Source organism: Veillonella sp. oral taxon 158 (genome assembly GCF_018376515.1).
In the GTDB taxonomy this organism is placed as follows: Bacteria; Bacillota; Negativicutes; order Veillonellales; family Veillonellaceae; genus Veillonella; species Veillonella rogosae.
Window position 1 is genome coordinate 1 of the sequence record NZ_JAHABE010000007.1, and the last position, 110,228, is coordinate 110,228.

Annotated in this window: 107 protein-coding genes and 8 tRNA genes; 101 read left to right on the plus strand and 14 right to left on the minus strand. The window is 39.6% G+C overall.

Translation table 11 applies throughout. The features are described from left to right. Nucleotides 1–444 precede the first annotated feature (444 nt). From KH364_RS05445 to KH364_RS05495, 11 genes are all read left to right on the plus strand, one after another. On the plus strand, nt 445–1,131 hold the full coding sequence (locus KH364_RS05445; RefSeq protein WP_009351854.1) for a carboxymuconolactone decarboxylase family protein: 687 nt from the start codon (nt 445–447) through the stop codon (nt 1,129–1,131). Nucleotides 1,132–1,293: 162 nt separating this feature from the next. Beyond that, complete coding sequence (gene trmB, locus KH364_RS05450; protein WP_009352075.1) at nt 1,294–1,953, plus strand: tRNA (guanosine(46)-N7)-methyltransferase TrmB; 660 nt, start codon at nt 1,294–1,296, stop codon at nt 1,951–1,953. Nucleotide 1,954: 1 nt separating this feature from the next. Next, nucleotides 1,955–3,298 carry a putative peptidoglycan glycosyltransferase FtsW gene (locus KH364_RS05455; RefSeq protein ID WP_009352021.1) on the plus strand — a complete coding sequence of 448 codons (1,344 nt, stop codon included), beginning with the start codon at nt 1,955–1,957 and terminating at the stop codon, nt 3,296–3,298. Between the two features lie 110 nt (nt 3,299–3,408). Then, a complete protein-coding gene (gene uraA / locus KH364_RS05460) occupies nt 3,409–4,692 on the plus strand; it encodes a uracil permease (protein WP_273298891.1) in 1,284 nt (427 codons plus the stop codon). Nucleotides 4,693–4,892: 200 nt separating this feature from the next. Next, the gene (locus KH364_RS05465) at nt 4,893–5,357 is read left to right on the plus strand and encodes an NfeD family protein (protein WP_009351828.1); all 465 of its coding nucleotides are present in this window, start codon (nt 4,893–4,895) and stop codon (nt 5,355–5,357) included. Between the two features lie 36 nt (nt 5,358–5,393). Continuing rightward, a complete protein-coding gene (floA, locus tag KH364_RS05470) occupies nt 5,394–6,350 on the plus strand; it encodes a flotillin-like protein FloA (protein WP_105090174.1) in 957 nt (318 codons plus the stop codon). A gap of 8 nt (nt 6,351–6,358) precedes the next feature. After that, the gene (locus KH364_RS05475; RefSeq protein ID WP_273298893.1) at nt 6,359–6,961 is read left to right on the plus strand and encodes a hypothetical protein; all 603 of its coding nucleotides are present in this window, start codon (nt 6,359–6,361) and stop codon (nt 6,959–6,961) included. A gap of 247 nt (nt 6,962–7,208) precedes the next feature. Further along, the gene (locus KH364_RS05480) at nt 7,209–7,940 is read left to right on the plus strand and encodes a sortase (protein WP_273298895.1); all 732 of its coding nucleotides are present in this window, start codon (nt 7,209–7,211) and stop codon (nt 7,938–7,940) included. Nucleotides 7,941–7,994: 54 nt separating this feature from the next. After that, entirely contained in the window at nt 7,995–8,933 is a 939-nt protein-coding gene (locus KH364_RS05485; protein WP_273298896.1) for a hypothetical protein, read from the plus strand. 145 nt (nt 8,934–9,078) lie between these two features. Then, nucleotides 9,079–9,672, plus strand: coding sequence for a DNA glycosylase (locus tag KH364_RS05490; protein WP_273298897.1), 594 nt, complete (start codon nt 9,079–9,081; stop codon nt 9,670–9,672). 274 nt (nt 9,673–9,946) lie between these two features. Then, nucleotides 9,947–11,197: an MFS transporter gene (locus tag KH364_RS05495; protein ID WP_273298898.1), complete on the plus strand. Its 1,251-nt coding sequence runs from the start codon at nt 9,947–9,949 to the stop codon at nt 11,195–11,197. A 185-nt stretch (nt 11,198–11,382) separates the two neighbouring features. On the opposite strand, the gene pepT is transcribed toward KH364_RS05495, so the two are convergent. Beyond that, nucleotides 11,383–12,606, minus strand: a complete 1,224-nt coding sequence (gene pepT / locus KH364_RS05500) for a peptidase T (RefSeq protein WP_273298899.1) — start codon at nt 12,604–12,606, stop codon at nt 11,383–11,385. Between the two features lie 247 nt (nt 12,607–12,853). Here pepT and KH364_RS05505 point away from each other — a divergent pair, with 247 nt between their 5' ends. The 3 genes from KH364_RS05505 to mmuM all read left to right on the plus strand — a co-directional run bounded on the left by KH364_RS05505 (nt 12,854) and on the right by mmuM (nt 16,965). Beyond that, complete coding sequence (locus KH364_RS05505) at nt 12,854–14,788, plus strand: oligopeptide transporter, OPT family (RefSeq protein WP_273298900.1); 1,935 nt, start codon at nt 12,854–12,856, stop codon at nt 14,786–14,788. A gap of 292 nt (nt 14,789–15,080) precedes the next feature. Next, complete coding sequence (locus tag KH364_RS05510) at nt 15,081–15,866, plus strand: basic amino acid ABC transporter substrate-binding protein (protein WP_273298901.1); 786 nt, start codon at nt 15,081–15,083, stop codon at nt 15,864–15,866. Between the two features lie 85 nt (nt 15,867–15,951). After that, nucleotides 15,952–16,965: a homocysteine S-methyltransferase gene (gene mmuM / locus KH364_RS05515; protein ID WP_337957106.1), complete on the plus strand. Its 1,014-nt coding sequence runs from the start codon at nt 15,952–15,954 to the stop codon at nt 16,963–16,965. 104 nt (nt 16,966–17,069) lie between these two features. Here the strand turns inward: mmuM and KH364_RS05520 are convergent. From KH364_RS05520 to KH364_RS05530, 3 genes are all read right to left on the minus strand, one after another. Continuing rightward, nucleotides 17,070–17,160: transfer RNA gene (locus KH364_RS05520), tRNA-Ser, on the minus strand. A 145-nt stretch (nt 17,161–17,305) separates the two neighbouring features. Further along, complete coding sequence (locus tag KH364_RS05525) at nt 17,306–18,541, minus strand: FprA family A-type flavoprotein (protein ID WP_273298903.1); 1,236 nt, start codon at nt 18,539–18,541, stop codon at nt 17,306–17,308. A gap of 163 nt (nt 18,542–18,704) precedes the next feature. After that, nucleotides 18,705–22,445 carry a phosphoribosylformylglycinamidine synthase gene (locus KH364_RS05530; protein WP_273298904.1) on the minus strand — a complete coding sequence of 1,247 codons (3,741 nt, stop codon included), beginning with the start codon at nt 22,443–22,445 and terminating at the stop codon, nt 18,705–18,707. Between the two features lie 268 nt (nt 22,446–22,713). On the opposite strand from KH364_RS05530, the gene KH364_RS05535 reads away from it, so the two are divergent. The 18 genes from KH364_RS05535 to KH364_RS05620 all read left to right on the plus strand — a co-directional run bounded on the left by KH364_RS05535 (nt 22,714) and on the right by KH364_RS05620 (nt 41,172). Continuing rightward, on the plus strand, nt 22,714–23,619 hold the full coding sequence (locus tag KH364_RS05535) for a LysR family transcriptional regulator (RefSeq protein WP_105081467.1): 906 nt from the start codon (nt 22,714–22,716) through the stop codon (nt 23,617–23,619). A gap of 242 nt (nt 23,620–23,861) precedes the next feature. Beyond that, complete coding sequence (locus KH364_RS05540; protein ID WP_009352017.1) at nt 23,862–24,437, plus strand: xanthine phosphoribosyltransferase; 576 nt, start codon at nt 23,862–23,864, stop codon at nt 24,435–24,437. Between the two features lie 26 nt (nt 24,438–24,463). Then, the gene (locus KH364_RS05545) at nt 24,464–24,910 is read left to right on the plus strand and encodes a YbjN domain-containing protein (protein ID WP_009351861.1); all 447 of its coding nucleotides are present in this window, start codon (nt 24,464–24,466) and stop codon (nt 24,908–24,910) included. 11 nt (nt 24,911–24,921) lie between these two features. Then, on the plus strand, nt 24,922–25,362 hold the full coding sequence (locus tag KH364_RS05550; protein WP_273298905.1) for a hypothetical protein: 441 nt from the start codon (nt 24,922–24,924) through the stop codon (nt 25,360–25,362). 432 nt (nt 25,363–25,794) lie between these two features. Further along, a complete protein-coding gene (purE, locus tag KH364_RS05555; protein ID WP_105081468.1) occupies nt 25,795–26,286 on the plus strand; it encodes a 5-(carboxyamino)imidazole ribonucleotide mutase in 492 nt (163 codons plus the stop codon). A gap of 66 nt (nt 26,287–26,352) precedes the next feature. Next, nucleotides 26,353–27,081, plus strand: coding sequence for a phosphoribosylaminoimidazolesuccinocarboxamide synthase (gene purC / locus KH364_RS05560; protein ID WP_009351829.1), 729 nt, complete (start codon nt 26,353–26,355; stop codon nt 27,079–27,081). A 9-nt stretch (nt 27,082–27,090) separates the two neighbouring features. After that, nucleotides 27,091–28,509 (plus strand): amidophosphoribosyltransferase, encoded by a 1,419-nt coding sequence (gene purF / locus KH364_RS05565; protein ID WP_273298906.1) that lies wholly within the window; start codon nt 27,091–27,093, stop codon nt 28,507–28,509. Further along, nucleotides 28,496–29,557, plus strand: a complete 1,062-nt coding sequence (gene purM, locus KH364_RS05570) for a phosphoribosylformylglycinamidine cyclo-ligase (protein ID WP_273298907.1) — start codon at nt 28,496–28,498, stop codon at nt 29,555–29,557. The genes purF and purM overlap by 14 nt, the downstream gene beginning before the upstream one ends. Continuing rightward, entirely contained in the window at nt 29,550–30,167 is a 618-nt protein-coding gene (gene purN, locus KH364_RS05575; protein WP_273298908.1) for a phosphoribosylglycinamide formyltransferase, read from the plus strand. The genes purM and purN overlap by 8 nt, the downstream gene beginning before the upstream one ends. 24 nt (nt 30,168–30,191) lie before the next feature. Further along, nucleotides 30,192–31,721 carry a bifunctional phosphoribosylaminoimidazolecarboxamide formyltransferase/IMP cyclohydrolase gene (gene purH, locus KH364_RS05580; RefSeq protein ID WP_273298909.1) on the plus strand — a complete coding sequence of 510 codons (1,530 nt, stop codon included), beginning with the start codon at nt 30,192–30,194 and terminating at the stop codon, nt 31,719–31,721. A gap of 131 nt (nt 31,722–31,852) precedes the next feature. After that, entirely contained in the window at nt 31,853–33,115 is a 1,263-nt protein-coding gene (gene purD / locus KH364_RS05585) for a phosphoribosylamine--glycine ligase (RefSeq protein ID WP_273298910.1), read from the plus strand. 326 nt (nt 33,116–33,441) lie between these two features. Then, nucleotides 33,442–34,584, plus strand: a complete 1,143-nt coding sequence (locus tag KH364_RS05590; protein WP_273298911.1) for an isochorismate synthase — start codon at nt 33,442–33,444, stop codon at nt 34,582–34,584. Nucleotides 34,585–34,624: 40 nt separating this feature from the next. Next, nucleotides 34,625–36,391, plus strand: coding sequence for a 2-succinyl-5-enolpyruvyl-6-hydroxy-3-cyclohexene-1-carboxylic-acid synthase (gene menD, locus KH364_RS05595; protein ID WP_273298912.1), 1,767 nt, complete (start codon nt 34,625–34,627; stop codon nt 36,389–36,391). Next, nucleotides 36,388–37,248, plus strand: coding sequence for a 2-succinyl-6-hydroxy-2,4-cyclohexadiene-1-carboxylate synthase (menH, locus tag KH364_RS05600; RefSeq protein WP_273298913.1), 861 nt, complete (start codon nt 36,388–36,390; stop codon nt 37,246–37,248). The genes menD and menH overlap by 4 nt, the downstream gene beginning before the upstream one ends. 4 nt (nt 37,249–37,252) lie before the next feature. Then, on the plus strand, nt 37,253–38,095 hold the full coding sequence (gene menB, locus KH364_RS05605; RefSeq protein WP_273298914.1) for a 1,4-dihydroxy-2-naphthoyl-CoA synthase: 843 nt from the start codon (nt 37,253–37,255) through the stop codon (nt 38,093–38,095). 158 nt (nt 38,096–38,253) lie between these two features. After that, entirely contained in the window at nt 38,254–39,639 is a 1,386-nt protein-coding gene (gene menE, locus KH364_RS05610) for an o-succinylbenzoate--CoA ligase (protein ID WP_273298915.1), read from the plus strand. 7 nt (nt 39,640–39,646) lie between these two features. Beyond that, the gene (menC, locus tag KH364_RS05615; RefSeq protein WP_273298916.1) at nt 39,647–40,798 is read left to right on the plus strand and encodes an o-succinylbenzoate synthase; all 1,152 of its coding nucleotides are present in this window, start codon (nt 39,647–39,649) and stop codon (nt 40,796–40,798) included. Beyond that, a complete protein-coding gene (locus KH364_RS05620; RefSeq protein WP_105081479.1) occupies nt 40,795–41,172 on the plus strand; it encodes a PaaI family thioesterase in 378 nt (125 codons plus the stop codon). The genes menC and KH364_RS05620 overlap by 4 nt, the downstream gene beginning before the upstream one ends. Before the next feature lie 167 nt (nt 41,173–41,339). On the opposite strand, the gene KH364_RS05625 is transcribed toward KH364_RS05620, so the two are convergent. Continuing rightward, complete coding sequence (locus KH364_RS05625) at nt 41,340–41,981, minus strand: DUF2939 domain-containing protein (protein WP_273298917.1); 642 nt, start codon at nt 41,979–41,981, stop codon at nt 41,340–41,342. 286 nt (nt 41,982–42,267) lie between these two features. Between KH364_RS05625 and KH364_RS05630 the strand changes: the two genes are divergently transcribed. The 4 genes from KH364_RS05630 (at nt 42,268) to KH364_RS05645 (ending at nt 43,301) form a co-directional block, all read left to right on the plus strand. Continuing rightward, nucleotides 42,268–42,343 (plus strand) — tRNA-Asp (locus tag KH364_RS05630). 21 nt (nt 42,344–42,364) lie between these two features. After that, a tRNA-Phe gene (locus KH364_RS05635) sits at nt 42,365–42,440 on the plus strand. A 12-nt stretch (nt 42,441–42,452) separates the two neighbouring features. Then, a tRNA-Leu gene (locus KH364_RS05640) sits at nt 42,453–42,538 on the plus strand. A 133-nt stretch (nt 42,539–42,671) separates the two neighbouring features. After that, nucleotides 42,672–43,301, plus strand: coding sequence for a hypothetical protein (locus tag KH364_RS05645; RefSeq protein ID WP_273298918.1), 630 nt, complete (start codon nt 42,672–42,674; stop codon nt 43,299–43,301). Nucleotides 43,302–43,396: 95 nt separating this feature from the next. Here the strand turns inward: KH364_RS05645 and KH364_RS05650 are convergent, their stop codons facing one another. Beyond that, entirely contained in the window at nt 43,397–44,767 is a 1,371-nt protein-coding gene (locus KH364_RS05650; protein WP_273298919.1) for an MFS transporter, read from the minus strand. A 305-nt stretch (nt 44,768–45,072) separates the two neighbouring features. Between KH364_RS05650 and KH364_RS05655 the strand changes: the two genes are divergently transcribed. From KH364_RS05655 to KH364_RS05685, 7 genes are all read left to right on the plus strand, one after another. Next, nucleotides 45,073–45,963, plus strand: coding sequence for a phosphate ABC transporter substrate-binding protein (locus KH364_RS05655; RefSeq protein ID WP_273298920.1), 891 nt, complete (start codon nt 45,073–45,075; stop codon nt 45,961–45,963). Between the two features lie 57 nt (nt 45,964–46,020). Beyond that, complete coding sequence (gene pstC, locus KH364_RS05660) at nt 46,021–46,902, plus strand: phosphate ABC transporter permease subunit PstC (protein ID WP_273298921.1); 882 nt, start codon at nt 46,021–46,023, stop codon at nt 46,900–46,902. Continuing rightward, nucleotides 46,889–47,707 (plus strand): ABC transporter permease subunit, encoded by an 819-nt coding sequence (locus KH364_RS05665; protein WP_273298922.1) that lies wholly within the window; start codon nt 46,889–46,891, stop codon nt 47,705–47,707. Before pstC ends, KH364_RS05665 begins: the two co-directional genes overlap by 14 nt. Beyond that, nucleotides 47,707–48,450, plus strand: coding sequence for an ATP-binding cassette domain-containing protein (locus KH364_RS05670; RefSeq protein WP_273298923.1), 744 nt, complete (start codon nt 47,707–47,709; stop codon nt 48,448–48,450). Before KH364_RS05665 ends, KH364_RS05670 begins: the two co-directional genes overlap by 1 nt. A gap of 384 nt (nt 48,451–48,834) precedes the next feature. Further along, the gene (locus KH364_RS05675; protein ID WP_009352129.1) at nt 48,835–49,056 is read left to right on the plus strand and encodes a DUF6290 family protein; all 222 of its coding nucleotides are present in this window, start codon (nt 48,835–48,837) and stop codon (nt 49,054–49,056) included. Continuing rightward, a complete protein-coding gene (locus tag KH364_RS05680; protein ID WP_273298924.1) occupies nt 49,046–49,312 on the plus strand; it encodes a type II toxin-antitoxin system RelE/ParE family toxin in 267 nt (88 codons plus the stop codon). The genes KH364_RS05675 and KH364_RS05680 overlap by 11 nt, the downstream gene beginning before the upstream one ends. A gap of 10 nt (nt 49,313–49,322) precedes the next feature. Beyond that, nucleotides 49,323–49,535 carry a hypothetical protein gene (locus KH364_RS05685; protein ID WP_265138553.1) on the plus strand — a complete coding sequence of 71 codons (213 nt, stop codon included), beginning with the start codon at nt 49,323–49,325 and terminating at the stop codon, nt 49,533–49,535. Between the two features lie 183 nt (nt 49,536–49,718). Here the strand turns inward: KH364_RS05685 and KH364_RS05690 are convergent, their stop codons facing one another. Then, on the minus strand, nt 49,719–50,510 hold the full coding sequence (locus KH364_RS05690; RefSeq protein WP_273298925.1) for a carbon-nitrogen family hydrolase: 792 nt from the start codon (nt 50,508–50,510) through the stop codon (nt 49,719–49,721). A gap of 240 nt (nt 50,511–50,750) precedes the next feature. Here KH364_RS05690 and KH364_RS05695 point away from each other — a divergent pair, with 240 nt between their 5' ends. From KH364_RS05695 to KH364_RS05765, 15 genes are all read left to right on the plus strand, one after another. Beyond that, nucleotides 50,751–51,554, plus strand: coding sequence for a polysaccharide deacetylase family protein (locus KH364_RS05695; RefSeq protein ID WP_009351987.1), 804 nt, complete (start codon nt 50,751–50,753; stop codon nt 51,552–51,554). An 11-nt stretch (nt 51,555–51,565) separates the two neighbouring features. Next, complete coding sequence (locus KH364_RS05700) at nt 51,566–52,504, plus strand: phosphodiester glycosidase family protein (RefSeq protein WP_009351887.1); 939 nt, start codon at nt 51,566–51,568, stop codon at nt 52,502–52,504. A gap of 8 nt (nt 52,505–52,512) precedes the next feature. Beyond that, on the plus strand, nt 52,513–53,460 hold the full coding sequence (locus KH364_RS05705; RefSeq protein WP_273298926.1) for a hypothetical protein: 948 nt from the start codon (nt 52,513–52,515) through the stop codon (nt 53,458–53,460). A 68-nt stretch (nt 53,461–53,528) separates the two neighbouring features. Next, complete coding sequence (locus KH364_RS05710; RefSeq protein ID WP_273298927.1) at nt 53,529–54,701, plus strand: glycosyltransferase family 9 protein; 1,173 nt, start codon at nt 53,529–53,531, stop codon at nt 54,699–54,701. Next, nucleotides 54,688–55,014: a hypothetical protein gene (locus KH364_RS05715; protein WP_273298928.1), complete on the plus strand. Its 327-nt coding sequence runs from the start codon at nt 54,688–54,690 to the stop codon at nt 55,012–55,014. The genes KH364_RS05710 and KH364_RS05715 overlap by 14 nt, the downstream gene beginning before the upstream one ends. A 543-nt stretch (nt 55,015–55,557) precedes the next feature. Next, nucleotides 55,558–56,910 (plus strand): pyruvate carboxylase subunit B, encoded by a 1,353-nt coding sequence (locus KH364_RS05720; protein WP_273298929.1) that lies wholly within the window; start codon nt 55,558–55,560, stop codon nt 56,908–56,910. A gap of 404 nt (nt 56,911–57,314) precedes the next feature. Continuing rightward, nucleotides 57,315–58,655, plus strand: coding sequence for a HAMP domain-containing sensor histidine kinase (locus KH364_RS05725; RefSeq protein ID WP_273298930.1), 1,341 nt, complete (start codon nt 57,315–57,317; stop codon nt 58,653–58,655). Beyond that, nucleotides 58,652–59,341, plus strand: coding sequence for a response regulator transcription factor (locus KH364_RS05730; RefSeq protein WP_004693664.1), 690 nt, complete (start codon nt 58,652–58,654; stop codon nt 59,339–59,341). Before KH364_RS05725 ends, KH364_RS05730 begins: the two co-directional genes overlap by 4 nt. Before the next feature lie 434 nt (nt 59,342–59,775). Beyond that, nucleotides 59,776–60,873, plus strand: coding sequence for a trypsin-like peptidase domain-containing protein (locus KH364_RS05735; RefSeq protein ID WP_273298931.1), 1,098 nt, complete (start codon nt 59,776–59,778; stop codon nt 60,871–60,873). A 338-nt stretch (nt 60,874–61,211) separates the two neighbouring features. After that, nucleotides 61,212–61,535: a PadR family transcriptional regulator gene (locus tag KH364_RS05740; protein ID WP_009351870.1), complete on the plus strand. Its 324-nt coding sequence runs from the start codon at nt 61,212–61,214 to the stop codon at nt 61,533–61,535. Beyond that, nucleotides 61,528–62,082 (plus strand): DUF1700 domain-containing protein, encoded by a 555-nt coding sequence (locus KH364_RS05745; RefSeq protein ID WP_009351860.1) that lies wholly within the window; start codon nt 61,528–61,530, stop codon nt 62,080–62,082. The genes KH364_RS05740 and KH364_RS05745 overlap by 8 nt, the downstream gene beginning before the upstream one ends. A 44-nt stretch (nt 62,083–62,126) precedes the next feature. Beyond that, on the plus strand, nt 62,127–62,603 hold the full coding sequence (locus KH364_RS05750) for a hypothetical protein (protein WP_009352178.1): 477 nt from the start codon (nt 62,127–62,129) through the stop codon (nt 62,601–62,603). 173 nt (nt 62,604–62,776) lie between these two features. Next, nucleotides 62,777–63,106, plus strand: coding sequence for a PadR family transcriptional regulator (locus KH364_RS05755; RefSeq protein ID WP_009352047.1), 330 nt, complete (start codon nt 62,777–62,779; stop codon nt 63,104–63,106). Continuing rightward, complete coding sequence (locus tag KH364_RS05760; RefSeq protein ID WP_009351930.1) at nt 63,093–63,668, plus strand: DUF1700 domain-containing protein; 576 nt, start codon at nt 63,093–63,095, stop codon at nt 63,666–63,668. Before KH364_RS05755 ends, KH364_RS05760 begins: the two co-directional genes overlap by 14 nt. Nucleotides 63,669–63,677: 9 nt before the next feature. Beyond that, nucleotides 63,678–64,064, plus strand: coding sequence for a transcriptional regulator (locus tag KH364_RS05765; RefSeq protein ID WP_273298932.1), 387 nt, complete (start codon nt 63,678–63,680; stop codon nt 64,062–64,064). Nucleotides 64,065–64,264: 200 nt separating this feature from the next. Here KH364_RS05765 and pyrE read toward each other — a convergent pair whose 3' ends face one another. Both pyrE and pyrF read right to left on the minus strand, forming a co-directional pair. Further along, the gene (gene pyrE, locus KH364_RS05770) at nt 64,265–64,852 is read right to left on the minus strand and encodes an orotate phosphoribosyltransferase (protein WP_273298933.1); all 588 of its coding nucleotides are present in this window, start codon (nt 64,850–64,852) and stop codon (nt 64,265–64,267) included. After that, complete coding sequence (pyrF, locus tag KH364_RS05775; RefSeq protein WP_273298934.1) at nt 64,849–65,568, minus strand: orotidine-5'-phosphate decarboxylase; 720 nt, start codon at nt 65,566–65,568, stop codon at nt 64,849–64,851. The genes pyrE and pyrF overlap by 4 nt, the downstream gene beginning before the upstream one ends. A gap of 188 nt (nt 65,569–65,756) precedes the next feature. Here pyrF and KH364_RS05780 point away from each other — a divergent pair, with 188 nt between their 5' ends. Genes KH364_RS05780 through KH364_RS05795 form a run of 4 tightly spaced genes read left to right on the plus strand, consistent with a single transcriptional unit; the run spans nt 65,757 to nt 68,824 of the window. Next, nucleotides 65,757–66,386, plus strand: coding sequence for a 3'-5' exonuclease (locus tag KH364_RS05780; protein ID WP_009351980.1), 630 nt, complete (start codon nt 65,757–65,759; stop codon nt 66,384–66,386). Nucleotides 66,387–66,400: 14 nt separating this feature from the next. Then, nucleotides 66,401–67,063 (plus strand): deoxyribose-phosphate aldolase, encoded by a 663-nt coding sequence (gene deoC, locus KH364_RS05785; protein ID WP_009351912.1) that lies wholly within the window; start codon nt 66,401–66,403, stop codon nt 67,061–67,063. 53 nt (nt 67,064–67,116) lie between these two features. Next, entirely contained in the window at nt 67,117–68,418 is a 1,302-nt protein-coding gene (locus KH364_RS05790; protein WP_273298935.1) for a pyrimidine-nucleoside phosphorylase, read from the plus strand. 10 nt (nt 68,419–68,428) lie between these two features. After that, a complete protein-coding gene (locus KH364_RS05795) occupies nt 68,429–68,824 on the plus strand; it encodes a cytidine deaminase (protein WP_273298936.1) in 396 nt (131 codons plus the stop codon). Nucleotides 68,825–68,881: 57 nt separating this feature from the next. Here KH364_RS05795 and KH364_RS05800 read toward each other — a convergent pair whose 3' ends face one another. Continuing rightward, a complete protein-coding gene (locus tag KH364_RS05800) occupies nt 68,882–69,706 on the minus strand; it encodes a MetQ/NlpA family ABC transporter substrate-binding protein (protein ID WP_273298937.1) in 825 nt (274 codons plus the stop codon). 118 nt (nt 69,707–69,824) lie between these two features. Then, the gene (menA, locus tag KH364_RS05805) at nt 69,825–70,721 is read right to left on the minus strand and encodes a 1,4-dihydroxy-2-naphthoate octaprenyltransferase (protein WP_009352196.1); all 897 of its coding nucleotides are present in this window, start codon (nt 70,719–70,721) and stop codon (nt 69,825–69,827) included. Between the two features lie 210 nt (nt 70,722–70,931). Here menA and KH364_RS05810 point away from each other — a divergent pair, with 210 nt between their 5' ends. From KH364_RS05810 to KH364_RS05830, 5 genes are all read left to right on the plus strand, one after another. Beyond that, nucleotides 70,932–71,876 carry a hypothetical protein gene (locus tag KH364_RS05810; RefSeq protein ID WP_273298938.1) on the plus strand — a complete coding sequence of 315 codons (945 nt, stop codon included), beginning with the start codon at nt 70,932–70,934 and terminating at the stop codon, nt 71,874–71,876. A gap of 1 nt (nt 71,877) precedes the next feature. Then, a complete protein-coding gene (locus tag KH364_RS05815; RefSeq protein ID WP_273298939.1) occupies nt 71,878–72,669 on the plus strand; it encodes a hypothetical protein in 792 nt (263 codons plus the stop codon). Nucleotides 72,670–72,783: 114 nt separating this feature from the next. Further along, nucleotides 72,784–73,155: a RidA family protein gene (locus KH364_RS05820; protein WP_273298940.1), complete on the plus strand. Its 372-nt coding sequence runs from the start codon at nt 72,784–72,786 to the stop codon at nt 73,153–73,155. Nucleotide 73,156: 1 nt separating this feature from the next. Further along, nucleotides 73,157–74,404 (plus strand): L-serine ammonia-lyase, iron-sulfur-dependent, subunit alpha, encoded by a 1,248-nt coding sequence (locus tag KH364_RS05825; RefSeq protein ID WP_273298941.1) that lies wholly within the window; start codon nt 73,157–73,159, stop codon nt 74,402–74,404. Between the two features lie 883 nt (nt 74,405–75,287). Further along, a complete protein-coding gene (locus tag KH364_RS05830) occupies nt 75,288–75,740 on the plus strand; it encodes a hypothetical protein (RefSeq protein WP_273298942.1) in 453 nt (150 codons plus the stop codon). Nucleotides 75,741–75,806: 66 nt separating this feature from the next. On the opposite strand, the gene KH364_RS05835 is transcribed toward KH364_RS05830, so the two are convergent. Then, entirely contained in the window at nt 75,807–76,994 is a 1,188-nt protein-coding gene (locus KH364_RS05835) for an MFS transporter (RefSeq protein WP_273298943.1), read from the minus strand. 314 nt (nt 76,995–77,308) lie between these two features. On the opposite strand from KH364_RS05835, the gene KH364_RS05840 reads away from it, so the two are divergent. Beyond that, nucleotides 77,309–77,470 carry a hypothetical protein gene (locus KH364_RS05840; RefSeq protein ID WP_273298944.1) on the plus strand — a complete coding sequence of 54 codons (162 nt, stop codon included), beginning with the start codon at nt 77,309–77,311 and terminating at the stop codon, nt 77,468–77,470. 82 nt (nt 77,471–77,552) lie between these two features. Beyond that, nucleotides 77,553–77,783, plus strand: a complete 231-nt coding sequence (locus tag KH364_RS05845) for a hypothetical protein (RefSeq protein WP_119206496.1) — start codon at nt 77,553–77,555, stop codon at nt 77,781–77,783. Between the two features lie 297 nt (nt 77,784–78,080). Here KH364_RS05845 and KH364_RS05850 read toward each other — a convergent pair. Both KH364_RS05850 and tadA read right to left on the minus strand, forming a co-directional pair. Beyond that, nucleotides 78,081–78,171: transfer RNA gene (locus KH364_RS05850), tRNA-Ser, on the minus strand. Beyond that, nucleotides 78,125–78,670, minus strand: coding sequence for a tRNA adenosine(34) deaminase TadA (tadA, locus tag KH364_RS05855; RefSeq protein WP_199179778.1), 546 nt, complete (start codon nt 78,668–78,670; stop codon nt 78,125–78,127). The genes KH364_RS05850 and tadA overlap by 47 nt, the downstream gene beginning before the upstream one ends. 83 nt (nt 78,671–78,753) lie before the next feature. Between tadA and KH364_RS05860 the strand changes: the two genes are divergently transcribed. The 32 genes from KH364_RS05860 to KH364_RS06015 all read left to right on the plus strand — a co-directional run. Beyond that, nucleotides 78,754–79,380 carry a trimeric intracellular cation channel family protein gene (locus tag KH364_RS05860; RefSeq protein WP_273298945.1) on the plus strand — a complete coding sequence of 209 codons (627 nt, stop codon included), beginning with the start codon at nt 78,754–78,756 and terminating at the stop codon, nt 79,378–79,380. 143 nt (nt 79,381–79,523) lie between these two features. Next, nucleotides 79,524–81,341 (plus strand): DUF4127 family protein, encoded by a 1,818-nt coding sequence (locus KH364_RS05865; RefSeq protein WP_273298946.1) that lies wholly within the window; start codon nt 79,524–79,526, stop codon nt 81,339–81,341. Between the two features lie 10 nt (nt 81,342–81,351). After that, a complete protein-coding gene (locus KH364_RS05870; RefSeq protein WP_273298947.1) occupies nt 81,352–82,473 on the plus strand; it encodes an acyltransferase in 1,122 nt (373 codons plus the stop codon). A 166-nt stretch (nt 82,474–82,639) separates the two neighbouring features. Next, on the plus strand, nt 82,640–83,497 hold the full coding sequence (locus KH364_RS05875) for an aminotransferase class IV (RefSeq protein ID WP_009351830.1): 858 nt from the start codon (nt 82,640–82,642) through the stop codon (nt 83,495–83,497). A gap of 57 nt (nt 83,498–83,554) precedes the next feature. Then, nucleotides 83,555–84,601, plus strand: a complete 1,047-nt coding sequence (locus KH364_RS05880) for a methionine ABC transporter ATP-binding protein (protein WP_273298948.1) — start codon at nt 83,555–83,557, stop codon at nt 84,599–84,601. Continuing rightward, complete coding sequence (locus KH364_RS05885) at nt 84,582–85,235, plus strand: methionine ABC transporter permease (RefSeq protein WP_273298949.1); 654 nt, start codon at nt 84,582–84,584, stop codon at nt 85,233–85,235. The genes KH364_RS05880 and KH364_RS05885 overlap by 20 nt, the downstream gene beginning before the upstream one ends. Before the next feature lie 9 nt (nt 85,236–85,244). Then, entirely contained in the window at nt 85,245–85,541 is a 297-nt protein-coding gene (locus KH364_RS05890) for a YerC/YecD family TrpR-related protein (RefSeq protein WP_004693609.1), read from the plus strand. A 65-nt stretch (nt 85,542–85,606) separates the two neighbouring features. Beyond that, a complete protein-coding gene (locus tag KH364_RS05895) occupies nt 85,607–86,401 on the plus strand; it encodes a TSUP family transporter (protein WP_273298950.1) in 795 nt (264 codons plus the stop codon). An 11-nt stretch (nt 86,402–86,412) separates the two neighbouring features. Next, a complete protein-coding gene (locus KH364_RS05900; protein ID WP_273298951.1) occupies nt 86,413–87,180 on the plus strand; it encodes an SDR family oxidoreductase in 768 nt (255 codons plus the stop codon). Between the two features lie 137 nt (nt 87,181–87,317). Continuing rightward, a complete protein-coding gene (locus tag KH364_RS05905) occupies nt 87,318–88,169 on the plus strand; it encodes a hypothetical protein (protein ID WP_009352007.1) in 852 nt (283 codons plus the stop codon). A gap of 19 nt (nt 88,170–88,188) precedes the next feature. Further along, entirely contained in the window at nt 88,189–88,533 is a 345-nt protein-coding gene (locus tag KH364_RS05910; RefSeq protein ID WP_273298952.1) for a YkvA family protein, read from the plus strand. A 116-nt stretch (nt 88,534–88,649) separates the two neighbouring features. Continuing rightward, a complete protein-coding gene (locus KH364_RS05915; protein WP_009352011.1) occupies nt 88,650–89,069 on the plus strand; it encodes a thioesterase family protein in 420 nt (139 codons plus the stop codon). Further along, nucleotides 89,062–89,865 carry a glutamate racemase gene (murI, locus tag KH364_RS05920; protein ID WP_273298953.1) on the plus strand — a complete coding sequence of 268 codons (804 nt, stop codon included), beginning with the start codon at nt 89,062–89,064 and terminating at the stop codon, nt 89,863–89,865. The genes KH364_RS05915 and murI overlap by 8 nt, the downstream gene beginning before the upstream one ends. A 12-nt stretch (nt 89,866–89,877) precedes the next feature. Further along, the gene (locus tag KH364_RS05925; RefSeq protein WP_009351927.1) at nt 89,878–90,417 is read left to right on the plus strand and encodes a hypothetical protein; all 540 of its coding nucleotides are present in this window, start codon (nt 89,878–89,880) and stop codon (nt 90,415–90,417) included. Nucleotides 90,418–90,429: 12 nt separating this feature from the next. Next, nucleotides 90,430–91,080: a coenzyme F420-0:L-glutamate ligase gene (locus KH364_RS05930; RefSeq protein WP_273298954.1), complete on the plus strand. Its 651-nt coding sequence runs from the start codon at nt 90,430–90,432 to the stop codon at nt 91,078–91,080. A 65-nt stretch (nt 91,081–91,145) separates the two neighbouring features. Next, a complete protein-coding gene (locus KH364_RS05935; RefSeq protein ID WP_273298955.1) occupies nt 91,146–92,876 on the plus strand; it encodes a hydantoinase/oxoprolinase family protein in 1,731 nt (576 codons plus the stop codon). Further along, on the plus strand, nt 92,866–94,296 hold the full coding sequence (locus KH364_RS05940) for a histone deacetylase (RefSeq protein WP_273298956.1): 1,431 nt from the start codon (nt 92,866–92,868) through the stop codon (nt 94,294–94,296). The genes KH364_RS05935 and KH364_RS05940 overlap by 11 nt, the downstream gene beginning before the upstream one ends. A gap of 169 nt (nt 94,297–94,465) precedes the next feature. Continuing rightward, entirely contained in the window at nt 94,466–95,221 is a 756-nt protein-coding gene (gene rph / locus KH364_RS05945; RefSeq protein ID WP_105081510.1) for a ribonuclease PH, read from the plus strand. A 1-nt stretch (nt 95,222) separates the two neighbouring features. Then, nucleotides 95,223–95,798, plus strand: a complete 576-nt coding sequence (locus KH364_RS05950) for an XTP/dITP diphosphatase (protein ID WP_273298957.1) — start codon at nt 95,223–95,225, stop codon at nt 95,796–95,798. Nucleotides 95,799–95,863: 65 nt separating this feature from the next. Next, nucleotides 95,864–96,361 carry a YfcE family phosphodiesterase gene (locus KH364_RS05955; protein ID WP_273298958.1) on the plus strand — a complete coding sequence of 166 codons (498 nt, stop codon included), beginning with the start codon at nt 95,864–95,866 and terminating at the stop codon, nt 96,359–96,361. Between the two features lie 83 nt (nt 96,362–96,444). Then, nucleotides 96,445–97,227, plus strand: coding sequence for an adenosylmethionine decarboxylase (speD, locus tag KH364_RS05960; protein WP_105081512.1), 783 nt, complete (start codon nt 96,445–96,447; stop codon nt 97,225–97,227). A 266-nt stretch (nt 97,228–97,493) separates the two neighbouring features. Beyond that, complete coding sequence (locus tag KH364_RS05965; protein WP_273298959.1) at nt 97,494–98,699, plus strand: NADP-dependent malic enzyme; 1,206 nt, start codon at nt 97,494–97,496, stop codon at nt 98,697–98,699. A gap of 263 nt (nt 98,700–98,962) precedes the next feature. After that, nucleotides 98,963–99,039: transfer RNA gene (locus KH364_RS05970), tRNA-Pro, on the plus strand. Nucleotides 99,040–99,049: 10 nt separating this feature from the next. Further along, nucleotides 99,050–99,123, plus strand: a tRNA-Gly gene (locus KH364_RS05975). Between the two features lie 97 nt (nt 99,124–99,220). Next, nucleotides 99,221–99,297, plus strand: a tRNA-Arg gene (locus KH364_RS05980). A 157-nt stretch (nt 99,298–99,454) separates the two neighbouring features. Further along, entirely contained in the window at nt 99,455–100,654 is a 1,200-nt protein-coding gene (locus KH364_RS05985; RefSeq protein ID WP_273298960.1) for a type I restriction enzyme HsdR N-terminal domain-containing protein, read from the plus strand. A gap of 286 nt (nt 100,655–100,940) precedes the next feature. Further along, complete coding sequence (locus tag KH364_RS05990) at nt 100,941–103,127, plus strand: ATP-dependent Clp protease ATP-binding subunit (protein ID WP_273298961.1); 2,187 nt, start codon at nt 100,941–100,943, stop codon at nt 103,125–103,127. Between the two features lie 187 nt (nt 103,128–103,314). Further along, the gene (locus tag KH364_RS05995) at nt 103,315–104,088 is read left to right on the plus strand and encodes a 5-oxoprolinase subunit PxpA (RefSeq protein WP_273298962.1); all 774 of its coding nucleotides are present in this window, start codon (nt 103,315–103,317) and stop codon (nt 104,086–104,088) included. Between the two features lie 37 nt (nt 104,089–104,125). After that, nucleotides 104,126–105,322 (plus strand): NRAMP family divalent metal transporter, encoded by a 1,197-nt coding sequence (locus KH364_RS06000; protein WP_273298963.1) that lies wholly within the window; start codon nt 104,126–104,128, stop codon nt 105,320–105,322. Between the two features lie 74 nt (nt 105,323–105,396). Then, nucleotides 105,397–106,140 (plus strand): 5-oxoprolinase subunit PxpB, encoded by a 744-nt coding sequence (pxpB, locus tag KH364_RS06005; protein WP_273298964.1) that lies wholly within the window; start codon nt 105,397–105,399, stop codon nt 106,138–106,140. Further along, the gene (locus tag KH364_RS06010; RefSeq protein WP_273298965.1) at nt 106,127–107,161 is read left to right on the plus strand and encodes a biotin-dependent carboxyltransferase family protein; all 1,035 of its coding nucleotides are present in this window, start codon (nt 106,127–106,129) and stop codon (nt 107,159–107,161) included. The genes pxpB and KH364_RS06010 overlap by 14 nt, the downstream gene beginning before the upstream one ends. 403 nt (nt 107,162–107,564) lie before the next feature. Next, nucleotides 107,565–110,228 (plus strand): ESPR-type extended signal peptide-containing protein (locus KH364_RS06015; protein WP_273298966.1); only part of this gene is annotated, 2,664 nt, incomplete at its 3' end.

A 110,228-nucleotide genomic window follows, 5' to 3' on the forward strand; every position in this document is an offset into this window, starting at 1 on the left:
GTTGTCAGATCATTCAATGCCCTCTTTAGAGGGCCACCACTAGAGAAAGACCCTTATAGGGTCAGAGCAAACCACCCGTTCTACGGGTGGTTATGATTTATACATAAAAAATGTGTATCTATATTTTGGTAATTGATTGTTAAAAATTGATGCCGATAAGTTTTAGTTTGCTAAATTATTAATTAATTGATATCTTTGATGAGCCCAGTAATCATGTACGCTCGTCCGTTCTTAAGGAGCAGTAATGATTCTATAAATTTTATAAATATATAAAACTTGTTAAAAAAATATAGATTTTTTTCGAATAGGACTATAAAAAATAGATGAAGTATTATATAATAATATCTACAGTATGTATTACAGTAGAATAAAATTGTTGTTAATGTATTCGTTTAATACAGTATTATACAATTAGTATTAATGATTAAGGGAGATTATAAGACGTTGAAAAGAGTATTAACCTTAACATTAGCCTTGGCCATCGTAGCCGGTGGCTATATGTTCGAGGCTAATGGGGCGGGAGAGCAGCCTTCTAAACAGGCACCGTCTATATCTGAGATAAACATATATACGCCTAAAGAACTCAATGCACGTCAAAAAGACTTGGTTGAAATTGGTCGCTATACAGCGTCTGGAGATCAAGGTGCATTAAAGAGTACAATTGCTTCTGCTATCGAGCGAGGTACGTTGACGCCGCAAGAGGTGAGTATTGCGATTCGTCAACTTTACTCTGCTGCGGGCTTGAAGCAAATGAATGCAGCTTTGGCTACATTTGATCAATTACGTGAAGAGCGTCCTGAGTTTGGCGCTGATTACGAAAAAATGGTTCCTAAGCAAACAGGTCTTAGTGCTTTATTGGGGAATGGCACTAATGGGGCTGCTTTAACAAAGCAGAAGACTGAGGAAGCTAAGGAAGGGGTTCAATATAATACGTTCCGTATGAAAAAGCCTAAACCTCAGAATCGTAATCGTTCTCGTCTAGGTAAATTAGACCGTGAATTGGTAGCGGCAGCAGCATTAGGTACTCGAGTTGGTAAAAATAACTTATTCAGTGCATCTGAAAAGAGTTTATCTGAGCTTGGCCTAAGTAAATATCAAATTGAAAATCTAGAATCTATGATTTTTGAATAAAATGTAGACCTACTTCTTTGGAAGTAGGTCTTTTTTATAGGGGAGAGAAGGGAAATGTAATTGACGTTTAAGGTCCCCTTTTCTATAATTAATAGGATAGGTATATGACCTGTAATAATAGATATAAATAATACATTATTGAAATAGATGTAAGGAGAAAGTATGCGCCTTCGTAGAAAACCGTGGATTGATGAAGCTATCCACGAATATGACTCTCATATCATTTTGTCTGGACATGAAGAACACAAAGGCAAATGGCGTGAGTTATTTGCTCATCCAGAGCGTCCATTATATATGGAGCTTGGTACGGGGAAAGGCCGCTTTATTGCGGGCATGTCTGAAGCATATCCAGATGCTAACTTTGTAGGTTTCGAAGTACAACTTGGCGTTATTTATTACGCAGCACAAAAAATTTTTGAAGGGGAACGCGATAATGCTAAGGTATGTCTCTTTGATATTGCAGGTATTGAAGAGGTTGTAGAACCTGGCGAAGTAGACCGCTTCTACATTAACTTTTGTGATCCATGGCCTAAAGCAAAACATGCTAAACGCCGCCTTACATATCACACATTCCTAGACCGTTATGCCCGTCTCTTAAAAGATGGTGGCGAAGTGCACTTTAAGACAGATAATGAAGGTTTATTTATGTTCTCTCTTGAAGAATTCAAAGAGTGCGGCTGGGAGCTTAAAAATGTAACGTACGATTTACATAGTACGGATCTTCCAAATGTTAAAACTGAATACGAAGAGAAATTTAGTAAAAAAGGGCAACCTATTTTCCGCTTAGAAGCAGTTAAGCCAAAAGTACAAAAGGAGGCTTAATATGGAAACACCGAATAAGGGGGATAGTCGGTGGGGCTCACTCTTTAGAAATGATTTACAAGGTATGCTCTTGCCTATAGTACTCATTACTATTATTGGCAGTGTTAATATCTTTAGTGCCACCTATATCAGCTCTATTTATGAAAATACAGGGCTTTTAGGCTATTTCTGGAAGCATATTGTCTTTTTGTTAATCTCATTGGCAGCAGGCATTATTTTATACCGTTATGACTATCGACAATTACAGAAGGATCACATGTTGCAACGTATTATGGTTGCTACGCTTGTTGGGTTAGTATTAGTACTCATCATGGGTGCCGTTATCAATGGTGCTCGTCGATGGATCTTAATCGGGCCTATATCTGTACAGCCTTCTGAGTTTGCTAAATTGGCGGCTCTTATATGGACTTCTGCTAAGTTGAGTAGCTTAAGAAAATGGGGTAAGCCTCGACATACGAATCCGCTGATTAATATGAAAGGCTATTTTGGTGAGCGCATCAGTTATATGTTTCCTATGTTAAGTTGGCCAGCAGTATTTGCAGGGCTAACATTCTTTCAACCTGACTTGGGGACAACGATACTAATTTTTGGATTTTCCTTTATTCTGATTTATTTAGCCGGATTTGATGGAAAATTCTTTGGTGGTGCCTTTGCAGTAGCGGGTTTACTAGGCTTTATTGCGGCTCGTTCGTCGCCGTACCGGTGGGAACGTATTCAATCTTGGTTTGACCCATGGCCTCATGCACAAGATATGGGTTACCAAACTGTACAAGGCCTGTTAGCCGTTGGTTCTGGTGGCTTCCTAGGGGAAGGCTTTATGCAAGGTACATCCAAGTACTTTTACTTGCCAGAAGCACATACAGACTTCGCTTTTGCTGTGTGGGCTCAAGAAATGGGGTTCCTTGGGGCTGTATTTGTTGTTATTTTAGTAGCAGCTTTCACCTACTATGGATTCCGAATTGCCAATAAGGCCCGTGATGAATTTGGTAAATGGCTAGCTATGGGCATTACCTTGCTCATTAGTGGTCAAGCCTTATTTAACATCGCCATGGTGTGTGGCATTATGCCTGTAACAGGTGTACCATTACCATTTGTTAGTTATGGTGGTTCTTCTTTATTGATGAACTTTATGGCCATTGGTTTATTAGCGAGCATTGGCCGCCGTAATGTGGAAGGTGTAAAGCAGGTCGGTACAGTTGAGGATTTACCATCCTTACGTGAGGAAACGCAAAGCCGATTCAAACCGGCTGCTCCCAAAACTCCTAAAAAAACGGAAATGCCTGGTCCTTTTAGACCGAAAACGGCTAAAAAGCCAACTCGTAGACGACCTAGATCTGAACGTTGATATTTAACTTGTGTAGTATAAGGTGAATATATTTAGTGTGGATTTATATAGCATCTCTAAAGAGGTGCTGTATAAATGCAACGTATTTGTATTGTGTGTGAGGAGAAAAGATGAAGGATTATATTGATATCCAAGAACGCCCGTCCTGGGGTCGAATGTTGCCACTTAGTTTTCAACATTTATTCGCTATGTTTGGTTCTACTGTATTGGTACCTTATTTACTGAAAGTAGATCCAGCTACGGCATTATTTATGAATGGTATTGGTACATTACTATACTTATTCGTGTGTAAAGGTAAAATTCCAGCTTACCTCGGTTCTAGCTTCGCCTTTATCGCTCCTGTAGCAGGTGTGTTATCTGCAGGTCTTGGCTATGAAGCGGCAAAGGGGGCCTTCGTTGTATTTGGTCTTTCCTTTGTAATTTTATCTATTCTTGTTCGTTATATTGGTACTCGTTGGATCGATAAGTTATTCCCTCCAGCAGCGATGGGGGCTATCGTAGCTATTATCGGTTTGGAATTAGCGCCAGTAGCGATGAGTATGTCTGGCCTTATTGGTAATCAAGATTTAGGCATGAGCCACAGTCAAGCTATTTTTATCTCAATGTTTTCCTTGGTTGTTACCTTGCTTGGTACTGTTGTGTTTCGTGGCTTCTTAGCTGTAATCCCTGTTTTGATTGGCGTTGTTTCCGGATATATCTTGTCTGCCTTCATGGGCGTTGTTGATTTCTCTAGTGTAGAAGCAGCTCCATGGTTCTCTTTGCCGCAATTCTACGGAATGCCTGTATTCGATATCAATGCAATCATCATGATTATGCCAGCTCTCTTCGTTGTATTTGCAGAGCACGTTGGTCACTTGGTTGTAACTAGTAATATCGTTGCTAAAGACTTGATGAAAGAGCCAGGCTTACAACGCTCCTTGCTCGGCGATGGCCTTGCTAATATTCTTTCTGGTTTCTTCGGTGCTACACCAAATACGACATACGGTGAAAATATCGGTGTACTTGCTATCACTCGTTGCTTCAGCGTATGGGTAATCGGTGGTGCTGCAGTTCTAGCGATGATCGTTTCCTTCGTAGGTAAGGTGGCAGCTCTGATCCATGCTATTCCAGTACCAGTTATGGGTGGTGTATCCATTCTCTTGTTCGGTATCATCGCAGCATCTGGTTTGCGCATGTTAGTAGAACGTAAAGTAGACTACACAAACCCTGTTAACATGATTCTTACATCCGTTATCCTCGTTGTAGGTCTTAGCGGTGCAGAACTTGCGGTAGGTCCTGTAGTATTAAAAGGTATGGGCCTTGCTACTGTAGTAGGTATGGCGATGAGCATTACATTGTTGATTCTTCAAAAAACAGGCGTTGGTAATGACCAATTGAAAAATACTGAAGTATAATTCAAGTTGCTATGAGGCTACCATATAAATCGTTGCGTTTATAAGCCCAATTTGTTTTTTACTCCTTATAATAAACGACTACTAGATCAGATGTATATCTGTGAAAGTAGTCGTTTTTATTAATTATCTTTATAAATTATTTTTAATATTGTATAATGAGTATATAAGTTGTATAAAATTAATTATAGAGAGGAGGGCCTATGGAGTTTTTAATTTGGATGGCTATAGGGATCGCCCTGATGGCGGTAGAACTCGTTGTACCGGGCGGTATTTTAGGACTCATCGGTTATTGTGCATTTCTTTGGGGCGTTTTTGTAGCTCTTGGAGAAGGAACGGTAGCGCTGTATGCAGTACTAGGATTAACAGCCTTACTAATTGTCCTTATCATCGTGTTCTTTAATCACTTTGAAAAGACTTGGATAGGCAAATTATTTACCTTAGGGCAACGGTCTACGACTAAGGCTGGCTATGTATCTAATGATGTATTAGAGGACTTGGCTGGTAAAGAGGGGGTAGCTCATACTACACTGCGCCCTGCAGGTATTGCTAAAATTGATGGTAATTTGGTAGATGTTGTAACCGAAGGGGACTTCATCGATGCCGGTTCACCGATTGTGGTACTGCGTGTTGTAGGCGGCCGCAATATTGTTAGAAAGCGCGATTAAGCTTTCACCACATCGTCGTATATAATGGAGGTTATTATGGATGTAGGTATTTTAATTTTGATTCCCATTCTACTGATTGGGATTATGGTGTTCTTGTATATTGTGCCATTAGGCCTTTGGGTATCTGCTCTTGCAGCAGGCGTTAATGTTGGTATCTTTACACTCGTAGGTATGCGCTTGCGTCGTGTAAATCCATCCCAAATCGTAATGCCTTTGATTAAAGCTAATAAAGCAGGCCTTGATGTAAACGTAAATCAGCTAGAAGCGCATTACCTTGCAGGTGGTGACGTTGACCGCGTCGTAGATGCATTGATTGCCGCTGAACGAGCATCTATTCCTTTGACATTTGAACGTTCCGCAGCTATCGACCTTGCAGGTCGCGATGTATTGGAAGCAGTACAAATGTCCGTTAATCCTAAAGTGATCGAAACACCAATTATCTCTGCAGTAGCAAAAAATGGTATCGAACTCAAGGTTCGTGCTCGTGTAACGGTACGTGCTAATATTGACCGCCTCGTTGGTGGTGCTGGTGAAGCTACTATTATCGCCCGTGTTGGTGAAGGTATCGTAACGACTGTAGGTTCCTCTGAAGAACATACAGATGTACTAGAAAATCCAGATCACATCTCTCGTACTGTATTGGGTAAAGGTCTTGATGCAGGTACTGCATTCGAAATCTTATCCATTGATATTGCTGACGTTGACGTAGGGCGCAACATTGGTGCTCAATTGCAAACTGACCAAGCGGAAGCAGATAAGAAAATTGCTCAAGCTCGTGCGGAAGAACGCCGTGCAATGGCCGTTGCGACAGAACAAGAAATGCGTGCGAAAACACAAGACATGCAAGCTAAGGTTGTGGAAGCACAAGCTGAAGTTCCTAAAGCATTGGCAGAAGCTTTCAGAAACGGTAATCTTGGCGTTATGGATTACTACAATATGAACAATATTATTGCAGACACTAAAATGCGTGAAAACTTAGCAGATAGTGAATAGGAGTAGCTATGGACTCTATTTTGTCTACAGTGCTATCCGTCTTTTTGCATAATCCTATCATTGTTTTAGGTATCATCGCCTATGTTGCTTTTTCTATTATAAGAGGCAAGAATACGGAAGAGTCTGATGAGTATGAAAGCTATGAAAGTTCAAGTTCCGGAATGACTTGGGAGGATATGGAACGCGAATACGGCATCTCCATAGAACGGAAGGTTGAAGAGCCTTCATCGCAGGACTCAATCCTTACAGTAGATGACACATCATTTGGAAATCGTTCGAAAGATGATGTGTCTACACCCGCTACAGCAACTCAACAAGATCTTGAGGTTTCACCTAAGAAACGCACTAGTAGCTCATCAAGCTATACGAAGAATACGACTCGCTTAGATCGTGAGACTGTTACAGAGGCTCCTCTAAATGAGCGATTAGCCGAGTTTAAACGAGATAAAGCCTCTAAAGAGGGTAGTGTCCTTGTTGAAAAGGTGGGCGTTACAACTGCTCCAGCTGTAACCTCGACTCGCAGTCGTAAATCTAATCATACTCTAAAAGAGGGGATGAAGTGGTCTATTATTTTAGGTAAGCCTAAAGCCCTTGAGCGAAGATATCGCTAGTCAAAATATCAGTATAATAAATGTACTGGTAATTGGTTAGTACATAGATATATTGATGGTTTGTGCACAGATATTGTGATAGCAGCTAGAATTACACCTATCGTATGCGGTGCATATAATTACATATTGAAAGAGGTTCCTATTGGTCACCTATGTGACTATTAGGAACCTCTTTTGTATTGTCTTTTCTTGATGGAGCTTTCACAATAAAAGGGAAGGGAGTTCGTCCATAAGGAAAGGTGATGTTATGTATCGTAATGTGCGCGTTATACCAAAACAGTTATTAGAGCAATTATATGTAGAAAAGCAGTGGAGTGTTCGCGATGTGGCAGACTATTTTCAGTGCAGTGTAGATACTATTATGCGCCGTATGAAAGCGTACGATATTGAGCGGCGGCCTCTTAGAAAGGAAATTAATATGGTTCATGTACAGGCCTTGTATGAGACGGGGAAGTGGTCCCTACATTCCTTGGCAAAGCGGTATGATGTGTCCACCACGACCATGGCAAGCCGAATGAGAGAATATGGTTTGGCTTGTCAGCGATCGAGTAACAATGTATCTCTAGATGTAGTGCGCATTTGTAGGGCCTATAAAAGTGGGAATAGTACAGATGCTATTGCTCGAATGTATGGCGTATCTCGTTGGAAGGTGCACCATGTGTTGCGACATATGGGTATTTCTAAGACATCTAAGGCTCGTAAATCTCAACGAGTAGAGGAGATGGCTTATTTATATATGCAGCACCACATGAGCACCGATGATATCGGTTTGGCCTATGGCGTTCGTGGCTCTACAGTGGCAATGTATTTGCGCGAACGAGGTATAGAAATACGGACCAATACTCTAGATTTAGACGAAAATAAGATTAAAAATCTCCGCGCGCAAGGGTATGGGGTGGCCAAAATTGCACAGGTGATGGGCTGTTCTGCCACCGCGGTACGAAAGCGATTAGCTATGAAAAAATATATCTCTCCTTGATGTAGTGTAATAGATACTATATACTTAAATTTGTACAATGATGGGAGGATTATTATGTTCGAAATTATTTCTGCTTTAATACCGTTTTTATTACTGGGCTTAGCGGCCGCTGGTTTATCTCGCGTCTCTGGTGTCGCTTTGTCGATGGTTATAGTGCCTACATTATTAATTTGGGGTGCTACTGCTGTAGACGTAATCGCCTTTATGTTGCTCTTTGTAGTGTACAATAACTTTACTATGGAAACACAAGATGTTCGCTTGGATTATAAAGACCTTGTGTTATTCCCGAAATGGCGCTTGTGCATTCCCTTTATTTTGAGTTTGGTTGCTGCGTTCTTTATACCTGCAGCAGGTATTGCCATTTTTATGGCCTGCTTCGTATTAGAATTGCTAGCTACAGTATATAAACGTATTCCTGAAAATAAACGACCTCGTTTACACCGTGTCGTGGTCACATCTATCTTGAGTGCTGTAGTCACAGCGGTAGGCGCTTATGCAGGTCCTAAAATTCCTGGTGACTACTACTTCATCTGTGCGGGCTTGGCGATTTTAATCATTACAGGCTTTGCTTGGTACGCAGGCAATCATCGAGATGCCTTTAGAGGTCCTTGGGAAACTATTTGGGCTGACTTTAATCTGTTCTTAGGTATGTTTGGTGTAGAGGCATCTTACTATCCAGCTGCTCTTACCCGTTCCATTCCAAATCCTATGGATCGCATGTTGCCTATGATTACTGTAGTAGGTGGCTATGCAGGTCTTATGGTGGTATTTGGAATCTACAATATTTTCTCTATTCCTTCTTTGATTACCGCTATCGGTGCTGCCGTAGGTATTCGCCTCTTTGGCTTATATGAATTCCCTCGCAATGGCAGCTTCTCCTACTTAGCGATTGGCTTTGCCGTGGCTGCAGTAGTATGCTTGTACCTCGTATCTCCAACGCCACTTGGCTTTGAACATATCAATACATTGGTATCTCAACCAATTGGTCAATAATGGTTAGTATTTGAGTGTTAGTCGTTTATAGGATAGATTAAATTCGCCAGCAGTGATTCGATTCATTTATTATCACCTGTGACATAGTTCATTTGTTATGGTGAAAGTTGAGTTCATAATAGATTGTGAAAGGAGTTGATGCTCTGTGGCAGAAACAATTGAAACGAGACCATTTCCGCCATTCTTGCCAAAGAATGCAACGGTCATGACGATGGGGACATTCCCGCCAACTTCCGAAAAGCGTTCTATGGAATTTCATTATCCTAACTTTCAAAATGATATGTGGCGCGTGTATGGCTTAGTATTCTTTGACGATAAGGAACACTTTAGAAAAGGTGAGGAAAAAGCCTTTGATGCGGATAAGATCAAAGCGTTCTTATCTGAAGTGGGGATTGCTTCTTGTCCTACTGTTTTGAAAGCTATTCGAGAAAAGGGAAATGCATCAGATGCGTTCCTAAAGGTTGTTGAACCTGTACCTCTCGCTGAAGTATTGGAACAGGTGCCTGAGTGTAAACATATTGGGACCACCGGTGGTAAGGCAACAGAAGTATTATTAAGCCTTTTACCGGAAAAGGTAAAACTACCTAAAACAGGGGAGACAATTCCCTTTGTGTTTAACGGTCGTGAATTGACGTTAACACGATTGCCATCTACATCTCGTGCATATCCATTAAGCCTTGCCAAAAAGGCTGAAGCCTATAAGAATTTCTTTAAGGCTTGTGGTTTAAAAACTAAATAGATTAAAACTAAATACATCTAAGAATAACACCTTTAATGGTTGAAGTTGAGTCTTTTGAACTCGCTACTAACTGTTAAAGGTGTTTTATTATCGTAAATTTATATGAGTTTTAAAAATGGTTAATATTAGAAATTATATCGTATTACATTGATTGTTATAAAAAATATTTATAAGGCATATAACATTTTAATTCTTGTTTTTTGAAATGAGAGGTCTATAATTAACCGTTGTTACAGATTGGTTGACAATCATTTTGGAAAATGGAGTTGATATTATGGATAAGGCTAAAGATGCCTTATGGACAAGATCCTTTGTCCTCGATACTTTGATTAATTTCTTAGTATTTTTGATTTACTATTTATTGATCGTTATTATAGCCGTTGTAGCGAAGGATAACCTCCATGCTACGGCGAGTCAAGCTGGCTTGGCCGTTGGTATTTATATTATTGGTACTGTTGTTGCTCGTTTGTTAGCAGGGCGGTTTATTAGTATCTTAGGCTGTCGTAAGATGTTGTACTTAGGTTTGTTGATTTACTTAATTTCCACAGCTATGTACTTCTACACACCTAATTTATTGATGCTCGACAGTGTTCGTTTCTTAAATGGTTTTGCTTACGGTATTACATCTACAGCTACAAGTACAATCGTAGCCGCTATTATTCCAATGTCACGTCGTGGTGAAGGGATTAACTACTATGGTTTGTCTACATCTCTTGCCGCTGCAGTAGGTCCGTTTTTAGGTATTTTGATGCTTCATAGCCTTGGCTATGACTTTATCATCGCCTTCTGTGTTGCTCTTATCATTCTTTGTGGTATTGGTTCCGTTATCATGAAATTTAATGAACCTAAGCTCGATATTGATTCTGAAGAACATAAAGGCATTAAAATTTCCGATTATATCGAACCACGTATGAATTCTATTAGTCTTGTTTCTATACTAGTAGGTTTTGCATACTCTGGTGTTATCGGTTTTATGGCCGCTTATACAAAAGATTTAAACCTTATCTTAGCAGGTACATTCTTCTTCGTTGTATATGCTGTAGTTATTACCATAACAAGACCATTACTTGGTATTGTATTTGATATGAAAGGGGAAAACTTCGTTCTTTACCCTTGCTTCATATCTTTAGCACTTGGTATTTTCTTGTTGTCCATCGCTCACTCTACATGGCTTATACTCTTGTCTGCTGTGTTTGTTGGTCTTGGTTATGGTACATTTATGTCAAACGGTCAAGCAGTAACTGTAAAAATCGTTCCTGTTCACCGCATTGGTGTTGCCACATCTACATACTTCATTGCCTTAGATATGGGCTTAGGTTTTGGTCCATACATTTTAGGTGCTATTAAAGAGGAAGTAGGTTATACAAGTATGTTCCATGTTACTGTTGTAGTAGCACTTCTTGCATTCGTTGCTTATTATTTCCTCTATGGCCGTTATGTAGGTACTGAAAAAGATCTTTCTTTGAAAGCTCGCGCTGAAGAAGAAGAAATCAGAAATCGTAAACGTAATGGAAAATTAGCATAACATTAGCTATATTACTTACAATCACATAACATATAAAAAGGACTATACGAGATATCTCGTATAGTCCTTTTTATTGTTAAGGTATCTTAGTATTCCATTGTATTTTATACTGCTAGTTTAGTATTTAAATATCGTTCAAACGCCATCTAGTAGTATAGGTGCATGAGAAGTTACATCGTAACCTATTATTTCTCAATATTAACGATGTTTACGATAACTTCAACAGCTTTTTTCATGTCATCGATACATGCAAATTCATGGCGACCGTGTAGGTTTTCTACGCCTGTAAAGATATTTGGCGTAGGGATGCCCATAAAGGAGATTTTAGAGCCATCTGTACCGCCGCGGATAGGGTCGCAAAGAGGCATGATGCCTGCTTTTTCCATAGCTGCTTTAGCTACGTTAACGCATTCCATATTGTCTTTGATGACATCGTACATGTTGTAATATTGGTCTTTTACAGATACTTCACATACTTCGCGGCCATAAATGTCGTTTAATGTTTGACCTGCTTGTAAGAAGAATGCTTTTTTCGCTTCAAATAATTCTTTATCGTGGTCGCGAATGATGTAATTCATTTTACCAGTGTCTACTTGGGTTTCCATGCTCATAAGCATGAAGAAGCCTTGGCGCCCACAAGTGTGTTCAGGAACAGCTGCACCTGGTAATAAAGCATCGAATTGCATTGCTAGTTTAGCACAGTTAATCATGATGCCTTTGGCAGTGCCTGTGTGAACCGATACACCTTTAAGGGTAACAGTGCCGCCAGCGGCATTAAATGTTTCGTATTCAAGCTGACCGAGGCTTTCACCATCGATAGTGTAAGCATAGTCTACAGGGAATTGTTTAACATCAAAGTGGTCTGCGCCAGTACCGATTTCTTCGTCTGGTCCGAAGGCGCACATGATTTTGCCGTGTTTGATTTCTGGATGAGCTACGAGGTAGGCGAGGGCTTCCATAATTTCGCAGATACCAGCTTTATCATCACCACCGAGTAAAGTAAGGCCATCTGTTACGACTAAGGATTTACCAATGTAATTTTTTAGATTAGGGAAGTCTGCACGACGTGTGTAGATTTGATGTTCTTCGTTAAGGCAAATATCGCCGCCATCGTAATTTTCTACGATGCGAGGCTTGATGTTTTCTGCATTGTAATCAGCTGTGTCCATATGAGCAATGAAGCCGATAGCAGGGGCTTTTTCGTCCGTATTAGCATTGAGTGTACCGATGACAAAGCCGTTTTCACGATTGTAAATAACTTCGTCCAAGCCGATTGCTTTTAAGTCGGGAACGAGTACGTTCGTTGCAAAATCTACTTGTGATTGCGTACTAGGAATAGTAGTGCTTTCCTCATTAGAGCGTGTGTTTATACTTGTGTAGCGGACAAAACGTTCAACCATTGATTCCATAATAAAGCCTCCTCGTAAGTAAACATGCCTGTTATACATGGCAGTATTCAATACTGTTACATATAGCGATTCTTAATTTACTTTCATTGTAGAACAGGGGCGATAAAATTGCAAAACAATTATTTATAGATGAAGCGATATTTTATTCGCATAATGCATAGAAAAGCATTGAACCATGCATAGTACCATGTTAGTATAAAGGTGAATAGTTATACGTTTGTACTTTTTTATGTTAGGAGGTTTTACTATGTCGGACGAAACTCGTTCAATTCCGCCCGTAGAACCGGTATTAGATCCTAAGAAGGATTACGTAGAGATTAACTCATATGTAGTATTCTGGGGCCTATTCTATGCGGCAATTTTCACACTGGCCGTAGGTTATCTATGTTTGAAAATTGGTCAAACAGTAGATGCCTTTGCACCAGTATCTGTACTTGCAATGGGTACAGCAGTTATCTTGAAACGTAAGAATGCTTTTGCTGAAACTGTTCACATTCAGGCTATCGCTAGCTCTAGTACGAACACATTAGCGGGCGCTATGTTCTTCTTGCCAGCTCTATACATTTGGAATGTTACAGATGTATCCTTTGTGCAAATGGCGATTCCTATCATCCTTGGTGGCGTTTTAGGTGTTTTATTATGCGTTATGTTCCGTCGCTACTTCGTTGAGGAAATGCACTATGTGTATCCGTTCCCAAGTGGTCGTGCAGCCGCAGAAGTATTGATGAGTAATGAAGGTAGCAAAGCAAAACTCATGCTTGGTTCTGGTCTCATTGCTCTCGTGTATGACTTTATTCTTAATAGCTTAGGTTGGTGGGAAGAAGTTATTCGTACTACTACCTTTAAATGGGGCGCGGCTCTTGCTGATCAAACTAAATTGACTGCAGCCGTAGATACTGACGCAGCATTGCTCGGTCTTGGCTACTTTACAGGTCTTCGCTATGCAGCGATTATCGCAGCAGGCTCCTTCTTCTCTTGGTTCGTATGTATTCCAATCGTGTACTATTTAGCTCCTGAACATATCATGCAAATTGGAGGTCAAGCTGTTCCTTTAGCAGAGGCTCCAATTCGTAAGGTGTTCCTTGATTATGTTCGTCATATTGGTATCGGTATGCTTGCTATGGCAGGTATCATCGGTCTACTCAATATGTCTAAAGTTGTAGCAAGCGTTGTTAAAAATGCGGTGCTTGATATCTTTAGCTCTAAAACGACTGATGTTCATTTACTTCGTACACAACGCGATATTCCTACATCTTGGATTGGTGCTGGTATCTTGTTATGTACAGTTCTATTCGCTGCATATTTCCACTTTATGTATGCTGATACTTTCAGTCAAACAGTGGTAGCATTCTTAATTGTTCTTATTATGTCCTTCTTATTATCTGTAGTAGGTATTAGCTCTATCGCTTATACAGGTACAGAACCAGTATCTGGTATGACAATCTTCATGATTATCATCTCCGCTGTATGCTTAACAGCTGCAGGTATGACTGGTAAAGTAGGCATGATTGCAGTCCTAATGATGGCATCCTTCATCGGTACAACTATCGGTATGGCTGGTAACTTCATGTCTGAGCTTAAAGTAGCTCATATGACAGGTGCTACACCTAAGAAAATGGAACAATGGCAAATCGTTGGTACTATTCTTTGTGCAGTCCTTTCTGTAGGCGTTATGATTCTCTTGAACGACGCATACGGCTTTGTAGGAGACCATGCATTAAATGCACCACAAGCAAACGCTATGGCTGCTATCATTGAACCTTTGATGACTGGTGGTAGTGCTCAATGGCCTTTATACATGGCAGGTGCATTATTCGCTATTATCTTGTGGATGATAAAAGTTCCACCTTTGGCATTTGCTTTGGGTACTTACTTACCAATGGAAATCAACACACCATTACTTATCGGTGGTTTGATTGCATACTTCGTACAAAATAGTACAAAAGATAAAGCGTTGGCAGATCTTCGCTTCGCTCAAGGTAGTACAATTGCTTCCGGTCTCGTAGCTGGTGGCGCTATTGGTTCCTTGTTCAGTGCGGTGCTCCGCATTGTAGGTATTGATGTATTTGCAGAAGCTTGGGTTGAAACTCCAGAAGCAACATACCTCAGTATCGTAATGTACTTATTACTTTGTGTATTCTTGTACAAAGTAGCTATGTACATAAAAGCTAAAAAAGTGTAAAAAGCGTAAAAAAACGTAATAACTACCGCCTTTACCAAGTTTTATCTATGTTTGGTGAAGGCGGTCTTTTTATATAGGTAGGAAATTTTTTGGATATAACTAAAAACTATGCGAATTAAAACCTATTTATATGATTGGAATAATTGACCTTAACTATATCGAATGTTATCATAATAATATAATACCTCTAGAGGTATTATTTTTATTATGTTCATATAATGTAAGTATAGATATAATAGTTGATTAAAGAGAACTTCTGTTTCTAAGTAAACAGGGTTAAGTAGGGGCAATTATGAAATTTAAGAAAATCGCAGCTCTCTTAGGAGCTTTCACCATTGCTAGCAGTCTATTTATTGCGGGTTGTGGAAATACAAATAGTAGTCAAAAAGTATGGCGCGTTGGCACGGATGCAACATATGCACCATTTGGATTTAAAGATAAAGATAGTGGGAAATTAGCAGGTTTTGATATTGATATTATCAATGCCATTGCAAAAGAAGAAGGCATTGAAGCAGATATTCAAAACTTGAACTTTGATGCGCTGTTACCAGCATTACAAAGTAATACCATCGACATTGCTATTTCAGATATGACCATTTCTGAAGATCGGGCAAAATCTGTTGATTTTAGTAAGCCATACTATATTGCAGGTAATGGTCTCGTTGTTAATATAGATAACACAAATATTAATAGCTTTAAGGATCTAGAAGGCAAGCGCATTGGTGTATCTATTGGTTCTACGGGTGCAGAAATTGCTAGCAAGATTCAAAATGCTGATGTACGCCAGTTTAATATCATCGTTGATGCCTTTTTAGAACTACAAAATAAAGGTGTCGATGTAGTTATTAACGATACACCGGTAAACGAATATTATGTTAATGGGAAGGGTAAAGGTATCGCAAAAGTCACTGGAGAAGACTATGATGCGGCACCACTTGGTATTGCTGTGAAAAAAGGTAATACAGAGGTCCTTACTAAAATTAACGATGGTCTAGCTAAGATTAAAGCGAATGGTAAATATGCTGAGATTTATAAAAAATGGTTTGGTAAAGAACCACCAGCAGAGGTGTTAAAATAGTTTGTAGATAGTACCAAAACGTATTATTTGATATAATACGCTTGGTAAGCCTCAAGTTGTAAGAGGCTTTAGAATGGGTGATATGATGGCTAAACGAAGTGCATTTTTAGATATTATTAAGGATAAGGGCGCCCTCGTCTTAGATGGGGCTTTAGGGACTGAATTAGAGCGTTATGGTTGTAATATTCAGCATAAGCTGTGGTCCGCAAAAGTTCTCATGGAACAGCCTGATGTTATCAAAAAAATACACATTGCGTACTTAGCTGTTGGAGCCGACATCATTCAAAGTTCTGGTTATCAAGCTACTGTAGCGGGCTTTAAAGGCTTAGGCTATGGTACAGAAGAGGCAATAGAGCTCGTTAAATTATCTGTTCGCCTAGCCGTGCAAGCTCGTAATGAGTTCTTAGAGGCTAAGGCTAGTGGAGCACTTATCTTACGAGGCATTACCCTAGGTGAAGAAACCCCTGATGGCGTAAAATACTTTTCTGAAGGTGCATTACCTAAACCGTTGGTAGCGGCCTCTGTAGGTCCTTATGGGGCCTTCTTGGCTGATGGATCTGAATACCGTGGATATCCTGACGTACAAACAGAATACCTTGAGGTGTTCCATATCCCTCGGTTAGCATTGTTCGCAGAAGAGAATCCAGATATATTATCCTTTGAGACGATACCATCTTATGATGAGGCCATTGCCATTGCTCGTGCTATGTCCGATCCCTTTACATCAAAAGGTATTCCTGCGTGGATTGCCTTTGCTTGTAAGGATGAACATCATGTAGCTAGTGGGGAAACGATTATTAAATGCGCTGAAATGATTGATAAGGTACGTCCTGTTACTGGCATTGGTATCAACTGTAGTAAACCTGAATATGTAGAGTCCTTAATTAAGGATATTCGTACCGTTACGGACAAACCTATTGCGGTATATCCAAATCTTGGTGAAAGCTATGATAGTAAAACTAAGACTTGGTACGGTGATCCAGCATCCTTTGTAGACTACGTAGATGTATGGCGTAAGGCGGGGGCTGAAATCATTGGTGGCTGCTGCAGAACGACACCTGAAATCATCGGTGATATTGCTAAGAAAATCCATAATTAATATGGTGAAATACATATAATATAAGAGGCTATTCGAATTAAATTCGAATAGCCTTTTTGTATGGATATAAATAAAAAAGCAGTGCTTAAGCACTGCTCTTACTATGGCGGAGAGACAGGGATTTGAACCCTGGGTACGGGATAACCGCACACATGATTTCCAATCATGCTCCTTCAGCCGCTCGGACACCTCTCCATGTATTCTGTTGTCTAACAGGTACTTGTATAGTATATGAAAAAGTTAGATTTATGTCAAGCGAAAAATAGGGGAAATCTTGCACTTTCATAAGACTTTTAAAATATAAGAAAAAGCCGCCCAAGAGGCGGCTTTATTATTCGTATTATAATACGTTTTGGATTTCTGTTGCTTCGATAGATGCTTTGATATCGTCTGCCATTTTTTCGATTTTTGGAATATCTTCTTCTTTTAAAGAGGATTTGATATCAAGTGGTTCAGATACGATTTCAATATCTTTGAAGTCGTTTTCGAAGTGGGATACCATGATTTTCATGGCTGCAGATGCCCAAGAGTGGTTACCGATGATAGATACCTTGTGGTTTTGGAAGTTAAGAGCTTTTAACTCGTGGATGAGGTTTTCCATTGTAAGGTATAGGTTCAAGTTATATGTAGGAGCGATTGTTACCAAGTTCGTGTATTTCCAAGCATCAGAGATGATGTAGGATGCATTAGTTTTGGAAACATCGTAGATTTTGATATCTGTAATACCACGTTTGGATAATTGTTTAGCCAATTGTTGTGCGATGGCACGAGTGTTACCATACATAGATCCGAAGGCGATAACAACGCCTTTTTTCTCAGCTGTATAGTTGGACCAGTGCAAGTATTTGTGCAAGATGTATTGAATTGTTTCAGGTGTACGCCAGATTGGACCATGAAGTGGAGCAATGCGTTTAATTTCAAGACCAGAAACTTTGCGAATTGCATTTTGTACTTGAGGACCGTATTTACCAACGATATTTGTGTAGTAACGACGAGCTTCTTCTTCATATGTAGCAATGAAATCTGTTTGGTCCGCAAAGATGTTACCGTTAACTGTACCAAATGTACCGAAAGCATCTGCAGAGAACAATGTGCCTGTAGATTTTTCATAAGTACAAGTTACTTCTGGCCAGTGAACCATTGGCATAGTGTAGGAAACTAGTGTATGTTTACCAAGGCAAATTTCATCGCCTTCTTTTACAGTGTAATATTGGTCTGGTTTTGGAGAGTTATAGAATTGCTCGAACATGCGGAATGTTGTAGCATTACCAACCATTTTACAGTTTGGGTAGCGTTCCAACGTTTCTAACAATGTTTGGCAGTGATCTGGCTCCATGTGATTTACGATGATATAGTCTAGATCGCGACCGTTCAAAAGATGAGTCAAGTTGTCAAAGTATTCTTCACGAATTTCAGCATCTACAGAATCAACAACACAAGTTTTTTCATCATCGATGAAATAGCTATTATAGCTAACACCATTTGGAATAGGGAATAAGTTTTCGAAACGTTCAGTAGTCCAGTCATTACTACCAATCCAGTAGATATTATGGGTCATTTTCTGAGCACAATGCATAATAAAATCCTTTCTTAACTTACTTATGTATATATGTATAGATTTAAATGAAATTATTTTTGTAAATATGTCATCAACTTATAATACTAATATTTACGAAAAAAATCAATATGGAAAAGCCTACTCCATGGAGTAGGCTTTCACATAAAAGAATGGTAAATAATTACTTGAAGTATTTTACACCAGACGTAAAGATTGGCATTTCTAATTGGCCATAAATATTTTTACTAATACCTACACCACAGCGTTCGGAATGAGCCATCTTGCCGAATACGCGACCATCTGGGCTATAAATACCTTCGATAGCAGCGACGGATTGGTTCGGATTGAAGCGGCTATCCATGGATGCGATACCATCAAAGTCTACATATTGTGTAGCGATTTGACCAGTTTTATTGAACTCTAACACTTGTTGAGGGGAGGCAATAAAACGACCTTCTCCATGAGAAATAGGCACAGTATAAATTTCACCAGCTTTAGCATCACACATCCAAGGGGATTTAGTGGAGATTACCTTTGTATTGACCATGCGAGATAAGTGACGACCAATTGTATTGTACGTTAATGTAGGATGATCTGCAGTCAATGTTTCAATGTGACCGCCAGGCAACAAACCTAATTTGATAAGAGCTTGGAAACCATTACAGATACCAAGAACTAGACCATCTTGTTTATACAAGAGATTTTCTAAACCTTCTGCTAGGTATGGATTGCGGAATAGGGTAGCCATAAACTTACCAGAACCATCTGGTTCATCACCAGCACTGAAACCACCTGGGAACATAAGAATTTGAGACTCTGCTAATTTAGCTTTGATTACGTCGATGGATTCTTTTAATTGTTCTGGTGTTTGATTGCGGATGACAACGATATCTGCTTCTGCACCTGCTCGCTCAAAGGCACGAGCTGAATCGAATTCACAGTTTGTACCTGGGAATACAGGAATGAGCACTTTAGGTTTGGCGCCTAAGGATGTGCTGCGAGGCTTAGCGTGTTGGTCGTGGATGTACGCCACCGCTTCGCCAGTGCCATTGGGTGCATGCATAGGGAATATATCGTTGAGTGGAGCTTCATAAGTTGCTTGGATTTCCTTGAGTGATATGGATTGATCCGCCCATTCAATAACTGGATTTGCTTGTGTTACACCGATTACTTTTAAACCTGGTAACTCTAAGAGATAGTTAACAGCTTTAATGTCTACTTCTACAATAAATGCACCAAGAGCTGGTTGGAAAATTGCACGTTCTGCATATTTGTCGAATTTAACACCGATGTTGTTGCCGAGAGCCATTTTTGTGACAGCTTCAGGGATGCCGCCTTGGTCAACTACATAAGCAGAGTAAACACGACCTTTTTCAATTTGTTCTTGTAAGACGTCACAGTTTTCTTTGAATCGATCCCAATCTGGAGTGTCGTCGTACATGCGAGGCACATCGAAGAATACGAGGCGATGGTCTACGCCTTTAAGATCTTGGCTCACAATGTTATCTACATGAGCTGTACCCACTGCAAAGGATACAAGGGTAGGAGGAACTGTAAGATCCATAAATGTACCACTCATAGAATCTTTGCCACCAATAGCACCGATTTCAAGTTCTTTTTGCGCTTTATAAGCGCCCAGTAAAGCTGATACAGGTTTACCCCAAGATTCTTTTGAGTTAAGGCGTTCAAAGTACTCTTGTAATGTTAAGTATGCATCTTCACGGCGACCGCCAAGAGCTACTAACTTAGCAATAGATAATAGTACTGCATATTGGGCACCATGGTATGGGCTCCAGTCGGATAACTCAGGTACAAAGCCGTGAGTCATGATGCTAGCAGTTGTAGTTTCACCATTTAGAACCGGTAACTTTGCTACCATGCCTTGAGTCGGGGTTTTCTGGAATTTGCCACCAAATGGCATGAGCACAGTATTAGCACCTACAGTACTGTCAAAGCGTTCTGCTAAGCCCTGTTGGGAAGCGGTGTTTAAATCGGATACAGCAGCGAGCCATTTTTCTTTGAAGTTATCTGCACTAGAAGAACCGCGTAAGAAGTAAGAACGATCCGCTGGAGCTTTTACAATAACCTCTTGTTGTTGGCTGGCGCCATTTGTATTTAAGAAGTCACGGCTAATGTCGACGATTGTTTCCCCATTCCAGTTCATGATGAGGCGATTTGTATCGGTCACATCTGCTACGACTGTGCATTCTAAGTTTTCTTCATCGCAATAAGCTTTGAATGTATCTACATCAGAAGCGGCAATAACACAAGCCATGCGCTCTTGAGATTCAGAGATGGCTAGTTCTGTACCATCAAGGCCAGTGTATTTTTTAGGCACTAAATCAAGGTTGATAGTTACACCATCTGTTAACTCACCGATGGCAACGGATACACCGCCAGCACCAAAGTCATTACAACGTTTGATAAGTGTAGTTACTTCACCACGACGGAAGAGGCGTTGGATTTTGCGTTCTGTAAGAGCGTTGCCTTTTTGAACCTCTGCACCACATGTAGAAAGGGATTCTACTGTGTGCTCTTTAGAGGAGCCGGTAGCACCACCACAGCCATCGCGACCAGTTTTGCCACCTAATAATACTACAACATCACCTGCAACAGGTGTTTCACGGCGTACTTGATTGCGTGGAGCTGCACCGATAACGGCACCAATTTCCATGCGTTTTGCTACGTAGCCAGGATGGTAATATTCTTTTACTTCACCTGTAGCAAGACCGATTTGATTGCCGTAAGATGAATAGCCACGAGCTGCTTCTTGAGTAATTTTCTTTTGTGGTAATTTACCTTCTAATGTATCTTCAAGGCTAGTATGTGGATCACCAGAGCCAGTGATGCGCATTGCTTGGTATACATAAGCGCGGCCGCTCAATGGATCGCGGATACAGCCGCCTAAACAAGTAGCAGCACCGCCAAATGGTTCGATTTCAGTAGGATGGTTATGGGTTTCATTTTTGAATAATAACAACCATTCTTCAGTTTTTCCGTCTACGTCAACAGGAACGATGATAGTACATGCATTGATTTCATCGGATTCATCGAGATTTGTTAAACCACCAGCATGGCGCAATTCTTTTACAGCTAATGTAGCCATGTCCATGAGGGAGCGCGCTTTTTTCTTAGATGTATAGAGCTCAGCACGACCTTCCATGTATTCTTCGAGGGCTTCTTCAATAGGGCCTGTGAAGCGACTCGCTTCGATAGAGATATCTGTTAACTCTGTCATAAATGTGGTATGGCGGCAATGGTCGGACCAATATGTATCGAAGAGGCGAATTTCTGTAATCGTAGGATTGCGGTGTTCTACCTCTGCATACTGTTGTCGAATCATTTGAAGGTCTGCCAATGTCATAGCGAGGCCATAATTTTTGATAAGCTCTTCTAACTCCGCATCGCTCATTGTCGTAAAGCCATCAATTGTTTCTACTGGTTTTGGATCCTCTAAATCGAGCGCCAAAGTGTTAGGCACTTCCAGGCTTGCTTCACGGGAATCAACAGGGTTAATGTAGTATGCTTTGATGGCATTTTCTTGTTCTTTTGTGAAAGTGCCTTCGATAGCAAATACGCGAGCACAGCGAACAACATGGCCAGATGTAAGCGTGAGCATGGAAATACACTGCTCAGCGCTATCCGCACGTTGATCATATTGACCTGGTACATATTCAACAGCAAATACGAAACCTTGCAAAGCTGGAATTTCTTCTAATACTGTATCCACAGGAGGTTCGGAGAAAATTAGGTTTTTTGCAGCTTCTAAATCTTTTGCATCTAAATTTTCAATATCATATCGTTCATAAATGGTAACACCTGTAACAGGCATAGATAGTTCCTGTTGTAAGGTATGTAACATGCGTTGTGCTTCTTGGTTGAAAGATTCTCGTTTTGTTACGAATAATCGTTGTATAGCCATTTTAGCCTCCTGTAATGTATATAATTCCCTATGGGATATTGACAAATTAAGTATAGTCGGTCTAGACTTATAAGTAAAGATAATCTTACTTATGAAAAGATTAGAAATACTAATAAATATGAAAAATTCATGAAGGTCATAAGACCTAATATTCATGAAGTTTTCTACATATTCATCATATATTGAGAGTTCATCGTTATAATATAATAAATGATATGTATAGTTAAAAGTAAGAAGTTACTATTAGTATATAACAGAGGTGACTAAAATGGCAGTATCTGCAGATTTATATAGAACCTTTTTAGGGGTAGGCTTATATTTATCCTTTTCTCGTGCCGCAAAAGAATTAGGCGTATCCCAATCCGCCATCAGCCAAAGTATTAAACAACTAGAGGGTGAACTTAATATGCCTCTTTTCGTGCGCACTACAAAATCTGTAGGGTTCACGCCAGAAGGTAAAGAATTGTTTGATACAGTAGCTAAAGCATTCTCCATTCTTGATAATGGAGTGACTCAATTACAAGAACGTGTTAGCCAAGCTTATGAAAGTTTGAATTTAGCTGCTACAGATACATTATGTCGCCATTTCTTATTGCCTTATTTCCATAAATGGCAATTGCAAGAAAGTGAAATCGGATTGCATATCATTAATCGTCCATCCCCTGATTGCGTAGAGTTGGTACTCAATAAAGAGGCTCAGTTAGCGGTGGTTAATGATTATGAAGGCTTGCGTGATAATCCTCAATTAGAGGTCACTACACTGGCTACAATTCAAGATGTATTTGTTGGTGGCCCTGACTATAAAGGCGCAGGGTTCTTTGATCAAGGTCGCCTGCTTAATGAGCCTATTTTGCTCTTGCATAAAGGTTCTGCGAGCCGTACCTTCTTCGATGAAGTTACGCATGGTGCATGCCGTAAACCTCGTTTTGAACTTGGTAGCGTCGATGTATTGCTAGATCTTGTGGAAATTAATATGGGTATTTCCATGTTGCCTAACCATGTGGTGCAACAAAAGATGCAAGAAGGGACTATCGTTCGTATCGACACAGATATTCCTGTGCCGACTCGCGATATTGTACTTGTGCGCTCTCGTTTAGTACCTCAATCTGAAGGGGCTGCACGCTTTACATCCTTGCTCGTGAATCGTGAAAGTAACCGCGATAAAATTCTATAATAATAGAGCACACTTTATGAATTTTCATAAAGTGTGCTTTTTTATATATTAGACAAAGTTATTCTATGCTATATTATATTTTTATAAACCTTTTGAATTGTATAATCAGAGAATAATATCTTTAAGACTTACTTTTTGCCGATTTTTAAGTGTTGTATTATGAGAGTTTTACTACATATAGGTTGACCCTAAGGGGTTATTTACGTTAAAATTTAAAGATAGTTATGCGGAGGTATAAGCACATGGAATTATTAAAAAAGCGCATTCGTGAAGAGGGTATTGTCCTCAATAATCGCGTGCTAAAAGTAGATGGCTTCTTGAACCATCAAATCGACCCACAATTGTTTAAAGCTATCGGTAAAGAAATCGCGGATCGTTACCGTGATGCAGGTGTGCAACGTATTGTTACCATTGAAGCATCTGGTATTGCGTTGGCCTTGATGGCTGCTCTTGAGCTTGACGTGCCATTGGTATTTGCGCGTAAGAAAAAATCTATCCTCATGGTAGATGATGTATATCATAGTGTTGTGTACTCTTATACAAAAGAAGAAAACTACGATATTACTATCTCCAAAAAATTCTTGCCAGCTGGTGAAAAAGTATTGATTATTGATGACTTCTTGGCATCTGGTGAAGCAGCTATGGGCCTTGCTAAATTGGTTCAAGATGCTGGCGATACAGTAGTAGGTATGGCCATTGCTATTGAAAAATCCTTCCAACCTGGTCGTGAACGCCTTGAAAATGCAGGTTACCGCGTAGAGTCTTTAGTTCGCATTAAAGAATTTAAAGACAATGGCTGTGTATTTATCGAAGACTAATAGTCTAATTATTTGTAGAGGGAATTATGAATCAAAAAGCAGAAAAATTCGACTTACTTGTTGCTGATCTGAATAAAGGCGGCAACTCTTGGTTTACAAAGGAAGAAATGACAGACGACCTTCATACTGTTGTGTACCACGGCCGTTTGGATGTTCATAATCATAGCTTGCCTGTATTCATCGTTGTTGATGATTCTGCATTCTCCTATGCACGTATAGCTATCACAACAACATCGATTGATGAAAAAGTAATTCCTGCCGTATTGAAAGAGCTCAACACATTAAACCAAGATTACAAAGTATCGAAATATTATGTAAGCACTGAAGATAACAATATCTACATGGACGTATCTGTTCCTGCCTTGACTGAACAATTCGATCCTACTGTAGTAGTAAATCTTTTGCTTGAAGTAGTTCAACCACATTTAGATGCTGTACATAAAGGCATTCTTAAAGTAGCTGGTTTAGCTTAATAGAGGTTGTTATGAATCCTAAAGCATTATTATTTGATAAGTTTTTGAAAGAAGAAGAAATTATATCCTTTGAACGTAAGGATTTTGATGATGAGGACGGCACTGTCGTATATCGCTCTTACATCAAGTCTCCATTGTGGGATATGCCTTTATTCGTTATTCTTGATAACAGTATTTATAGTGTCATTCGGTTAGTATTGGGGCCTGAAAAGGTAACAGCACAAAACATGGCTGCCTTAAATGCGTTGATTAATCGAGATAATGCGACTTACAAAAACTATAAACTTTATATTGATGAACAAGACTCCAGTCTATATTTAGATTGCGTATACATGTGTGGTGATGATGCGTTTGAACCTGCATTAATGTATGCGTTGATGTCTTCTATCGTAGATTACATCCCTGAATCTGTAGGTGAATTAAAAGCTGCTTTTGAAAGTGGTACTCACTAATTAATAGTAACTACAAATTAAGTGTTCTAATGTTCGGAAACATATAAAAGAGGATAACCTGTTATTACATGGGTTATCCTCTTTTTGTGTTATTCAATAAGTCGTATTAAAAGCGACTAACATGACAAAACTCAGTTTAGATTAATAGGCAGTACTTGCTTTACTGTTTATAAATTTATTTTGAAATACATCCATATAATAAAATCTAAATTCTTTATAAAGTTCGGGATATATCGAATAATAAAAATATTTAATGTAAAATTATTCGAAAATAATATTGATTTTGGAAAGGTTAGGTGTTACAATTTGTGTACAAAAAGGAGGTAGCACCGTGAACTATGCAAATCAACAAACTCAAAGCAAGTCTACGGAGGCTATTTGTGCGCATTTTTCCCAGTCTATTTAGGCTGGGCTTTTTTATTAGGAGGATCTATGAAGGTCGGTATTATCATGGGCAGCAAGTCTGACCTAGACACAATGAAAAAGGCATCTGCCGTACTTGATGAATTTAACATTCCTTATGAAATGGTTATCGCTTCTGCACATCGTACGCCAGAGGCTGTAAAGGATTTTGTTACACGACTTGAAGATGAAGGTGCCATCGCTTTTATAGCTGGTGCTGGTGCAGCGGCCCACTTACCAGGTGTAGTAGCTAGCTTCACTACCTTGCCTGTTATCGGAATTCCTCTTAATGCAACAGCTTTAAAAGGTATCGATTCATTGCTTGCTATTGTTCAGATGCCATCTGGTATGCCTGTAGCAACTATGGCTGTAGACGGTGCAAAAAACGGAGCACTTTTTGCAGTCCAAATTGGAGCAGCTTTCAACAAAGAATTAAAAGACCGATATGTACAGTATCGCAAAGATATGGCTGAAAAAGTATTAGCGGACAATGCAGAACTACAAGGTGCCATTAAACTATAATCGTTTGAAGCGTTTACATCATCATTTATACATCTTTGAATAGATAAGAGTAAAAGGAGACACATCATGGCTAACATCGACTTGGAAACATTAACATTATTGTACGAAGGTAAAGCAAAACAAGTATATCAAACAGATAACAAAGATGAGTACATCGTTCATTACAAAGATGATGCTACTGCATTTAACGGCGAGAAACATGATACCATCCTTGGCAAAGGCGTATTGAACAATAAAATCTCTTCCTTCTTCTTTGAATTGTTGAAAAAAGAAGGCGTTCCAACTCATTTCGTTCGTCGCGAAGATGATCGCAACCAAACAGTACTTACGTTGGATATCATTCCTTTAGAAGTTATCGTTCGTAACATTGCAGCTGGTTCTATGGCTAAACGCTTTGGTATTGAAGAAGGGACTCCTCTTAAACATCCAATCCTTGAATTCTGCTACAAAAATGATGAATTAGGTGACCCATTTGCTAATGAATCCCAAATCACAGCACTTGGCTGGGCTACTCAAGAACAACTTGATATAATCTCTACTATCACGTTAAAAGTAAACGATATTTTGAAAAAATTCTTGGCTACTAAAAATGTAACCCTTGTAGATTTTAAATTAGAATTTGGTACACATAATGGTGAAGTATTATTAGGCGATGAAATCTCTCCTGATACATGCCGTTTCTGGGATGCTACAACAGGTGAAAAACTCGACAAAGACCGTTTCCGTCGAGACCTTGGCAATATTGAAGAAGCGTACAAAGAAATGTTATTCCGTCTTACTGGCGAACGCGCCTAAGGGGGCACAATGAACTACGATCCTGTTTTTGATAAATGGCATGAAGAGTGTGGTGTATTCGGTGTCTATGATAGAACCGTTGATGTAGCACGCTATGTATATTGGGGCCTCTTTGCGCTCCAACACCGTGGTCAAGAAAGTGCGGGCATTGCCGTTACAGATGGTCATGATGTAGAACTAAAAAAAGGCATGGGCTTGTTGACTGAGGCTATCAAGGAATTACCATCTTTGCCTAGCCATATGGGGACTGGCCATGTGCGGTACTCCACAACAGGGTCCAATAATCCACGCAATATTCAACCGTTAGTGATTCATTATCAAGGTGGTCAGATTGCAGTGGCCCATAACGGCAATTTAACGAACGCTTTAGCCCTTCGTAAACGCCTGGAAGCAGATGGGTCTATTTTTCAAACGACTATGGATTCCGAGGTTATTGTAAACCTCATTGCTCGCTCTAAGGCTGAAACACAGGTGGAACGCATTGCTGATGCGGCACGTCAAATTGAAGGGGCCTTCTCTCTCGTTATTACTACAAACGACTCCTTGGTGGGTGTGCGTGATCCCCAAGGCTTTAGACCTCTTTGCTTAGGGAAAACGGCTAATGGCTATGTTCTTTCTAGTGAAAGCTGTGCTTTTGATGCGATTAAGGCTGAGTTCATTCGCCATATCGATCCAGGCGAAATGGTAATCATCGATGACTCTGGTGTGCGTAGCACCATTTATGCAGAACCAGAAAAAATCGACAAAAAGCTTTGCGTCTTTGAATATATCTATTTTGCTCGTGGCGATAGCCATATCGATGGTCAATCGGTATATCAATCTCGTCTTAATATGGGGCGTGAATTATATAACGAAACTAAATACGATGCAGATATCGTCATGTCTATTCCTGACTCTGGCACTACAGCCGCACTAGGGTATGCCCGTGCATCAGGTATTCCTTTTGCAGAAGGTCTTGTTAAAAACCGCTATAGTGGTCGTACCTTTATCAAGCCAAATCAAGAGGAACGGGAATTAGCTGTTCGCATGAAACTAAATCCTTTACCTCATGTGGTAAGTGGCAAACGTATTGTGCTCATTGATGACTCTATCGTACGCGGTACTACGAGTGGTATTATCGTTAAAATGCTAAAGGAAGCAGGCGCTAAAGAGGTGTACATGTGTGTAAGTTCTCCAACAATTGAGTATTCTTGTCACTATGGTATTGATACATCTGTACGAAAAGAGCTTATAGCGTCTACCCATACAGTAGATGAAATTAAAGATTATATTCATGCTGATAAATTGCATTACTTGTCTCGTGAAGGTTTATGCCGCGCTATATCTAATGTAGCATCAAATGATTTGTGCTTTGCCTGCTTTAACGGGGATTATAGCGTAGCGGTTCCTGCGGACCAAGAGGAAGGGGTCAAATATGTGCTCGAATAAAACTAGTTTAACCTATCGCGATGCAGGTGTTGATATCGATGCAGGCAATCGTGCCGTCGAATTGATGAAAGAATCTGTAAAACGCACCTATACCCCTGGTGTTGTAGGTGATTTAGGTGGTTTTGGAGGCCTTTATTCCTTAGCTGATCATGCTATGTCTGAGCCTATGCTCGTATCTGGTACGGATGGAGTCGGTACTAAATTGCGCCTTGCTATCATGATGGATAAACATGATACCATTGGTCAAGACTGCGTAGCTATGAGTGTTAACGATATTCTTGTGCAAGGGGCGACGCCTCTATTTTTCCTAGACTATATTGCAGTAGGCAAGTTGGATCCTGTGAAAGTAGCAGACATCGTGCGCGGTGTGGCAGAGGCTTGTGAAGAGTCCGGATGTGCTTTACTAGGCGGTGAAACTGCTGAAATGGCGGGATTTTACGATAACGATGATTACGATGTGGCTGGTTTTGCCGTTGGTATCGTTGATCGTCCTAAATTGATTACTGGTGAAAGTATCAAAGCTGGCGACGTAATTTTAGGTCTGCCATCGTCTGGTGTCCATTCCAATGGCTTCTCCTTGGTTCGTAAAATTGTATTTGACCATAAACAATTATCTATCGATACAAAAATTCCAGAATTTGGTAAAACCTTAGGCGAAGAATTATTGACGCCTACTCGTTTATATCCTAAAGCTGTATTGCCATTGATTGAACAACAACTTGTAAAAGGCATGGTTCATATTACCGGCGGTGGCTTCTACGAAAACATTCCACGCGTATTGCCAAAAGGCATTACTGCAGAGGTAGATATCACTACATGGCCACGACTTCCTGTGTTTACGAAACTACAAGAATGGGGCAATGTAGCCTGGCCTGAAATGTACCGTACGTTCAACATGGGGATTGGTATGATACTCATCGTTGATCAAAAGGATGTAGAAATGGTTAAAGAAAATCTTTCTAGTCGTGGTGAAACGGTATATGAAATTGGCCGCATCGTAAGTGGTGATGGTCCTGTTGTCCTTAAAGGGGCTGAGTTCGATGCGTAATTCTAAAAAGAGATTAGCCCTCTTTGCCAGTGGTCGTGGTTCTAATGGTGAAGCACTGTATAAGGCCATGCAAGAAGGCTATATTAATGGTGAATTTGTTGTAATCATTACAGACCACGGCAAAGCCGGAATTGTGGACCGTTCCAAATCTTGGAATATTCCACTTATTGTTATTGAGCGTAGCGACTATGATTCTAAAGCTAGCTTCGAACAGGCTCAACTAGATGCTTTAGAGCCTTATAAGGTTGATGGTATCGTCTTGGCAGGCTACATGCGTATTGTAGCTGCTCCTTTGATAGAGCGATATGAACATCGTATATTAAATATTCATCCTGCTCTGTTACCATCATTTCCAGGCCTTCATGGTCATCAACAAGCCATTGAGGCGGGGGTAAAAATTACGGGGTGCACGGTGCACTTTGTTGATGCAGGAATGGATACGGGGCCTATCATTATGCAGAATACGGTTCCTGTATTACCCGATGATACAGAGGATACCTTGAGTGCTAGATTATTACCTATCGAACATAAAACGTATAAAGAGGCTTTACGGCTGTTTTGTAAAGACAAGCTCACCATAAAAGGGCGAGTTGTTAATATTGAAGATTGATGAGAAAGCAAATGGAGCGGTTACATGATTAAAAATGCATTACTTAGTGTTTCAGATAAAACAGGTATTGTAGACTTTGCAAAAGGTTTAGTTGAATTAGGTGTAACCATTTATTCAACAGGTGGTACGCTTAAAGCGATTACTGATGCGGGCATTGTAGCTAACGCGGTTGAATCCTTGACCGGTTTTCCTGAAATGATGGATGGCCGCGTTAAGACCTTGCATCCAAAGGTTCATGGTGGTATTTTGGCTATCCGTGATAATGCAGAACATCAACAAGCTATGGCGGATCATGGTATTGAGCCAATCGACCTAGTAGTAGTCAATCTCTATCCATTCCGTGAAACCATTGCCAAACCCAATGTATCCTTAGAGGAAGCTATTGAAAATATTGATATTGGCGGCCCTACCATGGTGCGCTCTGCTGCGAAAAACCATGCGTACGTGGGCATCGTTGTAAATCCAAACCATTATGATGAAATCTTAACGATGCTTAAAGAACATGGTGAATTGCCTAAAGAATATCGCTTTGGTCTTGCAAAAGAAGCTTTTGCCCACACCGCAGCGTATGATGTAGCTATTGCTAACTATATGAGTGGTGTCTTAAATGAAGGTCCTACACCGCCTGAATATCTAAGTGCTTATGAAAAGGTAACTGACCTTCGGTATGGTGAAAATCCGCATCAACAAGCGGCATTCTACAAAGAAATCGGTACGGCTCATGGCATGGGGGCTTTGAAACAACTTCATGGCAAAGAGCTTTCCTATAACAATATCGTAGATATGGAAGCGGCTTGGAATATGGTGTGGGAGTTTACAGATCCTGCAGCATGTATCATTAAGCATACAAATCCATGTGGCGCAGCTACAGCAATAACATTGCATGATGCTTATGTAAATGCCTACGAAGCAGACTCCATATCCGCCTTTGGTGGTATCGTTGCTTTAAATCGTGAAGTAGATGCAGCTACGGCAGAAGAAATGAGCAAAATTTTCTTAGAAGTCATTATGGCACCTGCTTTCACAAAAGAAGCATTAGAAATCCTTGAAGGAAAGAAAAACATTCGTCTCATTGAGTTATCTAAACCTGAATCTGGCCAAGTAACAGTGAAAAAGGTTTCTGGTGGTCTATTAGTACAAACAGAAGATGATATTCAAGAAGACCGCGCTAGCTATAAAGTAGTTACGAAGGTACAGCCAACAGAGAAACAATGGAAAGCCCTTGAATTTGCGTGGAAGCTCGTAAAACACGTAAAATCCAATGCGATTTTGATTTCCAATGAAAAACGTACACTCGGTGTTGGGGCGGGGCAAATGAACCGCGTTGGGTCTGCAAAAATTGCTCTTGAGCAAGCTGGTGAAGCCGCAAAAGGCGCCGTATTAGCATCTGATGCGTTCTTCCCATTTGGGGATACTGTAGAAACAGCGGTAAAACATGGTATTGCAGCCATTATTCAACCGGGTGGTTCTATTCGAGACGAAGAATCCATTAAGGCTGCCGACGAAGCGGGCATTGCTATGGTATTTACAAGTATTCGTCACTTTAAACATTAATTTGTTTAGCCTGATTGAGGGTTACAGTCGAGCACTAGCTCGTAATCATTGATGTGTAATGATGATTATAGAGGATATAAGTGCTTACATAAATGATGTATTGATGGCGTTTAGGCGTCGATGGAGGACTTATGAAAGTATGTGTAATCGGTAACGGCGGCCGCGAACATGCCTTAGCATGGCGCTTGTCCATCAGCCCTAGCGTAACAAAGGTATATGCTCTTCCTGGTAGTGCGGCCATGTCAGATTGTGCCAAGCTAGTAGGCATTGACTGGCAACAAAGCGATCATTTGATTAGCTTTTTAAAGGATAACCAAGTTGATTTAGTCGTTGTCGGTCCTGAGGCACCTCTTGTGGCAGGGCTAGCAGATACACTTAATAAAGCGGGGATTCCTGTGTTTGGCCCATCCAAAGCAGCTGCTCAGCTAGAAGGGTCCAAAGTGTTCGCCAAAGATTTGATGAAAAAATACAATATCCCAACGGCTGCCTATGGTGTGTTTCACAAGGTAGATGAAGCAAAAGAATTTATCGGTCAAACTGGTACTCCTATTGTAGTTAAAGCTGATGGTTTAGCTGCTGGCAAGGGTGTTGTAGTGGCTATGACTATTGACGAAGCAAATGCGGCTGTAGAAGATATGCTCAGTGGCAATCGCTTTGGAGAGGCCGGTAGTACTGTAGTTATTGAAGAGTTCATGGAAGGTGAAGAAGCGAGTTTACTTGCCTTTGTAGATGGCAAAACAGTAGTTCCTATGATTGCATCTCAAGACCATAAACGGATTTTTGATGGTGATAAAGGTCCTAATACTGGTGGCATGGGTACTTATGCACCAGCGCCAGTGCTCACTGATGCATTACAAGATGAGGCGATGAAGACAATTTTAGAACCTATGGTAGTCGCCATGGAGAAAGAGGGAATGCCTTATGTGGGCTGTCTCTATGCAGGTCTTATGATTACACCTCAAGGCCCTAAGGTTGTAGAATTTAATGCACGCTTTGGCGATCCTGAAACACAAGTAGTATTGCCATTACTCGATAGTGACTTAGGTCAAATTATGATGGCTTGTGCCACAGGCACATTAACAGCTGATATGGTGAAATGGAAAGATTCCTCGGCAGCTTGTGTCATTCTTGCTTCTAAAGGGTATCCTGAAACATCCTCCAAGGGTGATGTGATTCATGGTGATATTAAACAACATGATACAACCATCGTATTCCATTCTGGTACAAAACTTATTGGAGACGAATATGTCACAAATGGCGGCCGAGTTCTTGGCGTAGTAGGTCTTGGTAAAGATCTTAGAACAGCGCTCGATAGAGCTTATGGCCGTATAGAACACATTGACTTTGAAGGTATGCAATACCGTACAGATATTGGAGCGAAAGCTTTCAAATAAATTGAATACAGCAACAGCGTTTTAAATACAGTAATAGCGTTTTAAATACAGTAATAGTGTTTTAAATACAGCAAAAAAACGTTTTGAACAAAGCAAAACCTCTACACTCATGCATATTACATGTGTTGTAGAGGTTTTATTTTCTACCTTTTAACGGTTACCTATGATATAATAAATTAGATATAAAGAGGGCCCATCGACGTGTGATGGCGTTAGGCTCATCTCAAAATTTGGAAACTTATGGATGACGCCTAACGTGTAGACGAAACCTTCTACACGTTAGGTGTTTTTACTATAGTCTATTTTTCGTATAGCGACGTACAACTATGAAATATAACAAAGAACCGTTAGAACTGAATAGTCCGGTGGCCTTTTGGCTGAATTTCCCCAATGAAGAACGCGTTTTTTGGGTGGATCGTCAGAGTGACCGTATCGTTGTAGGCGCTAAACGTCTGGCGACGGTCAAAGATGATGAGGACCGCCATAATTACGCCTACGTATTTTATGGGGATACTTTTTTTGAGACCTCCAAAGATCCTAAATGGTCTGGTATGGGCCATGAAATGATTGCTTTCACCCATTATTACATCGTAGAAAATGGAGAATCTTTCTATCTTCATGCTGGTGAAAGCGTACCCATCGAGGATTTTGAGGTGCCTCGCGTACGCCATAACTTCAAGGAAACCAGTGATGATAAGGCTGCTTGGGATAGCCTTATGAAAGCTATTGCTGAGGGCATCAGCAGTGGTGAAATGACTAAGGTAGTATCCTCTCGTGAAGTGGAGTTTACCAGTGATACACCATATAATGTGGCTAGTATTTTAGCTAATCTAGTAGATAATAATCCGAATTGTTTTATCTTTGGTTACGAAAAGGATGGACGTACCTTTGTGGGTGCATCTCCAGAAATTCTAGTGCGTCATCGTGGCAGTGAAATCCTCAGTTATGCCTTAGCTGGCACGGCGCCTAAACATGGGCCAAATGCATGGACTAAGGAACAACTACTAACAGATAAGAAAAACCTCTTTGAACATAATATTGTCCGTGATCGCATTGTACATACTATGAAAGCTATTACTCCAGAGGTGACCATCGGTGAAACGGGTATTATGGAGCTAGCTCATCTCTATCATTTGCGTACTATTATTACTGCAAAGGATAGTACAAAGTCCCTCGTAGAGTGGGCGAGATTGTTACATCCTACACCTGCTCTCGGAGGGGAACCTCGAGAAAAGGCACTGGCACTGTTACAAACGTACGAAGCCCATGAGCGTGGCATGTACGCAGCTCCATTTGGCTTTATGAAAGACATGGGGGATGGCATCATAGTCGTTGCCATTCGATCCGCTCTCATCATGGATCATGTACTGTATGCCTATGCAGGATGCGGTGTTGTTGCCGACTCTGATGCGGATGAAGAATACGCAGAAACGAATAATAAAATGCGCACCATTTTGGAGGCGCTATAATACATTTCCAAACCCTTAGGGGTTGTTGAAAGGGAATATAATGAACGAATATATTGCTGCCTTGGTAGATGAATTCTACCAACTCGGCATCCGTCATGCCGTGTTTAGTCCTGGCTCTCGTTCTACGACGATGGCTATGCTTTTTACTGAGTATGAAGGATTTGAAACATATATGAATATAGATGAGCGCTCTGCTAGTTTTATGGCTCTTGGCATTGCAAAGGCTCATAAAGAACCAACTGTACTCGTTTGTACCTCAGGTTCGGCTGTGGCCCATTATTTGCCCGCTATTTTAGAGGCTCAATATAGTGGTGTGCCTCTCATCGTACTATCTGCTGATAGACCACACACGTTGTTACACGTAGGGGCTCCGCAAACAGTAGACCAACAGAAAGTTTTTGGAGCCGCTGTAAATTATTACGAAGAATTAGCAGTGCCTCAAGAGGATTATTACTATACATATCCACGCCAAGTAGCGCGTAAAGCGTATATGAAAGCTATGGATACAAAAAAAGGACCAGTACATATCAATGTGCCTCTCTTTGAGCCTTTGGTACCTGAACTGGACAAGAAACATTTTGAAGCGGGACGTAGTCCCTTTAACGTAGTTAAGCCACATTATAGTAGTGTCTGTAATTATGATAATACAAGTCGTACAAGTTATGTAAGCAACACTACTAGCAGTAAGAATGATAGCTTCCTAGCAAAATATAAGAATATTCTTATATTAGCTGGACCACAGATCGATGTTGTAGAAGCTAATAGTATTCTTTCTTTTGCTACAACGCTACAAGCACCTATTTTGGCTGATCCATTGTCTAATGTAAGACGCTCTTATAACTCAGCTAGTAATCATAGTGATAAGGAATACGTCGATACTAGTAATATTGTTATTTCTACATACGATGCATTTTTAGCTGATAAAGAGCTATGGCCTATACTAAAGCCTGATTGCGTAATTCAGTTCGGACAAATTGTTGTGTCTAAACGAGTGCAACATATGGTGGCGAGTTGGGATAATGTAGGATACATTGAGGTTAATCCTACCATGGACTCTATGAATCCAACGGGTAAAACCACTATGCACATGCAAGCAAGTATTGATGTATTTACCAATCTGTATGGTGTAAATAATGATTCTCCGGCATATCTTGGTAAATGGCAGCATTTAGAAACAGCAGGAAAACAGCAACTAGGCACAGCAATAGAGGAACCAAGTTGTTTTGAAGGTCGTACGATACGCGACTTACAGCAACATATTTCTGATAATGCACAAGTACTTGTGGCCAATAGTATGAGTATTCGAGACTTTGATTACTTCTGGTTTAGCGGTGAGTCTGCTGCTGTACTGCATGGCAACCGCGGTGTAAATGGTATTGATGGTACCATTTCTACTGCTTTAGGTCTTGCCACAAATGGACTGCCTACATATCTTGTAACTGGTGACTTGTCTTTTTTCCATGATGTAAATGGATTGGCAGTAGCCAAAACGCATGATCTCAATTTGACGATTATTTTGCATAATAACGATGGAGGCGGCATTTTTGAATACTTACCGCAAAAGGGAACGAAGTATTTTGATTACTTGTTCTCTACATCGCAAGGCTTAGATTATAGTGGAGCGGCCAAACTTTATGGCTGTGGATATACTAAAATCACGAGCCCTGATGAATTGAGTGCTGTGCTAGCTAATGTTAGCTCAGAAACAGGCGTTAATATTATTGAGATCCCTACAAATCGGGAATATAGTCGACAGTTACATAAGAAATATACAAAAGTTTCAGTTGATATGGAGGCATTACTATGAGTCAGTATTTTTGCAGTATTGTAGATAATGCTTTGCGTAATCCAGCTCAGCGCATGTACTTTGATTTGGGTGAATACCGCTACGGCTTGACTATAGTTGGCGATGGAGAACCTATTGTGTGTTTCCATGGCTTCTCTGAATCGAGCTATACTTGGGATGCTATTAATCTTCCCGGTTATCGCGTTATCCGTATCGACTTGATTGGTCATGGTGATTCCGATATTCCTGATGAAGATAAGGCGTATACGATCCCTCAAATGATAGAGGATTTGCATACCGTTATTTATCATATGGTTGGTGATAGATATTACCTCATGGGCTACTCCATGGGGGCCCGCATAGCGCTTTCTTATGCCTTGGAATATGAACGTGAAATCAAAGGGCTCATCCTTGAAAGTGGATCTGTAGGCATCGCCTCTGATGATGAACGAGCAGAGCGTCGTAAGGCCGATGAAGACTTAGCAGTTCGCATCGAAGACCATGATGGCGCTTGGTTTGCTACACGTTGGGCGGAGGCTCCTATTTTTGAAAGTCAAAAGCAACTTTCAGAGTGCGTAGAGGAATTAATCTATCTACGTCGTTCCAATAATAGTACGTACGCCTTAGCCTGTACCTTGCGTGGCTCAGGTCAAGGTGTCATGCCGTATGTGGGGGATAAATTAGAAAAATTCTCTGTTCAAGGCTTATATGTGAGTGGCGCATTAGATACAAAATATACTACAATAGGAAGAGATATATTTGGCAAGTTGCCAAACTTTAAGCATGTCATCGTCGAAGGGGCGGGGCATAATGTGCATATAGAAAAACCGCAAGTATTCGAACAAGCGGTGTTAGATTTTTTACAGAAGAAAGGTTAAGTCCATGAGCAAATTTGATTGGAAAGTATTGGATCGTAATTATGAAGATGTAATTTACGAAACATATAATGGCATTGCAAAAATTACTATTAACCGTCCAGAGGTGCGCAACGCGTTCCGTCCTAAAACAGTTATGGAGTTAATCGACGCTTTCACAGTAGCTCGTGAAGATAACGAAGTAGGTGTAATCGTATTGACTGGTGCTAACCACGGCAAAGGTGAAGATAAAGAAGCATTCTGCTCTGGTGGCGACCAAAGCGTACGCGGTCACGGTGGTTATGTTGGTGAAGATAATGTACCTCGCTTGAACGTTCTTGATTTACAACGTTTGATTCGCGTTATTCCTAAACCTGTTATCGCTATGGTTAATGGTTATGCTATCGGTGGCGGTCATGTGTTGCACATCGTATGTGACCTTACCATCGCTTCTGAAAATGCTAAATTCGGTCAAACAGGTCCTCGTGTAGGTTCCTTTGATGCTGGTTATGGTGCAGGTTACTTGGCGCGCATGATCGGTCACAAACGTGCTCGCGAAGTATGGTTCTTGTGCCGTCAATACACGGCTGCTCAAGCCTATGAAATGGGCATGGTTAACACGGTTGTACCATTCGACAAATTGGAAGAAAAAACAGTTCAATGGTGCAACGAAATTCTTGAATTGTCCCCAATGGCATTGCGTATGTTGAAAGGTGCATTCAACGCCGATACTGATGGTCTTGCAGGCTTACAACAATTCGCAGGCGACGCTACATTGATGTACTACACAATCGATGAAGCAAAAGAAGGTCGTGACGCGTTCAAAGAAAAACGCAAACCAAACTTCAAACAATTCCCTAAATTCCCTTAATAGGGAGAGTTACTAGTCCTAGGTTGGGGACTAACTAATTTTAAAATAATAAGGGCGCCTCTATATGAGGCGCCTTTCTTGTAATATCTCTTTGGTATTGATATTTCGATTGTTATTTACTGGTAATTAGAAATCAGGCTTAGATATGAGGTGAGACGATGGACTGGTTACGTTATGGTGCTAAGCACTATCCTAATCACATATGTATAAACGAATATACCTATAACGATATATACCGTGGCGTAGTCCATGTAGCTCGTAAATTAGAGCCGCTACAAGCCTCTCGCATAGCTATCTTATCGGATAACTCCGTGATGATGGCAATCTATGTATTGGCAACTATGGTCGTGCATAAAGAGTTGCTACTGCTAAATGTACATCTTAAGCCTAAGGAAATAGAAAGCCAATTAGCTCAGTTAGATGTTACTACTGTACTGCATAGCGTTGAGCGTCGAGAGCAATTGACTAATTCCATTTCTACTATTGTTTTTGAATCGCTAGAAAGTATTCTATCAGATGTAGAGGCAGACGATACGTTTGACTGGACCTTTGAAGATAGAGATATAGCAGCCATCATGAATACGAGTGCCACTACGGGGCAGTTTAAGTCTGTTCCTCTTCGATGGGGGCAAATTAGAGCTCATGTACAAGCATCTAAAGAGGTACTAGGTAAAACTGAACAAGATAATTGGCTTATGGTATTGCCTCTATTCCATGTAAGTGGTCTATCTATCCTGCTGCGCTCCCTTTATAATGGTACGGCTGTTACCATATTGCCTAAATATGATGAAGCTCAAGTTCTCAAGCTCATAGAGTCTGAGAACATCAATATGATGTCATTAGTGCCTACTATTTTAACTCAATTAGAGCCAAGTATTACACATCATAAGTTGCGTGTTATCTTGCTCGGTGGTGAGTTCATTCCTATGGCGCTCATCGATGCTTGTGAAAAGAAATCCTTACCAATTTACAAGACCTATGGCATGACGGAAACTTTTAGTCAAAGCGTGACTTTCTCCGTATTGGATTATCCTCATAAACGAGATTCCGTAGGAAAACCATTACCAAGGATGCAGGTTCGCATTGATAATCCTGATGCAGACGGGGTAGGTGAGATTCACTTAACAGGCCCAATGGTTATGACTGGATATATTGACAAGGAACCTATCGATGGTGACCTTAATACCGATGATATCGGTTATGTCGATGAAGATGGGTTCGTATATATTTTGAATCGTCGCAAGGATCTCATCATTTCTGGGGGAGAAAATATTTATCCTAAGGAATTAGAGGATTTAGTCTACACATTGCCATCAGTCAAGGAATGTGCCGTTGTACCTGTACCTGATCCTAAATGGGGACAAGTACCGGCTCTATTTGTGGCTTTTCACGATGGTGAAAGCATGACTGCAGATGAAATTGTATCCTTTATGACTAAATCCCTGGCAAAATATAAAGTTCCTAAATACGTAAAAATATTGCCTGCGTTGCCTAGAAATGGTACAGGTAAAATCGTACGCAATGAACTGCGTTTAGAAGATTGAGGCGCCTATGAATGATATTTTAAACTTTAAAAGTATAACTACATATCGCCTTAAATTGCCGTTACAGTTTAACTTTAAAACTGCCAAAGGTGAAGTAAAAGAACGAGAAACTATAGTCATTCGCATCGAGGATCAACAAGGGTATGTAGGTTATGGGGAATGCGTGGCTTTTACAGAGCCTTTTTATACAGCAGAGACGGTGGATACGTGTTGGCAAAAACTAGTAGATGATTATATCTTTAATTTGCGCATGATGCGGCCTAAGCCGCTCATGACCTATGTGCGTCAGTTACAGTTTTGGTTAAATCGAGATCATATGCCTATGACCATTGCCGCCTTAGAAAATGCATTGATTAACCTTCATTGTGAGCGATTAGGTGTAAACTCCGTTTCCTATATTATGGGACAACCCTTACAAGATACCATTGAAAGCGGCGTTGTTATCGGTGATGTACCGATGGAACAATTGCTAGATGCCGTAGAAGCTCATGTGGCGAATGGTTGTAAGCGCATCAAGTTAAAGGTGAATCCTACAGACGGCTACGAACGGGCGGCCTTAGTACGTAAGCATTATCCCGATTTAGTCTTGGCAGCCGATGCGAATCAAAGCTATTCTTATGATGATATTGATAAGGTCCGTCAATTTAACGATTTGAAGTTAGCTTGTATAGAAGAGCCTTTTGCTATAACAACGCTTCAATCCTATAAGGAGTGGAAGTGGGAACGCCTTAATAACGATGATTGGCATATTGAAACGCCTATCTGTTTAGATGAGTCCATCTTGGGCTATGACGATTTATCCTATGCTATTGAGTATGGACTGATTGATGTACTTAACATAAAAGTAGGCCGTATGGGTGGTCTCGTACCTACTAAGGCAGCTATTAATCTTTGTAGAGAATGTCATATTCCGTATTGGGTAGGTAGCATGGTAGAGTCGGGCATTTCTAAAATGTTGCACGCTCAACTAGCAGCTCTAGGTGATTCCTATATGGCAGGAGACCTATCTGATTCTAATAGATATTTTGAACGAGATCTCATCTATCCAGATTTAACCTTTAAGGATGGCGTTATGCACGTTCCTGATGGAGATGGACTAGGTGTAACCGTCTTTGATGATAGACTAGAAGCGTATTGTGTGGAGAAACGAACACTATGAATTTAATAGAATCCTTACAAATTGAAGCACCTCGTATGACGAGCGATACTACATGCATTGCAAAAATGAACTTAGGAGAATTCCACAAACAGCCTCAAGGCTATCTAAATGGTGGTGCAACCTTGGCATTTGCTGAAATCATTTCCGGCATGATGAGCAACGAACTCATTGGACCGGATAAATTTGGCGTAGGTCAATCCGTTACGGCCAACCACTTGCGCCCTGTACGATGTGAAGGGGCCTTAACGGCTCATGGTACCATACTTGTAAAAGGGAAGACATCCCATGTATGGCGCTTTGATATGATGGATGATGCAGATCGACTCATCTCACAAGTAACAGTGACCTTGGCGATAGTAGATTTTGTTCGTTAACGTACGCTGTTGGGAACATGTGTTTTCATATTCTAAATAAAAAGGACAGCATATACAGTTGTATATGCTGTCTTTTTAACGTTTACTTTGAACACATAAATTGTCTCATGCTTACTTAGTTACTTAATTAACTAAGTAACTAAGTAAGTACTTAACTATTTAACTGCCTACTTACGAGTGATAGTATATAAGTCCTCCATATCTGGAATATCGTAAATAACCCATGTACCGTCACCTAGATGACGCATTAAAATCTTTATGTCCTTAGTCATATTCTTTTTATTGTTTTGGATGGTTGCTGTAACCGTTGCAGTTTCGCCGTGGTCATCTGTTTTGAGGTTTTTAATCTCTACATCGTGTTCTTTAAAGAGGCGACCTTCTACAAGCCGGTCTACCATAGATTTATTATCGTCATTTTGGTTTGCTGCTTGGTTGTTATCCGTAGGAGGTTCTGATTTAAAACTATCTGGATCTTCAATATATTTTCTCATTACATCTTCGATGAGGGCAGGGCCAAATGTTTTGGTAGCGGCTACGGCGGCTTTGCCAAATGGATTAGATGTATCAATATATTTATTGTCTTCACGGTCTACGATGTTTTTTACGATGGATTTTACATCTACATGACGCAAAACTTCATCTGCATTTTTCTCCTGAACGGCTTGATGAATGATTTTTAATGTATAAGCTGGTGTATGTGGGACATACCATAAGAAATACCATGCGGCAGCTAATGCGCCTACAACAGCGATGATGAGGGCGATAATGACGCCTTTAGAGCTACTTTTATTCACGGTGAATCCTTTCATTTACTTTGTATCGTAATTTTTGATAGCGAATATATACATATTGTAGCATATCTAGTAAAGTATAGTGTGATAATTTGCACGTTTACAGAAAACTGATGAAAGATGGAGATAAAAGATGTATAGAAGTAATTTAGCTGATATTTTCCGTTGTAAAAGTCATAAAATAGGCACTATCCGTTATAACCCATGTTTTTAATAGAATATTCATAAAAAAGTTCAAAAAAATAGTTGCATTGGTCTAAAATCCATGGTATCATGTACAAGTAGTCAACGAGAGTTGATACGCGGCCCCGTGGTGTAGCGGTTAACATGTCGCCCTGTCACGGCGAAGATCGTCAGTTCAAATCTGATCGGGGTCGCCATTTTTTTTTACAAAAAATCATGCCTCGGTAGCTCAGTTGGTAGAGCAACGGACTGAAAATCCGTGTGTCGACAGTTCGATTCTGTCCTGAGGCACCATTTGTATTCCATGCGGTTGTGGTGGAATGGCAGACACGCCATCTTGAGGGGGTGGTGAGCGTACGCTCGTGAGGGTTCAAGTCCCTCCAACCGCACCAAAATATAAGGACCTACAGTTTGCTGTAGGTCCTTTTTGCTATGTCCATATTGGCAGGCTTTTATATTACGTGTACAATCATAGTAATTAATACTATACATTTGTGTGTGTAAGTTTATAAATGAGAGAGAATTATGGAATTTAATTATGGCGAGTCGCTGCGTATCCGAAGTGATTTATATACGATCTTAGGCAAGATACGCTACATTAATACTCATGGGCATATATGGTATGAGTATAAATTAGTTAAACATAGTAATAACAAGGCATTTTGGCTTCGTTGGGATAAGAAGAGAGATGCGTACCAGTTTTCCAAGTTGTGTGGTAAAGCACAGCCAGTAGATATGAAACCCGTAGATAGTGGTTATGAGATGGTAACGGGCACTTGGGGTGAGGTGGATGTAGGTACTACTGATACTGCTAAATATAAAGAGTATGAAAATGGTGATGGCACTGCTACCTTTTCTGTTCAAGAGTGGGCTTTTGAAACGAACTATTCAAAAGGCTTTTACATTAATAAAGAATACGTATCTGTGGAGAAAGATGTAGAGATGACCGATACCATTAAAGATAGAATGGATACGGTTAAGATAATGAAGTTCGTAGGACCTATCGTTTGGATTTTGGCAAACGTACTAATTTTTATGCCAAGATTTGATATACAAATCCTGCATGATATACATAATTTCCTTACCTGGCCTTATATAGTAGGCGGGAATATAATCCTTGGCTTCATTGTATTTTTTGTTCTCTTTAAAAGATAGCATCTAGAAAATCAGGGACACACTATACTAAAACAAAAGGTAGTAACACATATCAATGTTACTACCTTTTTAGTTTGCTTAGGATTTTGTTGTTATTAGTTAGCTTCAGCTAGTTGAAGTTGTTCTAGTTCTGCTTCTTTAGCATCTAATTCTTTTGCACCAAAGTGAGCTAGTACACAGAATGTAACACAAAGAATACATGCTACCAATAAGAGATAGAAACCTGCGTTCCAACCAAATTTGTCAGCTAATACACCGAATAGTGTTGTACCGAGGTTGGCACCTACAATGTAGCTCATGAAACCGCGAAGACCAACGGCTGAGCCTACAGCAAATGGAGGTACAATATCCATGGTTTGAACAGAGGCTAGGAATTGAGGAATATAGATTAAGCAACCCACAATAGCAGCGAAGAATGTAACCCATAAGAGGGATTCGCTTTGCCAATAGCCGAAGATACAGAAGAAGATAATGCTTACGGCGATAATTGCTGGTGGCATACGATAACCTTTAAAGAATTTATCGGAAATGTAACCTGCAAAAATAGTAGAAGGTATAGCAGCCCATTCAAAGAATAAGAATGCTACAGACATCTCTGCTTTGGAGAAACCTTTTACTTGTAATAGGTAAATTGGAAGCCAAGTAAGCATACCGAAACGAATCATGTAAACAAATGTATCTACTAATGATACGTACCAAGCATTTTTGTTTTTCAATACATATTTTACAAAAATTTCTCGTGTATTCATGTGCGGTGCTTCAGAGCTTCTATGTGCTTTATGAGCTGTATCTGCAATGATTTCACTTGTTGGTGGTAAGCCTTCACGCTCAGGGCTTTCTTTAATTAAGAAGAAAATAGCGATAGCCACAACTATGGCAATAATTGCTGGAATACCATAGCTACCTAATTGCCAATGATCCGTAGTGGTGAAGTATAACGCAGCAGCTACGATTGGTGCTACGATACCGCCACCAAGATTATGGGAGATATTCCAAATTGCCCCAAAGCGACCACGTTCTTGTTTTGGATACCATTTGGCTAGGGTGATGAAGGATGGGCCTACACCAAAACCTTGGAAGAAGCCGTTGAGTACAACTAATACTAAGAAGAAGGCGAGACTGTCAGCAAAGCTCATAAAAATATTGATAATTGCACAGCAAATAAGACCGAAAGCCATAAATTTTGCAGGACTTGCTTTGTCAGCAAGACTACTCATGAAGCCTTTACTTAGACCGTAGGCGATAAGCATACCACTAGATAGCAAACCGATTTCCGTTTTGCTCATGTGTAAGATATCTGATAAAAAATGAGTTGATAAGGCAAAGTTGTTACGCACGATATAGTACGCCGCATAACCAATAAAAATACCAAGTAGAGATTGGAATCTGTATTTATAGTATAGATTCATAATCATACTTTGTGGTACAGATGATTTTGCCTCTTTAGGTTGTAAAAATGAAAACATAGTTATTACCTTTCTTTATTAATAACTAAATCCTGTTGCATTGATAATACTAACATTTTCATAGAATTCATGTAAATGATTTATAAGATAAAAGTAAGCGTTAAGGTTATAAAAATAATTTATAACATAGTTATGTTGCAGTAAAATGTATATAGTATAAATATGACTTTCAGTATGATAAGGATTTTTAAACTACATAAATACAGCAGTCTATAGTGTTAGAGTTGTATTGGAATTAATAGATTTATTTTGTTATAATCATACTGTTATTTAAAAATTATTATTCGTTATTAAGGAGTTTTGCTATGAAAGGTTTTACTAAACGTGCAATTCTTGCTGCTTGTGTTGGTGCAGCCATGCTTATTTCTGCAGGTTGTGGTTCCAACCAAAATGCACAAAATACACAATTGACATATAATGGTTCCTCCACATTGGCACCAGTTATTTCTAAAATCGCTACAGATTTTACAGAAAAGAATAAAACTTGGAATCATGCGGATAGTTCTTTGCCAGATAAAGATATTACTATTTATGTATCTTCTGGAGGTTCTGGCACTGGTATTAAAGCGGTTATCGATGGCACTGCGGACTTCGGTTTAGTAGCTCGTGAAGTGAAAGACAGCGAAAAAGCAAAAATCAAAGATTACAATGAAATTAAAGTAGGTATTGATGCTTTAACAATTGCCGTAAATCCTGAAAATCCTTTATATGCTGTAAAAGGTAATCTTACTAAAGAAGAAATTATTAAAATCTTCTCTGGTGAGTACAAAACTTGGAATCAAGTAGATCCTTCCTTGCCTAATCAAGAAATCATCGTAGTAACACGTGATCTTGGTGGCGGTGCTCATGAAGTGTTCCAACAAAAAATTATGGGTTCTGTAGAGGTAACTAAAGACGCTATTCAAGCGCCATCTATGGGTGCTCTTGTAACTAAAGTTAAAGAAAATCCATATGCTATTGGTTACGCATCTTATGGCATGTTGGGTCAAAACAAAGGCCAAATCGTTGCTTTCAAAGTTAATGGTGTAGCACCAACAGATGAAACGATTACTGATGGTTCTTACATGATTCAACGTCCACTTCTTATCGTAGGTAAAGGTAATATGGGCGGTGTAGCAGACGCTTTCACAAAATACTTGAAGTCTGAAGAAGGTCGTAAAGTTATTCATAAAATGGGCTTTGTTCCTGTAAACTAATCAGATAGAATAAAAGCAAGGCTGCGGCCTTGCTTTTTTCTTATGAAAGGAGAGTCTATGCATTTATCAGATCGTTTTACATCTGGCATAGTACCGATTATGGCGGTGTCTGTTCTCGCCTTATATATAGGGCTCGTGCTCTATATGGCGATAGAGGCGTGGCCCGCTTTGATACATATGTCTTGGACGGATATTGTAACCGGTACAGTCTGGAAGCCTATGGCACAAAGTCCTGTATTAGGTCTGGCCTATATTATTTCTGCTAGCCTCTATGTATCTCTGTTATCTTTGATATGGGCGTTGCCCTTGGGGATTGGTACCTCTGTAGGTTTGAGTCTAGGCGTATCGCCACGTATTCGTCAATTTTGCTTATCTACTATAGATATGATCGCCGGTATACCTTCTGTTATTGTTGGTTTTATCGGGCTTGCCGTAGTGGTTCCGGCCATTCAATCGATGTTTTCTTTGTCTACCGGTGAGTCTATTTTATCGGCTAGTCTCGTATTAGCCTTTATGATTTTGCCTTATATTGTGACTCACTGTACGGAATCTATCGAAACCTATCGTCAGCGCTATGAAGAAACGGCTTTGGGCCTTGGCATATCGCCGTGGCATACTATGAAAGCTATCGTACTACCTAGTGCTAAAGGTTCGATCATTCTTAGTTCTGTGCTAGCCTTCTCCCGGGCTATGGGAGAGACCATGGCCGTTATGATGGTTGTCGGTAATGCTCCCATCTTGCCTAATTTACTGGGTAAGGCTGAGCCAATTCCATCTCTTATTGCGCTTGAAATGGGTAGTGTAGAGTATAATAGCTTGCATTATAGCGGTTTATATGTAGCAGCTTTAGTATTGCTAATGATTTTGATACTGACTAATGTTCTAGTCTATATGTATTCTTGGAAAACTAGAAAGGACGGTCATCATGAAGCTATCTAATCTTGCATTAGCTACTTGGGCTTATGGCAGTCTAATCCTCGTTATGGCAATACTCATCGCTGCTTGTACTTATATTGTGTATCATGGGGGGCCATTAATAACTGTTGATTTCCTCTGGCTCTACCCAGCGGGCATGCCTCTCGGTGTAGAAGGGGGCATATTCCCTGCCATAATCGGTAGTATTTTAGAGGGCTTATTAACGGCTTCTATGGCGGCTGTTGTAAGTATTCCTTGTGCCCTTTACATGGTATATGGCAATATTTCTCGTTGGAAATCAGAATGCTTTTTATTCACTCTACGCTGTATGTCCGGATTACCATCTGTATTAATTGGCTTGTTCGGTTATAGTGTGCTGATTTTATATTTAGGTATCGATAAAAGCTTATTATCTGCGTCGATTACGTTAACGGTAATGGTTATACCTTTTATTACGTTGCGCCTTGTGAAAGTATTCCATGAGTTTCCTCGTGAAACGTATGAGGCGGCTCTCAATATGGGGCTTTCACCAAGTTATATATGGATACATATGGTCATACCGAGTGCCATGCGCGACGGATTGAGCGCTATAGCCCTTGGAGCGGCCTATGCGATGGGGGCCACCGCACCGATTATGTATACTGGTGCCGTATTATATACTCGGTCCATACCGAATATAACGGATCCATTTATGGCATTGCCATATCATTTGTACATTTTGGTAAACGAAGGTTATTCAGTAGATTTAGCCTATGCTACAGCCTTTGTACTGATGGTTATATTACTTTGTATTAATATCATTTGTCGCTGGATAGGAGGGCGGTCTTGATGAGCATCATATTAGATATTAAAAATATAGAGGTGTCCATTGATGAGCATTCTATTTTGCAACACATAACCTTGCCTATTACAGAATATGCTATTACGGCTGTTATTGGGCCGTCTGGTTGTGGTAAAAGTACATTGTTAGCTACGCTTAACGGTAGCTTACAGGCACCGAAAAAAGTCACTAATGGACAAATTATTTACGATGGCCTATCGGTAGACTCAATGGATCCGCAAATGTTACGTCGCCAAATCGGTCTTATCGGACAACAACCGACTGTATTTCCTGGCACCATTGAAGATAATATGGTATTTGCTCTAAATTATTATAAAGAGTTATCCTCTGCAGACAGAAAGGCTAAAGCGATACAATGTTTAGAGCAGGCTGGATTATATAGCGAAATTAATGGCGACATGAAGCGCTTGGCAAGTTCTTTATCTGGTGGTCAACAACAGCGCCTGTGTATTGCGCGAAGCTTGACCGTAGATCCTCGAGTAATGCTCTTTGATGAGCCGTGCTCTGCCCTTGATATAAAAAACAGCTTGCATATTGAGGCATTGCTAACAGAGTTAAAAGTAAAACAAACGATTGTCATTGTTACTCATAATTTACAACAAGCTAGACGCATTGCAGACTACACTGTCTTTATGAATGATGGCCGAGTTGTAGAGTGGGGCGCTACAGCGCAAATATTCTCTGATCCACAACAAGAATTAACTCGTGATTACTTGGCTTTTGGCGGATAATCTTGAAAATTTTATATTTTTCAAAAACTTAAAGATAAAATTTCTATAAACTGTTGACATATTTCGTTTAAAAATGTATATTATAGGTGACATACTGGCGTGTCGTTAAGGGACTGTGAGAGAGTTTAGCCAGACTTACATCTGATATAGTTCGAGAGTAACTATATACATAAGAAGGCGTACCGCTGAGAGACGAGAGAAGGGCGGTATGCCTTTTTTGTATGTAACATACGATGTAGCTTGTTTTTTACAATCTAATAAGCAATGTAAATTATTAATATTATAAATATAAAATTTTATTAAAATAATGGTGGTTACGAGTTTAAAATATGGACTCAGACCTCCTTATGTAATACAATGTATTACATAAGGAGGTGCTTTTATATGGCAAATATTTCAGTCCGACTAAATGAACAAGAAGAAGAGTTATTTAAAACCTATGCTGAGTTTATGGATGAAACACTTTCTACCCTCTTTAAGAAGGCTTTACTAGAAAAGATTGAAGACGAATTTGATCTTAAGGTAGGTCAAAAAGCATTAGCAGAATACGAGCAAGATCCAGTTACCTATTCTGTGGCGGAAATGCGTGCAAAATATGGCTTATAAGCTTGAATTTTCTAAACGGTTTGACAAGCAATTTTCTAAATTAGATAAATCAACGCAACGCTATCTTTTTAATTGGCTCATAAAGAATGTAGATAATGTAGAAAATCCTAGGTACTCAGGAAAATCATTGACGGGAAATAAAACAGGGCTGTGGCGTTATCGCATTGGTAATTATAGAGTCATTGCTGATATTAATGACCATAGATGCATTATTTTAGCTTTAGAAGTTGGTCATCGAAAAGACATTTACAAATAGAGGATATATTATGAAATACTTACGTCGTGAACTTAACCAAGTGGAAAAAGAATACTTAAAACAATTTGGACAAGACTCGTTGAACCGTGTCGTTCTCCACAATCCTGATACAAAGGATAAACAAGAAGTACAAGACACCATTGATATTCTAAAAGAAGCTATAGCAAAAAATAAACCTCTAGAACAAGTTCCAGAGGATATGTGGAAACTAATTGAGTTTTAACTACGGAATAAATCTTGTTGCAGGTGTGTCCGTTGATCCAAAACATACTAGAGTAATCTATTTCCTCAATACAGTACAATAAAATTAAAATAAAGCAAAACAAAAGGCACATTGTTAAACGAATACCATTCATGATAAATGGAGGTGGTTTAATACAATGTGCCTTTATGATGTAATTTTATATTATAAGTTGTAGAGTTCTGGTTTACGGTCCCTAAAGATATTAATTTTGTTGCGAATGTCTTCGACTACGGTAAGGTCGATATCTACGGAAGCAATGCCTTCGTTCGTATCCATTTCGAGGAGGTTCGTGCCCCATGGGTCATAAACGGCGGAGTGACCTGTGCTTTGAACGCGACCAATAGTACCGCATCCGTTGACTGCGCAAAGGAATAATTGGTTTTCAATTGCTCGTACTTCGTTTAGTACTTGCCAGTGGCGTAGTCGCATCGTAGGCCATTGGGCGGGTACGAATAAGAGTTCAGTGTCTGGTAATGCAGCCATTCTCACTAGCTCAGGAAAACGGATATCGTAACAGATAACCGTGCTACACGGGATCCCATCGAGTTCAAAATGGGTCGTATGAGTACCGTTAGCAAAGTATTTGTCTTCCTTAGCAGGGCTAAAGCCGTGCATTTTGGAATACTCACCTACGAGGGTACCTTCACGGTTATAAGCATAGGATGTATTGAATACAAGATCATCTTTTGCCACAGCAACGGAGCCGCCTACGATATTCACGTTGTGCTCTTTTGCAAAGGCGGTGAGCAAAGATTTTGTTCTTTCCCCATTTCTGTCGGCGATCGTAATTAAATCATCTGATGGGTGAAAGCCTGTATTCCAAGTTTCAGGCAAAACAATAATATCAGGATTTTCTGTAAGTGATTGAGTGAGTAACTCTTGCACGCGATTGTAGTTGTATTCTACGTCATTTACGTGAACGTCCATTTGTAAGAGGGTTAAGCGTTTTTTCATGGCAAATCCTTTATCGATTAGAAGCGTATAATGTTAGTGATTTGTATTATAATTAGAATATTAAAGCATTCCATTCTAGATTACAACATAAAGTATCGTTAAAGGTGTTTTAGAGGATATATCTCTTTAGATTATAAATCATTTGTTTTAGCTATACGTAAATGGGGTGGAGTTTTTACTATTCTTCATAGAAATGTTATAATATTCTGTATATAATTGTGTTCTGATAGAGGAGGACCTATGAAACGGATTCCGTTAGTAACACTATTGGTTGTGGCCTTGGCAATGCTTGTGGCAGGTTGTGGATTGCTTTCACAAAAAACAGAGCCTACTAGTTCAGCGCCACCAGTAAAAGAAGTTAAGATGGTACATCCATCGGGCATTCCTGTCCTTATGTATCATAAAATCGGCGACGATAAAGATAATGATGCGGTTATTCGAGAGGATTTGTTCCGAGAGCAAATGAAATTCCTCAAGGATAATGGCTATAATCCATTGACGATGGACCAATTGTATGAATACGTTGTAAATGGTGCTGCAGTACCTGAAAAACCAGTTGTTTTAACCTTTGATGATGGTTATGCAGATACGTATACAATCGTATATCCACTCATGAAAGAGTATGGATTCCCAGCCACTGTATTTATTAACCCTGGTGATATTGGAACGCGTTTAACTTGGGATCAAGTGCGTGAAATGCACAAAAATGGTATCACCATTTCTAACCATGGTTTCCAACATGTAGAAATGGGCCAATTATCCGAAGAGAAACAAATTGAAAATATCACAAAGGCGCAAGAAGCATTGGCTAAAGAGGTGGGCATCAAGAATAATCCTTGGTTCTGCTATCCATATGGAGATAAAAATGAATTCACCGACTCAGCATCTAAAAAGGCTGGTATAAAAATGGGTATGGCTATGAAATCTGGCTGGGCTCATACAGGTGATAATCCATATAACATTTTGCGTGTTTGGGTAGGTAATGCGGTAGATATCAAGCATTTTGAAGAACGCATTAGCACCGAGCATTTCACTGATTTATAAGGAGAAATACATTGTTCAAAAAGAATTGGGTAAAGTTCATCATCATGGTGTTCTTATTTACCGTTGTGACCTCACCGTTCGTGGTGCTCTTTGGACCATTTAATAATGTAAAACGCGCCGTTATCGGTGCTATCTTACAATCTCGTCATCCTCATTACATTACGTGGTTGTTCAATGAAGAAGAACTACAATCTATTTTGGGGACTGTTGGGGTTGTTAAAAGCCAAGATTTATTCAAGTTTAATGCCCGTGAAGATAAGTCTTTGAACCTTGAAAAAATTCAGTCTGCTCGTTATGTTGGCTATATCTTAGAAATTCCAGATCCTCGTCGTATCCAAGTAGGTACTGCGGCTAACATTCAAGAAAAGGGCGATACTACAAGTAATATTGCTAAAATGAATAATGCGGTAGCTGCTATCAACGGCGGTGGTTTCCATGATCCTAATGGTACTGGTACAGGTCGTTTGCCATATGGCTTTATCTTGCATGATGGAGAATATGTTATCGGTAAGGATGTAGGCCCTGATGAAGATGTAGACTTTGTAGGCTTCTCTAAATCTGGTAACCTTATCGCTGGTAACTACGATAAAACTCAACTAGCTGATATGAAAGCCATGGAAGGTATTACCTTTGGTCCACCTCTTATCGTAGATGGTAAGAAAATGATCACTGAAGGTGATGGTGGCTGGGGCGTAGGCCCACGTACTGCTATCGGTCAAAAGAAAGATGGTACAGTATTATTCCTCGTAATCGATGGTCGTCAACCAGGGTACTCCATTGGTGCTACCTTGCGTGACGTACAAGATATTCTCTTTGAAAAAGGCTGCTACATTGCAGCGAATTTAGATGGTGGTTCTAGTTCTACCTTATACCTCAATGGTAAAGTGGTGAATAAACCGGCCGATTTGTTAGGGGAACGCATGATCCCAACGGCGTTTATCGTGAAATAGGAGGACAAATGAAACCTTTTACGCGTGTACTGAGCGCCTTTGCGGTAGGTATTCTTCTGCAAGGTGGTATATACTTATACCTTGATCAATATATGTTTGCGCCGACTACGGAATTTAACGTAGCAGGTGCGTCAAAAGATGATACTAAAAACTTCCCGGATGTAAAGGAAGGTACTAAATATGTATCCTACGACCGTCAATTTATGGCGGTTGTTACAGAAAACTCTTTGAAAATCTACAAGGCTAATGAAAGTAAGCCTACAACGATAGACTTGAAGGGGCGTTCGATTAGTTACTTCAACTGGATGCCTGACCGTAACTATGCCATCATGGGCTTGTATGACTCTCGCAATGTCGTTATGGCTCGTCTCAATGCAGATGATCCAGAGCATGAAGTGGATACCAAGCTTGAAGATTTACCAAAAGGTAGTAAAATCGTAGATGCTGCGTACTCTGAAGCGACAAATGTAGTATACATGAAGGTAAAAGTTCAAGAGCATGTATATCGTATTTATCGTACAGATGCTAACTACGATACGCGTCGCGTGTATATGCAAGCTACTGATATCGGTCATATCGGCGTCTTCTACGATGAAGATAACTTCTTCTACGATAATGTTAAAACTGGCGATATCTTTATGTTTAATGGTATCGAAGGTGGCTGGCGTGTTATCAACCCACCAGGACGTTTCCGCTTAATTGGTGTTGATACAGATAAGACAATCTACATTGCTCGTGTTGATGAGGACAATAATGCATTGACTGTTTACACCGGCAAATTAGGTGTAGGTTTCAAACCAGTTTACAAATACAATCATCCTACTACTTTTAATGAATTAAAATTGTCTGACGTAAAAGACATCATCAAGAATGGTAGTGAAGAAACTAAAAAGGTGACAGAAGATGATACGTCTTCTAAATCATCTAACACTAGTGATAGTAAAAAGAAATCTTAAGAAAAAGCCTTTATAATGCTTCATTATAAAGGCTTTATTCCTATGTTATATGTACCATAAGGATATCTATGAATATATTATTTGTACGCCTTAGTTACATTGGGGATATCCTGCATGCTACCCCTGCGGCGCGCTGGATCAAAGAACAGTATCCAGATGCCAAGTTACATTGGATTGTAACGCCTAGCATGGTAGAACTGTTAGATGGTAATCCCTATGTAGATGAGATTATCCCCTGGGAACGGGATGAATACGAGGCACATTCTAAAAAACTGCATATCCCGACAATGTGGCGCATGTGGTGGGAGCTGAAGGCTAAATTAGAGCCCTACAAATTTGACGTAGCCGTTGATGTACAAGGGCGACTGATAACTGGTCTTGTTCTATTGGCTTCTGGTGCGCCTATTCGCTTAGGACTTGGTGGTACAAAAGAGCTGAATTGGCTATTTACAAACTATAAATCAAAGCCAAGTACAGATCATGTTATCAAGCGTTATGTTGAGGTGGCACAACTTTTAAAAGAGGCTGTTGCTAAACAGGCTGATTTAGATACACCTCTTAAAACTGCTGACAATCTTCTGGAACCTGAAACATTAAATAACGTTAGTGCTAAGAAGATATATCATATGGATTTCCATGTACCATCAAAGTTACATACCTGGGCAGAAGAACAGTGGAAAACGATTGACAATCATACTTCTTTAAATCGTGGTGAGGTAGAAAAACCTCTACGTGTGGGATTGGTCTTGGGTACGTCTTGGGCGACGAAAGAATGGCCTCAAGAAAAATGGTATTCCCTTATTAAATCGCTACAATATAGAGCTAATTTTGTTTGCTTAGGTGGGCCTAAAGAGTCTACACAATACAAACCTTTGATGGATTCTTTGACCGCTGAGGGCATTGATCAGATTATGCTGAATATGCTAGGCAAGACTACACTTCAAGAGGTTGGTGCCTTAATTGAAAGCTGTGACGTAGTAGTTACGGCTGACACGGGCTCCTTACATATTGCATTAGCGCTTAATAAGCCTGTAGTAGCTCTCTTTGGGCCTACAGATCCTAAATTATGGGGACCACTAACGGGGACCTTTAAGGTGCTTGTAAATGATGAATTAGATTGTTTAGGTTGTCGTAAACGACGGTGTCCTAAGCCTGATCAATATTGTATGTCTGGTATTGAACCAGTCCGTGTTAAAAAGGCAATTTTCGAATTGATAGGAGATAGAAATGGCAAAGTTTAAAATTCAAAAAGGCTTATCCGATGCGGATATGTTGAAAAACTTTAAAGATACAGACAATTTTGAAGATACTATGCTTGATATGGAACGGGCAGCTAAAAAACCTGTAGTTCATCAAAGTCCAAAGCAAAAGGAAGATGCTTTCTATCGTGAGTTCTTAACGGAAAAAGTGGAGACTATGATCGGTAAAATGCTTCTAGACATCAAGATGGAGTACTTCAAAGAAGGTGAAGGTGCTTTCTCTATTCAAGTGAAGCGAGAAGGTAAGAATATCGTTCTTGAAACGGCTCCTAAAAAGGTTAAACCTGAAAAATAAGCTGTATAATGGCATTTAGAAAAAGTTAAGAATAAACGTGAACCTGTCCATAAATGGACAGGTTCTTTTGCATATTTATGTAATTGTTGTAGGGGGCTATATTATCGATAAAATTGATGAGCTTATAAGTGTACCGATGTTTATCGAATTACTACATTTATAAATACCGATATAGTTTGATGCCTTTTTAATAATAACCAAAAATTATTACGATATAATTTTTGGTTTCTCATTAAAAAGAGCAATTACAAAGAAATTGGTTTGATTAAACATACACGTTAAAAGCTAGCTCTTTTGTGTTTTGTGTGATTTCTATCACGAAAAAATCATCTTCAGACACATGAATTTATGAGTAAATAGCATAATATAGTTGTTGACAAAGAATTTTATAAGTAGTCTAATATAAGTATGTCTTAACGATTTATAGAGTGTTTGGCTTGTGTGAGCAGACATCAAAAAAATCGTAAAAAAATAGGTATGAGATAGTTGTTTGATGTATGTATAAATTTACATATGCAGACTATTTCGATTTGGAGGATTAACATGGCTAAAAAATTAAGAATTTGCGAAACCGTTCTTCGTGACGGTCATCAATCTATTTTGGCAACACGCATGCGTTATGAGCAAATGGAACCAGTACTTGGTCTTTTAGACGAAATCGGTTACGAAGCTCTTGAATGTTGGGGCGGCGCTACTTATGATAGCTGTCTTCGTTTCTTGAATGAAGATCCATGGGAACGTCTTCGTAAATTGAAATCCAATTTGAAAAACACTCCATTACAAATGTTACTTCGTGGTCAAAACTTATTGGGCTACAAACACTATTCTGATGATGTAGTAGAAGCATTCTGTAATGCAGCTGTTAAAAACGGCATCGACCGTATTCGTATCTTCGACGCATTGAATGACCCTCGCAACATGGAAGCTGCTATTAAGTACTCCAAAAAAGCTGGTGCACACGTTCAATCCGCTATGGTATACACAATTTCTCCAGTTCACACAACTGAAAGCTTCTTGAAAGTAGCTGAAACTTTAGTAGAAATGGGTACTGATTCCCTTTGTATCAAAGATATGTCCGGTTTGTTAGGACCTGCTGATGCATATGATTTGGTTTCCACATTCAAAAACCGTTTCGGCGAATTGCCAATCGATTTGCACAGCCATTTCACTTGCGGTCTTGCAAGCACTACATACTGGGAAGCTGCTAAAGCCGGCGTAGATATCATCGATACTGCTATCTCCCCATTCGCTCATGCAACTAGCCAACCAGCTACTGAAACTATGATCGAAATGTTCAAAGGTACTGAATATGATCTTGGTCTTGACCTTGATAAATACATTCCATTAGTTGACCACTTCCGTAAAGTAAAACAACAAATCGCTGAAGAATTCAACTTGAAACCAGCTAGCGATGTAATCCCAGCTGTTCGTCGTTACCAAATTCCTGGCGGTATGTTGTCCAATACTCAAAACCAATTGAACGAAATGGGTATGGGCGATCGCTTCTTCGACGTTATGGATGAAATGCCACGCGTTCGTGAAGACTTGGGTTACCCTCCATTGGTAACTCCAACATCCCAAATCGTTGGTACAATGGCTATGATGAACGTTATGATGGGCGACCGTTACAAAATGGTTCCTAACGAAGTTAAAGACCTTGTACGCGGTAAATATGGTGCGTTGCCTGGTAAAATTTCTGACGAAATTCGTCAAACTATCATCGGTGATGAACAACCTATCACTTGCCGTCCAGCAGATCTTATCGAACCTGAATTGGAAGGTTACCGTCAAGATTTAGCTACAAAAGGCTACAATGGTATCACTGACGAAGACGTATTGACTTACGCTATGTTCCCAGAAGTTGCTATTAACTTCTTCGAAGCTAACCGTCGTTAATCCAAACTCTAAAAGAGGATTCTTAGGAATCCTCTTTTTTTTGCGCTCAAAATTATAAAGTGAAGAATTTCAATAGTTGTTTTATATTTTATAATTTAGATTTTTTATAAAAAAGTATAGATGAGATTCTATTAATTGTACTTAATTCTCAAGTTCTTAATATAAGTAAATACTAAGATTTGAAATGATGCAAGGTGCCCGGATACGTGTGGAAATATATACTATGTAAAAAATATTAGATACTAAAAGGGGCGAAGAACCCTTGTATAATCTGTTAATTATAAACTGACGATGAAAGAAATGTGAAAATTATATTGTATTTTTGGCTGTTTTACTTGCTTTAACTGTTAAAAATAGCGTAAACTATAAGAAGTATCTACTATTTATGATATTGAGGTAACCCTGTGAATTTACAAATACGGATTTGGATATCCAATGTTGTGCTCTTTGTTGTACCTATTTTAATAGCAATAATCTTATTTTTGCTATATTTTACAGGTTTGCGCATCTTGGCTAATGCCGGTTACTATTTGCGTATTGAGCAGGAACAACAGTTTAAAAGTGTCAGTCGAATTACTGAAACAATTACCTTTTATGGGTTAGAAAACAATTTAATAGATAGCTTGGTTAAACCTAGCTATAGTCTACTCGATCCAAAGGAGGTATATGTAGAGGTACTAGATCAAGGGAACATGGTGTATAGCTATGGTAATCCACAAATCTATAGTGCATCTGCTATCGTTGGCCTTATCGATGTAAATCCTGAATTACAGGGCATTGTATACCAGTCCAATAATACTTTCGTGTATGAAATGCGAAAATACGATGGGCGTCATGCCTACGTATATCATATTGCTATTAAGCGTGCTACCCATGGTAGTGATAGCTTGATGGAATCTGTATCCTTCTATATTATTGTAGTGGCTATATTGCTCTTTATTGTTACATTCTTTGCAATCAACCGATTTGTTACACGGTTTATCATGATTCACGTTAAGAACATGACGAAATCATTAGAGTTGGCAAATCGTCAGATCGAAATGGAACAAGAGCAGCAAAAAGAATTGCTTGCTGGTATATCCCATGATATACGAACGCCACTAACTGCAATTAAAGCTTATGCAGAAGGTGTTCGGGATGGTATTGCACCAACGGAAGAGCAACAAAAACGATACATGGGTATCATTCTGAAGCGTGCCAATGATTTAGACTCGATGTTAGAGGAGCTATTCCTCATTACTACATTGAACTACAAAAAAGAATCTCGTCCATCTGAACGCATTGAATTAGGTCAGTATGTGCGTGACTTTGTAGAGGATCATATTGCTCCGTATCAATCGAGAGGTCTTGAAATTAAGGCTCGGATAGCTACGGAAACTGCGTTTATCAATGCAAACCCGCAGTTGTTACAACGTGTATTACAAAATGTGTTGAACAATAGTGCTAAATATAAAATGGCTGATCTAGGGCATTGTATTATCGATGTAACTAGTGATGATGATTTTGTATACTGTGTCATCAGTGATGATGGTCCAGGGGTACCACCAGAATCTCTTGAGCGTCTGATGCGCCCGTTCTACCGTGTCGATTCGTCTCGTACGAACCCGCAAGAAGGTAGTGGTCTAGGATTATCGATTATTCGTCGAATTATGGAAATCTTTGAAGGCCGAGTTGTGATTGAAAATGTAAGACCACATGGTCTACGTATTATATTAGAATTTCCTAAACAAGGAGAAGAATCATGAGTGAACATATCTTAATTATTGAAGACGATTTGGATATTGCCAATATTGAACGTGATTATTTAATGGTGGCAGGCTATGATGTAACTATTATGACTAATGGTACAGATGGTATCGAAGCAGCTTTGAATACTCCGGTAGACCTAATCATCCTTGATGTTATGTTGCCAGAAATGGACGGCTTTGAAGTTTGCCGTCAAATTCGTGACAAAGTTCGCGTGCCAATCGTTATGGTAACGGCTCGTCTTGACGATATCGATAAAATCCGTGGTTTAGGCGTAGGTGCAGATGACTATATCGAAAAACCATTCTCTCCATCTGTATTGATTGCAAAAATCAAAGCTATGTTGGCGCAATATAAACGCTTAACAGAGCGCGATGCAATGGAAACTAATGCGATTCAATCTGGTGAGATTCGCCTTGATCCTAAGATGATGAAAGTATGGGTGAACGAAAAAGAAGTTCATCTTAAAAAGAAAGAATTCCAATTATTAGAATTCTTGATGCGTAACCGCGATATTGTATTTAGCAAAGAGGAATTGTACTCTCGCGTATGGGGTCTTGACTCCTATGGTGATTATGCTACGGTAGCGGTACATATCAATCGTTTGCGTGAAGAAATTGAGGATAATCCATCCGATAGTAAGCATATTATTACAGTTTGGGGTGTAGGTTATAAATTTGTTTAATAACCTAAATGAGTATTCACATTATACTCACGTTATTCGTGGCTGTTGATTGAATATGAGTTTGTAGAGAAATTATTATATAGATATAATCAAAGATTTAAAAATTGTTTATATACTTCCTTTGATAGTTTAGATATTCCATGTATACTTATTTAGGTAAGGCTGACTATGATTCTAGATAAGGCATAACTAAACTTCTCTCTCTTAATAAGTTCTCTCTCAAACTTATCTAGATCACATATACTCTCTCTCTCAACAGTCCTTACACTCTCAAACTATATGCATAAAGGGCATTCCTAGCGACGGCTAGTGAATGCCCTTTATGTTTTTATAATAATTGTAATAAATTGTTTTCTTGCATTGTAAAAGAATGAGTACTATAATAGTTTCATCAAAATTGATTTTATAAAATTAATTTTAAGAAGGAGATTTACATGGAATTTTCAAAATATAAGAAAACTGTTATTGCTTGTGCTCTTGCCTTGGGTATTGGTGTGAGCGGTGGATACTATTTCTTTGGTAGTCCTAGTCATACACAGCAAACAACAGTAAGGGAACAAACAAAACAATCTAAACCAATTACTGAAACACGTAATACCTATGTAGTGCAGGCTGTTAAAGAATCTGGTCCAGCGGTAGTTGGTATTACTACACAAGTGTTCCAAAAGGATATCTTTAACCGTACCATCTATGCGGGCGAAGGTGTTGGATCTGGTGTGCTCATAGATAATGAAGGACATATTGTAACGAATAATCACGTTGTAGCGGGCGCTAAAAATGGCGAAGTTACCGTATCGCTATCTGATGGCTCTACTGTAACAGGCACCGTTATTGGTACTGATTCACAAACGGACTTAGCCGTTGTTAAGATTAAACCTCCTAAAGATATTAAGCCAATCAAAATCGGTGACTCCGATTCTGTACAGGTAGGTGAGCCTGCCATCGCTATTGGTAACCCTTTAGGCCTTGAATTTAAAGGCTCTGTTACATCTGGTGTTATCAGTGCTTTAGCACGTACTATTGATGAACAAGGGCAACGGTTCCCGTTGATTCAAACCGATGCAGCCATTAATCCTGGCAATTCCGGTGGTGCCCTCATCAATGCGGATGGTGAATTGATTGGTATTAATAGCTCTAAAATTTCCAAAGAGGGTATTGAAGGTATGGGCTTTGCCATTCCAATTAACTCTGCTATGACTATCGTTGATTCTATTATTAAAAATGGTAAGGTCATTCGCCCGTATATCGGTGTGTGGGCCGTAGATCGTCAAACAGCAGCACGCAATAATGTAAGTTATGAAGGGGAAGGACTTCTTATTGTTCAACTTGATTCAAACGGCCCTGCAGCACAAGCTGGCTTAGTAGAAGGTGATACCATTGCTCAAATTGATGGTAAGGACATCACTACATTACTTGAGTTAAAAGAACAAATCGACGCTAAGAGCCCTGGCGATACAATTTTAGTATCCTATACTCATAACGGAAAAATGAAGAGTACAAAGATTAAATTAGGCCAAGCAGCTTCAAAATAAATAGAAAATCCTCATCTTGAACTGCACCCCAAAAGTTGGACATAATTTTTGGAGGTGCAGTTCATTTTTGGATGAGGTTTTTTTATGATTTTTTCATGATTTTCTCCATTTGGGGGCATTACCATATAAATTTCAAAAATTTTTTTTATTTAATAAACATTGTATTTATCTGCTTTTTTGGCAATTTCTTATGTTGAAAAAATAAAAAAATAAATATTTTTTTACAAGGTACCTTGTATTCCAAGGTACCTTATGTTATTATGTATTTGTCAGTACAAGATAGTGACCGTAAGAGAGCTTTCATATTGGTAGATCTGCACAGCTTAGATGGAGGAATTATGCAAGTTCAATTGAAGAAAGGTGTTATGGATATGCTTGTACTAGCGTTACTAACACAAAATGATCGCTATGGATATGAAATAGTCAGTAAAATCTCCGAATATATAGAACTTTCGGAAGGTACTATTTATCCACTGTTTAACCGATTAAAAAAAGAAAAATATGTGGAAACATATTTGCTAGAATCACAAACAGGGCCATCGCGAAAATATTACAAAATAACCTCAAATGGTACAGTCGCTTATAATCAGATGCGACAAGAATGGGATGGATTTTCTAGCGTTGTTGATATGCTCTTGAAAGGGGTAGATTATAATGAATAAACAAGAATTTTTGAACACATTACGTATTATTTTTAAAAAAGCAAATGTTTTAGATGTAAAAAGTATCATTGATGTATATGAAGAACATTTTGCCGTAGGGTATGAGAAAGGTCTTAATGATGAACAAATCATCAAATCACTAGGTACTCCAAAAGAAATTTATACATCCTATGTAGAGGCAGGTATCATCACTGATGAAATCGGCCGAGAAGGTACTAAAAGAACAGTTAATATGCAAGCAATATATGCACGACTTGAAGAGTATAAAGCTCTTTTGTTACCACAGTTACCAGGGGTGGCTAAAAAGGCATCTCATACATTATTAACAGTAGCTAGTGCTCTCACCTATATTGTCGGGGTACTACTATTTATCGTGACACCAGCAATTTTATTTTTGTTAAGTGGTTCATGGCAACCATTGGCAAATGTTACACCACTCCCTGCTGTGTCGATTGTTACTCTAGCAGGAATTGCAGGATTAGGCTTATTTGGTGGCTTGACATGTATCTATGCTGGTAGTGAGCTTAATAATGTATGTAAGCGTTAATTTAATACATTGCAATATTGGATGGAATGAACTAAGGAGATACTATGAAACGAATTATAATTACAGCAATTTTAGCAGCTATTTGCACAGTAGGTGGCGCAACTTCTTTTGTTATGAATGATCTACCAAGCTATACTGCATGGAAACAAGATAATGCACAACAATTTAAGAAAACGCCAAAATACGATGGCATAGACCAACAAAAGGATAAATACTATGATAACGATAAAGATTATAAGAAGGTAAATGATCATAAGGATGATAAGGATCATAAAGATTATAAGAATAAAAAAGATAAAAAAGATAAAAAAGATAAAAAGGATTATAAAGACCATAGAGACTATGATCATGAAATGAATCATATGCCTATGCCTAATACAACAACTCAGTCACAAGGTCAAATGGCTACAACAGGTTTTGCAGCAGTATCAGAACAACCAGCTCAACAAGGTGCACAACCTACTAATGGAGCAATTCAAGCAACTAATATACAATCAAGTGCTGTTCAAACAGGGCAATAAATTACTCTTATTGTAATAGAAAACTAATTATTTTTTTAGTAAGGTACCTTGCAATTCGAGGTACCTTGTGGTATTATGTATATGTCAGTACATGATAGTGACCGTAAAAGATTTTGATTGACAAGAATTGGGGGTTCACTAGAACAAGCCTGATAGTGTCAAAAGGAGGAACTATGCAAGTTCAACTAAAAAAAGGTGTTATGGACATGCTTGTACTAGCATTATTAACACAAAGCGATCGCTATGGATATGAAATTGTTAGCACTATTTCAGAGTATATTGAAATTTCAGAAGGAACTATATATCCATTATTTAATAGATTGAAAAAAGAAAAGTATGTTGAAACGTATTTAAAAGAGTCCTCATCGGGACCATCTCGAAAATACTATCATATTACAGATGATGGGCGTGCAGCGTACAATAAGATGCGCCAAGAATGGGATGAATTTTCTGGTGTTATCAATATCCTATTGAAAGGAGTCGACTATAATGAACAAAAATAGTTTTTTAGAAGCACTGCGTAATATTTTCAAAAAAGCACGCGTAGCTGATGTAGAGAGTATTATTGAGGTGTATGAAGAGCACTTTGCAGTAGGATATGAAAGAGGTCTTTCAGATAGTGAAATTATTAAATCATTAGGGACCCCAGAGGAAATCTATGCATCTTATGTAGATGCAGGTATCATTACAGAGACTTTGACTCAAGATGGTAGTAAAAGTAAATCTGTTAATATGGAAGCTATCTACGCTAGATTTGAAGATTACAAAGAGCGCTTGTTACCTCAGTTACCAGGCATGGCAAAAAAAGCATCCAAAACATTACTATCTATTGGTAGTGCGTTGTCATATATTGTAGGTGTTTTAACATTTATTATTACACCGGCTATCCTTTATTTATTAGGTAGCTCTTGGCAACCATTTGAAAATGTTACAGCGTTCCCAGTTTTATCTACTGTTACTTTAGTTTTACTTGGTGGGGTAGGTCTTTTCGGTGGACTTGTATGTATCTTTGTTGGCATAGAACTTCGCGGTGTCCGTGAACGTTACTTTCAAAATATAGATTAAGGAGGACCTATGAGACGAATTATAATTGCTGCCATTTTAACAGTAATCTGTGTGGTTGGGGCTGGTACATCTTTTGCAGTTAATGATATGCCTAATTTTGGTGAATGGATGAAAACCAATGAACAACAGTTTAGAAAACCACATAGACATAATGGTTCTAATATGCATATGGACCAACATATGATGGATGGAAATAATCAAATGATGCGTCAAGGTGGTATGGGGCCAAATAATGGTCAACATATGTACCAAAATTGTCAAAACCAAATGATGCCACAAGGTCAAAATGGACAGGTAGTACCACAAGGTCAAATGCCTCCACAAGGTCAACCACCTCAACAGCCTAGTGGTAATGCTCCACAACAAACACCTAATGGTGGGGCGCAAGCTCAATAAGAGGTATAAAACTAATAATAGTTTTATGGGAATCTTTTTCTAAACACTAAATAGAGACGTGGTCATGAAAGTGCATTCATGGCCACCGTAGAGCCATACACTCTATGTGATACATTCGTATCAGAATCTCTCTCTTACACACAATAACTACACACAAACAAAAAGAGCTCCTCAGTGAAGGAGCTCTTTTTGTGTATATTTTATTTGATATGTTTAGAACCGCGTTCTGTCATAGCTACGCCATCTTTACAAAGAGGGCATTCGTCCTGTTTATACGTAGGAACTTCAAGGTTAAGCAAGGCTTGTACTTTTTCTTGAGGTACACCAAATTCTGCTTTGCCACCGGAACGGTTAACAAGTAGGCCTACACCTACGATTTCGCCGCCAGATTGGTTAACTACGTTAACTACTTCTTGTACGGAACCACCAGTTGTTACGATGTCTTCAACGATGAGTACGCGTGTACCAGGTTCAATTTTGAAACCGCGACGCAATGTCATAACGCCTTTTTCGCGTTCTGTAAAGATGGCACGTGTGCCAAGTGCTTTACCAACTTCGTGAGCTAGTAAGATGCCACCAGTCATAGGGCCAATAACAAGCTCAACGTTTTGATCACGGAAGCGTTCAGCTAATTCTTTACAAAGTGCTTCTGTATATTTGGGATGTTGCAATACGTTGAATTTTTCAACGTACATTGGGCTGTGGAGACCAGATGTCAAAAGGAAGTGACCTTCTAAAATAGCTTGAGTGTCGATCAGTAATTGTTTTACTTCTTGTTCTGTCATCATTTGGATACCTTCTCCATTTCTTCAATAATTAAACGAACTGCTTCACGAGGATTTTCAGCTTGTGTAATAGGGCGGCCGATAACGAGGCGAGATGCGCCATCTTGTAATGCGCTAGCAGGTGTAGCAATACGTTTTTGGTCGTCTGTTGTTGCAAAGGAAGGACGAATACCAGGTGTTACGATGAGGAAATCATCGCCACATGCTTCGCGAATCATTTTAGCTTCTAAGGCGGAGCATACAACACCATCCATCCCGCAATCTTTAGCGAGCTTAGCAAGGCGAATTACTTGATCGGAAATAGGTAGTTGGCCACCGATAGCAGTCCAAGATTCATCGTCGAAACTAGTTAGAGCAGTGATAGCCAATAATTTTGGTCGCTCAACGCCTAGTGTTTCACCGCTTTCACGAGCTGCCTCTACAGCGGCTTTCATCATGACAGGGCCACCTTGACCGTGCAAAGTGATTAAACTAGCGCCGAGACGTGTTAAGGAAGAAACTCCATGGGCTACGGTGTTTGGAATGTCGTGCAATTTCAAATCAAGAAATATTTGTTTGTTTTGCTCTTGTAAAAAGCGAATTGTTTTTGCTCCTTCGGCGTAGAATAGCTCCATTCCGACCTTGTAAAAGCTAACCGAATCACCGAGGGATAATACGATTTCTTTCACAGCATCCATCGTGGATACGTCAAGGGCAACGATTAATCTGTCATCTGCCATGTTGCAACCTCCATACTACATATATATCTAAATAATTTTCACATACTGAGGGCCTATCTGTCAATTAAAATTGATATGAAAGAGGTGATTATTGGTCACCTTTAAGCGGTAGATTATAGTCTATTTCATGCTATAATAAGGAGAGTAAATGAATATAATTCTTATATATAGATTTTGAAAGGAGTCCTATGTTAGATTTTGTTGCATTAGACTTTGAAACAGCAAATAAATTTAAAAATAGTGCGTGCTCCTTGGCGGTTATTACCGTAAAGGATGGACAAATTACCAAAAAGGCCTATAGCCTCATCAAACCTCCGTTTATGAGCTTTGATGATGAGTGTATTGAAATTCATGGCATTCAGCCAAAGGATGTTCTCCATGAAAAGACCTTTGATCAATTGTGGAATGCCATTTATGAAAACCATTTAAAAGGGAATATCATGGTGGCTCACAATGCGAAATTTGATATGAACGTATTGCGTGCTACGTTAGATTATTATAAAATCCCTTGGCCAGAACTCGATTATGCATGTACAGTGAAACTTTCACGTGCAGTATGGCCAGATTTAGTCAATCATAAGTTGAATACTATGGCAGCCTATATGGGTGTTGAATTTAAACATCACTATGCGCTAGATGATGCGGAGACATGTGCAAAGATTGTGTTGGAGGCTGCTAAGGTAAAAGGTGTTAACAGTTTGCCAGATTTGCTGAAGGTTACAGGTGTACCATTAGAACCATTTATTGATGAAAAAAATCGCTCTGCTCAAGAGGCTTTGCATAAAGAGCCAGAACCAGAGCAAATGTCGTTCTTTTAGTTAGGAGAGGTACTATGTTAGGTAAAGAATTATTGGCTTATGTGGATCATACATTATTGCGGCCAACCGCTACATGGGATGATATTAAAGAAGTTTGTGATGCTGGTGTAGCATATAAAACGGCATCCGTTTGTATTCCACCAGATTTTGTGGCATCCGCTCATGAAGCGTATCCGAAACTTAACATATGTACCGTTATCGGGTTCCCTTTAGGATATGAAACGACAGAGGTGAAGGTAGCGGAAACGAAACAAGCTATTGAAGAAGGGGCCTCTGAAATCGATATGGTAATAAACCTTGGCGATGTAAAGCAAGGCGATTTTGAGGCTGTAACGAATGAAATCGGGGCCCTTAAAGAGGCTTGTGGCGATAAAATCTTAAAGGTTATTATCGAAACTTGTTATCTTACCGATTCTGAAAAGGTGGCCCTCTGTAAATGTATCACTAATGGTGGGGCAGACTACATTAAAACTTCTACTGGTTTTGGTAGCGGTGGCGCTAGCCTTGAAGACATTCGTCTGTTCAAGAAACATATCGGTCCTAATGTACAAATTAAGGCCGCTGGCGGCATTCGATCCATTACAGATATGAAAGCTTATATTGCAGAAGGTTGCAGCCGTATTGGCGCCAGTGCAGCCGTAGAACTATTAAAAGATCATTTAGACGAAGAAGTATAATAGAAAACCACCTAGGCAATGCTTAGGTGGTTTCTTAGAATGGCGGTGTAACTATGCGCATGTATGACATTATTCTGAAGAAAAGAGCTAATGTACCCTTAACAGATGAAGAAATCCGTTTTGTCATCGATGGCTATGTCAAAGGAGATATTCCTGATTATCAAGTGAGTGCACTATTGATGACTATTGTGTTTAATGGGATGAGTGCTCGAGAGCTTGGAACCTTGACTTTAGCTATGGCTCAATCTGGTCATATGGTAGATCTATCTAGTATTGATGGCATAACTGTAGATAAACATAGCACAGGCGGCGTAGGGGATAAGACGACGCTCATCATTGGTCCCCTTGTAGCCGCTTGTGGCGGTAAGGTGGCCAAAATGTCTGGTCGTGGGTTAGGGCATACGGGCGGTACTATCGACAAGATGGAGTCCATTCCCAACTTAAAAGTATCTTTAGAACAAGATGATTTCATCAATCAAGTTAATAGAATTGGCCTTGCCGTTATCGGTCAATCTGAAGGACTCGCTCCAGCGGATAAAAAATTATATGCCTTGCGGGATGTAACTGGTACCGTCGATAGTATTCCACTCATTGCGTCATCCGTAATGAGTAAAAAGTTAGCCTCTGGTGCACAGGCAATCCTCCTTGATGTTAAGGTAGGTAGTGGTGCATTTATGAAGACATTAGATGATGCTCGTGCATTAGCTAAAGCCATGGTGGATATTGGCAACGAAAATGGCCGCTCCATAAAGGCGGTGTTGACCGATATGGATCGACCTCTTGGTCATGCCATCGGCAATGCCTTGGAAATTCGAGAGGTTATCGATACCTTGAAAGGTCATGGACCACAGGATTTAACGCATGAATGTCTTATTATGGCAGCACATATGCTCGTACTGAGCCATATATGCGATTATGAAACGGCTCTTAGTCGAGTACAAGATGCACTCGACTCAGGTGAAGCCCTTGAACGCTTACGTCTCATGATTGAGGCGCAAGGCGGGAATATTCACGTTATTAATGATGAAAGCTTGTTAGCCATTGGAAAATTCACCTATGATGTAACAGCCCCTCAAGATGGGTATATTACACATATGAATACTGAGCAATGCGGCATTGCATCAGTTATGCTTGGCGCAGGTCGCACTGTAAAAGATGGTCCTATCGATTATAGTGCAGGCATTGTGATGCATAAGAAAACAGGCGATTCTGTAATATGCGGAGAAAGTATTGCTACCTTGTATGCTTCTGATGAAAGTTTGATTCCTAATGCTGCTAAAACATATGTAGAGGCTATTACATTTGGTACAACGGCACCAACTTTAGTAGACACTATACTAGATATCGTGGAATAAGGAGCGGATTATGATAGAACAACATATTCAAAAGCTCATCGATCGCGCTACTGTAGCCCGAGAGAAGGCCTATAGTCCCTATTCCCATTTCGGTGTAGGTGCAGCCCTTCTCTGTGAAGGTGGTGCTATCTATGAAGGTTGCAATATAGAAAATGCCTCCTATGGCCTTACTAACTGCGCTGAACGTACTGCCATTTTTAAGGCTGTATCGGAAGGTCATACAAAATTTAAAGCAATTGCGGTAGTAGCTGATACAGAAGGGCCTTGTTCGCCATGTGGTGCATGTCGTCAGGTAATATCTGAATTTGAAATACCTTATATCATTATGGCAAATCTAAAAGGAGATTATACATTAGTTGAATTAGATGAACTATTACCTTTTAGATTTGGCGCACATTGCATGTAGTTACAAGTTAAGACAATAAAAAAGAGACCACTTATGCGGTCTCTTTTGTTGTATACATTAGAAAGCAGGAATAACTGCACCTTTGTATTTTTCTTCGATGAATTTTTTGATTTCAGGGGTATGAAGTGCTTCCATCAATTTTTTGATCTTAGGATCGCTTTCATTGCCTTTAAGTACAGTTACGATATTTACGTAAGGGGAATCCTTAGATTCGATAGCTAAAGCGTCTTTACTAGGGTTAAGATCTGCATTTAATGCATAGTTTGTATTAATAGCTGCTAAAGCTACATCGTCAAGAGAACGAGGTACTTGAGCTGCTTCTAATTCTACGAATTGGTAGTCGTTAGGATTAGAAGTGATATCTTGAACTGTAGACAAGATGTTGCTAGAGTCTTTCAAAGTGATAAGACCTTGTTTTTGTAATAATAACAATGCACGACCGCCGTTTGTAGGGTCATTAGGGATAGCGATTTTAGCGCCTTTAGGAAGATCTTTCAAATCTTTGATTTGACGGGAATATAAGCCCATTGGCTCGAGGTGAACGCCACCAGCAGATACTAAGTTTAGTTTATGAGATTTTGCGAATTCATCCATGTAAGGTACATGTTGGAAGAAGTTAGCATCGATTTCTTTGTCGCCTAAAGCAAGGTTTGGTGTATTGTAATCAGTGAATTCAGTGATTTTCAATTCAATACCCTCTTTTGCTAAGATAGGTTTAACTTGTTCCAAGATTTCTGCGTGAGGTACTGCAGTAGCACCGATTTTAATAACTTGTTTGCTGTCGCTAGCAGCTTGTTTGTTGTTGTTGTCGTTACCGCAACCTGCGATCAATAAAGCACCGCCGAGGATTACAGTAGCCGCTAATGCTAAAAATTTTCTCATTAGACACACTCCTTTTACAATCATTGCATATAAAATATTAAATCTATAGTACTAAATTATTCCCTATCTATCAAGAAGGATTTAGTATAGGTTCTCCATAACTAAAAGCTATGGAGGGTTATTTCCCTATGATGAGTCCGATGGACCACATGAGTTGGTAAATCATAGCGGCCCCAGCTGTGGTACCCATAGCTTTGTCTAGTTGGAACTCATCCGTTTTAGTACTTAAGGTATGTACTGTTTTGAAAGCTAGTGGTATAGCGAGAAAGGCTAATAAAGAAAACCATGTCATATGTCCTACGATGATCCACGCCACAATCCAAATAAAATTAAAGATGTACATAATGCTCATCAAGCTGAGAGCTCGTTCACGACCAAGTACGATAGGTAATGTACGACGACCGTGGCTTTCATCATTGCGGATATCTCGAATATTATTGGTAAGCATAATGGAGCCAACTAGCAATGTAGATGGAATAGCAGGAATTAATAGTGCTAGAGACAGTTCACGAGTCCATGCATATCCCGTAATGAGTACGATGGCAAGGCCCATGGCAATGCCAGAAGAGATTTCCCCGAAGGGCGTACGAGAAATTGGTTTTGGACCGCCGGAGTAGAGGAAACTGATGAGAATACATACGAAGCCGGCTGGAACGTAATACCATGTGATAGTAGCGGATAAATAAGCGCCAATGATGATTGGCACCACCATGAGTACTTTGATCATTGTTACGATGAGCTCTGGTGTTATGGCACCACGAGTAATGGAGCCGGCGTTACCGACCTTTTGCCCCGCATCGAGACCGGATTTGAAGTCTTTATATTCGTTCCATAAATTTGCTACAATTTGAGCCGTTACAACAGCTAAGAAAATAAGTATTGTATGGAAAATAGCGAGGCCGGTGCCACGAGCTGCACCAAATGCATAATAACTAAATGAAGCACCTAAAATGGTAGGCCCCAATGCGGCTGCTAATGTGCGCGGTCTTGTGAGCGGAATTAGTTCTTGTATCATAATTAAAGCACACCTAGTGTGCACTCCTTTCTATTTCTCATGCATGTATCATGTTCACATGTCTATTTATGTATTGTATAGCAGAAAGGAAAGGTTGTAAATTATACTATAAATTATAAATGTCGATATAGTATAATAATAAATATATGCAGTATAGATTATTATTTTAGTCTATACGAATATTGTATTGTTAAAAACGTGAGGTGTCTTATGAGAGCTCTCAATAAAAAAGTTATGACATTGGCTTGTGCTACATGTTTAACAGTCGGCATGGGTGCAGTGGCATGTGCTGATACGGTAGATTTAGGTTATGGTATGTATGGCAGTACTTCTCCTGCGGTGAAAGCTGTAGAAGTTATGTATGTTCCTACAGATGCAAAGCTACGTAATAATGAGCAAAGCCAAATGCTTTTCGCTGCGAATAAAGAGGTAGTTAATACTTTTAATGCTAACTTAAAATGGTATTCTTCTGTACCCGTTAATCCTATCAAGGGTGAAGTTCTAGATGGTTTTTCTTATTATCAATTACAAGGTACAAATGAACAAGGGCACCATACAGGCTATCTTTTCGTGATTGATTATGCTAAATCAGGTCTTGATCAAACGATTAGCATGGATAAAATGGTTTTAGAAAAGGGCTCTGAAGCGGATAAGGCTAAATTAAAAAACTCCATCTCTAAACATGTTAGTGTTTACTCTAAAGAGAATGCTCAACAACAACTAGCTAGTTTACCTGGTGATACTGTAGAGGGGGCAAAATTAGCTAAAGCTGTTAAAGCTATTAATGATAGTATTCCAAGTCATATAAATAATACATTTGATAAATTACTAGCTGCTGATAAGAAAACATCCGCTAGAGATAAGGAAGCAATTTCTACATTTACTGGCTTTATGGCAAAACAATTGAGCGTAGATGCAACGCATGTGGCTTATAAACCTGTTCAAACTCGTTATGGTACAGCCGTAACTGGTGATGTACGCGGTGCACTAGGCTTTGATGGCTTTAGAAATAGCTTTGCTTTGATTGGTTATGCAATTCCTACTGATAAGGGTCTGTCTGTACAATTCTTATACTCTGATGATTCTAGCTATGATTATTGGACTAATGAATTGAACCATATGTATCAAACACAATCTCTTAAGGGAGGTAAATAATATGAAATCTTTGAAAGTATTGGCTTGTGCTGCCTGTCTTTTAGGAACTGTATCTGGTGTAGGTTTTGCTAAGGATGTACAAACTATTGGGGGCTCTATGGTAGTGCCTAATAATGTTAATGTTGTTTCTGCATCCAAAGCAAATACGCCTAGCTTTATCACCTCTTTTATTACCAATCAAGAAAAAGCAGATCCATCTAGCGCAAATCCTGTAAATGCACAAATTAAAGAATTTATAAAGAACTTGGGTACTAATTTTGATGTGTACCAATTACAAGGTGCGGATAAGACAGGGCAAAAGGATGCTTTTGTTGTGGCAGTAGATGTAAAAGAGGTAGCACAGCAATTTGCGGGTAAAGAGGCTAATGATCCTATGTTTATAGCTGCTATGGCGGCGCTTGATAAAGGTCAAGTTGATCCTGTTACAGAACAACTCATACTAGGTACCATTAATAAGAAAATTCCAACTACCACAACTGTAGTTCCTTTAAATGGGCCGATTAATGTGCCAAGCCTTGATGCTAATAAAGGAACGATTATGCCTAAGGTACTTAAAACTATTACCGTAGAAGATGCGGAACAAGTACATTCTGTAGCGGGTACAAAATATCAAACTTATGCAGCAAGTTCTCGCATGTTATATTCCGATGGATCTCTACAAACTCCACTCTATGCAAATGCTGCATTCGTGTTGAAGCCAGGTAAACCGGTGTTATATGTTGGGTTAACAACTGACGTACAACATGATTATTTCAAACCGATATTTGACAACGCATTCAAATCTGTTAAATAATTTATTATATACGTACTTTTACAGAGTGCGTCATATATAGCGAGCTCCGAAGGTGAGCCTCGCCCTTGAAACTGTTATATTTATTTTTAATTATATTTATAAAGGAGAATTATTATGAAAACACTTTTCACAGACAAAGCACCAGCAGCAGTAGGTCCTTACTCTCAAGCTAAAGTAGTAGGCGGTTTATTATTCGCTTCTGGTCAAATTCCACTCGATCCTAAAACTGGTTCCATTGTTGCAGGCGGTATCGTAGAGCAAACTGAACAAGTATGCAAAAACATTGATGCTGTATTGGCTGAAGCAGGTTGTGACTTCTCCGAAGTTATTAAAACAACTTGTTTCTTGGCTGATATTGCTGACTTCAAAGCATTTAACGAAGTGTATGCTAAATATTTCACTTCTAAACCAGCTCGTTCTTGCGTAGCAGTAAAAGACCTTCCATTGGGTGCTTTAGTAGAAGTGGAAATTATTGCGGAAGTATAAGATGGATTATATTTCTTTGCTACAGTCAGAGATGCGTCCTGCCTTCGGTTGCACTGAGCCAATTGCATTGGCTTATGCGGCTGCGAAGGCAGTCTCTGTCTTAGATGAGTTTCCTAACCATATTCATGCTCGATGCAGCGCGAATATTATTAAGAACGTCAAATCTGTAGTAATCCCTAATTCTGGCGGTCGTAAAGGCCTTACGGCTGCCATCACTTTGGGGGCTATCGTAGGTCATCCGGAGCGTGAGTTAGAGGTATTGGAATCTGCTACAGACGAAGATCGTAAATGGCTTGGCACGTTGCTTGATGCCAATTTCTGTACCGTTTCGCTCGCTGAAGGCGTAGATAATCTATATATTGAGATTACCGCCGAAACAGATGAACATACGGCTATAGTTCGTATTGAAAATGATCACACGAATGTAACTTATGTTGCTGTAGATGGTGAGATTATTTCTGAAACAGTTAATGAAATTAAAAAAGCAGTGAACACTGAATATGCTATGACTTTTGATAGCATTTATGAATTTGCCTTAACTGGCGATATTTCTGGTATCCTTCCTCAAATTAAACAACAAGTTGAGTATAATACTGCAATTTCCAAGGAAGGTTTATCTAACGATTACGGTGCTAACATTGGCCAATTATTACTGTTGGACGATGAAAATCCATCTCTTGAAACAAAATGTAAAGCTCGTGCAGCGGCTGGCTCTGATGCGCGTATGAGCGGGTGCCCATTGCCTGTAGTTATCTGCTCTGGCTCTGGTAACCAAGGTTTAACCGTATCTGTACCAATTATTACGACTGCCGAGGAACTTGGTAAAAGTGATGATGAACTTTATCGAGCGCTAGTCTTTGCTAACCTGTTAACACTGTACGTTAAATCTGGCATTGGTAAATTGTCCGCATACTGCGGCGTTGTATCTGCTGGTGTTGTAAGTGTAGCAGGCATTGCCTTCTTGAAAGGTGATAGTAAGGACATCATCGAGAATACCCTTGTAAATGGTCTTGCAAGCTTATCTGGTATCGTATGTGATGGTGCAAAACCATCCTGCGCAGGTAAAATTGCGATCTCTCTTGATGGCGCCTTTATGGGATATAAACAAGCACGCCTTAATAAGAACTACCAAAAAGGCGATGGCCTTGTAGCATACTCCGTTGACGAAACCATCCGCAGTATCGGTACTGTGGCTCAAGGTATGAAAGAAACGGACGTAGTTATCTTGAATGAAATGCTAAAACATTAATTTAGCTAAAAATATAAGCCCCCGTTAGGGGGCTTTTTGTATATTAACTTGTAGCACCAAGATGTTATAATGATGAATATTCGTTGTTATACATAATATATGTTGCTTACAAGATATATTTATTGAGTTGATTATAGGTGTAAAGTTAATGGGACTAGGAATATTTACAATTATTTTTATTATTATAGCTATAAATACGGTGTTAGGGCCGATCAAAATAAATAGTAAATTCCTATTTTATATAGCACCACTAATATTAATTGCTACATCTTTAGTTGAAATTTTCCTAATACACGATGTTCAATATAGAAATGATTATAGAATTATAAATCTTTCTATAATGTTTGTAAGTTTCATGACCGTTGCATACATTAGAAGTAAACAACCCTTAAAGAAATAAAGTAGGTGATTTAGTGTTTTTAATTAATCATATGTGGGACTTTATTATTGCTATATCTGTTATATTTATGTTGATTGGTAGATTCTATCATATCAGTGGTTGGAACTATAGAATCCCTATGGGCCGTGGTGACTTTTTAAAGACCTACATTATGACCTTTATAGGAATATTGTTTAGTGTCTTTTTAACTTATCGTTTGAAGGTTAGCACATATGACAGTAGTCATCTTTTCTACGCTATCATAGTATGTGTAATAGGTGCTATATGCGTATCTCAATTCTTTCTGTGTGGAATGCGAAGAATTGTTGATTTGAAATGGTGCTCCCCTTTATTTTATCCTGTTGTATTTATATCGGGTCTTATACTATCTAAGTATATTCCTGATTTAATGTCACTTATGATGCTAGTCCAGCTTTTGCTTTACTTCACACCCGGTAAAAGTGAGTAAGCTACTCGGTTTTATAATCTTGTATGAGGTAAATAATGACGGTTTTAATGTTTTTCGTGATATATTTTGGTTCAGTAGTTCTTTTATGTTCTTATAATTTTATTACATGTGGGAACTTCTGGAGAACGGATTATTCTGCATTAAATAGGAAGTGGTTTTTCTTCTATAGTCTCATTATAGAGAGTATTGTCCTTGTAGTGTTACCGCAGGTTAGGTATTTATTTAATGAACCTTATATAAACTCTATGTTAGGTACCATATTATTTGTACTTGTATTAATAGTTTGTAATATGGGTACACAATATATTGGTATTAAGCGTTTGGTTGATATTGGTATTACGAATCCGAAATGGTATCTAGGGATTAATTTTCTTCTCTTAGGTTCTATATTACTTCCTGGAGAAATAAAAAGTATTATTGTACATTCAATTAATATGGTTGTATTAGTTATGCCACGTAAAACTATTAAAAATAATAAATTACATTGATTTAATGTGGATCGCATATGTATAAAACAAAAAGGGCTATTTTACAGCCCTTTTTGTAGTTCTTGTCTATTGTAATTTTTTAGGATCTTTAAGTATCAATGATGCCCCAAGGCCCATCACGAGGAATGGCACGAGTGTCATCATAGCAACCGGTAAGGAGTAGGTATCTGCTAGGTTACCTACTACAGGTGCGATGACACCGCCGATGGTTTGGCTCACGCCGAGGGTAATACCCGATGCAAAGCCGATACTTTTGGCTAGATATGTTTGGCCTAGTACGATAACTGGACTGTAGCTAATCGCTTTAGCAGCACCAATCATGAGTAGTAGCAAGTATGCTACAGGCATCATGATGAGTGGCGAGAAGGTTGGCACCTCTGTTAATAGGAACATAGCTGGTAACCAAACTAATAGGGATAGTCTGATAATCTTGATAGGACCATATTTATCCCCCAATAGACCGCCGATATAGGTCATGAAGATACCGATACTAAAGAATACAGTTAATGCAAAGCTGCCTTGTTCTGGGCTTGTACCGAGCTCGCGCGTCCAGAAAATTGGAATAAAGGCGTTGATAACGCGGAAGTTTACCGATTGGCTCAAGATAATAATGAACAAGATGCCAAAGTATTTCCAGTAGTTCTTAAGCGGTTTCGCCGCTACTGCTGGATTTTCTGTAGCCACTGCTTGGTCAATGGTACGTGCATGGGCTACAATGCGTGGCATGAGTACAAATAGAACTGTTGCGATAAGCAAACCGACTACGGTAAAAGCAGCCAATCCGTGCGGCCCTATAGTATAGGCGATAGTCCCTGCAAATAGTGGGCCTATGGCAAAACCAGAGCTGCCACCGATAGCAAAGGTGCCCATGGCCTTACCTTTTTTGCCACCACCGAGGCGATTCATAATCTTCGCGCCTTCTGGATGGAAGATAGAAGACCCTACACCAGCTAAGGTGGCGCAAATAAGGAGACTTTCATAGGAACTGACGAAACCCATCACGCCTGTACTACAAGCCGATAATAGAACACCAAAGGCGATAAGCCGGGGCTGATTGATCTTGTCTGAAATATAACCTAATAAAGGCTGTAATAATGAAGATAATGCTGTGTTAGCTAAAATGAGGAAACCTGCTTGTTCTAAGCTCAGTCCATAGGTGTAAATGAACAGTGGCAAGAGGGCAGGCAACACACTTTGACAGGAGTCATTGATCATGTGACTCACTGTGATGAGATAAGGGTAATATTTTTTCATAGTAGTGTCCCCTTGAGTCTATTTAATAGCAGTAATTATATCTTGTGTATATTATAACTCATAAAGTTACTAAAGTATTGATAAATATAGATACATTTCTCATGCAGTAACGAGGCGGAGTATATCCGCCTCAATCCTATCATAAAGTTATTGATAAGTGATAAATCATTAAAGTATAGAGAAAAAGTAGATAAAGACGGTAGAACGCATATTTACTTTATTACTAAAAAGGCCTAGTAATGACTAGGCCTTAATATTGTATCTTGTTTTAATACTATGTATAATAAACTTAAACGATAGGAAAGAGGATAAATATGAAGAAGAAGAAAAATAAAAATAAAAAGAAGGATATACCATTCTTATTGGTGGACGATAGTCAATATGCCGATTTGCCTGTAACAAAAACTCCAGATGATATAATTACTGAAGAAGAACAGGCACAAATTGATGAAATTTTAAAAAAATATGACTTTTAAGCACATGCATAATCGTATGTGCTTTTTGTTTACGCCTAATACTATGTATAATGAACTTAAATGATATGGAAAGAGTGGTAAAATGTTATCTCTTATATTAATAAAACTAAATGAAGAAAAAGCTATATATGAGTTTCACCCTAACGCTAGTGCTGAGTATGGCATAATAGAATTAGATCGTAAAAGCAATGTGGCTATTGTTAAAGAACCATTGCAAGGTAGTGAGTGGCATACAGTACACGCTTTAAATAAATTGGAGGAATACGGAAGTTTAAACTCATTTCCTAAAGAAGAAACATTATATTGGTATTAAGAGTTATGCAATATGTATAACTCTTTTTTATAAGCATTTTACGCCCTTTCATGTGTGATGATTGGGCGTATTTTTATTGGTGTAAAATAAAACACCCTACCAATATAGCAAGGTGTAAGAGATGATTATATGATTTTGTAAAATGTCATGGGGCAATAAATGGGGCAAATACCACCATATAATAGAGAATGATTGATACACAAAATTCACTCAATAATATAAGAAAACCTAGATAACATCTGTATTATGTGTATCTAGGTTTATCTATTGTATCTCTATCATTGTCATTTAAAAGAATGGCAGAGGAGGAGGGATTTGAACCCCCGCGCCGGTTGCCCGACCTACCGCATTTCGAGTGCGGACCCTTCAGCCTCTTGGGTACTCCTCCGTGCTTTACGGCGCTCTTTAAAGAAGTCTTTCATAATTTGGCTACATTCATCACCTAGCACACCTGATGCCAGTTCAGGTTCGTGATTTAATCCTGGATGAGAGAGCACATTGAATAGCGATTCTACGGCGCCTCCTTTGTAATCACTAGCACCATATACAACACGGTCTATACGACTGTTAATAATGGCTCCAGCGCACATCGGACACGGCTCTATCGTAACATACAGGGTACAACCAGTCAACCGCCAGCGCTTGAGAACATCGCATGCTTCGCGGATTACGAGGACCTCTGCATGAGCTGTTGCATCATGATCTAATTCACGACGATTATGGTGGCGTGACACGACTGTATTATCTTTTACAAGAATGGCGCCAATGGGAATCTCTCCAAGGCTATAAGCCTTGCGTGCCTCTTCCATAGCAATGGCCATGAAATACTCATCTCGAGTACGCTCATCCATGTTTTCTATCTCTATAGGTGTAATGTCTTTTGTCATTCTCATACCTCTTAATGTATAATATCTTACATAAAGTCTATCATAGTGTACGCAGTAATGCGAATAGATTGTGTGAGGGTATTATGGATATTATATGGTATATGTTTGATATGATTGGCACCATTGCCTTTGCTATCTCTGGCGCGCTCGTTGGGGTAGCACGAAAAATGGATATTTTCGGTATGGCTGTATTGGCGTTGGCTACGGCCATTGGCGGTGGCATTGTGCGGGATGTTTTGCTCGGATATTTTCCGCCTAACTCATTGCGCAATGTTGTATATGTGACAGTGGTTATTTCTGTCACTATCATCGTGTTTATTATGTATAATAGCCGCTATCGTAAACATGCGATGGGGCCTCGCAGTCGAGCAGGTTATTTGTTAGCTGATGCATTAGGTTTGGCGTCCTTTACAGTAACCGGCGCCTCTGCTGGATTTAAACTCTATCCTGAGTTGCCGATTTTCATTGTATTACTAGGGACAATTACTGCCGTTGGGGGCGGTATTATCCGTGACATGTTGGCACAACGGATTCCGTCCGTTCTGAAAGAAGATGTGTACGCACTTCCAAGTATCTTTGGCGGTATCGTTTATTATTTAATGGTTATTTCTAGTTGGGCTGGAGAGGCCGTATACGGAGCTTTTACCGTCGTACTAGTGATTCGATTACTAGCCATAAAATATAACTGGAGCTTGCCAAAGGTGCGATAATTCCTCAATGTTTGCGAATTATTGTGCAAGTGATATAATTATTCTATTGAGCATTTCATAAAAGTGTCAGAAAAAGAGAGTATTATATAACAGTTAATTTTGCGAGTCGGGAGTACTCGCGTACACAGAAGGAGATTTGATTCATGACGAATAAATGGTTGAAAGTAGCATTAATGGCAACAGCTATTGCTACCGGTACATCCATCAATATTGATGCGGAAACCGTATTATATGTCCCTCAAGATGATCGCCCTGTAAGCTTGCAATATACAGTTGATACAGCGCGTGAAGCGGGGATGACTGTGTTGACACCACCTCAAAACTTGATTTCTGGTAAAACATACCAAGGTCAAGCTGACCAAATTATGGCTTGGGTTGAACAAAATGCAGGCCGTGCAGATGTTATGGTATTGAGCACAGATACTCTTATTTATGGTGGTCTTGTAGACTCTCGTAAACATAACATTCCACTTAGCACTTTAGAAAGTCGTTTAAAACGTATTGAAGGCTTAAAAGCACGTCATAAAAATGTACGTATTTATGGCTTTGGCACTGTAATGCGTTCTCCACGTGCTAGTGGTGGCGGTACTGAACCAGCTTACTATGCTGAATATGGTCCTACTATCTTCCAAATTGCAGCATTGCAAGATAAATTAGACTCTGGCTCCTTAACACAAGAGGAAACTCAAAAATTGATGAGCCTTCAAGCCTCTGTTCCTGTTGAGTACTTACAAGACTGGTTTGATCGCCGTCAAAAGAATATGAAAATCAACAAAGAGTTGATCGACGAAACTCGTAGCGGTGTATTCGATTACTTTGCATTGGGCCATGATGATACATCTCAATTATCCCAATCTGCATTAGAAGGTCGTTACCTCAGCAAATATTCCAAGGATATTCCTGTTGAGAAATATGGTAGCTTCCCTGGTGCCGACCAACTTGGGCTCTTGTTGATGGCTCGTTCTCGTACAGACGAAAGTACTGAAAAACCTACATTTTCTGTAATTTACCCACTCGGTGGTGGCGGTAAAACATTGCCAGGTTACGAAGACCAAACGATTGATAAAACAATTGCTCAACACGTTGAGGCCGTAGGTGGCACTATGGTGACACAAGGTAAACCAACTGTGTTGTTAGCAGTAAATACACCACTTACTACAAGCACTGGTGAATCTGAAAGCTTCGAGAACTTCCCGATGATTTCTAATTCTACAAATGCTTTCGTAGATCGAATTCAACAAGCTGTTGATTCTGGTGTAAACGTAAGCGTTGCTGATATTGCTTATAACAATGGTGCGGACAATACATTAGTATCTGCTATGTATAAACGCGATATGTTATACAAAATCGGTGCGTACAATGGTTGGAATACCGCAAGTAATACGGTAGGCTACGCCATTGCGCAAGGGGTATTGCTCAAAACTATGAGCCCAGAAGGTCACCGCAAAATGTTGACTCAACAATATTTGGATAACTGGGCGTACCAAGCGAATATCCGTAAAGATATTTACCGTATGCAAGACTCTATCCGTACAGATAATGTACGTTACTCTGGCGAGTTGAACGAACGCCTTGAAAGCTACTTAGGTGAACGTATTCAAGATTTCGCTGAAAAATACTTGAAAGTAGATCCTCGTACAGTAAAAGCTACATTCCCATGGGGCCGTCTGTTTGAAACAGATATCACTGTTTATGACAAACCAGTGGTACCTCTTGAAAAAGAATTGCGCTTGAAACGCGAAGAAGAAGCGCGTATTAAAGCTGAAGCAGAAGCTAAAGCTAAAGCAGAAGCAGCTGCAAAAGCGGCGGCAGAAGCTAATGGCCAAGCTGCACCTACACAACCAGCAAAAGCTGAAGCTCCTAAAACAACAGCATCTGCTGCTCCAGTAGTTAAACAACCAGCTACTACATCTCTAGGTCCACGCATTGTACCGACACCTGCAGTTGTACCTGGTCAATAATGAATAGGGAATGGCTATGAAAAAAGCATTTTTACCGGAAATTACTTATATGCGTGGCCTTTGTATGCTCGGTGTTATCGGCATTCATGTTGGCTCTTACGCATTGCAAAACCCTTTTGTAAATTTGGAACTCATTAGCGTCTTAGAAATTCTATCGCGCTTTGGTGTGCCTGCGTTTTTCTTCCTCTCTGCATTTGGATTGTTCTATCATACCTCTGTAGAGGGACCATTCTCATATAAGGAATTTATGCACCGCCGCATTCAGGTGGTGCTATTTCCATATATTGCGTGGTCCATATTTTACTTGCTCTATACGGGGCTGACGGCGCATAACCTAGGCAATCTACGTCCCGGGCCATTGGCGGTTAACTTACTCTTTGGTACATCTATGTATCATCTGTATTTTATGGTTATCTTGCTGTGGTTCTACGTGATGATGCCCCTGTGGCGTGCTATGGTGAAAGTCATCTTAAAACGCCCTGTATTTTGGATGGTCTCACTATTTGTCCTCCAAGTCGGCATCGACTACGTATCATCGTATATGCTCGGCCGTTGGGTGATGGAAAACCTCAGCAATCAGCCTGTGCTAAAATATCTCTTTGATATGCGACTCAACTATTGGGTCATCCACTATGTGTGGATATTCCTCTTAGGTGCCGTATGTGCTGAACGATATGAAACAGTGTGCGACTATATGTGGCGTTATCGGTATTTATTAGGTGCTAGTGCCGTAGGTTCGGTACTTTTGATGCTTGGGTCTTACTACTATGTTATGGACGTATGGCATTACACTGTACTAGAAGCCATTTATACAGTACATCAAATGAGTCCGATGGGTGTTCTATACACTGGTCTGGGCACGATGTTTAGCTTGTTCTTATTCCAAACATTGCCTATGAATGTAACTATGGAATCTATTTGGTCTGAGATAGGGGATAAGTCCTATGGCATCTATTTAGTTCATCCATTTTGGTTGTTGATCATCTCTAGCATGATGGCTAAATATAATCTCCTCTATACAGTGGTCAATGTCCTTGCTATGTATATTATGGCCCTAGGATTGTCGTACTTGACTACAGTAGCGTTGAATTATGTGCCTAAACCGTTGCGTAAATTTATATTAGGAAACTAATACATCCGCTAGGATATAGTTTTTAACTATGGTATCCTAGCGGATTTTTGTATATCTAAATAATATCTTTCACAAAGTAAAGTGTGAAAATTTGAAAGTAATTGTGTTATAATAAGTCCATGATTACTACTTGATAGAGTAACGAAATAGAAAAAGAGGTGCTCCTATGCAAGAATTAACATATTTTAATGGTGAATTCGTTGAACCAGGTGCTAAAGTTATCAGCATTGATGACCGTGGCTATTTGTTTGGTGACTCTGTATACGAAGTTGTGCGCGTCGTAAAAGGCCGTTGCTTCGCATTGTCTTATCACCAAGATCGCTTGTATCGCTCTATGCGTGAAATGGATATTCCTGTAAAAATGACTCCTGATGATTTAACAGAGTTGCACGAAATCTTAATCGAGCAAAGTGAAATCAAAGAGGGGTATATTTATTTACAAATCTCCCGTGGTGTGGCACCGCGTCGTCATGCATATGATCGTTCTAAACTAGAACCACAAATGCTCATGTCCATTCGTAATTTAGATATGGATGCAGTGAACAAATTGGGTGAAGGTGTAAAGGCTATTGCATTGCCTGATGAACGTTGGGATCATGTAGATGTTAAGACTACTAACTTGATTCCAAATATTTTGGCTCAAACTAAAGCAGAAAAGAAATTTGCTTATACTGCCATGTTATTCCGCGATGGCATTTGTACAGAAGGCGCTACTTCTAATGTGTTTGCTGTAAAAGATGGTATCTTGTATACGCATCCAGCAGATAATCACATCTTGAAGGGCATTACTCGTCAAATGATTGTGACTCGCGTTGCACCATCTTTAGGTATTACTCTTATCGAAAAAGAATTCGACCGCGCCTTTGTTGATGATGCGGACGAACTATTCTTTACCGATACAATTGGTGGTGTCATCCCGATTATCAAGCTAGACAAAAATCCTGTATCTGGTGGTAAACCAGGTCATGTGACACTTCGTCTACGTGAAGCTTTAGAAAAATTGATGGAAGAAGGTTTGCCTTAATTGGTAAGCTGATTTCATTAAATGGTAAAAACTTTTACCTTAAGAAAGGAACTTATTTTGATAGAATTAAAACACATTAGTAAAGTCTATGAAGGCGCTAATCGTGTGGAAGCCTTGAAAGATATTAGTCTCGATGTTAAAGAAGGCGAAATCTTTGGTATTATCGGTCAATCTGGGGCTGGTAAATCTACATTGATTCGATGCATTAACATGCTCGAAGCACCTACATCTGGCTCTGTTATCGTAAATGGTACAGACTTAACTACACTTGGAGAAGCTGAATTGCGTAAAGCTCGCAAAAATATTGGTATGATTTTCCAACATTTCAATCTTTTGTCCTCTCGCACAGTCTATGACAATGTGGCGTTCCCTTTAGAATTACAAGGGATGAGCAAGGCTGAAATTAAAGATCGTATCGAGCCAATCCTTGAAATTGTAGGCCTTAGCGACCGTATAAACAATTATCCGTCTCAGTTGTCTGGTGGTCAAAAACAACGTGTTGGTATCGCTCGTGCCTTAGCCTCAAATCCAAAGGTTCTCCTTTGTGATGAAGCTACATCTGCTCTCGATCCACAAACGACAGATTCCATTTTGAAATTGTTAAAAGATATCAACGAAAAAATGGGTCTCACTATCGTCCTCATTACACATGAGATGCATGTTATCCGTGAAATCTGTGATCGCGTAGCAGTTATTGAAGGTGGCGTAATCCTCGAGGAAGGTAGCACTGTTGAGGTATTTACACATCCTCGTGAAAATACAACAAAAGAATTCATTAGCTCTGTTGTGAGTGACAACTTACCACCAGAAGCGTTAGAACATTTAGAATTGCATGACCAATGGATTGCAGGTACAGCTCCATTAGTACGCCTTAAATTCACAGGCCAATCTACAGATGAACCTGTAGTGGCAGGTCTCGTACGACGCTTTAACCTCGATGTAAGTATCCTCTTTGGTGGCATCGACTATATCCAAAATACATGCGTTGGTCGCCTTATCGTCATCTTAAATGGCGATCCTGAAAATGCGCAAGAGGGCTTAGACTACATCAAAACATTACCAATTGAAAGCGAGGTGATCGGTTATGTCAGAGCAAATCATTAATCTACTCATAACTGGTACCCTTGATACATTGCAAATGACCATCATCTCTACGGTAATGGCAATGTTGCTTGGTATCCCTCTCGGTGTCGTTTTGGTGGTAACGTCTAAAGGTCACATCTTAGAAAATGTAGCTCTTAACAAAGTGTTGGGCGCCATCGTAAATGCGACGCGTTCAGTACCTTTCATTATTTTGATGGTTGCTATCATTCCCTTTACACGTATGGTAGTAGGTACATCTATCGGTACTACTGCAGCTTGTGTGCCTTTGACAATTGCAGCCATTCCATTCTTAGCTCGCCTTGTAGAAACATCTATTAAAGATATCAACTTTGGTGTTATTGAGGCGGCTCAATCCATGGGTGCAAGCCCGCTCCAAATCATTTGGAAAGTATTATTACCAGAAGCATTGCCTACGATTATTGACAATGTAACGGTTCTTATCGTTAACCTTATCGGTTACTCTGCAATGGCTGGTGCTATTGGCGGCGGTGGTCTCGGTGACATTGCTATCCGATATGGTTATCAACGTTTCCAAGCAGACATTATGATTGCTACCATCATCATCTTGATTATTTTGGTACAAGTTGTACAAATGATTGGTGATGCTTGGTCTAAAGCGATGAATAAGAAGTAGGAGGATCCTATGAGCATCAATGAAAAATTGAGAAGTCAACAAAACGATGAGTTATTCACCGCTATTTTAACACTTGAAAATACAGAGGAATGCTATGCATTTTTCGAAGATATTTGTACGATTAATGAATTAAAAGCTTTATCTCAACGCTTGCAAGTAGCAAAAATGTTGCGTGCAGGGGATAGCTATGAAAAAATCGTAGAAGAAACAGGTGCGAGTACGGCAACGATTAGCCGTGTAAAGCGATGTCTAGTCTATGGTGCTGATGGCTATACATTAGCACTAGATCGTCTAGGTGCAAAATAATATAAACTAGCATGACAACGGTGGCCCTTTGGCGACCGTTGATGTGCTATCTGTAGGAGGTTTATATGGAGTGGCTCATTGAGGTAACAGGTTTACCATTTGATATCCTTATACTTATTTTGCTCGCCGTAGCGGGGGCTTTCGCAGGATTTGTTGACTCCATTGTGGGCGGCGGTGGACTCATTTCTGTACCAGCTATGTTATTAACAAATCTTCCGCCTAGTATGGCCTTGGGCAGTAATAAATTATCCAGTATTTTTGGCGCTGGTAGTGCATCGATTACGTTCTTGAGAAATCACATGGTTGATTTTTCTTTAGTTCGTAAACTATTGCCCTTTACCTTTATTGGCTCTATGATTGGTACCTTAGCGGTTGTATCGTTACCGCCATTATATGTAAAGCCCATTATTATCATCTTGCTCGTTTGTGTAACCCTTTTTGTGGTATTCAAAAAGGATTGGGGAGAGGTGAACCGCACTTCTGCAGTAGTGGGTAAAGCTCTATATATTTGTATGGCCTTTGCTCTTGGTATTGGTGCCTATGATGGTTTCATTGGTCCTGGTACAGGAACATTTTTGATAATGGGCTTTATCTTTACAGGTTTTGATTTTTTACATGCATCAGCTAATGCGAAAGTATTAAACTTTACTAGTAATGTAGCGTCTTTATTGGTATTCTTATATTTAGGGCATGTCAATATTAAATATGGTCTTGCCACAGGGGCGGGACAAATCATAGGCGCCTATTTAGGCTCTCATTTAGCTATTGCTAAGGGCTCGTCTTTAGTGCGTGTAGTATTCTTGTCGGTGACGACGGTAATGTTGTTGAAATTAGTGTATGACTATGTTTCAACGTTATAGGAGGACAAAGTATGCCTCATAAAAGTGATGTACAAGTGGCATTGATCAGTGGTGGTACATCGGGTATTGGCTTTGCTACGGCCAAGCTTTTACTGAAAGAAGGTTGGTGCGTAGTCATCAATGGCCGAAACGAAAAAACTGGTCAAAAAGCTAAGACTAAGTTGCGCCGCTATTCTTCAAAGGTACAGTACATTCAAGGTGATGTATCTAAACTTGAAGATTGTCAGCGCATTGTAAAAGAAACAGTTGATGTATTTGGCGGTGTATCTGCTCTCGTAACAGCGGCTGGCTACTATGAGGAAGAGTTGTTAGCGGATGTAACAGAGGCCGCTTTTGATGAAATGTTTGGTACTAATGTAAAAGGTACAGTTTTCTTGTGCCAAGCGGCGCTTCCTTATTTACGCTCTGCAAAAGGTAGCATCGTAACGGTAGCTAGTGATGCCGGTTTACAAGGTAATGTAGCCTGTTCCGTATACGGTGCATCTAAAGGTGCGGTAGTGAGCTTTACAAAATCTTTATCCCTTGAGATGGCACCGCATGGTGTTCGCGTTAACTGCGTATGTCCTGGTGATGTAGATACATCCTTAGTAGATAAACAGATTGCTAATACTCATCAAGATAAGGCTACTGCGAAGGCTGAAATGGGGCAACACTATCCATTAGGCCGTATTGGCAAGCCGCATGAAATCGGAGAAGTAATTGTATTTTTATTGAGCAATAAAGCGTCCTTTGTAACGGGTGCAGCTTGGACTATCGATGGTGGTCTCACTAGTTGGTAAGATAGAAAATATTGGAAGTTATTTTATTTTTTAAATCTATAGATAATTAGAAAAATTCATTTCACTTCTAGCAATAGAATGGTATAATAATACTAATAATATGACCTATAGTTGGTTCACAACAAAGGAGAATACTTATGGCAGAATATAATGGCGTAACACTTGAGCCACTTATGGATGGTTCTCAAGATCGTGACTATCAAGTTGAACAATTTATTTTCTGGGGTGCAGGTCGTGCAGCAGCATTGGCGTTATCCCCTAAATTCAGCAGTGTTGCTTTGTGCGCCAATGCTACGTACATGGTAACTCGTATTGCTCATCTTTATGATGTGGAATTACAATCTGGTGCTGCAGTAGGTTTAGTTGGCGGTCTTAGCACAGCTGTAGGTACAGCGGCTATTTCCCTTCTTATTCCTTTGAAAGCAGTTCGCGTTCCTGTAGCGATTGGCTTAACATATGCTATTGGTAAAATTGCTCATATTTGGATTCAAGATGGTATGCCTTCTGATATCGAACGCTACAAACCAATGGTTGCTGAATTCCTTGAAAGCGGTAAAGCGATTGCATCTGAAATCGTTCGTGATGCAGGCGCTAGTATTCCTTTCACACAAGGTCAACGCGATGTATGGGCAGGTATTGCTAACGAAACAGGTCTTGCTAAAGAAACTTTGAAACAAGTTTACGAAGAAAAAGTAACACCTGCTATCGATAAATGGAATAACGAAACAAAATATCAACTTCATGATAATGCAGCAGAAGTGGTAGCTAAAGTATCTGATGCAGCTAAAGAGAAAATTGATGTTGCAAAAGAAAATATTGACATAGCAAAAGAATTGGCTAAAGGTGGCGTAGAAGTAGCTAAAGCTTCTGCGCAAGTAGCAGTAGACACAGTAAAAACTAAAGCTTCCGATGCTGTAGAAACAGCAAAAGATGCGGCTGCAAACACTGTTAGCACAGCGAAAGATAAAATTGGTAGTTTGCGCAAATAAGCGCTGAAGGATTATTACGATGAATCCCATAAAAATTATTAAATACGGTAAGTATTTTAACGAATCAAGATTTGTAGGCTTTCTTGGCCGATATGGTAAGAAACTTGCCTTTGTACAACAAGCGATAACCTTATTCCTCTGTTTACGAGATAAAGATACTCCAAAATATGTAAAAGCAGTCATTGCAGGTGCCTTAGGGTATCTCGTATTGCCTGTTGATGTTGTACCGGATACGATTGCCGTATTAGGTTGGTTAGATGATGTGGCGGTACTCGGAATAGCCTTTAAGATTGCGAATCGTTACATTAAAACGAGTCATCAAGAAGAGGCAAAAAAATTCTTCCCATTTGGTAGCAGTCGCTAACTTTTACCATTTAAGGCAGTTTGATCCACAGTGATTGAACTGCCTTTAATTATTTGACACCCTAAAGTAATAGATATACAATGAAAATTGTATACTATTTAAAAAGGACTAGATTTATGCATATTGCTTCAGTAAATGTACGATTTTACGAAACCGATATGATGGGGATTGCGCACCATAGTAATCACTTTAGATGGTTTGAAATGGCGCGTATTGAATTCCTTCGTCAAATCGGTGTAACCTTGTGGGATATGATGAATGAGGATATTGTGTTTCCTATTATGAACGTATCTTGCAATTATAAAGAACCAGCGAATTTTGATGATGAACTTCACATTGAAACGTACTTGGTTAAAATGACGCGTGCTCAAATGGTTTTCCGTTATCGTATGAAACGCGCTAGTGATGGTGCGCTTCTGGCAACGGGAGAAACTAAGAACGCTTTTATGTCGAAATCAACAGGAAAGATTGTGCGATTAGACGATACTTTTTATCAGCCTATGTTAGCAGCTGTTGAGGAGATGCCTAATGAATAATGTACAACAATTGCCTATCGGTGTATTTGACTCTGGTGTAGGCGGACTATCAGTATTAAAGGTATTACAAGAACAATTTCCAAATGAAGATTTTATCTATATCGGTGATAATGCCAACAATCCTGTAGGCAATCGCAGTGATGATGAAATTACGTTTTTAGCATGCCGTATTGCAGAGGCGCTTGAGAAGCAGCCTGTTAAATTGATGGTTATTGCTTGTAATACTTTCACCGTTGTTGCCCTTGATGAGGTACGTGAACGCGTATCCGTTCCAGTTATTGGGGTTTCTCAAGGCGTTAAAACCGCTATTAGTGAAAGTAAAAGTAATACTATTGGTATTATGGCTACTGTGGCTACTGTAAACAGCCATATTCATAAGCATGTCGCGTTAGAAGTTGATCCTGAAGTGCTGGTGTGGGAACAACCTTGTCCTGAACTGGCAGGTCTCATTGAGCAAGGTCATTTAGATGACTTTTTCGTTCGTGATGTGTGCGAAGAGTATGTAGAGCCTTTACTATCTCGTGAGATTGATGTAGTTGTTTTGGGCTGCACTCATTTCCCATTTGTTAAACCTTTATTAGAGGAATTAACTGCTGGTCGGATCCAGTTTGTAGATCCTGCTTATGAAACGAGCAATCTTGTTTGTCGTATTTTAGAGCATAAGAACCTCTATAACCCTCAAGAAAACCTTGGTACGGTGAAACTGTATTTCACAAAAGATATTGACCTTGGCGACACATTAAGTGCGTCCTTCCTCGATACAAATCGTCGTACCATTGAACATATTACACTATAAAGGAGATGCCCTATGTGGTTTTATAACATCCTAACTGTAGTAGTATCCATTATTGTGGCTATTGCAGTACTGTATTTATTATTCCGTTTGTTCGCATTGAAACAAGGTGATGAAAAGGTTATTTTGTTGCCAAAACGAGCAACTAATTTCCAAGTATCCGATCGAAACTTTGAATCGATTACATTGTTCTGTGACGTTCCTTTCGTAAATAAAGGTCGTCAAAATGGTACGATTATGGACTTATTCCCACGTCCATTATTGCCTGAGGAACAATTTGATTCTGTGAAAGTAGACGCATGGGCTATGGATATTAATCGCCCACGTCACGATGGATATTTTGAAGCTGTTATCATTAAACCACGTAAAGGTGGCACTATCCGTGTATATGTTACGTTAATAGGTAAAAGTGGCAATATTCGAGAAGATATTAAGGGTTTCCCATATATGAATATCGACATTTACTACCAAGTGGTTGGTCGTGAAGATTACCACATTGATAAACAACGTATTCGTTTGACCCCAGAAGAAGTAGAGGCCGCATTAGGCCAATAAGGAGGCATTTCAATGGCAGAATTAGAGTTAGTATGTGTACCAACACGTATTCTTACAGATAATGATGACATCGTAGATGCTATCGTTGAATATGGTGGTCATAATATTGGACCAGAAGATATCGTATGTGTAGCCGAATCTGTAGTGGCTATTACACAAGGTAATTTCACTCGTCCAGAAGAACTAGACGTATGCTGGCAAGCTCGTTTAATTAATCGTTTTATCCATCCAGATGGCTCTATGGCATCCATTTACGGTATGCAAGCGGCTATGGATGTAGATGGTAAATGGAAGGTGTTAGGCGCATTTATTATAGGTGCTATTGCTAAGATTTTCCGTAAACCAGGCGTGTTCTATGCTATTGCTCGTGCAGCATCTTTGGCTGACGATGTAACAGGCACTATGCCTCCATTCGATAAACATATCGTACATGGCCCTAAAAACCCTGATAAAGTAGCTGAGAAAATCGTATCTCGCACAGGTTGCTATGGCGCTGTAGTAGCTGACGTTAATGACTTAAAACGCTCCGCTATCTTAGGTACAAGCCGTGGCATTGATGCTAAGAAAATTGCACAATTGTTGATCGACAATCCATTTGGTAATGATAGCCAAATGACTCCAATTGTTATCATCAAAAATTACGCATCTGTATCTGGTAAATAACAGAAGGCTGTACTCATCACATAGAGATGGGTACAGCCTTTTTTATATTGTAATTAGGAGGTTGTATGTTATTAGGTTTAGACGTAGGTGGTACTTTTACCGATGCCGTAATTATTGATGGTCATCGCGTAGTATCAACTGCTAAAAGACGGACTACAAAGGACAATCTAATGCAAGGGATAGGTGAGGCCTTAGATGCAGTCCTAGATAGTTGTGATACATCAAATATTGAACAAGTAACCTTATCTACTACAGTTGTGACAAATACCATCGTAGAAAAAAAGGAGCAGGTTGTAGATCTGTATGTAGTAACAGGGCCTGGTCGTAATGTAGACGACATATTTCCTGTGAGCCCTATATATCTTCAAGGCTACACAGACCACAGAGGTATCGTTGTAGAGCGTACCTCTACCGATGGCGTACGTGGTATAGCTCGTATGGTACAAGAACGAAGTGGTACAGATTTGGCCGCTGTATCTGCAAAATTTGGAGTCCGCAATCCTCAAGAGGAATTATCTATAACAGAAACATTACAAGAAACGTATAATACCATATCTAATGGCAGTTTATTAAGCGGTTCCTTGAACTTTCCTCGTCGCACTATTAGTGCTTACTTTAATAGCGCTGTAACGCCCGTATTTACAGTATTTAAGAAAAATGTGGAAGATGCGCTGAGTGCACGAAATATTAAGGCTCCACTTCATATATTAAAGGCCGATGGAGGCTCTCTTCCTATGGAGCACATGGTAAGTCGACCTGTAGAAACCGCTTTTACGGGACCGGCTGCCACTGTGCTTGGTTTATCTGCTCTCGGTACTATAGGTAATACGCATACAGTAGCGCTAGATATTGGGGGAACTACAACAGATATTTCCCTTTGGAAACAGGGGAAACCATTGATGACGAAGAATGGCGTATCCATTCGTGAATATCCAAGTGCAGTGCGATCCTTTGCAGTTACCTCCGTCGGTATCGGCGGTGAGTCGGTAGTTCGCATAGTAGATGGTGAAATTACGGTAGGACCTGAACGTGTAGGTCCTTCAGCGGCTTTAGGTGGCCATGAACCTACCTTGGGGGATGCTCTCATCGTATTAGGACACGCAAGTTATGGGGACGCTGAACTTGCCACACAATCCTTACAACAGTTAGCTCATCTGTTACAGGCTAATTGGAAATACGGCGAATGTGAAGATACATTGGGGAACCATATTTCTGAAAAGCAATGTATTCATAATGTGTCAGCTTTAGATGTAGCACAGCTTATTGTTAAAAAGGCATTAGAAACAATTCAACATGGCATCGATGAGGTAGTACAGGCAGAAAATAAACGACCTGTTTATGTAGTGGCGGATATTGTAAATCCCGATGTTTTTGTGCCTGCTCAAATCGTCGTAGTAGGCGGTACAGCACCTAGCTTAGGGCCAAGTATAGGCGAGTATTTGAATTTACCGGTTACCATTCCAGAAAATGCAGCTGTAGCAAATGCTATTGGTGCAGCATTAGCACTATCTACTATTGAACTTACCGTTCACGTCGATACAAAACGTCGCTTGCTTGTCATTCCTGAGTTAGGTATTAAGCAGCAAGCCTGTACCTTAAAACGAGCTGAACAAGTCGTAGAGCACGCAAAAGAGGCTCTTATTGAAGAGGCATTGCGCTTGGGACTAGATAAAACGCAAGAGGTGGAGGTTATTAGCATTGAAGATTTCCCCGTTGTTGAAGGTTGGCAATCGATGGAACGTCTAATTACGGTGAAAGTACAACTAGAAGCGGGGGTGAAACACTATGTGGAATAAGGGACTGTCCTATCGTGAGCGCCATGGACTCAGAAATGTTGGTATAAATAAGATTTCCAATACAAAGACAGGCGACACGTTAAATTCGGACAAAATTGTATCAAAACATAGTTTAGGTCTAGTCTTTTTCCCTGCCTTTGACTGGAAGATTTCAGAAACTCACCCTGAACGACAAGAGCGTTTGCTCTATACGCGAGATCAAATAGTAGAGGAAGGTTTATTAGACATCTCGAATATTAGAGAATATAATCCTATCGTAGCTGATTGGGATACCATAGAGCGTGTTCATGTAGGTGCGCCTGACTTAGAATCCTGGGTAACGGAAGCACATCGTGTATCTGCAGGAGGCGCTATTGCGGCTGCTGATGCGGTTGTGCGTGGAGAGGTAGACCGTGCCTTTGCCCTCGTTAGACCTCCAGGACATCATGCGATGGCTATGGTACATGGTATTCGTGGTTTCTGTACCATAAATATTGAAGCTGTTATGATTCAACATATGCGCCAAACATATGGTATCAAACGTGTTGCTGTGGTGGATACAGATGTGCACCATGGCGATGGTTCTCAAGATGTGTTCTATCACGATCCCGATACTCTATATATTAGTTTCCATCAAGATGGTCGCACGCTATATCCAGGCACTGGCTTTATGGATGAGTTTGGTGGACCCCAAGCTATCGGTGGCAATATAGATATTCCATTGCCACCTGGCACTGGTGATGAAGGGTTGATGAAGGTTATGCGCGAATTAGTATTACCTATATTAGAGGAATTTAATCCGGATATCGTCATCAATTCTGCAGGGCAAGATAATCACTTTAGCGATCCTTTGGCGAATATGCAGGTTACCGCAAAAGGCTATGCCGAGCTTGTAGATTTATTGCAAGCTGATATAGCTGTCTTAGAAGGTGGTTACTCTGTACAGGAAGCGTTACCTTATGTAAATACAGGTATTATTTTATCTATGGCAGGCCTTGATTACAGCCAGGTCGTAGAACCTGCCTTTGATCCTATTAAATATAAGCAAAGTCAAAATGTAACTACCTATATAGATGACCTCATTGCTAAATGGAAGGTGCAATGGGCTAATCGCCATAAGATGGCCGAAGATGAGCGCCTAGGTGCGGGAGATGTTTGGTCTAATCACTATAATGTGTATTATGATGAAACGGGCGTACAAGAGGAGCGCCTTGAAAAGGTGCGCATGTACGAAGATAAGGTAGGCTGGCATAGCGTGCTTTCACGGGGCCAATATGGACCTTATGGGCCACAAAGTGTATATGCTATGTTCATCCCTTGGCAAGGGGACGACGAAACACGGCAAGATGCGATTGTAGAGGCTAAAAGAGCTAAAGCAGAGGGCGGGGCAAGTCGTTATGTTGTGGTAGATCCTCTTGGTGAAGGACAATATGAACTATAGTGCTAGTATTATTTGTGTTAACATATGAGCGATGTTACGGCACTATGGTATTACATTACAATATGCTTTATAGTGCTAAAAAATAGAAAAATTGTGATATAATAGAAGAAATAACGCCCCTTTATGTAAGGGGCGTTCTAATGTTTAGTTTTAGAATGGTGAGGTTCCTATGCGCAGCGATAATAGAACAGCAGGTCAATTGCGACCTATTAAAATAACACGGAATTTTACAGAGTATGCAGAAGGTTCTGTACTCATTGAGTGCGGCAAGACTAAGGTTATCTGTACAGCCACTGTTGAGGATTCTGTGCCGCGCTGGCTAAAAGGGTCTGGTCAAGGATGGGTAACAGCAGAATACTCCTTGCTGCCACGTTCTACGCAAACTCGCGTAAGCCGTGAAGCTGCAAAGGGTAAACAAACGGGCCGCACTGTAGAAATTCAACGCCTTATCGGTCGTGCATTACGCGCTGTTGTAGACCTTGAAGCACTTGGTGAACGTTCTATTACGATCGACTGCGATGTAATTCAAGCCGATGGCGGCACGCGTACAGCATCGATTACAGGTGCCTTTGTAGCCCTTGTTGATGCGGTGGACTTCACCTTTGGTGGCGCAGGCAAATTCCCGATTACTGACTTCTGCGCGGCTATTTCTGTAGGGATCGGTCCAGAGGGGCCTATTACGGATCTTTGCTACGAAGAGGATAGTGCAGCTATCGTTGACATGAACGTGGTGCGCACAGGCTCTGGCAATATGGTTGAAGTACAAGGTACAGGTGAACATGGTACCTTTAACCGTGATGAACTCAATGCATTACTCGACTTAGCGGAGGCCGCTACAGATGAGCTCATGGCTAAACAGCGTGAAGCACTTGGCTCAACAGCAGATAAAGTAGGTAGGGTATATCCTACAGCTCCGGAGGTGTAAGGTGGAACAAATCGTATTAGCTACAGGCAATAAGGGGAAAATTCGTGAATTTTCTGAGGCTTTCTCTCATTTATCTATCGATTGTATACCTGTAAAAGAGGTTGTTACCATTGAGGAACCTGAGGAAACAGGTAAAACCTTTATGGAGAATGCGCTTTTAAAGGCTCGCTACTACGCAAAAGCTACAAATCGTCCATGCCTTGCGGACGATTCTGGCATTACTGTAGATGCTCTTGATGGTGCTCCAGGTGTCTATTCTGCTCGTTATGCAGGTCATCATGGTGATGATAATGCTAACAACGAAAAGCTAATCCAAGAGTTACAAGGAAAAGCTGACCGTACAGCTCATTATGTATGTGCCTTAGCGCTCGTATATCCTGATGGTCGTGAAGTAACCGCTGAAGGTTATTGTGATGGACTCGTTCAAGATGAGCCAAAAGGGGACAATGGTTTTGGCTATGATCCATACTTTTATGTACCTGAATTTGAAAAGACAATGGCAGAACTTAGCATTGAAGAAAAGGAAACCATCAGCCATCGTGGTCGCGCATTACGTGAATTAATTAGTAAACTTTGATATTTTTGAACTATATGATATAGTTCATATAATATGTAATATAATAGTATTAGAGAATTTATAAAATGAAACGAATTGGTATTTTGAGTGATACCCATGGGTATCTAGAGGATATTGATCTCGTCTTGGCGGCTACGGCCGATCAAGATATCGATATGTGGCTTCACGCTGGTGATTTGGGTGATGATGCGCGCTATATGCAGGGACATACGAATGTGCCTGTTTATGCAGTGCGCGGCAATAATGACCGAGTACAACCACTTGAGCCGCGAGAACAGTTGATTCCCTTAGAGGATACATATATTTACATGACTCATGGAGATAAGGTATCATATTATAATCGAATACAAAAACTGATTGAGTTAGGCACTGATATGGGGGCGCGACTCATCGTGTCCGGTCATAGTCATCATCATGGTGAGGTTCGTGTTCGTGATGCGGTATTTGTGAATCCCGGCAGTATATCGTTGGCTCGTGACCGCTCAGGCGGTACATTTGCTATCGTTACCTACGATAATGGACAGTTTAGTGTAGAGTTTGTGTATAAACAAGATATTGTTTAGTTATATGGTAAAAGCTTTGAGCCTCGACGGGTTAAGCTTTCAAAAAATAGTAAGTCTATGCATGGAAAGGGTTATGACATATCATGGATACACTAGTTAAAGCAAAGCCTAAAATGAAATTATACGGTTTTAATAATCTCACAAAGACGTTGAGTTTTAATATTTATGATATTTGTTATACTCGTACGGAAGAAGAGAAAAAACAATACATTCAGTACATTGATGAAGTATACAATGCAGATCGTTTAACAGCTATTTTGACGGAAGTAAGCCGTATTATCGGAGCTAACATCCTTAATGTAGCGAAACAAGACTACGACCCTCAAGGTGCGTCTGTTACGATTTTGATTTCTGAAGAGGAAATTGAAAAAGAAGATGTAGTCATGCATCTTGATAAATCTCACCTTACTGTACATACTTACCCTGAAAGCCATCCTCACAAAGGGATTAGTACGTTCCGTGCCGACATTGAAGTATCTACATGCGGTCAGATTTCTCCCCTTAAAGCACTTAACTATTTGATTCAAAGCTTTGACTCCGATATCCTTACATTGGACTACCATGTACGCGGCTTTACTCGTGATGTATCTGGTAAGAAAATCTATATCGATCATCGCATCAACTCCATCCAAAACTACATTAACTCTAAAACTCGTAACATGTACAACATGATCGATGTAAACGTATACCAAGAAAATATTTTCCACACAAAAATGATGTTAAAAGAGTTTGATTTGGATAACTATCTCTTCGGTATTACTGAAGCTGAATTGAGCGAACGTGAAATCAAGCAAATTAAACAGCAATTAAAACAAGAAATGATGGAAATATTCTATGGTCGTAATCTGCCATCTGTGAAAGCTTAACAATAAATTTGAAATATTTTCAAAATCTATATATAGCAAAATACGAATATAATACGTAAGTAGATAAGCCTTAGTTGGCTTATCTACTTTTTGTTTGCTTATCACGATTTTTAATAACAGAAATTAATACTATTTAAATCTAAAAAAATCGATAATTATATCGAAAAAACTTGTGTTGTTATTTATGATTTTGTATAATACAATTAGTTTATGGTATTAATTACCGACTCTAAAGAGTCCGATTGTTTCCACAAAGGAGAATTATTATGGACGTACGTGAATTAGCAGTACAGAAAAAACGTGAATTGAAAGGTTTCCTCACTGTAGGGACTAAATATGAATTGAAAGACGCACATGACTTGTCTGTAGCGTACACCCCAGGTGTAGCAGAGCCATGCTTGCGTATTAAAGATAATGAAGCTGAATCCTTCGAATTAACATGCCGTTCCAACATGGTTGCCGTAGTTTCCGACGGTACTCGTGTACTTGGTCTTGGCGATATCGGCGCTGCAGCAGCATTGCCTGTAATGGAAGGTAAATCCTTATTATTCAAAAAATTCGGCGATGTAGACTGCATTCCATTGGTTGTAGATACTAAAGATGCTGATACTTTGATCAACACTGTAAAATTGTTGCAAAAAAACTTTGCTGGTATTAACTTGGAAGATATTTCTTCTCCTAAATGCTACGATATTGAAAATCGTTTGAAAGAAGAATTGGAAATCCCTGTATTCCATGATGACCAACACGGTACTGCAATCGCATGTTTAGCTGGTGTAAAAGGCGCTCTTCGTTTAGTTAAAAAAGATTTAGCGACTGCTAAAATCATCGTAAACGGTGCTGGTGCAGCTGGTGCAAACATTGCTCGCTTGTTATACCTTGCAGGCGCTCGTGATATTACATTATTAGTATCCTCTGGCGTATTGCACAAAGATTACAAACGTCTTGACTCCTTGCAATCTGAATTGATCGACTTGCTTAAACTTGAAGAAAAACATGGTGGCTTGGCTGAGAATGCTAAAGGCGCTGATATTCTTCTTGGTGTATCTGCAGCAGGTGCTTTCACTAAAGACATCTTGGAAAACTTGGCTGATGATGCAATCGTATTCGCAATGGCTAATCCTAACCCAGAAGCTACATATGCAGATATGAAAGCTGCTGGTATCCGCGTTGCTGGTACAGGTCGTTCTGACGCACCTAACCAAATCAACAACGTAGCGGTATTCCCTGGCGTATTCCGCGGTGCTATCGACGTACGTGCTTCCCAAATCACTGATGAAATGAAATTAGCTGCTGCTGATGCATTGGCTAACTTGATTCCTGATAGCGAATTGAACGAAGAAAACGTAATGCCATCCGTATTCGATCCTCGCGTAGCTCCAGCGGTTGCTAAAGCAGTTGCTGAAGTTGCTGTAAAACAAGGTATCGCTAAAAACCCTGGCGTAGTAGAAGACGGTAGCTACGAAGGTTAATCTATTTGCTGTAAAAGCATTGGTATAACCATAAAATAACTATAGAACAATATGACATGCACCTCGAAAGGGGTGCATGTTTTGCATATAGATGAATAAAATTTAAAAAATTAATGAAGTTGTAAAAAAGTACTTGTCACTATTTTGTATCGATGATATAATTATTTTCGTTGCAGAGCGATACTCGAAAGAGTAGAAAACTCAACAAGAGTAGTGGTTGACATCAACTACCGGGTTTGCTATAATAGCAAAGTAATTAATGACGGGGCATAGCGCAGTTTGGTAGCGCACCTGGCTTGGGACCAGGGGGTCGCAGGTTCGAATCCTGCTGCTCCGACCATTTTTTATTTGCGGGTGTAGCTCAATGGTAGAGCCCCAGCCTTCCAAGCTGGTCGCGAGGGTTCGATTCCCTTCACCCGCTCCATTTTTTTTTGCCTTTTTTAGGGTAAAACGTAATATTGACGATATATACTACATAATTTATACTATAATAGATAATTACATATATAGGTAATCCACATGGTTCAGTAGCTCAGTTGGATAGAGCAACGGCCTTCTAAGCCGTGGGTCGGGGGTTCGAATCCCTCCTGGATCACCAAAGAAATAAGCGGATAGCTCGTAATGAGCTATCCGCTTTTTTGTGTTCAATATATACTAATAGCTGTAAAAAAGACAAAAAATAATTATTCATGCTATAATACTAAAAATGAATAAAAAATGAAGCATAATTGTGTGGTATTGTAAGGGAGCTTGTAATGAAAAATATAGAGGGTATTTTTAAGTCAATAAAACTTAAAGAACGTAAACAAGAAGAAAAATGCTATTTTGATCCTATTCGCTATTTTTTAGTTCAAAAAACACCAGAAGAAGAAGTTCGCCAGAAAACAATTATATTTTTACAAAATAAGCTTGGTGTACCAATAGAACGAATTCGTGTAGAAGAGCCTATGTGTCATGTAAAGAAGGGGTTAAGAGGTAGAGCTGATATTGTTGTTTATCGTGATGATAAACAAGAAGAACCTTTAATGGTGATTGAGTGTAAAGCTCCATATATTGATGTTGATTGTAATATGGTATTAGATCAAGCTGTAAGATATAGGAACATTCTTGGTGCAGAATATATTATGCTTGTTAATGGTGTAAATGCTGTAGTATATCAATTTAAAAATGGAAGACATAAAGAGATAGATAAAGTTCCTTCATATCAAGAACTTCTAAAATCAAAAGTAAAGATTGTTAAGCAGCGTAAAGATAAACCTTATACATTTGAGGATATTAAATTTAAAAGGTTACAAAATAATTTTTTGGATATGGGATATATTGGTGAGGATAGTCCTAAAGAAAATTATGAATTTTACCTTAATCTTTTGAATCTATTATTATTAAAGAAGATTTCATCTTCAAATATTTTAAATAGGATAGGTGTAATAGAAGATTGTTTTAGAGGATTTACTTTTTTTGGAAATCGTGGTGGCGGAACGTATCAAACTTGGACGCGCTTATTTATCGCTCAGGACCATGAAGGTAAAGATCAAGTATTGGGAATCAGTATATGTGCTACAGCACATACAGAAAATGATCCCCATTGGGGGACTAGCATTGGTAGGACTCAATTAAATATATCTATAACGAATAAAGAAACTAGACATCATTCATTACAGTTGAATTTGGATAAATTTTGTGAGTTTGATATCGATACTAATATGATTAAAATTACACATAATGGTGCTATAACAAGAGGTCGAGATGGAGCGTTACCTAAAAAAGAATTACTTGCATATATTCAAAAAAAAGCTCCTGAATTAGTAAAAGATGATAGAATACACTTAGGTTGTGTAGATAACTCTCGTTTGTTAGAGTGGAGGAATCCTAATGTACAATCCTTCATAAGAAATTTGTTACGTTATGCTGTACTTCGTGATGGATTTAGAGCAGAATACAAAAAATCAAAGTAATATTGTTAATAAAAGATCATTCTTTGGATGGTCTTTTTGTTTTTTTATATAAATAACTTAAAAGTTTAAAATGATTTACCTTCCATAAATCCAGTATTTATCTATGTTTTTGCTTTCAAAATATATTGATTAAATAAAAAAGTCAAAAAATAGTCAAAAATTTTCTTTTTGACCTATTGACTTTTTGACTTTATAGAGTTATTATTATGTCACAGGGTTAAGAAACCTAGTGAAAATAGTATTAGTCAAATAGTTAAACTCTATGATGTATGAGGGGGTTATATATATGAACAACAACTTTAACAATTTTGGTAATGAATTTAGCAGCATGAATGATTTATTTAATCAATTGATGGGTAATATGGGTGGTTATTCCACAGAAAATCGACGTTATAAAATTAATGGTCGTGAAGTAACTCCAGAGGAGTTTGCTTACTATCGTCAAACTGGTCGTTTACCATCTAATGAAGAGATGCAAGCAGCTCAAGCGGCACAACAAGGTAAAATTAAACAAGATGGTATCCTTGCTCGTTTAGGTACTAACTTGACTGACCAAGCTCGTGACGGCAAACTCGATCCTGTAATTGGTCGTAATAAAGAAATTCAAGAAACAGCAGAAATCTTAGCACGTCGTACTAAAAACAATCCAGTACTCGTAGGTGATGCTGGTGTAGGTAAAACTGCTGTAGTAGAAGGCTTGGCACAAGCTATTGTAAATGGTGATGTACCAGCTGCTATTAGAAATAAAGAAATCATTTCCATCGATATTTCTGGCTTAGAAGCAGGCACTCAATACCGTGGTTCTTTCGAAGAAAACATTCAAAACCTTATTAAAGAGGTAAAAGCCGCTGGCAATATCATCTTGTTCTTCGACGAAATCCACCAAATCTTAGGTGCTGGTTCCACTGGTGATGGTCAAGGCTCCAAAGGTTTAGCAGATATCTTAAAACCGGCTCTTTCTCGTGGTGAATTATCCGTAATCGGTGCTACAACACAAGATGAATACCGTAATACAATTATGAAAAACGCTGCTTTGGCTCGTCGTTTCAATGAAGTAAAAGTAAACGCACCATCTGCAGAAGATACTTTCAAAATCTTGCAAGGTATTCGTCCATTATACGAAGCGCATCATAATATTGAATTGCCTGATGCTGTGTTGAAAGCAGCGGTAGATTATTCTGTACAATACATTCCTCAACGCAGTTTGCCAGATAAAGCAATCGACTTGATCGACGTAACTGCAGCGCACTTGGCATCTCAACATCCTGTAACAGATATTAAAACATTAGAAGCAGATATTGCAGATGCAAAAGCAAAACAAGAGGAATATGCTCAAAAAGAAGATTATGAATCCGCTATCAACGAAAAAATGCGTATTCAAAAATTACAAGCAGAGCTTGATAACCATACAGAAAACCAAAAAGTAGTAGCTCAAGTGAACGACGTAGCAGAAGCTGTTGAAAGAATGACAGGCATTCCTGTATCTCAAATGGGCGCTTCTGATATTGAACGCTTGAAAGACATGAAATCTCGCTTGGAAGCTCATGTAATCGGTCAAGATAAAGCTGTTGAAGCTGTATCTCGTGCTATCCGTCGTAACCGTGCTGGCTTTGACGAAGGCAACCGTCCAATTGGTAGCTTCTTGTTCGTAGGTCCTACAGGTGTAGGTAAAACTGAATTGGCTAAACAATTAGCTATCGACATGTTCGGCAATAAAGATGCTATCATCCGCCTCGACATGTCCGAGTACAGCGATCGCACAGCTGTATCCAAATTGATTGGTGCTACAGCAGGTTATGTAGGTTATGAAGATAACTCCAACACATTGACTGAACGCGTTCGTCGTAATCCATACTCTATCGTTCTTTTCGATGAAATTGAAAAAGCAGATCCTCAAGTTATTACATTGCTTTTACAAGTATTGGATGACGGTCGCTTAACAGATGGTCAAGGTAATACAGTAAACTTCAAAAATACTGTTATCATTGCTACATCTAATGCAGGCTTTGGTTTTGGTGCTGATGCTCAAGATGAAAGCAAAACTGACATCATGGAACGTATTGCACCATACTTCCGTCCAGAATTCTTGAACCGCTTCAACGGTGTTATTGAATTTAACCACTTAAGCAAAGACGATTTGAAAAAAATCGTAGATCTAATGTTGGCTCAAGTTAATAAAACATTAGCTAAGAAAGGTATTACTTTAGATGTAACTGAAGAAGCTAAAGGCTTATTGATGGAACAAGGTTATGATAAAGCTATGGGCGCTCGTCCATTACGCCGCGTCGTAGAAACTGAAATCCGCGATAGTGTAACAGACTTCTACTTAGATAACATCGATGTAAAACACTTACTTGCTGATGTAAAAGATGGTCACATCGTCATTTCTGAAAAAGTAGCAGATGATTCCGTGAAAGCAGAAGAAGATCATACAACTACAGATGAAAATAAAACAGCAGAAGACACTAAATAATATTTGAATCTGCTAGTTGTAAAAAGCACTCGATAAAAAATCGGGTGCTTTTTTCTTTATATAAAATAAATTTCTGATAGTGATAAATATCATTTGTATATATACGTAGAATTTAGTATAATTTTATCAATAATGATAATAATTCTATAGAATTTAAAAGTTTCATGAAGTGGAGAGGAGAGTGTGTATGTCACATTATATAGATTTAAACAGTGATTTAGGCGAAAGTTTTGGTAATTACACATTAGGCATGGATAGTGAAGTATTGAATCACGTTACAAGTGCTAATGTCGCCTGTGGTTGGCATGCTGGAGATCCTCTTATTATGGATGCTACAGTGCGCATGTGTAAGGAGAAGGGCGTAGCCGTAGGGGCACATCCTGGCTATCCTGATTTGATGGGCTTTGGGCGCCGTGCCATGGCAGTAAATCCCGGTGAAGCAAAGGCGTATATGATATATCAGTTAGGTGCATTGCAAGCCTTTTGTGATAGTTATGGTGTTACATTACAGCATATGAAGTTACATGGTGCTTTTTATAATACGGCCTGTGTAACACCTGCGTTGGCTGATGCCGTGCTAGATGGTTTACAAGCGGTGAATCCTAACATTGCAGCTATGGTCTTGAGCGGTAGCTATATTGCTAAAGAGGCGGAGCGCCGAAGTATCCCTGTGATTCAAGAGGTCTTTGCAGATCGTGGTTATACCGATGAAGGTACGCTCGTACCTCGTACTGAGCCTGGTGCTTTTATCAAAGATCCTCAAGAGGCTCTTGAACGAGTTCTTATGATGGTCAAAGAAGGTAAAGTAGTAACCAATACGGGTAATACCATAGATATTGTGGCAGACTCTATCTGTGTTCATGGTGATAATCCAGAAGCGATCGCTTTCACAAAGTATATTCGTGAAGGCCTTGCAAAAGCGGGTGTAACGGTCGCTAATTTCCTAGACCGGAAAAAATAAGTATTGTATAAAGTATTAGTTCTATGTGGAGGTTCTTATGAAACCAATTACAGGTAAAGCTAGTTTCTCTGTCCTGTTAGGGGCAGCATTCTTGATGGCCACGTCTTCTATTGGACCGGGCTTTATGTTACAAACAGCGGCGTTTACAAATGAGCTGAAAGCAGATTTTGCATTTGCCATTGTTGTATCCGTTATTTTTTCTATTATTGCACAGCTTAATGTATGGACTATCATTGGCGTATCCCAAATGCGCGGTCAAGATATTGCAAATAAAGTATTGCCAGGCCTAGGTTATTTTGTGGCATTTTTGATTTCCCTTGGGGGCCTAGCTTTCAATATTGGCAATATCGGTGGTGCATCAATGGGTCTCAATATTATTTTTGGTGTTGATACGACTACAGGGGCTGCCATTAGCGGTATTTTAGGTATTTTACTATTTACGTCTAAGAAAATGGGCGGTGTATTAGATAATACGGCAAAAGTTCTGGGTACAGTTATGCTTGTTCTCATCGGTTACGTAGCCTTTTCTACGAATCCACCTGTTGCTGAGGCTGCTACTCACGCCTTTGTTCCTACTAATTATCCTTGGCTTGCAACGATTACCCTCATCGGCGGTACAGTAGGTGGTTATATTACCTTCTCCGGTGGGCACCGTCTTATCGATGCTGGTATTACAGGTCAAGAGCACTTGAAAGATGTACGGCGTGCAGCGATTATGGGTATGTCTGTAGATGCCTTAGTTCGCGTGTTATTATTCTTAGCAGTTCTTGGTGTTGTATCCATGGGCTTTGTACTTGATCCTAAAGATCCAGCTGGCTCTGCATTCCTTCTAGGTGCTGGTGAAATTGGTCATAAATTATTCGGTATCGTATTCTTCTGTGCTGCCTTAACCTCTGTAGTAGGGGCTGCCTACACATCTGTTTCCTTCTTGAAAACACTATTTAAAGTAGTAGAAAAAAATGAAAAATTAACTATTATGGCCTTCATCTTTATTTCTACTTGTATCTTAATCTTTATCGGCAAACCAGCATCTCTATTGATTTTGGCAGGTTCCGTAAATGGTTTAATTTTGCCGGTTACATTGGCGGTTATGCTCTTTGCAACACATAAATCTGAAATCGTAGGGGCCTACAAACACAATAAACTGTTATATTACACAGGTTGGATTGTAGTGCTTGTAACAGCTTACATTGGTGTAACATCTTTGAAAGGCATTGCGAAACTTCTAGGTTAATTTAATATTTGTGAAAGCACCATTATGTTCTCTTCGAATATAATGGTCCTTTCAGGTTATACAGGGAGGTACATATGAAGCCTACAATTTCACCTGTAGGTGATCGGGCTATCTCTATTGATTTTGGTCAAGTAATCGATCCAACAATTAATCGACATATTCGACAAACTATAGAGCGAATTAAAGCGCTTCAGCTCGAAGGAATTATTGAACTAGTTCCTACATACTGTGCATTGCTGGTAGAATATGATGCAATGCTATATTCTTATTCTGAAATTTGTAACATTATTGAGCCCACATTAGAAGAAGGTATGACTGATACGACAAATGAACTGGTCACAGTTGTTGAAGTACCCACCGTATATGGTGGCGAATTTGGTCCCGACCTTAGCTTTGTAGCATCTCACAATCACTTAAGCGAAGATGAAGTCATATCTATTCATAGTGGAACTGATTATTTAGTATATATGCTAGGCTTTATTCCTGGCTTTACCTATTTAGGTGGCATGGATCCACGTATAGCGACGCCTCGTTTATCTTCGCCCAGAACTTTGATTCCAGCCGGCTCTGTAGGAATTGCAGGGGAACAGACTGGTACCTATCCATCTGACTCTCCAGGGGGCTGGCAAATCATTGGTCGTACGCCAGTGACCATGTATGATATGTCAAAGGCACAAGCTGCATTATTAAAAGCGGGTGACTATGTGCGTTATGTACCCATTGATGAAAGTGAATTCCATCGCATCAAAGCGTTAGGTACTGATTATGTTCCTGTTATACGTGAAGTAGAGGTAGGTGATTTACGTGGCGTTAAATAAGTTTGAAAATACTGTCATCCACGTAGATGCACCAGGTATGTATACGACTATACAAGATATAGGCCGCGTGGGGTACCAACAATATGGTATGCCTGTTGCAGGACCTATGGATAGTGAAAGCTATCTATTAGGGCAAGCGCTCGTAGGTAATGTTGAGCCTGTAGGGGCCTTAGAATGTACGGTGTTACCGCCAACATTAACTGTAAAAGGAACATGTATAGTTGCTTTCACCGGGGCGGATATGCAACCTACTATCAACAATGTAGTAGTGCCTAGATATATTCCCTTTGTGTGTTACGAAGGGGATATTATATCTGGTGGATTTAGCCAATGTGGGGTGCGCATGTATATTGCGTTCTCCGGTGGTATCAATGTGCCTGAAATTAATGGCAGTGTCTCTACTCATACAAAAGCAAAAATAGGTGGGCTAGAAGGCAGACAATTAAAAGCTGGTGATGAGTTTGGCATAAAACCTTTCACGTCTAAAGACATCCATGTGTGCGAGTATGGTGGAGAAGGACATAATTTGTTCAATACAATACTCTATAACCGTGGTGGTCGTTATTGTCATGAACCGCTACGTGTTGTCCTTGGCAATCAAGTTAGACATTTTACTGAAAAAGGGATTAAAACCTTTGGTAGTAAACTCTATACCTTAACAATGCAATGTGACCGCATGGGCTTCCGTTTCGACGGTCCTATTATAGAACATGTAGATAGTGCAGATATTATATCCGATGGTGCCGTATTTGGATCTATTCAAGTTCCATCCGATGGCAACCCCATCGTTCTTATGGCGGATCGTCAAACAACGGGAGGTTATACAAAAATTGGCACAATTATCACGGCAGATCTACCTCGTTTAAGTCAATTGCCTGTAGGGGATGGTATCCACTTTGATATCGTAACTATAAATGAAGCACAAGACATATATCGGACGTATATGAAACAATTGCAGGAATGGTTGCAATTGGCACAAGAACAAAGTATTTATGTGTTTAAGGTAAGGAATAAAATTTAAAAGTTTATATAAATTTAATGAAGTGGACACCTCTGCAATGAGAATGTACGGTTTAAGCTGTACTATTCAGTTACAGAGGTGTTTTTCTGTGTCTATAATCATATAAACTCAATTTAAAAATTTAATTATGAGTTTATATTCATTTTACAACTTTATTTATGGTGTAAAAATGACACATTTATGGTAAAATTTTGACATAAGTCATAAAAAAATCCGCATAATTGCAGTATTTGCATAGGTTATTATTTTTATGAAAGTTTAATGAAAACTCTTGCAACTATATCGAAGATTTTGATATACTAACTACATCGAAAAAAGCAAAAGTCGTTTGTGACTGACAAATTAATAGTATATATATAGAGAGATTATAAGAAGGTTTATAGGAGAAAAGGAGAACTGAAGAATGAACAAAATTTTTAAGGTGGTTTGGAGCAAATCCAAAGAATGCTACGTAGTAGTATCTGAATTCGCTAAAAACAATAGCGGTAAAAAGAAAATCGTAGTAGCTGGTATCTTTGCAGCATTAGCTATGACAAATGCTAATGTGGCATTGGCGGTAAACGATGTGCCTGCATCTACTGGTAATGCCACTGTTGCTTTAGGTACTGGGACCATTACTGGTACAAATGCAGTTGGTTTAGGTAAGAATGTAACGGCTACTCTTAATGATGTTGTTGTAATTGGTACTGATGCAAAAGTAGAGTCTGCTGGTGGTGGGGTTGCTATTGGTCAAAATGCTTATTCAAAAGCTCGATATGCTAATACACCAAGTGTTGCTGTAGGTAAAAATTCAATTGCAAATGGTGGTACTGCGGTTGCTCTTGGTACTGGTGCGACAGTAAACGAAGCTGGTAATTCATATTCACAAGGTATTGCCATCGGTGGTGGTGCATTACCGGGGCAAGGGGCGGTTGTTGTAGGGGACCAAGCCATTGCTATTGGTGGTAATACAAAGGCTCTTGGTCACTCCTCTATTGTTATTGGCGGTGACGATGCTGATAGAATGACGTCTACTAGAGCAGTTTATACTGATATTACAACAGGTAAACCTGCTGTCGCTACTGTTTCTGCTGCTGTTAAAGCTTTAACGGGGTATGAAATTAAGTGGAGAGATTATAATAATGCTACAGCGGACCATATCGGTATCACAGTGGGCACTAAGGGTCAATCTGGTAATGCTGGCATTGCTATTGGTACGGGCGCTGACTCTAAAAATCGTATTGCTGGCTCTTTGACAGGTGTTAATACAAGTGCTGCCGATAATGATTCTGTAACAAATGCCATCGCTATTGGTACAGGTGCGAAAGCAAATCGTGATAACTCTGTTGCTTTAGGTGGTGGTTCTACTACAGATAAGCCAGGTACTAAACAAACTAGCTATACATTGCCAACAGGTGTTACTGCAAAATGGTCTGGTGGTGAATCAACTTTAGAAGGTGACGTTGTTTCCTTCGGTGCGGAAGGATTCGAGCGTCAGTTGAAAAACGTAGCTCCTGGTGAAGTAAGTGCTACTTCTACAGATGCGATCAATGGTTCTCAGTTAGCTGCTATCGCAGATCAAATTGCACATAAATATGTATCTATTACTTCTGATGTAGTACCTAATAAAGATAACACTGGTGCAAAGGCTGATGAGTCTATTGCTATTGGTCCTAATGCATCTACAGATAAGGCTGCAACAAGCTCTGTAGCTATTGGTGATGGTGCAAGTGCGACGGTTACTAATGGTGTTGCGATTGGTTCTAAATCTGTGGCAAGTACTGCAGCAGGTGTAGCTGGCTATAATGTAAATACGGATCGTACTGATAAATATGCTGGTTTAAGTGGGGCTACCTTAACATCTACATTAGGTGGCGTTGCTGTCGGTACAACAAATCAAACTCGTCAAATTAACTATGTAGCTGCTGGTACCGCTGATACAGATGCTGTTAACGTAGCACAATTGAAGAGCGTTAACCTTGCTTTCACAGGTGACACTGGTTCTGGAGACGTAAATCTTGCTAACAGCAAATTGGCAGTAAATGGTGATAATACATACATCGAAACTAAAGCTAATGGAAAGAAAATTACAATTGCTGGTAAAAAGCAAGATATTACTGTAACTAACGGCGTTGCTACAGCAACTCCAGGTATGGCGGATGCTAAAAATGTAGCTGATGCAATTAATCAAGCAGTTGCTAATAGCTCTTCTAGCTGGAAATTATCTGCTAATGGTGAAGCAACAACTGCAACAGTTGAAAAAGGTAATACAGTAGACTTCTCTGGTGACGATAATGTGACAGTTGCAAGAAATGATAAAAACATTTCTGTATCCTTGAAGAAAGATCTTACTGGCTTGAACAGTGCATCTTTCAACAATGCTGCCGGTAATCCAACTGTAAAAATTGATGGCGATAAAGGGATCAATGCTGGTAACATGAAAGTTACTAACGTAGCAGATGGCGTAGCAGATAAAGATGCTGTTAATGTATCTCAATTGAAGAAAACAGACGATAAAGCAGAAGCTAACAAAGCTGCTATTGCTCGTAAAATTTCCCTAGATGGTAACACTGGTTCCACTACTGAAAAATCCTTGAGCACAGGCGATGTGAAATTCAAAATCAAAGGTGAAGACGGTATCACAACAACTGCTGCTGGCGATGATGTAACTGTTAAACTTGATACAGATACTAAAAATAAAATCGATAACGCTGCTAACAAAGATTTGAGCAACTTGACTCCAGCTGGTGAGCAAGAAGTTAAAGATTTGGCTGCTTGGAATGTAGTAGCTAATAGCGAAACTGCTGAAAAAGTAAAAGGTGGCGACACAGTTAAGTTTATCGATGGGGATAACATTGAAATCACTCAAGCAGGTAAAGATTTCACAATCTCTACTAAGAAAGATGTAACATTCGATAATGTAACTGCTAACCAAGCTATTACAGCTCCTAAAGTAAAAGCTACAACTGGTGTTGAAACACCTCAAGTTACTGGCTTGACTAATAAAACTTGGGTTCCAGGTCAAACACAACCAGTATCTGGTCGTGCAGCGACTGAAGATCAATTGAAAGCTGTAGATGATCAAGTA

Bases quoted from the DNA above. Each gene is read 5' to 3' on its own strand.
- trmB (WP_009352075.1), top strand. From the start codon at position 1,294: ATGCGCCTTCGTAGAAAACCGTGGATTGATGAAGCTATCCACGAATAT.
- KH364_RS05455 (WP_009352021.1), top strand. From the start codon at position 1,955: ATGGAAACACCGAATAAGGGGGATAGTCGGTGGGGCTCACTCTTTAGA.
- uraA (WP_273298891.1), top strand. From the start codon at position 3,409: ATGAAGGATTATATTGATATCCAAGAACGCCCGTCCTGGGGTCGAATG.
- KH364_RS05465 (WP_009351828.1), top strand. From the start codon at position 4,893: ATGGAGTTTTTAATTTGGATGGCTATAGGGATCGCCCTGATGGCGGTA.
- floA (WP_105090174.1), top strand. From the start codon at position 5,394: ATGGATGTAGGTATTTTAATTTTGATTCCCATTCTACTGATTGGGATT.
- KH364_RS05475 (WP_273298893.1), top strand. From the start codon at position 6,359: ATGGACTCTATTTTGTCTACAGTGCTATCCGTCTTTTTGCATAATCCT.
- KH364_RS05480 (WP_273298895.1), top strand. From the start codon at position 7,209: ATGTATCGTAATGTGCGCGTTATACCAAAACAGTTATTAGAGCAATTA.
- KH364_RS05485 (WP_273298896.1), top strand. From the start codon at position 7,995: ATGTTCGAAATTATTTCTGCTTTAATACCGTTTTTATTACTGGGCTTA.
- KH364_RS05495 (WP_273298898.1), top strand. From the start codon at position 9,947: ATGGATAAGGCTAAAGATGCCTTATGGACAAGATCCTTTGTCCTCGAT.
- pepT (WP_273298899.1), bottom strand. From the start codon at position 12,606: ATGGAATCAATGGTTGAACGTTTTGTCCGCTACACAAGTATAAACACA.
- KH364_RS05505 (WP_273298900.1), top strand. From the start codon at position 12,854: ATGTCGGACGAAACTCGTTCAATTCCGCCCGTAGAACCGGTATTAGAT.
- KH364_RS05510 (WP_273298901.1), top strand. From the start codon at position 15,081: ATGAAATTTAAGAAAATCGCAGCTCTCTTAGGAGCTTTCACCATTGCT.
- mmuM (WP_337957106.1), top strand. From the start codon at position 15,952: ATGGCTAAACGAAGTGCATTTTTAGATATTATTAAGGATAAGGGCGCC.
- KH364_RS05525 (WP_273298903.1), bottom strand. From the start codon at position 18,541: ATGCATTGTGCTCAGAAAATGACCCATAATATCTACTGGATTGGTAGT.
- KH364_RS05530 (WP_273298904.1), bottom strand. From the start codon at position 22,445: ATGGCTATACAACGATTATTCGTAACAAAACGAGAATCTTTCAACCAA.
- KH364_RS05535 (WP_105081467.1), top strand. From the start codon at position 22,714: ATGGCAGTATCTGCAGATTTATATAGAACCTTTTTAGGGGTAGGCTTA.
- KH364_RS05540 (WP_009352017.1), top strand. From the start codon at position 23,862: ATGGAATTATTAAAAAAGCGCATTCGTGAAGAGGGTATTGTCCTCAAT.
- KH364_RS05545 (WP_009351861.1), top strand. From the start codon at position 24,464: ATGAATCAAAAAGCAGAAAAATTCGACTTACTTGTTGCTGATCTGAAT.
- KH364_RS05550 (WP_273298905.1), top strand. From the start codon at position 24,922: ATGAATCCTAAAGCATTATTATTTGATAAGTTTTTGAAAGAAGAAGAA.
- purE (WP_105081468.1), top strand. From the start codon at position 25,795: ATGAAGGTCGGTATTATCATGGGCAGCAAGTCTGACCTAGACACAATG.
- purC (WP_009351829.1), top strand. From the start codon at position 26,353: ATGGCTAACATCGACTTGGAAACATTAACATTATTGTACGAAGGTAAA.
- purF (WP_273298906.1), top strand. From the start codon at position 27,091: ATGAACTACGATCCTGTTTTTGATAAATGGCATGAAGAGTGTGGTGTA.
- purM (WP_273298907.1), top strand. From the start codon at position 28,496: ATGTGCTCGAATAAAACTAGTTTAACCTATCGCGATGCAGGTGTTGAT.
- purN (WP_273298908.1), top strand. From the start codon at position 29,550: ATGCGTAATTCTAAAAAGAGATTAGCCCTCTTTGCCAGTGGTCGTGGT.
- purH (WP_273298909.1), top strand. From the start codon at position 30,192: ATGATTAAAAATGCATTACTTAGTGTTTCAGATAAAACAGGTATTGTA.
- purD (WP_273298910.1), top strand. From the start codon at position 31,853: ATGAAAGTATGTGTAATCGGTAACGGCGGCCGCGAACATGCCTTAGCA.
- KH364_RS05590 (WP_273298911.1), top strand. From the start codon at position 33,442: ATGAAATATAACAAAGAACCGTTAGAACTGAATAGTCCGGTGGCCTTT.
- menD (WP_273298912.1), top strand. From the start codon at position 34,625: ATGAACGAATATATTGCTGCCTTGGTAGATGAATTCTACCAACTCGGC.
- menH (WP_273298913.1), top strand. From the start codon at position 36,388: ATGAGTCAGTATTTTTGCAGTATTGTAGATAATGCTTTGCGTAATCCA.
- menB (WP_273298914.1), top strand. From the start codon at position 37,253: ATGAGCAAATTTGATTGGAAAGTATTGGATCGTAATTATGAAGATGTA.
- menE (WP_273298915.1), top strand. From the start codon at position 38,254: ATGGACTGGTTACGTTATGGTGCTAAGCACTATCCTAATCACATATGT.
- menC (WP_273298916.1), top strand. From the start codon at position 39,647: ATGAATGATATTTTAAACTTTAAAAGTATAACTACATATCGCCTTAAA.
- KH364_RS05620 (WP_105081479.1), top strand. From the start codon at position 40,795: ATGAATTTAATAGAATCCTTACAAATTGAAGCACCTCGTATGACGAGC.
- KH364_RS05625 (WP_273298917.1), bottom strand. From the start codon at position 41,981: ATGAAAGGATTCACCGTGAATAAAAGTAGCTCTAAAGGCGTCATTATC.
- KH364_RS05645 (WP_273298918.1), top strand. From the start codon at position 42,672: ATGGAATTTAATTATGGCGAGTCGCTGCGTATCCGAAGTGATTTATAT.
- KH364_RS05650 (WP_273298919.1), bottom strand. From the start codon at position 44,767: ATGTTTTCATTTTTACAACCTAAAGAGGCAAAATCATCTGTACCACAA.
- KH364_RS05655 (WP_273298920.1), top strand. From the start codon at position 45,073: ATGAAAGGTTTTACTAAACGTGCAATTCTTGCTGCTTGTGTTGGTGCA.
- pstC (WP_273298921.1), top strand. From the start codon at position 46,021: ATGCATTTATCAGATCGTTTTACATCTGGCATAGTACCGATTATGGCG.
- KH364_RS05665 (WP_273298922.1), top strand. From the start codon at position 46,889: ATGAAGCTATCTAATCTTGCATTAGCTACTTGGGCTTATGGCAGTCTA.
- KH364_RS05670 (WP_273298923.1), top strand. From the start codon at position 47,707: ATGAGCATCATATTAGATATTAAAAATATAGAGGTGTCCATTGATGAG.
- KH364_RS05675 (WP_009352129.1), top strand. From the start codon at position 48,835: ATGGCAAATATTTCAGTCCGACTAAATGAACAAGAAGAAGAGTTATTT.
- KH364_RS05680 (WP_273298924.1), top strand. From the start codon at position 49,046: ATGGCTTATAAGCTTGAATTTTCTAAACGGTTTGACAAGCAATTTTCT.
- KH364_RS05685 (WP_265138553.1), top strand. From the start codon at position 49,323: ATGAAATACTTACGTCGTGAACTTAACCAAGTGGAAAAAGAATACTTA.
- KH364_RS05690 (WP_273298925.1), bottom strand. From the start codon at position 50,510: ATGAAAAAACGCTTAACCCTCTTACAAATGGACGTTCACGTAAATGAC.
- KH364_RS05695 (WP_009351987.1), top strand. From the start codon at position 50,751: ATGAAACGGATTCCGTTAGTAACACTATTGGTTGTGGCCTTGGCAATG.
- KH364_RS05705 (WP_273298926.1), top strand. From the start codon at position 52,513: ATGAAACCTTTTACGCGTGTACTGAGCGCCTTTGCGGTAGGTATTCTT.
- KH364_RS05710 (WP_273298927.1), top strand. From the start codon at position 53,529: ATGAATATATTATTTGTACGCCTTAGTTACATTGGGGATATCCTGCAT.
- KH364_RS05715 (WP_273298928.1), top strand. From the start codon at position 54,688: ATGGCAAAGTTTAAAATTCAAAAAGGCTTATCCGATGCGGATATGTTG.
- KH364_RS05720 (WP_273298929.1), top strand. From the start codon at position 55,558: ATGGCTAAAAAATTAAGAATTTGCGAAACCGTTCTTCGTGACGGTCAT.
- KH364_RS05730 (WP_004693664.1), top strand. From the start codon at position 58,652: ATGAGTGAACATATCTTAATTATTGAAGACGATTTGGATATTGCCAAT.
- KH364_RS05735 (WP_273298931.1), top strand. From the start codon at position 59,776: ATGGAATTTTCAAAATATAAGAAAACTGTTATTGCTTGTGCTCTTGCC.
- KH364_RS05740 (WP_009351870.1), top strand. From the start codon at position 61,212: ATGCAAGTTCAATTGAAGAAAGGTGTTATGGATATGCTTGTACTAGCG.
- KH364_RS05745 (WP_009351860.1), top strand. From the start codon at position 61,528: ATGAATAAACAAGAATTTTTGAACACATTACGTATTATTTTTAAAAAA.
- KH364_RS05750 (WP_009352178.1), top strand. From the start codon at position 62,127: ATGAAACGAATTATAATTACAGCAATTTTAGCAGCTATTTGCACAGTA.
- KH364_RS05755 (WP_009352047.1), top strand. From the start codon at position 62,777: ATGCAAGTTCAACTAAAAAAAGGTGTTATGGACATGCTTGTACTAGCA.
- KH364_RS05760 (WP_009351930.1), top strand. From the start codon at position 63,093: ATGAACAAAAATAGTTTTTTAGAAGCACTGCGTAATATTTTCAAAAAA.
- KH364_RS05765 (WP_273298932.1), top strand. From the start codon at position 63,678: ATGAGACGAATTATAATTGCTGCCATTTTAACAGTAATCTGTGTGGTT.
- pyrE (WP_273298933.1), bottom strand. From the start codon at position 64,852: ATGATGACAGAACAAGAAGTAAAACAATTACTGATCGACACTCAAGCT.
- pyrF (WP_273298934.1), bottom strand. From the start codon at position 65,568: ATGGCAGATGACAGATTAATCGTTGCCCTTGACGTATCCACGATGGAT.
- KH364_RS05780 (WP_009351980.1), top strand. From the start codon at position 65,757: ATGTTAGATTTTGTTGCATTAGACTTTGAAACAGCAAATAAATTTAAA.
- deoC (WP_009351912.1), top strand. From the start codon at position 66,401: ATGTTAGGTAAAGAATTATTGGCTTATGTGGATCATACATTATTGCGG.
- KH364_RS05790 (WP_273298935.1), top strand. From the start codon at position 67,117: ATGCGCATGTATGACATTATTCTGAAGAAAAGAGCTAATGTACCCTTA.
- KH364_RS05795 (WP_273298936.1), top strand. From the start codon at position 68,429: ATGATAGAACAACATATTCAAAAGCTCATCGATCGCGCTACTGTAGCC.
- KH364_RS05800 (WP_273298937.1), bottom strand. From the start codon at position 69,706: ATGAGAAAATTTTTAGCATTAGCGGCTACTGTAATCCTCGGCGGTGCT.
- menA (WP_009352196.1), bottom strand. From the start codon at position 70,721: ATGATACAAGAACTAATTCCGCTCACAAGACCGCGCACATTAGCAGCC.
- KH364_RS05810 (WP_273298938.1), top strand. From the start codon at position 70,932: ATGAGAGCTCTCAATAAAAAAGTTATGACATTGGCTTGTGCTACATGT.
- KH364_RS05815 (WP_273298939.1), top strand. From the start codon at position 71,878: ATGAAATCTTTGAAAGTATTGGCTTGTGCTGCCTGTCTTTTAGGAACT.
- KH364_RS05820 (WP_273298940.1), top strand. From the start codon at position 72,784: ATGAAAACACTTTTCACAGACAAAGCACCAGCAGCAGTAGGTCCTTAC.
- KH364_RS05825 (WP_273298941.1), top strand. From the start codon at position 73,157: ATGGATTATATTTCTTTGCTACAGTCAGAGATGCGTCCTGCCTTCGGT.
- KH364_RS05830 (WP_273298942.1), top strand. From the start codon at position 75,288: ATGACGGTTTTAATGTTTTTCGTGATATATTTTGGTTCAGTAGTTCTT.
- KH364_RS05835 (WP_273298943.1), bottom strand. From the start codon at position 76,994: ATGAAAAAATATTACCCTTATCTCATCACAGTGAGTCACATGATCAAT.
- KH364_RS05840 (WP_273298944.1), top strand. From the start codon at position 77,309: ATGAAGAAGAAGAAAAATAAAAATAAAAAGAAGGATATACCATTCTTA.
- KH364_RS05845 (WP_119206496.1), top strand. From the start codon at position 77,553: ATGTTATCTCTTATATTAATAAAACTAAATGAAGAAAAAGCTATATAT.
- tadA (WP_199179778.1), bottom strand. From the start codon at position 78,670: ATGACAAAAGACATTACACCTATAGAGATAGAAAACATGGATGAGCGT.
- KH364_RS05860 (WP_273298945.1), top strand. From the start codon at position 78,754: ATGGATATTATATGGTATATGTTTGATATGATTGGCACCATTGCCTTT.
- KH364_RS05865 (WP_273298946.1), top strand. From the start codon at position 79,524: ATGACGAATAAATGGTTGAAAGTAGCATTAATGGCAACAGCTATTGCT.
- KH364_RS05870 (WP_273298947.1), top strand. From the start codon at position 81,352: ATGGCTATGAAAAAAGCATTTTTACCGGAAATTACTTATATGCGTGGC.
- KH364_RS05875 (WP_009351830.1), top strand. From the start codon at position 82,640: ATGCAAGAATTAACATATTTTAATGGTGAATTCGTTGAACCAGGTGCT.
- KH364_RS05885 (WP_273298949.1), top strand. From the start codon at position 84,582: ATGTCAGAGCAAATCATTAATCTACTCATAACTGGTACCCTTGATACA.
- KH364_RS05890 (WP_004693609.1), top strand. From the start codon at position 85,245: ATGAGCATCAATGAAAAATTGAGAAGTCAACAAAACGATGAGTTATTC.
- KH364_RS05895 (WP_273298950.1), top strand. From the start codon at position 85,607: ATGGAGTGGCTCATTGAGGTAACAGGTTTACCATTTGATATCCTTATA.
- KH364_RS05900 (WP_273298951.1), top strand. From the start codon at position 86,413: ATGCCTCATAAAAGTGATGTACAAGTGGCATTGATCAGTGGTGGTACA.
- KH364_RS05905 (WP_009352007.1), top strand. From the start codon at position 87,318: ATGGCAGAATATAATGGCGTAACACTTGAGCCACTTATGGATGGTTCT.
- KH364_RS05910 (WP_273298952.1), top strand. From the start codon at position 88,189: ATGAATCCCATAAAAATTATTAAATACGGTAAGTATTTTAACGAATCA.
- KH364_RS05915 (WP_009352011.1), top strand. From the start codon at position 88,650: ATGCATATTGCTTCAGTAAATGTACGATTTTACGAAACCGATATGATG.
- murI (WP_273298953.1), top strand. From the start codon at position 89,062: ATGAATAATGTACAACAATTGCCTATCGGTGTATTTGACTCTGGTGTA.
- KH364_RS05925 (WP_009351927.1), top strand. From the start codon at position 89,878: ATGTGGTTTTATAACATCCTAACTGTAGTAGTATCCATTATTGTGGCT.
- KH364_RS05930 (WP_273298954.1), top strand. From the start codon at position 90,430: ATGGCAGAATTAGAGTTAGTATGTGTACCAACACGTATTCTTACAGAT.
- KH364_RS05935 (WP_273298955.1), top strand. From the start codon at position 91,146: ATGTTATTAGGTTTAGACGTAGGTGGTACTTTTACCGATGCCGTAATT.
- KH364_RS05940 (WP_273298956.1), top strand. From the start codon at position 92,866: ATGTGGAATAAGGGACTGTCCTATCGTGAGCGCCATGGACTCAGAAAT.
- rph (WP_105081510.1), top strand. From the start codon at position 94,466: ATGCGCAGCGATAATAGAACAGCAGGTCAATTGCGACCTATTAAAATA.
- KH364_RS05955 (WP_273298958.1), top strand. From the start codon at position 95,864: ATGAAACGAATTGGTATTTTGAGTGATACCCATGGGTATCTAGAGGAT.
- speD (WP_105081512.1), top strand. From the start codon at position 96,445: ATGGATACACTAGTTAAAGCAAAGCCTAAAATGAAATTATACGGTTTT.
- KH364_RS05965 (WP_273298959.1), top strand. From the start codon at position 97,494: ATGGACGTACGTGAATTAGCAGTACAGAAAAAACGTGAATTGAAAGGT.
- KH364_RS05985 (WP_273298960.1), top strand. From the start codon at position 99,455: ATGAAAAATATAGAGGGTATTTTTAAGTCAATAAAACTTAAAGAACGT.
- KH364_RS05990 (WP_273298961.1), top strand. From the start codon at position 100,941: ATGAACAACAACTTTAACAATTTTGGTAATGAATTTAGCAGCATGAAT.
- KH364_RS05995 (WP_273298962.1), top strand. From the start codon at position 103,315: ATGTCACATTATATAGATTTAAACAGTGATTTAGGCGAAAGTTTTGGT.
- KH364_RS06000 (WP_273298963.1), top strand. From the start codon at position 104,126: ATGAAACCAATTACAGGTAAAGCTAGTTTCTCTGTCCTGTTAGGGGCA.
- pxpB (WP_273298964.1), top strand. From the start codon at position 105,397: ATGAAGCCTACAATTTCACCTGTAGGTGATCGGGCTATCTCTATTGAT.